This window comes from Mesorhizobium sp. WSM4308, from assembly GCF_002294905.1.
Classification (GTDB): Bacteria; Pseudomonadota; Alphaproteobacteria; order Rhizobiales; family Rhizobiaceae; genus Mesorhizobium.
The window spans coordinates 286,073-398,537 of the sequence record NZ_NSFW01000004.1; the positions used below are offsets into that span (position 1 = coordinate 286,073).

At 63.7% G+C, this 112,465-nt stretch carries 113 protein-coding genes (2 of these 113 cut by a window edge); 61 read left to right on the plus strand and 52 right to left on the minus strand.

Features of this window, described 5'->3' with window-relative positions; genetic code table 11:
- Positions 1-226 carry the 3' end of an IclR family transcriptional regulator gene (locus CK227_RS09430; RefSeq protein WP_245318116.1) on the plus strand. Its footprint begins 323 nt before the window's first position, so 226 of the gene's 549 nt are visible here — the last part of the coding sequence; the start codon falls outside the window, past its left edge; the stop codon is at positions 224-226.
- Between the two features lie 261 nt (positions 227-487).
- Positions 488-2,986 (plus strand): EAL domain-containing protein, encoded by a 2,499-nt coding sequence (locus tag CK227_RS09435; protein WP_095772508.1) that lies wholly within the window; start codon positions 488-490, stop codon positions 2,984-2,986.
- Positions 2,987-3,009: 23 nt separating this feature from the next.
- On the opposite strand, the gene CK227_RS09440 is transcribed toward CK227_RS09435, so the two are convergent.
- Both CK227_RS09440 and CK227_RS09445 read right to left on the minus strand, forming a co-directional pair.
- The gene (locus CK227_RS09440) at positions 3,010-3,549 is read right to left on the minus strand and encodes a GNAT family N-acetyltransferase (protein ID WP_095772507.1); all 540 of its coding nucleotides are present in this window, start codon (positions 3,547-3,549) and stop codon (positions 3,010-3,012) included.
- A gap of 104 nt (positions 3,550-3,653) precedes the next feature.
- Positions 3,654-3,884, minus strand: coding sequence for a YdeI/OmpD-associated family protein (locus tag CK227_RS09445; RefSeq protein WP_095772506.1), 231 nt, complete (start codon positions 3,882-3,884; stop codon positions 3,654-3,656).
- 169 nt (positions 3,885-4,053) lie between these two features.
- Here CK227_RS09445 and CK227_RS09450 point away from each other — a divergent pair, with 169 nt between their 5' ends.
- From CK227_RS09450 to CK227_RS09465, 4 genes are all read left to right on the plus strand, one after another.
- On the plus strand, positions 4,054-4,512 hold the full coding sequence (locus CK227_RS09450) for a DUF2214 family protein (RefSeq protein WP_095772505.1): 459 nt from the start codon (positions 4,054-4,056) through the stop codon (positions 4,510-4,512).
- Between the two features lie 253 nt (positions 4,513-4,765).
- On the plus strand, positions 4,766-5,743 hold the full coding sequence (locus tag CK227_RS09455) for a tripartite tricarboxylate transporter substrate-binding protein (protein ID WP_095772504.1): 978 nt from the start codon (positions 4,766-4,768) through the stop codon (positions 5,741-5,743).
- A gap of 92 nt (positions 5,744-5,835) precedes the next feature.
- Complete coding sequence (locus tag CK227_RS09460) at positions 5,836-6,309, plus strand: tripartite tricarboxylate transporter TctB family protein (RefSeq protein WP_095772503.1); 474 nt, start codon at positions 5,836-5,838, stop codon at positions 6,307-6,309.
- Positions 6,310-6,318: 9 nt separating this feature from the next.
- Positions 6,319-7,827, plus strand: coding sequence for a tripartite tricarboxylate transporter permease (locus tag CK227_RS09465; RefSeq protein WP_095772502.1), 1,509 nt, complete (start codon positions 6,319-6,321; stop codon positions 7,825-7,827).
- A 7-nt stretch (positions 7,828-7,834) separates the two neighbouring features.
- Here CK227_RS09465 and nth read toward each other — a convergent pair whose 3' ends face one another.
- Positions 7,835-8,647 carry an endonuclease III gene (nth, locus tag CK227_RS09470; protein ID WP_095772501.1) on the minus strand — a complete coding sequence of 271 codons (813 nt, stop codon included), beginning with the start codon at positions 8,645-8,647 and terminating at the stop codon, positions 7,835-7,837.
- A gap of 22 nt (positions 8,648-8,669) precedes the next feature.
- Here nth and CK227_RS09475 point away from each other — a divergent pair, with 22 nt between their 5' ends.
- A complete protein-coding gene (locus tag CK227_RS09475; RefSeq protein WP_095772500.1) occupies positions 8,670-9,164 on the plus strand; it encodes a DUF2244 domain-containing protein in 495 nt (164 codons plus the stop codon).
- Between the two features lie 62 nt (positions 9,165-9,226).
- Here the strand turns inward: CK227_RS09475 and CK227_RS09480 are convergent, their stop codons facing one another.
- Positions 9,227-10,042, minus strand: a complete 816-nt coding sequence (locus CK227_RS09480; protein WP_095772499.1) for a class I SAM-dependent methyltransferase — start codon at positions 10,040-10,042, stop codon at positions 9,227-9,229.
- A 115-nt stretch (positions 10,043-10,157) separates the two neighbouring features.
- Here CK227_RS09480 and CK227_RS09485 point away from each other — a divergent pair, with 115 nt between their 5' ends.
- The 9 genes from CK227_RS09485 (at position 10,158) to CK227_RS09525 (ending at position 16,793) form a co-directional block, all read left to right on the plus strand.
- Positions 10,158-11,036 (plus strand): bifunctional helix-turn-helix domain-containing protein/methylated-DNA--[protein]-cysteine S-methyltransferase, encoded by an 879-nt coding sequence (locus CK227_RS09485; RefSeq protein ID WP_095772498.1) that lies wholly within the window; start codon positions 10,158-10,160, stop codon positions 11,034-11,036.
- A gap of 219 nt (positions 11,037-11,255) precedes the next feature.
- On the plus strand, positions 11,256-11,726 hold the full coding sequence (locus tag CK227_RS09490) for a hypothetical protein (RefSeq protein WP_095772497.1): 471 nt from the start codon (positions 11,256-11,258) through the stop codon (positions 11,724-11,726).
- A gap of 21 nt (positions 11,727-11,747) precedes the next feature.
- Entirely contained in the window at positions 11,748-12,140 is a 393-nt protein-coding gene (locus tag CK227_RS09495; protein ID WP_095772496.1) for a hypothetical protein, read from the plus strand.
- Positions 12,107-12,628: a hypothetical protein gene (locus tag CK227_RS09500; RefSeq protein WP_095772495.1), complete on the plus strand. Its 522-nt coding sequence runs from the start codon at positions 12,107-12,109 to the stop codon at positions 12,626-12,628. Before CK227_RS09495 ends, CK227_RS09500 begins: the two co-directional genes overlap by 34 nt.
- Complete coding sequence (locus tag CK227_RS09505) at positions 12,603-13,085, plus strand: hypothetical protein (RefSeq protein WP_095772494.1); 483 nt, start codon at positions 12,603-12,605, stop codon at positions 13,083-13,085. Before CK227_RS09500 ends, CK227_RS09505 begins: the two co-directional genes overlap by 26 nt.
- 206 nt (positions 13,086-13,291) lie before the next feature.
- Complete coding sequence (locus CK227_RS09510; RefSeq protein WP_095772721.1) at positions 13,292-14,197, plus strand: ribokinase; 906 nt, start codon at positions 13,292-13,294, stop codon at positions 14,195-14,197.
- Between the two features lie 2 nt (positions 14,198-14,199).
- Positions 14,200-15,645 carry an amidase gene (locus CK227_RS09515; protein WP_095772493.1) on the plus strand — a complete coding sequence of 482 codons (1,446 nt, stop codon included), beginning with the start codon at positions 14,200-14,202 and terminating at the stop codon, positions 15,643-15,645.
- Positions 15,646-15,750: 105 nt separating this feature from the next.
- The gene (locus CK227_RS09520) at positions 15,751-16,365 is read left to right on the plus strand and encodes a LysE family translocator (RefSeq protein WP_095772492.1); all 615 of its coding nucleotides are present in this window, start codon (positions 15,751-15,753) and stop codon (positions 16,363-16,365) included.
- 152 nt (positions 16,366-16,517) lie between these two features.
- Positions 16,518-16,793 (plus strand): hypothetical protein, encoded by a 276-nt coding sequence (locus CK227_RS09525; protein WP_245318102.1) that lies wholly within the window; start codon positions 16,518-16,520, stop codon positions 16,791-16,793.
- A gap of 58 nt (positions 16,794-16,851) precedes the next feature.
- Here CK227_RS09525 and CK227_RS09530 read toward each other — a convergent pair whose 3' ends face one another.
- On the minus strand, positions 16,852-17,793 hold the full coding sequence (locus CK227_RS09530) for a nucleoside hydrolase (protein ID WP_095772490.1): 942 nt from the start codon (positions 17,791-17,793) through the stop codon (positions 16,852-16,854).
- 256 nt (positions 17,794-18,049) lie between these two features.
- Between CK227_RS09530 and CK227_RS09535 the strand changes: the two genes are divergently transcribed.
- A complete protein-coding gene (locus CK227_RS09535; protein WP_013893014.1) occupies positions 18,050-18,475 on the plus strand; it encodes an Hsp20 family protein in 426 nt (141 codons plus the stop codon).
- Positions 18,476-18,539: 64 nt separating this feature from the next.
- Positions 18,540-18,797: a DUF1150 family protein gene (locus CK227_RS09540; RefSeq protein WP_032920755.1), complete on the plus strand. Its 258-nt coding sequence runs from the start codon at positions 18,540-18,542 to the stop codon at positions 18,795-18,797.
- Positions 18,798-18,868: 71 nt separating this feature from the next.
- On the opposite strand, the gene ptsN is transcribed toward CK227_RS09540, so the two are convergent.
- From ptsN to lptC, 6 genes are all read right to left on the minus strand, one after another.
- Positions 18,869-19,333: a PTS IIA-like nitrogen regulatory protein PtsN gene (gene ptsN / locus CK227_RS09545; RefSeq protein ID WP_019861194.1), complete on the minus strand. Its 465-nt coding sequence runs from the start codon at positions 19,331-19,333 to the stop codon at positions 18,869-18,871.
- Positions 19,334-19,391: 58 nt separating this feature from the next.
- Positions 19,392-19,970, minus strand: a complete 579-nt coding sequence (gene raiA / locus CK227_RS09550) for a ribosome-associated translation inhibitor RaiA (protein WP_095772489.1) — start codon at positions 19,968-19,970, stop codon at positions 19,392-19,394.
- Positions 19,971-20,236: 266 nt separating this feature from the next.
- Complete coding sequence (gene rpoN, locus CK227_RS09555; RefSeq protein WP_095772488.1) at positions 20,237-21,763, minus strand: RNA polymerase factor sigma-54; 1,527 nt, start codon at positions 21,761-21,763, stop codon at positions 20,237-20,239.
- 253 nt (positions 21,764-22,016) lie between these two features.
- A complete protein-coding gene (gene lptB / locus CK227_RS09560) occupies positions 22,017-22,835 on the minus strand; it encodes an LPS export ABC transporter ATP-binding protein (protein WP_010911489.1) in 819 nt (272 codons plus the stop codon).
- Positions 22,835-23,434: an LptA/OstA family protein gene (locus CK227_RS09565; protein ID WP_095772487.1), complete on the minus strand. Its 600-nt coding sequence runs from the start codon at positions 23,432-23,434 to the stop codon at positions 22,835-22,837. The genes lptB and CK227_RS09565 overlap by 1 nt, the downstream gene beginning before the upstream one ends.
- Entirely contained in the window at positions 23,421-24,134 is a 714-nt protein-coding gene (gene lptC / locus CK227_RS09570) for an LPS export ABC transporter periplasmic protein LptC (RefSeq protein WP_095772486.1), read from the minus strand. The genes CK227_RS09565 and lptC overlap by 14 nt, the downstream gene beginning before the upstream one ends.
- A 357-nt stretch (positions 24,135-24,491) precedes the next feature.
- Here lptC and sppA point away from each other — a divergent pair, with 357 nt between their 5' ends.
- The 4 genes from sppA (at position 24,492) to CK227_RS09590 (ending at position 27,215) form a co-directional block, all read left to right on the plus strand.
- Positions 24,492-25,448, plus strand: coding sequence for a signal peptide peptidase SppA (sppA, locus tag CK227_RS09575; protein WP_095772485.1), 957 nt, complete (start codon positions 24,492-24,494; stop codon positions 25,446-25,448).
- 80 nt (positions 25,449-25,528) lie between these two features.
- On the plus strand, positions 25,529-25,813 hold the full coding sequence (locus tag CK227_RS09580; RefSeq protein ID WP_006200394.1) for an integration host factor subunit beta: 285 nt from the start codon (positions 25,529-25,531) through the stop codon (positions 25,811-25,813).
- Between the two features lie 30 nt (positions 25,814-25,843).
- Positions 25,844-26,212, plus strand: a complete 369-nt coding sequence (locus CK227_RS09585; RefSeq protein WP_095772484.1) for a DUF1049 domain-containing protein — start codon at positions 25,844-25,846, stop codon at positions 26,210-26,212.
- Positions 26,213-26,249: 37 nt separating this feature from the next.
- The gene (locus CK227_RS09590; protein WP_095772483.1) at positions 26,250-27,215 is read left to right on the plus strand and encodes an ornithine cyclodeaminase family protein; all 966 of its coding nucleotides are present in this window, start codon (positions 26,250-26,252) and stop codon (positions 27,213-27,215) included.
- On the opposite strand, the gene CK227_RS09595 is transcribed toward CK227_RS09590, so the two are convergent.
- From CK227_RS09595 to CK227_RS09605, 3 genes are all read right to left on the minus strand, one after another.
- Positions 27,205-27,648 (minus strand): EVE domain-containing protein, encoded by a 444-nt coding sequence (locus tag CK227_RS09595; protein WP_095772482.1) that lies wholly within the window; start codon positions 27,646-27,648, stop codon positions 27,205-27,207. The genes CK227_RS09590 and CK227_RS09595 overlap by 11 nt on opposite strands.
- A complete protein-coding gene (locus CK227_RS09600; RefSeq protein WP_095772481.1) occupies positions 27,645-28,040 on the minus strand; it encodes a VOC family protein in 396 nt (131 codons plus the stop codon). The genes CK227_RS09595 and CK227_RS09600 overlap by 4 nt, the downstream gene beginning before the upstream one ends.
- Positions 28,041-28,117: 77 nt before the next feature.
- Positions 28,118-28,807, minus strand: a complete 690-nt coding sequence (locus CK227_RS09605) for a YafY family protein (RefSeq protein ID WP_095772480.1) — start codon at positions 28,805-28,807, stop codon at positions 28,118-28,120.
- 146 nt (positions 28,808-28,953) lie between these two features.
- On the opposite strand from CK227_RS09605, the gene CK227_RS09610 reads away from it, so the two are divergent.
- The 7 genes from CK227_RS09610 to CK227_RS09640 all read left to right on the plus strand — a co-directional run bounded on the left by CK227_RS09610 (position 28,954) and on the right by CK227_RS09640 (position 36,592).
- A complete protein-coding gene (locus CK227_RS09610) occupies positions 28,954-29,394 on the plus strand; it encodes a DUF1772 domain-containing protein (protein WP_245318101.1) in 441 nt (146 codons plus the stop codon).
- 102 nt (positions 29,395-29,496) lie between these two features.
- The gene (locus tag CK227_RS09615; RefSeq protein ID WP_095772478.1) at positions 29,497-30,582 is read left to right on the plus strand and encodes a class I SAM-dependent rRNA methyltransferase; all 1,086 of its coding nucleotides are present in this window, start codon (positions 29,497-29,499) and stop codon (positions 30,580-30,582) included.
- Positions 30,583-31,440 carry an RNA methyltransferase gene (locus CK227_RS09620; RefSeq protein WP_095772477.1) on the plus strand — a complete coding sequence of 286 codons (858 nt, stop codon included), beginning with the start codon at positions 30,583-30,585 and terminating at the stop codon, positions 31,438-31,440.
- A gap of 13 nt (positions 31,441-31,453) precedes the next feature.
- Positions 31,454-31,951 (plus strand): signal peptidase II, encoded by a 498-nt coding sequence (lspA, locus tag CK227_RS09625; RefSeq protein ID WP_095772476.1) that lies wholly within the window; start codon positions 31,454-31,456, stop codon positions 31,949-31,951.
- A gap of 57 nt (positions 31,952-32,008) precedes the next feature.
- Positions 32,009-32,998 (plus strand): MDR family oxidoreductase, encoded by a 990-nt coding sequence (locus CK227_RS09630; RefSeq protein WP_095772475.1) that lies wholly within the window; start codon positions 32,009-32,011, stop codon positions 32,996-32,998.
- 142 nt (positions 32,999-33,140) lie between these two features.
- A complete protein-coding gene (locus tag CK227_RS09635; protein ID WP_095772474.1) occupies positions 33,141-35,429 on the plus strand; it encodes a PAS domain-containing hybrid sensor histidine kinase/response regulator in 2,289 nt (762 codons plus the stop codon).
- 287 nt (positions 35,430-35,716) lie between these two features.
- Positions 35,717-36,592, plus strand: coding sequence for a GNAT family N-acetyltransferase (locus CK227_RS09640; RefSeq protein WP_179296420.1), 876 nt, complete (start codon positions 35,717-35,719; stop codon positions 36,590-36,592).
- A gap of 70 nt (positions 36,593-36,662) precedes the next feature.
- Here CK227_RS09640 and CK227_RS09645 read toward each other — a convergent pair whose 3' ends face one another.
- Complete coding sequence (locus tag CK227_RS09645; protein WP_095772472.1) at positions 36,663-37,295, minus strand: trimeric intracellular cation channel family protein; 633 nt, start codon at positions 37,293-37,295, stop codon at positions 36,663-36,665.
- A gap of 102 nt (positions 37,296-37,397) precedes the next feature.
- Positions 37,398-38,030: a nucleotide exchange factor GrpE gene (gene grpE / locus CK227_RS09650; protein WP_095772471.1), complete on the minus strand. Its 633-nt coding sequence runs from the start codon at positions 38,028-38,030 to the stop codon at positions 37,398-37,400.
- A 237-nt stretch (positions 38,031-38,267) separates the two neighbouring features.
- Here grpE and CK227_RS37190 point away from each other — a divergent pair, with 237 nt between their 5' ends.
- Together CK227_RS37190 and CK227_RS09660 are read left to right on the plus strand one after the other, a co-directional pair.
- Positions 38,268-38,468: a hypothetical protein gene (locus CK227_RS37190; protein ID WP_095772470.1), complete on the plus strand. Its 201-nt coding sequence runs from the start codon at positions 38,268-38,270 to the stop codon at positions 38,466-38,468.
- 80 nt (positions 38,469-38,548) lie between these two features.
- Positions 38,549-39,571: a fatty acid desaturase gene (locus CK227_RS09660; RefSeq protein ID WP_095772469.1), complete on the plus strand. Its 1,023-nt coding sequence runs from the start codon at positions 38,549-38,551 to the stop codon at positions 39,569-39,571.
- 46 nt (positions 39,572-39,617) lie between these two features.
- On the opposite strand, the gene CK227_RS09665 is transcribed toward CK227_RS09660, so the two are convergent.
- The 7 genes from CK227_RS09665 to cysG form a co-directional block, all read right to left on the minus strand.
- On the minus strand, positions 39,618-40,238 hold the full coding sequence (locus CK227_RS09665; protein WP_095772468.1) for a DJ-1/PfpI family protein: 621 nt from the start codon (positions 40,236-40,238) through the stop codon (positions 39,618-39,620).
- A 184-nt stretch (positions 40,239-40,422) separates the two neighbouring features.
- A complete protein-coding gene (locus CK227_RS09670; protein WP_095772467.1) occupies positions 40,423-42,030 on the minus strand; it encodes a GMC family oxidoreductase N-terminal domain-containing protein in 1,608 nt (535 codons plus the stop codon).
- Positions 42,031-42,126: 96 nt separating this feature from the next.
- On the minus strand, positions 42,127-42,657 hold the full coding sequence (locus tag CK227_RS09675) for a DUF934 domain-containing protein (protein ID WP_095772466.1): 531 nt from the start codon (positions 42,655-42,657) through the stop codon (positions 42,127-42,129).
- A 109-nt stretch (positions 42,658-42,766) separates the two neighbouring features.
- Positions 42,767-43,531: a phosphoadenylyl-sulfate reductase gene (locus CK227_RS09680; RefSeq protein ID WP_095772465.1), complete on the minus strand. Its 765-nt coding sequence runs from the start codon at positions 43,529-43,531 to the stop codon at positions 42,767-42,769.
- Positions 43,506-45,176, minus strand: coding sequence for a nitrite/sulfite reductase (locus CK227_RS09685; protein ID WP_095772464.1), 1,671 nt, complete (start codon positions 45,174-45,176; stop codon positions 43,506-43,508). Before CK227_RS09685 ends, CK227_RS09680 begins: the two co-directional genes overlap by 26 nt.
- A gap of 44 nt (positions 45,177-45,220) precedes the next feature.
- Positions 45,221-45,514: a DUF2849 domain-containing protein gene (locus CK227_RS09690; protein WP_095772463.1), complete on the minus strand. Its 294-nt coding sequence runs from the start codon at positions 45,512-45,514 to the stop codon at positions 45,221-45,223.
- A complete protein-coding gene (gene cysG, locus CK227_RS09695; protein WP_095772462.1) occupies positions 45,511-46,965 on the minus strand; it encodes a siroheme synthase CysG in 1,455 nt (484 codons plus the stop codon). Before cysG ends, CK227_RS09690 begins: the two co-directional genes overlap by 4 nt.
- A gap of 382 nt (positions 46,966-47,347) precedes the next feature.
- On the opposite strand from cysG, the gene CK227_RS09700 reads away from it, so the two are divergent.
- Together CK227_RS09700 and CK227_RS09705 are read left to right on the plus strand one after the other, a co-directional pair.
- Entirely contained in the window at positions 47,348-47,797 is a 450-nt protein-coding gene (locus CK227_RS09700; protein WP_095772461.1) for a host attachment protein, read from the plus strand.
- A gap of 212 nt (positions 47,798-48,009) precedes the next feature.
- Positions 48,010-49,794: a cation:proton antiporter gene (locus CK227_RS09705; protein ID WP_095772460.1), complete on the plus strand. Its 1,785-nt coding sequence runs from the start codon at positions 48,010-48,012 to the stop codon at positions 49,792-49,794.
- On the opposite strand, the gene CK227_RS09710 is transcribed toward CK227_RS09705, so the two are convergent.
- Complete coding sequence (locus tag CK227_RS09710) at positions 49,795-50,601, minus strand: helix-turn-helix transcriptional regulator (protein WP_095772720.1); 807 nt, start codon at positions 50,599-50,601, stop codon at positions 49,795-49,797.
- Between the two features lie 101 nt (positions 50,602-50,702).
- Between CK227_RS09710 and CK227_RS09715 the strand changes: the two genes are divergently transcribed.
- The gene (locus CK227_RS09715) at positions 50,703-51,623 is read left to right on the plus strand and encodes a zinc-binding dehydrogenase (protein ID WP_095772459.1); all 921 of its coding nucleotides are present in this window, start codon (positions 50,703-50,705) and stop codon (positions 51,621-51,623) included.
- Positions 51,624-51,648: 25 nt separating this feature from the next.
- On the opposite strand, the gene CK227_RS09720 is transcribed toward CK227_RS09715, so the two are convergent.
- The 9 genes from CK227_RS09720 to CK227_RS09760 form a co-directional block, all read right to left on the minus strand.
- Positions 51,649-52,401 carry an SDR family oxidoreductase gene (locus CK227_RS09720; RefSeq protein WP_019861229.1) on the minus strand — a complete coding sequence of 251 codons (753 nt, stop codon included), beginning with the start codon at positions 52,399-52,401 and terminating at the stop codon, positions 51,649-51,651.
- Positions 52,402-52,491: 90 nt separating this feature from the next.
- Positions 52,492-54,762, minus strand: a complete 2,271-nt coding sequence (locus tag CK227_RS09725) for a transglycosylase domain-containing protein (RefSeq protein ID WP_095772458.1) — start codon at positions 54,760-54,762, stop codon at positions 52,492-52,494.
- Between the two features lie 354 nt (positions 54,763-55,116).
- A complete protein-coding gene (locus CK227_RS09730; protein WP_095772457.1) occupies positions 55,117-55,497 on the minus strand; it encodes a hypothetical protein in 381 nt (126 codons plus the stop codon).
- Positions 55,498-55,610: 113 nt separating this feature from the next.
- Positions 55,611-55,811 (minus strand): hypothetical protein, encoded by a 201-nt coding sequence (locus tag CK227_RS09735; RefSeq protein ID WP_095792587.1) that lies wholly within the window; start codon positions 55,809-55,811, stop codon positions 55,611-55,613.
- Between the two features lie 187 nt (positions 55,812-55,998).
- On the minus strand, positions 55,999-56,145 hold the full coding sequence (locus tag CK227_RS09740) for a hypothetical protein (RefSeq protein ID WP_019861232.1): 147 nt from the start codon (positions 56,143-56,145) through the stop codon (positions 55,999-56,001).
- 25 nt (positions 56,146-56,170) lie between these two features.
- A complete protein-coding gene (locus CK227_RS09745) occupies positions 56,171-56,425 on the minus strand; it encodes a GlsB/YeaQ/YmgE family stress response membrane protein (RefSeq protein ID WP_019861233.1) in 255 nt (84 codons plus the stop codon).
- Between the two features lie 191 nt (positions 56,426-56,616).
- Positions 56,617-56,814 (minus strand): hypothetical protein, encoded by a 198-nt coding sequence (locus CK227_RS09750; protein ID WP_095772455.1) that lies wholly within the window; start codon positions 56,812-56,814, stop codon positions 56,617-56,619.
- 85 nt (positions 56,815-56,899) lie between these two features.
- Positions 56,900-57,520, minus strand: coding sequence for a ribonuclease D (locus tag CK227_RS09755; protein ID WP_095772454.1), 621 nt, complete (start codon positions 57,518-57,520; stop codon positions 56,900-56,902).
- 77 nt (positions 57,521-57,597) lie between these two features.
- Positions 57,598-58,983: a M20/M25/M40 family metallo-hydrolase gene (locus CK227_RS09760; RefSeq protein ID WP_095772453.1), complete on the minus strand. Its 1,386-nt coding sequence runs from the start codon at positions 58,981-58,983 to the stop codon at positions 57,598-57,600.
- 419 nt (positions 58,984-59,402) lie between these two features.
- Between CK227_RS09760 and polA the strand changes: the two genes are divergently transcribed.
- Positions 59,403-62,366, plus strand: coding sequence for a DNA polymerase I (polA, locus tag CK227_RS09765; protein ID WP_179296407.1), 2,964 nt, complete (start codon positions 59,403-59,405; stop codon positions 62,364-62,366).
- 34 nt (positions 62,367-62,400) lie between these two features.
- On the opposite strand, the gene CK227_RS09770 is transcribed toward polA, so the two are convergent.
- Positions 62,401-62,805 (minus strand): Fur family transcriptional regulator, encoded by a 405-nt coding sequence (locus CK227_RS09770; protein WP_095772451.1) that lies wholly within the window; start codon positions 62,803-62,805, stop codon positions 62,401-62,403.
- A gap of 245 nt (positions 62,806-63,050) precedes the next feature.
- On the opposite strand from CK227_RS09770, the gene CK227_RS09775 reads away from it, so the two are divergent.
- The 5 genes from CK227_RS09775 (at position 63,051) to amrB (ending at position 71,173) form a co-directional block, all read left to right on the plus strand.
- A complete protein-coding gene (locus tag CK227_RS09775; RefSeq protein WP_179296406.1) occupies positions 63,051-65,252 on the plus strand; it encodes a caspase family protein in 2,202 nt (733 codons plus the stop codon).
- Between the two features lie 119 nt (positions 65,253-65,371).
- Positions 65,372-65,752, plus strand: coding sequence for a hypothetical protein (locus tag CK227_RS09780; RefSeq protein WP_095772450.1), 381 nt, complete (start codon positions 65,372-65,374; stop codon positions 65,750-65,752).
- The gene (locus CK227_RS09785) at positions 65,749-66,456 is read left to right on the plus strand and encodes a hypothetical protein (RefSeq protein WP_095772449.1); all 708 of its coding nucleotides are present in this window, start codon (positions 65,749-65,751) and stop codon (positions 66,454-66,456) included. The genes CK227_RS09780 and CK227_RS09785 overlap by 4 nt, the downstream gene beginning before the upstream one ends.
- A 56-nt stretch (positions 66,457-66,512) precedes the next feature.
- Positions 66,513-69,491: a caspase family protein gene (locus CK227_RS09790; RefSeq protein ID WP_245318100.1), complete on the plus strand. Its 2,979-nt coding sequence runs from the start codon at positions 66,513-66,515 to the stop codon at positions 69,489-69,491.
- Positions 69,488-71,173: an AmmeMemoRadiSam system protein B gene (gene amrB, locus CK227_RS09795; RefSeq protein WP_095772448.1), complete on the plus strand. Its 1,686-nt coding sequence runs from the start codon at positions 69,488-69,490 to the stop codon at positions 71,171-71,173. The genes CK227_RS09790 and amrB overlap by 4 nt, the downstream gene beginning before the upstream one ends.
- A gap of 85 nt (positions 71,174-71,258) precedes the next feature.
- Here the strand turns inward: amrB and CK227_RS09800 are convergent, their stop codons facing one another.
- Together CK227_RS09800 and CK227_RS09805 are read right to left on the minus strand one after the other, a co-directional pair.
- Positions 71,259-73,067, minus strand: a complete 1,809-nt coding sequence (locus CK227_RS09800; protein ID WP_245318099.1) for a hypothetical protein — start codon at positions 73,065-73,067, stop codon at positions 71,259-71,261.
- 168 nt (positions 73,068-73,235) lie between these two features.
- Positions 73,236-74,330 (minus strand): serine protease, encoded by a 1,095-nt coding sequence (locus tag CK227_RS09805; protein ID WP_095772446.1) that lies wholly within the window; start codon positions 74,328-74,330, stop codon positions 73,236-73,238.
- Between the two features lie 401 nt (positions 74,331-74,731).
- Here CK227_RS09805 and CK227_RS09810 point away from each other — a divergent pair, with 401 nt between their 5' ends.
- Positions 74,732-75,829, plus strand: coding sequence for a trypsin-like serine protease (locus CK227_RS09810; RefSeq protein ID WP_095772445.1), 1,098 nt, complete (start codon positions 74,732-74,734; stop codon positions 75,827-75,829).
- A 108-nt stretch (positions 75,830-75,937) separates the two neighbouring features.
- On the opposite strand, the gene mgrA is transcribed toward CK227_RS09810, so the two are convergent.
- The 7 genes from mgrA to CK227_RS09845 all read right to left on the minus strand — a co-directional run bounded on the left by mgrA (position 75,938) and on the right by CK227_RS09845 (position 83,323).
- Positions 75,938-76,984 carry an L-glyceraldehyde 3-phosphate reductase gene (mgrA, locus tag CK227_RS09815; RefSeq protein WP_095772444.1) on the minus strand — a complete coding sequence of 349 codons (1,047 nt, stop codon included), beginning with the start codon at positions 76,982-76,984 and terminating at the stop codon, positions 75,938-75,940.
- Positions 76,985-77,117: 133 nt separating this feature from the next.
- Positions 77,118-78,257, minus strand: coding sequence for a Gfo/Idh/MocA family oxidoreductase (locus CK227_RS09820; protein WP_095772443.1), 1,140 nt, complete (start codon positions 78,255-78,257; stop codon positions 77,118-77,120).
- Positions 78,258-78,268: 11 nt separating this feature from the next.
- Complete coding sequence (locus tag CK227_RS09825) at positions 78,269-79,015, minus strand: sugar phosphate isomerase/epimerase (RefSeq protein WP_095772442.1); 747 nt, start codon at positions 79,013-79,015, stop codon at positions 78,269-78,271.
- A 55-nt stretch (positions 79,016-79,070) separates the two neighbouring features.
- The gene (gene ugpC, locus CK227_RS09830; protein ID WP_095772717.1) at positions 79,071-80,174 is read right to left on the minus strand and encodes a sn-glycerol-3-phosphate ABC transporter ATP-binding protein UgpC; all 1,104 of its coding nucleotides are present in this window, start codon (positions 80,172-80,174) and stop codon (positions 79,071-79,073) included.
- A 2-nt stretch (positions 80,175-80,176) separates the two neighbouring features.
- Entirely contained in the window at positions 80,177-81,112 is a 936-nt protein-coding gene (locus tag CK227_RS09835; RefSeq protein ID WP_095772441.1) for a carbohydrate ABC transporter permease, read from the minus strand.
- Positions 81,105-81,998 carry a sugar ABC transporter permease gene (locus tag CK227_RS09840; RefSeq protein ID WP_027047408.1) on the minus strand — a complete coding sequence of 298 codons (894 nt, stop codon included), beginning with the start codon at positions 81,996-81,998 and terminating at the stop codon, positions 81,105-81,107. The genes CK227_RS09835 and CK227_RS09840 overlap by 8 nt, the downstream gene beginning before the upstream one ends.
- 86 nt (positions 81,999-82,084) lie before the next feature.
- Complete coding sequence (locus CK227_RS09845) at positions 82,085-83,323, minus strand: ABC transporter substrate-binding protein (protein WP_095772440.1); 1,239 nt, start codon at positions 83,321-83,323, stop codon at positions 82,085-82,087.
- A gap of 407 nt (positions 83,324-83,730) precedes the next feature.
- Here CK227_RS09845 and CK227_RS09850 point away from each other — a divergent pair, with 407 nt between their 5' ends.
- Positions 83,731-84,783: a LacI family DNA-binding transcriptional regulator gene (locus tag CK227_RS09850; protein WP_095772439.1), complete on the plus strand. Its 1,053-nt coding sequence runs from the start codon at positions 83,731-83,733 to the stop codon at positions 84,781-84,783.
- On the opposite strand, the gene gndA is transcribed toward CK227_RS09850, so the two are convergent.
- From gndA to CK227_RS09880, 6 genes are all read right to left on the minus strand, one after another.
- Entirely contained in the window at positions 84,780-86,207 is a 1,428-nt protein-coding gene (gndA, locus tag CK227_RS09855; protein ID WP_095772438.1) for an NADP-dependent phosphogluconate dehydrogenase, read from the minus strand. The two genes, CK227_RS09850 and gndA, sit on opposite strands and share 4 nt — an antisense overlap.
- A 165-nt stretch (positions 86,208-86,372) precedes the next feature.
- Entirely contained in the window at positions 86,373-87,986 is a 1,614-nt protein-coding gene (locus CK227_RS09860; RefSeq protein ID WP_179296405.1) for a copper resistance CopC/CopD family protein, read from the minus strand.
- Positions 87,987-88,062: 76 nt separating this feature from the next.
- Positions 88,063-88,581, minus strand: a complete 519-nt coding sequence (locus CK227_RS09865; protein ID WP_095772436.1) for a YcnI family protein — start codon at positions 88,579-88,581, stop codon at positions 88,063-88,065.
- Positions 88,582-88,620: 39 nt separating this feature from the next.
- Positions 88,621-89,160: a copper chaperone PCu(A)C gene (locus CK227_RS09870; protein ID WP_095772435.1), complete on the minus strand. Its 540-nt coding sequence runs from the start codon at positions 89,158-89,160 to the stop codon at positions 88,621-88,623.
- Between the two features lie 97 nt (positions 89,161-89,257).
- Positions 89,258-89,614 (minus strand): DUF2946 family protein, encoded by a 357-nt coding sequence (locus CK227_RS09875; protein WP_095772434.1) that lies wholly within the window; start codon positions 89,612-89,614, stop codon positions 89,258-89,260.
- A 122-nt stretch (positions 89,615-89,736) separates the two neighbouring features.
- A complete protein-coding gene (locus tag CK227_RS09880; RefSeq protein WP_095772433.1) occupies positions 89,737-90,627 on the minus strand; it encodes a GntR family transcriptional regulator in 891 nt (296 codons plus the stop codon).
- Between the two features lie 253 nt (positions 90,628-90,880).
- Here CK227_RS09880 and CK227_RS09885 point away from each other — a divergent pair, with 253 nt between their 5' ends.
- The 6 genes from CK227_RS09885 to CK227_RS09910 all read left to right on the plus strand — a co-directional run bounded on the left by CK227_RS09885 (position 90,881) and on the right by CK227_RS09910 (position 98,526).
- The gene (locus tag CK227_RS09885) at positions 90,881-92,386 is read left to right on the plus strand and encodes an altronate dehydratase family protein (protein WP_095772432.1); all 1,506 of its coding nucleotides are present in this window, start codon (positions 90,881-90,883) and stop codon (positions 92,384-92,386) included.
- 62 nt (positions 92,387-92,448) lie between these two features.
- Positions 92,449-93,447, plus strand: a complete 999-nt coding sequence (locus CK227_RS09890; protein ID WP_095772431.1) for an aldo/keto reductase — start codon at positions 92,449-92,451, stop codon at positions 93,445-93,447.
- 330 nt (positions 93,448-93,777) lie between these two features.
- Positions 93,778-94,773 (plus strand): ABC transporter substrate-binding protein, encoded by a 996-nt coding sequence (locus CK227_RS09895; protein WP_095772430.1) that lies wholly within the window; start codon positions 93,778-93,780, stop codon positions 94,771-94,773.
- A gap of 153 nt (positions 94,774-94,926) precedes the next feature.
- The gene (locus CK227_RS09900) at positions 94,927-96,480 is read left to right on the plus strand and encodes a sugar ABC transporter ATP-binding protein (protein ID WP_095772429.1); all 1,554 of its coding nucleotides are present in this window, start codon (positions 94,927-94,929) and stop codon (positions 96,478-96,480) included.
- Positions 96,477-97,445, plus strand: coding sequence for an ABC transporter permease (locus tag CK227_RS09905; protein WP_095772428.1), 969 nt, complete (start codon positions 96,477-96,479; stop codon positions 97,443-97,445). Before CK227_RS09900 ends, CK227_RS09905 begins: the two co-directional genes overlap by 4 nt.
- Positions 97,446-97,509: 64 nt before the next feature.
- Positions 97,510-98,526 (plus strand): zinc-binding alcohol dehydrogenase family protein, encoded by a 1,017-nt coding sequence (locus CK227_RS09910; RefSeq protein ID WP_095772427.1) that lies wholly within the window; start codon positions 97,510-97,512, stop codon positions 98,524-98,526.
- A 15-nt stretch (positions 98,527-98,541) separates the two neighbouring features.
- Here the strand turns inward: CK227_RS09910 and phnF are convergent, their stop codons facing one another.
- Positions 98,542-99,291 (minus strand): phosphonate metabolism transcriptional regulator PhnF, encoded by a 750-nt coding sequence (phnF, locus tag CK227_RS09915; protein ID WP_095772426.1) that lies wholly within the window; start codon positions 99,289-99,291, stop codon positions 98,542-98,544.
- 120 nt (positions 99,292-99,411) lie between these two features.
- Between phnF and phnG the strand changes: the two genes are divergently transcribed.
- The 13 genes from phnG to phnE (CK227_RS09980) all read left to right on the plus strand — a co-directional run bounded on the left by phnG (position 99,412) and on the right by phnE (CK227_RS09980) (position 110,340).
- Positions 99,412-99,873 (plus strand): phosphonate C-P lyase system protein PhnG, encoded by a 462-nt coding sequence (gene phnG, locus CK227_RS09920; RefSeq protein WP_095772716.1) that lies wholly within the window; start codon positions 99,412-99,414, stop codon positions 99,871-99,873.
- Positions 99,873-100,484, plus strand: a complete 612-nt coding sequence (phnH, locus tag CK227_RS09925) for a phosphonate C-P lyase system protein PhnH (protein WP_095772425.1) — start codon at positions 99,873-99,875, stop codon at positions 100,482-100,484. The genes phnG and phnH overlap by 1 nt, the downstream gene beginning before the upstream one ends.
- Positions 100,485-100,486: 2 nt before the next feature.
- On the plus strand, positions 100,487-101,599 hold the full coding sequence (locus CK227_RS09930; RefSeq protein ID WP_095772424.1) for a carbon-phosphorus lyase complex subunit PhnI: 1,113 nt from the start codon (positions 100,487-100,489) through the stop codon (positions 101,597-101,599).
- A complete protein-coding gene (gene fosX, locus CK227_RS09935; RefSeq protein WP_095772423.1) occupies positions 101,596-102,015 on the plus strand; it encodes a FosX/FosE/FosI family fosfomycin resistance hydrolase in 420 nt (139 codons plus the stop codon). The genes CK227_RS09930 and fosX overlap by 4 nt, the downstream gene beginning before the upstream one ends.
- Positions 102,012-102,911, plus strand: coding sequence for an alpha-D-ribose 1-methylphosphonate 5-phosphate C-P-lyase PhnJ (locus CK227_RS09940; protein WP_095772422.1), 900 nt, complete (start codon positions 102,012-102,014; stop codon positions 102,909-102,911). Before fosX ends, CK227_RS09940 begins: the two co-directional genes overlap by 4 nt.
- Complete coding sequence (phnK, locus tag CK227_RS09945; protein WP_095772421.1) at positions 102,908-103,684, plus strand: phosphonate C-P lyase system protein PhnK; 777 nt, start codon at positions 102,908-102,910, stop codon at positions 103,682-103,684. The genes CK227_RS09940 and phnK overlap by 4 nt, the downstream gene beginning before the upstream one ends.
- Before the next feature lie 2 nt (positions 103,685-103,686).
- The gene (gene phnL, locus CK227_RS09950) at positions 103,687-104,394 is read left to right on the plus strand and encodes a phosphonate C-P lyase system protein PhnL (RefSeq protein WP_095772420.1); all 708 of its coding nucleotides are present in this window, start codon (positions 103,687-103,689) and stop codon (positions 104,392-104,394) included.
- A complete protein-coding gene (locus tag CK227_RS09955) occupies positions 104,391-105,008 on the plus strand; it encodes a DapH/DapD/GlmU-related protein (protein ID WP_095772419.1) in 618 nt (205 codons plus the stop codon). The genes phnL and CK227_RS09955 overlap by 4 nt, the downstream gene beginning before the upstream one ends.
- An 85-nt stretch (positions 105,009-105,093) precedes the next feature.
- Complete coding sequence (locus CK227_RS09960) at positions 105,094-105,804, plus strand: DUF1868 domain-containing protein (RefSeq protein ID WP_095772418.1); 711 nt, start codon at positions 105,094-105,096, stop codon at positions 105,802-105,804.
- A 225-nt stretch (positions 105,805-106,029) separates the two neighbouring features.
- Positions 106,030-106,887: a phosphonate ABC transporter ATP-binding protein gene (gene phnC, locus CK227_RS09965; RefSeq protein ID WP_095772417.1), complete on the plus strand. Its 858-nt coding sequence runs from the start codon at positions 106,030-106,032 to the stop codon at positions 106,885-106,887.
- A 148-nt stretch (positions 106,888-107,035) separates the two neighbouring features.
- A complete protein-coding gene (gene phnD, locus CK227_RS09970) occupies positions 107,036-107,944 on the plus strand; it encodes a phosphonate ABC transporter substrate-binding protein (protein WP_095772416.1) in 909 nt (302 codons plus the stop codon).
- 53 nt (positions 107,945-107,997) lie between these two features.
- Complete coding sequence (phnE, locus tag CK227_RS09975) at positions 107,998-108,969, plus strand: phosphonate ABC transporter, permease protein PhnE (protein ID WP_095772415.1); 972 nt, start codon at positions 107,998-108,000, stop codon at positions 108,967-108,969.
- Between the two features lie 3 nt (positions 108,970-108,972).
- A complete protein-coding gene (gene phnE, locus CK227_RS09980) occupies positions 108,973-110,340 on the plus strand; it encodes a phosphonate ABC transporter, permease protein PhnE (RefSeq protein ID WP_095772414.1) in 1,368 nt (455 codons plus the stop codon).
- A gap of 47 nt (positions 110,341-110,387) precedes the next feature.
- Here the strand turns inward: phnE (CK227_RS09980) and CK227_RS09985 are convergent, their stop codons facing one another.
- Both CK227_RS09985 and CK227_RS09990 read right to left on the minus strand, forming a co-directional pair.
- On the minus strand, positions 110,388-111,239 hold the full coding sequence (locus tag CK227_RS09985; protein WP_095772413.1) for a sugar phosphate isomerase/epimerase: 852 nt from the start codon (positions 111,237-111,239) through the stop codon (positions 110,388-110,390).
- A gap of 42 nt (positions 111,240-111,281) precedes the next feature.
- A protein-coding gene (locus CK227_RS09990) for a Gfo/Idh/MocA family oxidoreductase (RefSeq protein WP_095772412.1) crosses the window boundary here: on the minus strand, positions 111,282-112,465 show its 3' portion. 4 nt of this gene lie beyond the right edge of the window; the window shows 1,184 of its 1,188 coding nt (coding positions 5-1,188); its start codon lies beyond the right edge, outside the window — the gene reads right to left on this strand; the stop codon is at positions 111,282-111,284.

The window sequence follows — 112,465 nt, forward strand, 5'->3', positions numbered from 1 at the left end:
CGACCGGGACCCCGAGACGGCGGGCGTCTCGGCACCGGTGTTCGGACCGGGACGCGTCCTGCTCGGCGCCTTGACGCTGGCTGGGCCGAGCACGCACGTCGATGCCGCCTTCCTTCAGCGCATGAAACGGCCGCTGCCCGAGGCGGCGGCCCGCGCCACTCGAGCCTTCGGCGAGGATGCCTCGATGCTCGAACAGGCATGTCTTGCAGCGGAGGCCCTGCCCTAACCCGCGCGGTTATAGGCCGAAAAGGACTGATAAGCTTCGAATACAAACCGATTCAAGTTCAAACAGTCAATTGACGCTGCGTAATATTCAGTCACCCAACTCAAGAAAAGGCTTCAAAGCGAACGGAGCTATTTATTGGCTGTTAAGTCCCTCGTGATAAGCGGTTGTCGTCGCCATTTGCGCGACATGAGGGGCAGAGAATCGTCTTAACCGACGGGTGAAACAGTCGGACAGACGCGCTGACAGGATCATGGCACGTCCGTGAATTCGAAGACGCCATCATCGCTGGACGCCAGCCCCCGTCTTCTCGGGCTCGTCTGGCCGTTCATCGCCGTCGTCCTCGTCCAGGCGCTGGTCGCCAGCCTCAGCCTGTACACGCTTTCGGCGGTTCGCGCCTATGTCGGCGGGGAAAGCCAGTGGTCCAAGGGGCAAAAGCACGCCATCTATTTCCTCAGCCTCTATGCGGATACCGGCAAAGAGGCGTTCTTCACCGAGTATCGCGAAGCGATCGCCGTTCCGCTTGCCGACCGCTCGGCCCGCCTGGCGCTCGAGCAGCCCGAACCCGATGCAGAGGCAGCGCGCATAGGCTTTCTGCAAGGCAGAAACCACGCGGACGACGTTGCCGGGCTGATCTGGCTGTTCCAGAATTTCCGGAAGTTCAGCTATCTCGATACCGCTATTCGGCACTGGGCGGCGGCCGACGCAATGATCCTCGCCATCCAGCGGCTCGGCGATACGATGCATGCGACACTCGGCAAGGGGCCGGCGTCGACAGCCGAGATCAGCGCCTGGAAGGCGGAAATTCATCGGCTCGATCGTCAGGTCACTCCATTGTCCAAGGCCTTCTCGGACAGTCTCGGCGAGGGATCGCGCTTCATCCAGATGCTGCTTACCTTTGCCAATCTCGTCACTGCCGCATTGTTGATCCTGCTTGCCGTGTGGCGTACGCGCAAGCTCCTTGCGCAGCGCCAGGCCTTCCAGCTGGCGCTCAATGCCGAGCGCGAGCGCGCCCAGATAACACTGGCTTCGATCGGCCAGGCCGTCGTCAGCACCGGCCGCGACGGGCGGCTCGACTACATGAATGCGGTTGCCGAGAAACTGCTGGCCTGCCCGCTCGGCGCTGCAAGGGGCAAACCCATCGCAGCATTCTTTCGCCTCATCGACAAGGGCACCGGCGTTGAAGAAACGCAGTTGGTCGAGCGTCTCCTGGCCGGCGAAGCGCGCCGTTCCAGCGCCCGTCCACAATTGCTGCAGCGGCCGGACGGCTCCGTTGTTCCCGTCGCATTGACCGGCGCACCGTTGCTCGTTTCCGGCGAGGTCGTCGGCGCCGTGCTCGCCTTCCACGACATGACGCGAGAAGAGGATTACATCGAGCGGCTTTCGTGGCAGGCCTCGCATGATGCGTTGACCGGGCTCGCCAACCGGCGCGATTTCGAAAGCCGGCTGGAAAGGACAATCGTCGAATTGCAGGGCCAGCCCCGGCAGCACGCCTTGATGTATCTCGATCTCGATCAGTTCAAGCTTGTCAACGATACGTGCGGCCATGCGGCGGGCGACCAGTTGCTGCGCCAGATCTCGGCGCTGCTGACCTGCGAATTGCGGCCGGGCGACGTGCTGGCACGATTGGGCGGGGACGAGTTCGGCGTGCTGCTCGTCGATTGTGAAGCCGACGAAGCGTGCGACATCGCCGAACGGCTGCGCGCGGCTGTGCAGAATCTGCATTTCGCCTGGGATGGCAGGACGTTCAACACCAGCGTCAGTATCGGCATGGTGGAGATCGCCAATGCGCAGGTGACGATCGCGGAAACGCTGCGGGCCGCCGACGTCGCCTGCTACATGGCCAAGGACAAGGGCCGCAACCGCGTCCAGGTCCACAGCGAGGGCGACGTGGACTTGCGCGAGCGTTTCGGCGAGATGGCCTGGGTGCAGCGTCTGCACGCCGCGCTGGTGCAAGACCGTTTCCGGCTTCATGCGCAGGAAATCTGGCCGCTCAACGACGACATCGTCGAGGTGGGAGCGCATATAGAGATCCTGTTGCGGCTGACCGACGAAGACGGCAACTTCGTCACCCCGCAGAGTTTCATTCCCGCGGCCGAGCGCTATGGCCTGATGCCGTCGATCGACCGCTGGGTGGTGCGCAACACCTTCCGCATCCTGGCCGCCCGGCAGGCCGATCCGCGCACGCCGCCCATCGCAACATGCGCCATCAATCTTTCCGGCGCGACGTTCGGCGACGAAAGCTTTCTCGGCTTCCTGGGCGAGCAATTCCTCATCCATGGCATTTCGCCTGCCATGATCTGCCTGGAGATCACCGAAACCAGCGCTATCGCCAATCTCACCAACGCCATGCGTTTCATTGCCGATCTGCGCGGCTTGGGCTGCCGCTTCGCGCTCGACGATTTCGGCTCCGGCATGTCGTCCTTCGCGTATCTGAAGCACCTGCCGGTCGACTACCTCAAGATCGACGGCAGCTTCGTCAAGGACATGCTGGACGACCGCATCGACCGCGCCATGGTCGAGATGATCCACCACATCGGCAAGGTCATGGGCAAGCGTACCATCGCCGAGTTCGTCGAGAGCGACGGTATCGTCGCCGCGCTGAAGACCATCGGCGTCGACTATGCCCAGGGCTATGGGATCGCCAGACCGACGCCGTTCGATGCCTCGACGGTGCTGCTAGGCCGAGGCGTCACGCCGGCCGCCGAAAGCGTCGATCCATGGGCCGATCTGGCGCGGAAGCTGCGCCGCAAGGCGGGCTAGTCTACCTGATCTGCAATCCAGGTTCAGGACAGCCGCTCCAGCAGCACGGTCGGCGCGTCATGATAGGTGGTCCGCAACACCTCGCGATAGCCGACCTTATCAGCGACATTCAACGAGGCGGTATTCTCGGGATCGATGATGCAGACGGTTTTCACCCGTCCGAAGGTTTCTTCGCCCCAGGCCAGCACACGGCCGACGACCTCTGTGGCAAGGCCCGCCCCGTGCACTTCCGGTGCCAGCGCCCATCCGGCCTCTGGAATGCCTTCGATCGACGGTTCCATGCCGCGCTTCAGGTCGTGAAACCCGGCCTCGCCGACGAAGCGGCCCGTCGCCTTCTCCTCGATCGCCCAGAAGCCGTAGCCGAGCAGCGACCACAGGCCGGCATGACGCAGGAAGCGCATCCAGCTTTCCTCGCGCGTGCGCGGCTTGCCGCCGATGAAGCGGGTGACGGCGGGGTCGCCCCACATCGTTGCGTAGGCGTCGAAATCCTCCAGCCGGTGTGCCCGCAGAATGGTTCGCTGCGTTTCGATGACGGGAGTGACGGTCACTTTGCGGTTGTTCATTGGATTTGCCTTGCTGATCTTGTCCGCGCTTAGCAAATTGCCCCTGCGGTGCAAGGGCCAGCGGAAGACGCGCCATCATCCAGAACAGCGGCCTAAGCAGATCTTCAGCCGCGCCAGGCCATGTTCATGTAGACACCGCCACGTTGCAATTCGTCCAGCATCTGGTCGAGCCGCTTCTGCCTGGTGTCCGGGCGCTTGGCGCGGGCAATCCAGCCGAGATAGTCGTTCTTCTGGTAGTCCGGCCGGGCCTCACAGGCAGTCATCAGCCCGCGTTCCGTCAAGACGGCGTGGATCAGGTCAGGCATCGGATTCAGGGGGCGTTTCAGTCCGGTCATGCCTGCGAACCTAACGTGCCTGGACCGAGCGTCAACGCCGCCTATGACCAGGGAGCAGCTTTCTATGGGAATTCTGCCCGACGGTGTTAATTTCCCGGCAGGCTGATTCAGCACATTTGCGGCGCGACCTTTTCAGACGCGGGGCTGGTGCTCAACCCAGGGAAGAAACATGGACACGACCGACCTTGTGCTTGCCATTATCCATCATCTGCTGGTGTTTTCCCTGGCAGGGATCATCGGCGCCGAATTCGTGCTGATCCGCGGCGACCTGCCCGCCGTAACCCTCAAGCGACTCGCCGGCATCGACCGGCACTATGGCATCATCGCCTCACTCATCATCATCGTCGGCATCGGCCGTGTCCTCTGGGGCCTCAAGGGATGGGAGTTCTACATCTACAACTGGATGTTCTGGGCCAAGATGGCGGCATTCGGCATTGTCGGCCTGCTTTCGATCATCCCGACCGTGCGCTTCATTTCCTGGAACCGGCAGGCCAGCGCCAATCCCTCCTTCGCCGTGCCGGCGGGCGAACTGGCCTCGGTAAAGACCTATATCCGCCCCGAGGCCTTCGTCTTCCTGCTGATCCCGGTGTTCGCGGCGGCGATGGCGCGCGGTTACGGCTACCAATAGATCTGGAATAGAACGAGAGCGGACAGAGGTCCGCAATCGGCATTTGCCGAAGCCGCTCGACGATCGACCGTTTCGGATCCGGCCTTCTGGCTCGAACATCGATCCGTTGCATGCCGGCTGCCGCGGATATCCCGGTTTGCCATTTGAGTCCGATTGCAATCTATTGGCCTGCGCTGGTTGTTGTTTCATTCGCGGCCGGCATTGAGAGGAGTTCCGCGCAGCGGTTTATTCATATCCCGGGAGGAGAATTACGATGCGAAAATTTGTTGCCGCTCTGGCCGCCGCTGCGGCCCTCACGCTTTATTCGTTCACCGCCGACGCACAATCCTATCCCGAACGCACCATCACCGTTGTCGTGCCGTTCGCGGCCGGCGGTCCGACCGACACCGTCACCCGGCTCGTCGCGGAAGCCGTGTCGAAGGATCTCGGCCGGCAGGTCATCGTCGAGAATGTCGGCGGCGCCGGCGGTACGCTCGGCGCGGGCCGCGTCGCCAATGCCGATCCCGACGGCTACACGCTGCTCCTCCATCATATCGGCATGGCGACGAGTGCCACGCTCTACAGAAAACTCGCCTACGACACGCTGAACGCCTTTGAATATGTCGGCCTGGTGACCGAAGTGCCGATGACCATCGTCGGCCGCAAGGAACTCCCGCCGACCGATCTGAAAGGGCTTGTCGACTACGCCAAGGTCAACAAGGACAGCATCACCGTCGCCAATGCCGGCATCGGTGCGGCCTCGCATCTGTGCGGCATGCTGTTCATGAGCGCCATCGGCACGCCGCTGGTCACCGTGCCCTACAAGGGCACCGGCCCGGCCATGACCGATCTTCTCGGCGGCCAGGTCGACATCATGTGCGACCAGACGACCAACACCACCAAGCAGATCCAGGGCGGCACGATCAAGGCCTATGCCGTCACCTCGCCGGAGCGCCTCGACGTGCTGAAGGATGTGCCGACGACGATCGAAGCAGGCCTCCCCGCGGTGCAGGTCGGCATCTGGCACGGCCTCTATGCGCCGAAGGGCACGCCGGCCGAGATCACCGACCGCCTGTCGAAATCGCTCCAGGTCGCCTTGAAGGACCCGAACGTCATCGCCCGCTTCGCCGAACTCGGCACCAGGCCGTCATCGGAGGCCGACGCGACGCCGGCGGCGCTGAAGGCAAAGCTGGAAAGCGAGATCGCGCGCTGGAAGCCGATCATCGAAGCCGCCGGCCAGTACGCCGACTGATGGCTTGAACCGGGCGCCAGCGGCGCCCCGTTCGCTTCGATCCGTTTTCACCTGCAACGGCAGGCCCGCTCCAAGGGTCAGGAAGGACCGCCATGAAACCTTTCGCAATCGACAGGACCAACGGCCTGTGCGCCGCGCTGTTCATCTTCTTCGGCGCGTTTTTCGCGCTGCAGTCGCTCAGCCTCGAAATCGGTACCGCGCTGCGCATGGGACCGGGCTATTTCCCGCTGGTCCTGGCGATCGTGCTGATCCTGCTGGGCGCCATCATCCTGATCCAGGCGATAAGCGTCGAGGACGAGCCGATCGGCCCCATGGCGTGGCGCGGCATGTTGTTCATCCTGCCGGCGCCGATCTTCTTCGGCCTGACGGTGCGCGGCCTCGGCTTCGTGCCGTCGATCTTCCTGACGGCGCTGATCGCCGCTTTCGCCAGCTGCCGCATGAAGGCGCTCACCGCGCTCGTGCTGTCGGCTGGCCTGACGCTGTTCTCGATCCTCGTCTTCAGCTACGCGCTCGGCCTGCCCTTCCAGCGCTTCGGCCCCTGGCTGCCCTCATGGCTGGCATTGTGAGGCGCTGACATGGACTTGCTCAACAACCTCGCGCTCGGCTTTTCGACCGCCTCGACGCCGGCCAATCTCGGTTTCTGCCTGATCGGCGTCCTGCTCGGCACGCTGATCGGCGTCCTGCCCGGCATCGGCGCCACCGCAACCATCGCCATGCTGCTGCCGATCACCTTCCAGATCGGCGACCCGGTTTCTTCCCTGATCATGCTCGCCGGCATTTACTACGGCGCCCAGTATGGCGGCTCGACCACCGCCATTCTCATCAACATGCCCGGCGAATCCTCGTCGGCCGTCACCGCCATCGACGGCTATCAGATGGCCCGCCAGGGCCGCGCCGGGGCGGCATTGGCGATCGCCGCGATCGGCTCGTTCTTCGCCGGCACGGTGTCGACCTTCCTCGTCGCCGTCTTTGCCCCGCCGTTGACGGCGATAGCCCTGCGGTTCGGCGCGGCGGAGTATTTTTCGTTGATGATCGTCGGCCTTGTCTCCTCCATCGCGCTTGCTCACGGCTCGATCGTCAAGGCGCTGGCGATGGTCGTGCTCGGCCTGCTGCTCGGCATCGTCGGCACCGACATCTACACCGGCGCGCCGCGCTTCACGCTCGGCATCCGCGAATATGCCGACGGGCTGAATTTCGTCGCGGTGGCGGTCGGCGTCTTCGGCATCGCCGAGATCCTGCGCAATCTTGAAAACGAGCATGAGCGCTCGGTGCTGATCAGCAAGGTCTCCGGCCTGATGCCGACCCGCGACGACTTCAAGCGTATGGCAGCACCCATCGTGCGCGGAACCATCATCGGTTCGGCGCTCGGCATCCTGCCCGGCGGCGGCGCGGTGCTTGCGGCCTTTGCCTCCTACACGGTCGAGAAACGCGTGTCGAAAACCCCGCAGGAATTCGGCAAGGGCGCCATCGCGGGCGTCGCCGGACCGGAATCGGCCAACAATGCCGGCGCCCAGACCTCCTTCATCCCGATGCTGACGCTGGGCATTCCGGCCAATCCGGTGATGGCGCTGATGATCGGCGCCATGATCATCCAGGGCATCGTGCCCGGCCCCAATGTCGCCACCGAGCAGCCGGCGCTGTTCTGGGGCGTCATCGCCTCGATGTGGATCGGCAATCTGATGCTGATCATCCTCAACCTGCCGCTGATCGGCCTTTGGGTGAAGCTCCTGACTATCCCCTATTACGTGCTTTTCCCGATCATCATGGCGTTCTGCTCGATCGGCGTTTACAGCGTCAACACCAATGCTTTCGATCTCTATGCCGTCGCCTTCTTCGGCCTGCTCGGCTATGTCCTGACCAAGCTGCGCTGCGAACCGGCTCCCCTGCTGCTCGGCTTCGTGCTCGGCCCGCTGCTCGAGGAAAACCTGCGCCGCGCCATGATCCTGTCGCGCGGCGACCCCAGCACCTTCGTGACGCGGCCGATCAGCGCCGGCCTGCTACTGGTGGCGCTGGCCGTGCTCGTCATCGTCTTCCTGCCCTCGGTCAAGAAGAAGCGCGAAGAAGTGTTCGTGGAGGAGAGTTGAAGCCCGGTCAGCTTTGGGCCTGAACCGCGTCCAGCGGATCGAGCGGAGCGATCGGCACCAACGGCGCCGGAATGCTGGTCGTCTTCTCCTCAGCCTTGCAGATATCAGCGATGACGCAGGCCGGGCAGTCCGGCTTGCGCGCCTTGCAGACATAGCGGCCATGCAGGATCAGCCAGTGATGCGCATGGCGCATATATTCGTCCGGGATGATCTTCAGCAGCCCTTGCTCGACCTGTTCGGGTGTCTTGCCGGGCGCCAGGCCGAGCCGGTTGCCGATCCGGAAAATATGCGTGTCGACCGCCATCGTATGCTGGCCGAAGGCCATGTTGAGCACGACATTGGCGGTCTTGCGCCCGACGCCCGGCAGCTTCACCAGTTCGTCGCGGTCGTCGGGCACTTCCCCGCCATGGTCACGGATCAGCGCTTCCGACAGCGCGATGACGTTCTTGGCCTTGTTGCGCCACAGACCGATGGTCCTGATGTAATCGCCGACCTTGGCCTCGCCCAGTGCCAGCATCTTCCGCGGCGTATCGGCGGCTTTGAACAAGGCCCTTGTCGCCTTGTTGACGCCGGCGTCCGTCGCCTGCGCCGAGAGCACCACCGCCACCAGGAGCGTAAAGGCGTTGACATGTTCGAGCTCACCCTTCGGCTCCGGCCGCTGGACGGAAAAGCGGCGGAAGATCTCGTGCACTTCGGCCGGACTGTAACGTGACGTCCGCCGCACCGGCCGCGGGCGAGGCTTGGCGTTCGAGCCGTCACGTCGTCCGGCTGGCAGGTCTTTTTCGGGCATGGAAGAATCTTTGGACTTGGGGCTCGCCATTTCCTTCCTATAATATCCTGTCATGAGCGACACAAACGCCTCGTTCCAGGCTGACGAGCCCTTCTTTCACGCATTGCTGACCCCGCACCGGTCGCTGGGCAGGACGGGCTTCCTGGTCCTGATGGGCGCTTTGTCGTTCGGCTGGCTGGCGACCGGCGCGTTCTTCCTGTCGCGCGGCGCATGGCCGGTATTTGGCTTCTTCGGTCTCGACGTGGTCGCCATCTACATCGCCTTCCGTGTCAACTACCGCGCCGCCCGCGCCCGCGAGGAGGTATCGGTCTCGCGTACCACCCTCGACATCCGCAAGACGGCCCCTTCCGGAAAATCGGAAGCTCACCGCTTCAACCCGTTCTGGGCACGGTTTTCGGTCGCCCGCCACGCCGAGATCGGCATCACCAAAATGACGGTCGAAGGCCAAGGCCGGAACGTGCCGATCGGCGGCTTTCTCGATCCCGAGTCCCGCGAGAGCTTTGCCACCGCCTTTTCGCGCGCGCTGGCGACCGCCAAGGCGCGCTGAACGGCTCTTTGTTTTGACGCAATTCCGGACGGAAAACCGTTCACACTTTTCCTGGAATTGCTCTAGAACCGATAGCGCAGAAGCCTGCCGACCTTGCGCAGCGCCGGAATGTGTTTCCACAGGCGAACGAAAAGTTTGGCGGACCAGCCCATGCGGGCGGCGTGTTCGGGCATGTAGGCGGAAATATCCTCGACGAACCGCAGTTTCGGAACCGCCAATTCCAGCTCGTGCGGATCATCGATCGCCCAGTGAACCTCTGCGCCAGTCGCCTTGATGGTGGGATTGAGACGAAGCAGCGTCAGACCGAAACGGCTGTAGGCGTCGAACATCAGCTCGCCGCCGGCAAGGTGCGAGACAAGCCGCGAAACCAGGCGCAGCCCTTCGGCTGCGGGAAGATAGGGCGTCAGCCCTTCCGCCACTACGATGGCCGGGCGGTTGCGGGGCACTTCGGCCAGCCAGCCGGGCTCGGTCACCGACGAAGCGATGAGATGATAACGGTCGCGGGACGGGTAAAGTTTTCGCCTGAGTTCGATGACCTGGGGATAGTCGACGTCGAACCAGTCCACGCCTGGCGGCGGATCGACACGGAAGATGCGCGTATCGAGCCCGCAGCCCAGATGCAGCACGATGGCGCCGGGATTCCTCGCCAGAAAATCCTCGACACGAACGTCCAGCGTCTTGGCCCGGATCGCCAGGCCGATGCCGAGATTCTCGTCGACCTTGAGCCTGGAGAAATCATAGTCGATCTTGCGCAACGCCTCATCGGCGAAATGATCCCCAAGCAGCGAATGGGGCAGCCGGCTCTCCAGCGCCTTGCCGTACAGCGTCATCAGCAAGGTTTCCTTTGCCCCGGTCAGATGCACTTTCTCGCCAGCCATGAGCGACTCCTGGCATGAAACCCCGAGTCTATGTGGGTATGCGCGGCAAGAAGGCAAGTTTCGGGTGGCGATCGCCGCCCCGAGGGGCGATATTCCTGGCCAAGGAGACAGTTCGATGAGCACACAGACAGCCGTCCTCAAAAAGGACATCACGCCGCAAGGCAGCGACTACGAGATCGTGCGCCGCGCCATCGAGAAGATCAGCCTCGACTATCGCGACCAGCCTTCGCTCGAGGAGCTTGCCGAGGAAGTCGGCGAGACGCCAACCGGCCTGCAAAAACTCTTCACCCGCTGGGCCGGCCTGTCGCCCAAAGCCTTCCTGCAGGCGGTGACGCTCGACCACGCCCGCCGGCTGCTCGATTCCGGCATGCCGCTGCTCGAAACCTCGTTCGAACTGGGCATGTCCGGCCCTGGCCGGCTGCATGACCTGTTCGTCACCCATGAGGCAATGTCGCCGGGCGACTACAAGACACGCGGCGCCGGCCTCACGATGCGCTACGGCTACCATCCCTCGCCTTTCGGCACCGCCCTGATCATGGCCACTGACCGCGGGCTTGCCGGCCTCGCTTTCTGCGACCCCGGCGAGGAGCGCGCCACCTTCGCCGACATGTCCAGCCGCTGGCCGAACGCCATCTATGTCGAGGACCTGGCCGCGACCGGTCCTTACGCCGCGCGCATCTTCGATCCGACGCTGTGGCGCCCCGACCAGCCGCTGCACGTCGTCATGATCGGCACCGACTTCCAGGTTCGCGTCTGGGAGGCGCTGCTGCAGATCCCGATGGGCAAGGCCCGCACCTATTCCTCGATCGCCGCCAGCATCGGCGCGCCAAGCGCCAGCCGCGCGGTCGGCGCCGCCAATGGCGCCAACCCGCTCTCCTTCGTGGTGCCTTGCCATCGCGCCATCGGCAAGTCCGGCGACCTCACCGGCTACCACTGGGGCCTGACCCGCAAGCGCGCCATCCTTGGCTGGGAGGCGGGCCAAGTGTCGTCGTAAATATCGTTTTTCCAGTTTCCGGCGAAGAAATTTACAGATCTTGGATAGCAGAAAGTATTAATTGGATTCTATCGGAAATTCACGTTACAACCGGTGACAACCTTCGGTTCTTTATAAGATGTTATTTCCGCGAATTATTTAATTTTACACTAAATTAACCACGATAAAGCGATCATGATTCCTGTTAATTCGGGCGATCCGACTTAATAGGAGGTCTCGATGAAGTTGTTTCGCACCGCCTTCGGTGCAACCCTGCTGGTCGCGTGTCTGGGCCAGCCTGCATCGGCTGCGACGCAAAATGTCATTTTCAATGGCACGATCACCCCGACCTGCACGCTTGTCATTGCCACCAATGGCACGATGACGGTCAGTCCCGACCTCCAGACCCTCAGTTCCCACAACAGCGGCGGCTCTGCCGGAACCGTCACGCTGACGACGACAGGCGGCGTGTCGCTGAGCGTCGATCCGGTTACCGCCACGACAGTGCCGTCGGCCGACACGACGTCGACCACCTGGACGCCAACCTACTCTTCCGCCGGTGCGCACTCCATCGTCGAGACCGGTTCCGCTACCGCCATCAGCACACCCGGCGCCGACCTCGTTTCGGTCCATCTCGCCGGCACCAAGGGCGGCAGCAACCGCTTCGCCAACGGCAACTATCAGGCAACGGTAACGCTTCGCTGCGAGTAGCGCCCGGGGAAGGAGGCATCCTTGACACCTTTTCGAACCCTGGCGACGGCGCTGGCCGTCGGCCTGATCCCTGCTGCCGCGGCGGCGCAGTCGATGTCGCCGATGCGCGGCGAGGTCAACAGTTTCACCGACGTCTTCGCGGTCCGCGTCTTCCCGGCCAATCCATACGACCAGAAGATCAAGATCGAAATCCACGTCTACGATCAGGATTTTCAGCCGGTGGACGCCAGGATATCACCGGCTGCCTTCCAGCTCGGCGCCCAGGCCTCCCGTCCCGTCCTTGTGGTCGTGCCCTTCGGCGGCGCCGCCGAGCGTAAAGTGCGTATCTGTACGGAAAGCATCCCCTTCCCCAACCAGCAGACGCAGATAAGGGCGCAGATATGCGGAAAGTTCTTTGGGCACCGCAAGTCCTGACGCTGGCACTCGCGGTTGCTGTCACAAGCACCGTTCCAACTCAGGCCCAGGACCAGATCTACAATCTCAACCAGAACGAGAACGGCTTCAATTTGCCCGGTGTCACCTTGCCCCAGGGCCAGGACGAGGTCCATGCCGCGGACGGCACCACTTGCCGTTCCGCCGTTTCCGGTTCTGGTGCCTATGTCGATCTCGGCGTTATCAGAGGCAACAACCAGACGGACAATGGCGTCGCCACCTACGGCCGGGTGGTGATCCCGATCGGGCGTACGCCGAAACGCCTCGACTGCAGCCGGCTGTATGAACTGGAGGTCCAGCGCCTGCAGATGGAGCTGAAACTGCTCAAAATGGGCCTCGGCGGCGACGGCCCGACCGGAAGCGTGGCCACGAGCGCTCCCGCGACCGCGGCCGCATCACCTGGATGGGCCAACGAAGGCTGGACCATCAGGACCGGAAACAGCGATGGCAAGAAGAAGAAGAAAAAATAGGCCCGCGCTGCTTACGATAGCAGCCCTTGCCGGCTTCAGCCAGCCCGCACCGGCGGCGATCATCGGCACCTGCACCATCATGGTCGGGGCATCGGGGACGATGACCGCAAATCCTGCCATAAGCATACTGGGTTCCAAACAGGCAGGCGGATCGAGCGCCAGCGCCACCGTGGTGGCGAGCTCGCTTCTGTGCACCCTGCTCAACCTGCTGGACTGCTATTCGGTTTCGGCGCCGGCGCCTGCCGCATTCTCGTCCGCGCCGAGCGGCGGCGGCACCAACGTCACCTTCGCCTCGGTCTTCCGGCTCGATGGCTCGGGGGTCGACATCAACGGAAGCGTGCCGCAAAGGGTCACCAACGGCACCCACGCCCTGCAGGTCGATCTCACCGCCACCAAGTCGAGCGGCGTCTTTCCCGCGGGCACCTATCAGGGCATCGTCACCGTGCGCTGCGAGTGAGGCGACAAATCGCCTTTTGATATCCACATGGTCTGGCAACTCATCGCATGACGCGCTAGCTTCCGGCACAACCGGGGTGACGGCGCATCGATACGGAGGCACCGGCGCAGCTCGTCATCTCGATCCACGATGTGGATCTCGATCCACATCGTGCTTTCCGAAAGTCGATCCTGATTTCCGGCCAGCGCTGGCAGGGAGGCACTTTCTTGATAGTCGTCATCGGCTCGATCAATCTCGACCTTATCGCCAAAGTCGACCGCTTGCCGAGCCCCGGCGAAACGGTGAGCGGTTCCAGTTTCGCCACGGCGCCGGGCGGCAAGGGCGCCAACCAGGCGCTGGCTGCCGCGCGCGCCGGTGTCCAGGTGCGCATGGTCGGCGCCGTCGGCAAGGACAGTTTCGCCGGCGAGGCACTGGCGTTGCTGCGCGAGGCCAGGGTCGACCTGTCGGGCGTGGGCGAAACCTTTGCCTCCACCGGAACGGCGCTGATCATGGTCGGCGCCGATGGCGAGAACATCATCGCCGTGGTCCCCGGCGCCAATGCGTCCGTGGTGCCCGGCGACCTTTCCAAGGCCTTCCTCCAAAAGGGCGATGTCGTGCTGCTCCAGCACGAGATCCCGCTGGCGACCGTCGATACGGCACTCGACCAGGCACGGGCGGCCGGTGCCATCACCGTGCTCAACACCGCTCCTTTCCAGGGCGACGCGGCGGCTTTCCTCGGAAAGACCGATTATGCCGTCGCCAACGAGACCGAGTTCGACCTCTATGGCGAGGCGCTGGCGCTGAACGGCCGCGACCGCGCGGCACGCATGCGCGACTTCGCCGCGAAAACCGGCCGCACCATCGTCGTCACCCTCGGCGGCGACGGCGTCATGGCAGCGACACCGAGCGAGTTCCTCACCCTTGCGGCCATGAAGATCACGCCTGTCGACACGGTCGGCGCCGGCGACACCTTTTGCGGCTACTTCGCTGCCGGCCTGTCTGCCGGCCTAGCGCTCGACAAGGCACTGGCACGCGCCGCTGCGGCGGGCTCGCTCGCATGTCTCAAGCCCGGCGCCCAGCCGGCGATCCCGCTGGCCAAGGATGTCGATCAAGCCTTGCAGGAAACCCATTGAAAGTGATGCGCCCCGGGACGAAACATGCCGTGCCGCCGGCCGGTGATATCTGCCGCCTGTCCGCCATCGACCTTGCCGGCGCGATCCGCCGCAAGAAACTGTCCGTGCGCGAGGTGGTGACGGCCTTCCTCGACCGCATCGAAGCGGTCAACCCGCTGGTCAACGCCATCGTCTCGTTGCGCGACCGCGACGATATCCTGCGCGAGGCCGATGCAGCCGACGCCAGGCAAGCGAGCGAAACCGGGACGCTCTTCGGCCTGCCGATCGCCATCAAGGACCTCGCCTCGACGACCGGGCTCAGGACCTCCTTCGGCTCGCCTATCTTTGCCGATTTCGTGCCGCAGGAAGACGATTTCTTCGTCGAGCGCATCCGCAACGCCGGCGCCATCATCATCGGCAAGACCAATGTTCCCGAATTCGGGTTGGGATCCAACACCTACAACAACGTCTTCGGGCCGACGCTGAACGCTTTCGATCCGGCGCTCACCGCCGGCGGCTCGAGCGGCGGCGCGGCGGTGGCGCTGGCGCTCGACATGGTGCCCGTCGCCGATGGCAGCGACTTCGGCGGCTCGCTGCGCAATCCGGCAGGCTGGAACAATGTCTACGGCTTCCGGCCATCGCAAGGGCTTGTGCCCGCCGGACCCGATCTTGAGGTCTTCCATGCGCAGATGGGCGTCGAGGGCCCGATGGGCCGCAACGTCGCCGACATGGCGCTGCTGCTCGACGTGCAGGCGGGCTACCATCCGCAGGCGCCCCTGTCCTATGAGAAACCGGGTTCGTTCCTCGAAGGGCTTGCACCGCCATCGACTGGCGGCCGCGTCGCCTGGCTCGGCGACCTCGGCGGCCATCTGCCAGTCGAACCTGGCATCCTCGATCTGTGCGAGGCGGCTCTCGGCCGCTTCGCGGATGCATCCTTCCCGGCGGAACCCTTGCTCCCGGATTTCGACTTCGAAGCGCTGTGGCAGGCCTTCGTGACGCTGCGCCAGGCCAGCAGCGGCTGCGCCCTCAAGGTCCATTACGACGATCCTTCCAAGCGCGGTCTGCTGAAGCCGGAAGCCATATGGGAAATCGAGAACGCCATGCGGCTGACGGCGCCGCAGATCCGCGCGGCCTCGGTGGTGCGCACCTCCTGGCATCGGATGCTGCTGTCGATCTTCGACCGCTTCGATCTCATCGCCCTGCCCACCGCGCAGGTCTTCCCCTTCGAAGTCGGCATGCATTGGCCCAGCGAGGTCGCGGGACGGCCGATGGACAGCTATCACCGCTGGATGCAGGTTTCAGCCTTCGCCACGCTGGGCGGCTGCCCGGCGGTCAACGTGCCGGTCGGCTTCGACGACAAGGGCCGGCCAATGGGCATGCAGCTGATCGGCCGGCCGCGCGGCGACCTCGCCGTACTGAGGGCCGCCGCCGCCTATGAGGCGACGCTGCCCTGGCAGGCCGGCGCCTGACGCACGTGCAACGGCCCGGCGTTTCGCGTCAGGCTTGCGCGGAGGTTACCCGCATGCATTAATTGTCGCCTGCCACGCCGCATTGGCAGCATTTTGAGGAAGATCATGTCGCTGGAACTTTACGCCGCCTATGTTCTCGCCTGCATCGTTATCATCCTGGTGCCGGGACCGACGGTCACGCTGATCATCGCCAACAGCATCCGGCACGGAACCCGCGCCGGTCTGGCCAATGTCGCCGGCACGCAGGCCGGGCTTGCCATCATGATCGCCATTGTCGGCATCGGCCTCAACACGCTGATCGCGGGCATGGGCCACTGGTTCGAATGGGTCAGGCTGATCGGCGCCGCCTACCTGATCTGGATGGGCGTGCAGATGTTCCGCTCCAAGGGCACGCTGAATGCCGACGGAACCGCCAGAAAGCCGCGCGGCGGTTTCTTCCTGCAGGGCCTGGTGGTGGCGCTCAGCAACCCCAAGACGCTGGTGTTCTTCGGCGCCTTCTTTCCGCAGTTCATCGCGCCGCAAGGCAATTACTCGCTGCAGATCGTCGTCATGGGTCTCACCGCCATGATCTTTGCCGCCGTGTCGGATTCGACCTACGCACTCGCCGCCGGCCGCGCCGGGCGCCTGCTGTCGGCCCACCGCATCAAGCTCATGTCCAGGATCAGCGGCAGTTTTCTGGTCGGCGGTGGCCTTTGGCTGGCGTTTTCGAGGTCGAAGTAACGGCGGCCGCGAGCCGGGCGACGCGAAGAGTTGCAGCGCCCTCGCATAGCAACCGATTGAAAGTCTGCTCTCCCACCACCACATGAATCTCTATCGGGGGATTCATGCCTGTCTTTTGGACTTGGGATGGTTTGAAGAGGAATGCGCCTGGCGTGATCCTCTTCATCGGTGCGTTTGCGATTATGCTCATGTTGGCGGCGAACAAATGGGCCAACGACGCAAGCCCGATTCGGTCTGTCGGTGCCATCGATGCAACGATCAAAAGTGCCCAATGGAGAGACGGTAAGTACATCCTCTATGTGCTTGTTCTCGACGATGGCTCGTCTGTGCTCATCGACGACGACCGCCCGCATCTGATTGGGTCAGATGCGGGCATCGAACGCGTCACGCGCGACAATGGCGTCGTCTTCTACCGGTTTCCCGAGTGAGACATGCCCAGAAGCTCTATGCCTCTGGGCAAACCGTCTGCATCGATCGGCGGAAGTGTTACAGCCGGCCCAGCCGCTCCACCAGCAGCGCGAAGAAGCCGTCATGGTCGATGTCGCGCATCACCATGGCATTCTTTTCCCGCTTGGTGACGCCCCACCAGTCGATCACGGTCATGCCCATGGTCAGTTCCGAGGCGGTCTCCACGCTGACATTGCAGTTGCGGCCCTTGAACAGGTCCGGCTTCAACAGGTAGGCGATGACGCAGGGGTCGTGCAGCGGGCCGCCATCGGTGCCGTATTTGCCCTCGTCGTAACGCTCGAAGAATTCCAGCATCTCGGCGGTCGCGATGCCGACCTTGGTGCCGAGCGCGCGGAAAGCCTGCGTGCGCTTGGTGGTGGTCAGCGCCTTGTGGGTGACGTCGAGCGGCATCATCACGATCGGGATGCCGGCCTTGAACACCAGATCGGCGGCCTGCGGATCGACATAGATGTTGAATTCGGCCGCGGGCGTGACGTTGCCGCCCTCGAAGAAGCCGCCCCCCATCAGCACGATTTCCTTGATGCGCGGCGCGATCCGCGGTTCGCGGATCAGCGCCAGCGCGATGTTGGTCAACGGCCCGAGCGGGCAGAGCGTGATGGTGCCGCTCTCTTCCTTCATCAGCGTCTCGACGATGAAGTCGACGGCATACTGCTCCTGCAGCTTCATCGTCGGTTCGGGCAGCTGCGGCCCGTTGAGGCCGGTCTTGCCATGCACTTCCTCGGCGGTGACCAATGTGCGCGCCAGGGGACGGATAGCGCCGGCATAGACCTTGACCTCCGGGCGGCCGGCCAGTTCGCAAATCTTGCGGGCATTCTTCTCGGTAAGCTTCAGCGGCACGTTGCCGGCAACGGCGGTGATGCCGACGATCTCCAGTTCGCTGCTGCCGAGCGCCAAGAGAATAGCGACGGCATCATCCTGGCCGGGATCGGTGTCGATGATGATCTTGCGTGGTTGGGGCATTTCAATTCCTTGTTTGGGAGGCCGTGAGCTCACCGGATCGATCGCACGCCTGAAGAACGACCCCGGCGCTTCTCCTTGCATCCGCGCGTCGTTTCAAGCGCCATGTCGATTATTCCTGTGAGTCCAAGGCTTGGTCTTTTTGGGCGGGTCTTGTGGTGGCTTGAACTTGGTCGCGGGGCGGACCATATCAAGGCCATCGGGAAAAATGCCATCCGGGTTTTTCCAGTTTATGTCGCTCTTGAGAGGACAGTGTAACATGAGCCGAATGACGCCTTTCTCCAGCCCGCTTCTCCTTGGTTTCGATGCCATGGAAAAGACCTTGGAGCGTCTGGCGAAGTCCGGTGATAGCTACCCTCCCTACAACATCGAGCGCCTCAGCGGTGCCGACGGCAAGGCCGAAAGGCTGCGCATCACACTCGCCGTCGCCGGTTTCGCCGAAAGCGATCTCGATGTGACAACGGAGGAAAACCAGCTGGTCGTGCGCGGCCGTCAGACCGACGACACCGAGCGCGAATTCCTTCATCGCGGCATCGCCGCGCGCCAATTCCAGCGCTGTTTCGTGCTGGCCGACGGCATGCGTGTGATCGCGGCGGAGCTGAAGAACGGCCTTTTGTCGATCGACCTCGATCGGCCGGAATCCGAACGGCTGGTACGGAAAATAAATATATCGGTGAAAGACTGATCTTCACCGACGGCTCTCATGCGGGATGGCCTTGAGCGGCGTCCTCGCGCCAAGGAGGCTTGAAATGACCAGGACTGACGAGAATATCACCATGACCAGCGGTGAATTCGCCCATCTCGGCGAAGGCTCGGTCGCTTATCTGCGCAAGGTCTCGAGCGACGAGTTGCTCGGCCGCTTCCCCAACATCGGTGAAATCGCGCCCGGCCTGGAATTGTGGGCGCTGTTTGCCGCCAATGGCCAGCCGATCCTGCTTTCCGACGCGCGTGACCGCGCGCTGGCCGGCGCCATGGAAAACGACCTGACCACCGTCGCCATTCACTAAAAGCGACCGGTTGGCTGACACGAAGAGGGCCGCCCGCGGCGGCCCCTGGCAAGTCTTTTCAAAATCCGGCTTCAGGCGGCGTGCGAGGCCTGCGTGTCCGACAGCAGCGCGTGGATCGCCGCGGCATCGCGCGTCCCCCTGATCTTGGCCACGGTGTCGGCGTCGCGCAGCACGCGCGCGATGCGCGACAAGGCCTTCAGATGATCGGCGCCCGCCCCTTCCGGCGCCAACAGCAGAAACACCAGATCGACAGGCTGGTCGTCCAGCGACTCGAAATCGACCGGCGTTTCCAGCCGGGCGAAAACACCGGCGATGCGCTTCACGCCGGCGAGCTTGCCATGCGGAATGGCGATGCCATTGCCGACGCCCGTCGAGCCCAGCCGCTCACGCTGCAGGATGGTGTCGAACACTTCCCTCTCCGGAATGCCCGAAATTGCCGCCGCCCGTTCAGAAAGCAATTGCAGAAGCTGCTTCTTGGAGTTCGCCTTCAACGCCGGCAAGATCGCCGGAACGCTGATAAGATCGCTCAGATCCATGCTTGAAAATCCTTGTTCGCCTGCCGTGGCCAGTCCCCACCCCTCGTGCGGCTGGCTTTTATCCCTGTGCGACCTTGGTCGTGGACGGGTCGATCCAGCCAATGTTTCCGTCGGGCCGGCGATAGACGATATTGAGATGATCGGTTCCGGCGTTGCGGAAAACGAACACCGGACTGTCCTTGGTATCGAGTTCGATGACCGCCGAGGCCACCGACATGGTCTTCAGCGTCATGGTCGATTCGGCGACGATGGCCGGCGCGAAATCCTCCGGCATCTCCTCGTCGTCATCGGCAAGCGGCGCCATCACCGTATAGGCGATGTCGGTCAAATCGCCATTGCCTGAATTGTGCGATTTGAGACGGCGCTTGTAGCGCCGAAGCCGGGTCTCCAGCCGATCGGCCGCGGCCTCGAAAGCCAGGGTCGGATCCTGGGCATCGCCGGTGGCCTGCAGCGAGGCGCCGGAATCCAGCCGGATCATGCAATCCGCCGAATAGCGCGAGCCCGATTTGATGACGGTGACGTGTCCCGCAAAGCCGCGATCGAAATATTTGCCGATCGCTTCGCCGACACGATCGTTGATGCGTGTGCGGAACGCATCGCCGATATCCATGTGTTTTCCCGATATGCGCAGATTCATCTGAAAACTGACCTTCCTTGCTCAGGCTTCAAACTGGCCCGAGTTTATACTCGTGATCCGTGCGCACAAGCTTTGCGGCGTCACTCGCGCCGATTTAAATCCGAACTTTCCGGTTGATCACAAGCCGCCTTTTTGACCATCCCGAGGCCATTGTCGTGACGGACCATCCGCTAGCGGGCATCAGGCCCGTCTCATGCGGGCGGGCTTCTAGCCACTTCCCCGCGGCTTGTCAATGAAGCTCGGCAGTTGTGGAAAATCGCAGGCGCCTAGCGCCCGGCGCTGGCGAGCGCCCGCTTCTCGCGCCGGCGCTGCACCGACGACGGAATATTCATGCCTTCCCGATACTTGGCGACCGTGCGCCGGGCGATATCGACGCCGCTCTCCTTGAGCATGTCGACGATCGCGTCATCCGAAAGTACATCGATAGGTTTTTCTTCGTCGATCAGCTGCTTGATGCGATCACGCACCGCTTCCGAGGAATGCGCGTCGCCGCCGCCCGACGCGGCGATCGAGGCGGTGAAGAAATAGCGCAGTTCGAACACGCCGCGCGGGGTCAGCATGTATTTGTTTGCGGTAACGCGGCTGACGGTCGATTCGTGCATGCCGATCGCGTCGGCCACCGTGCGCAAATTGAGCGGCTTCAGCTGGCGCACGCCGTGGACCAGGAATGCATCCTGCTGGCGCACGATTTCCGAGGCCACTTTGAGGATCGTCTTTGCCCGCTGGTCGAGGCTGCGCGTCAGCCAGTTGGCGTTCTGCAGGCATTCGGCCAGGAAATCCTTTTCCGCCTGGTTCTTCGCATGCGGCGACACCTGGGCGAAATAAATATGGTCGACCAGCACGCGCGGCAGCGTCTCGGCGTTGAGTTCGACGGTCCAGCTGCCGTCATTGGCCGCGCGCACCTCGACATCGGCGACGATGGCGTCACTGGCGCCGCCCGAAAACGCCATGCCCGGGCGCGGATCGAGTGCCCGGATTTCGGCCAGCATGTCGAGCAGATCCTCCTCGTCGACGCCGCAAATCCGCTTCAGCGTCTGGAAATCACGCCGCGCCAGGAGCTCGAGATTGGCGACCAGGGCCTTCATCGCCGGGTCGAGACGGTCGCGCGCCGCAAGCTGCAGCGAAAGACATTCGGCAAGGTCGCGGGCGAACAGGCCGGTCGGCTCGAAGGTCTGGCACACCGCCAGCACCTTGGCCACGCTCGCTGCGTCGGTGCCCAGACGCGCGGCGATCTCCTCGATATCAGCCCTGACATAGCCGGTTTCGTCGAGGCCATCGGCGAGTTCGCCTGCGATCAGCCGCGCCGCGGGATCGACGAAGGCGAGGGCGATCTGCTCGCCGACATGGTCGCGCAAGGTGATGGCGCTCGCCGCCATGTCGCCGGCGTCGAGCCCCTCGGACGAGGAGCCGCCGCCATTGCCGGATGCCGATTTCCATTGCGCCGTCAGGTCGGGTCCGAGCCGCTCGCTGATGCCGGGATCGTCGGGAAACAGGTTCTCCAGCGACGTATCGAGTTTTTCCGATATCGCCTCGGCGCTCCACCCCGCCTCGTTCTCGAACCAGTCGCCCTCGGCGGCCGCTTGCGGCTCTGCCTCGATCTTCTGCACCTGGTCGCTCGCGGCGTCGTCCTGCGGCTCGGCGCGCTCCAGAAGCGGGTTGCGCTCGATCTCCTCGTCGATGAAGTGCTCAAGCTCGACATGGGTGAACTGCAGCAGCCGAATCGACTGCATCAGCTGCGGCGTCATCACCAGCGACTGGGACTGTCTGAGCTGTAATTTCGCCGCCAACGCCATGGTTCGGTTTCAAACGCCTCCTCTACGCGTCCGCGCCTCCCGAAACGAATTCGGCAGCCGGCCATAAAAACTGGCCCGGCTTTTGCTTGTCAAGGCAAAGCCTAGCAAAAGCCGCTTACCGGAGCGTTATCTCGGAGCAAAATCGCGAAAAATCAGCCCGCGACACGCAAAAAATCGTGCCAGGAAACAAATTTCACGCCTAAGGCAAATTTCCGGAAACGATCCTCCGGCCGGAATTGCATGAGAAAAAAGGTCAGAGCGTAAAGCCCTCGCCGAGGTAAAGCCGCCGCACATCCGGGTTCGCCACCACCTCGTCGGCGCGGCCATGGGTCAGCACCTGGCCGGCATGGATGATGTAGGCACGGTCGATCAGCCCGAGCGTCTCGCGCACATTGTGGTCGGTGATGAGGACACCGATGCCGCGCGCCGTCAAATGGCGCACAAGCTGCTGGATATCGGCGACGGCGATCGGGTCGATGCCGGCAAAGGGCTCGTCGAGCAGCATGTAGGCCGGGCGCGTCGCCAGCGCGCGTGCGATTTCCAGGCGCCGCCGCTCGCCGCCGGAGAGCGACATGGATGGCGCCTTGCGCAGATGGCTGATGTGGAATTCCTCGAGCAGTTCGTCGAGATTGCGCTCGCGCACCTTGCGATCCTTTTCGACCACTTCGAGCACGGCGCGGATATTCTGCTCGACATTGAGGCCTCGGAAGATCGACGCCTCCTGCGGCAGATAGCCGATACCGAGGCGCGCGCGACGATACATCGGCATCGAGGTGACGTCGAAACCGTCGATCTCGATCGTGCCTTCATCCACCGGCACAAGGCCGGTAACCATGTAGAAACAGGTGGTCTTGCCGGCGCCGTTTGGGCCGAGCAGCCCGACGGCCTCGCCGGCGCGCACGCCGAGCGTGACGCCGCTGACCACCTTGCGGCCCTTGTAGCTCTTGGTCAGGCCCTTGGCGATCAAGGTTCCCTTGAACTTCGTCTTGTCGACGGTGATCGTGGCCGGAGCCGAAACCTTGGCTGCGGCACGTCCCGGAAGACGCGCCGTCAGCGATGACAGGCTGGCCATCAGGGGTTCGTCGCTCCCGCCTTTGGCGCATCCGATTTCGGCGGGGTCATCGACATGATGACACGTCCCCCGCAACCATCGACATTGGCTAGGCCAGTCTTCATTTGCACGGTCAGCTTGCAGCCCTTGAGCACGTTGGGGCCCTGCGACAGCACCACTTCCTTGCCGGACAGGACCAGCACCTGCGTCTTCATGTCGAAGGTGCCATTGTCGCCGGTCGCAACCTGGTCATCCGACTTGATGTAGACCTTGCTGCTGACTTCGAGGTGATCGATATTGGCGGAGCCGGTCATCGCGGCACCCGCCGCTTCGGTACCCTTGGCGGCCGCGTTGGGATCCTTGACGTAATACACCATCATCTTGCCGGCCTTGAGCAGGGTTGGCCCCTGGACGACGGTGACGTTGCCGGTGAACACGGCGACGTTCTCGGCCTGCCGCACCTCCAGCTTGTCGCTTTCGATCTGGATTGGCTTGTCGCCGGACAATTTGAGCCCGGACACCTGGCTGCTGGCACCCGACTGCGCCACCGACGGCACAAGGCCCAGCAGGAGCAGCACCGAAGTTGCGGCCGCAAGCCGTGTCGAACTATTGTGCCACATTCGATTCTTCGCCCTTTGCCTCAGCCGCCTTCACGCTGGCGGGATCGATGTTGACGCGCACCCTCTTCTCGAACACCAGGATCTTGCCATTGTCCTGGACCGACAGGGAATCCGCTGTGATTTGCGACCCGCCACTGCTGACGTCGACGGGGTCGTCCGTCTTCATAGTGCCTTTGCCCATGTCGAGGAAGACCGATTTGAACTTGGCTTGCATGCCGTCGGTCGTGGTGATCATGACGTCGCTGGTCATTTTCATCGTATTGCCGTCGCGATCGTAGATACCGTGCGAGGCTTTGATGGCAGCGACATTGTCCGGCCCGACCGGCACCTTGGCGTCTATGCCTTCGAGCTCGATGATGCCTTGCGTGCTGACATCCTGGATCGCCCGCAGGGCTGTCATCGAATAGGGCTGCTTCTGCTTGGTGAAACCGTTGAGCTTGGGATTGGCCATCACCAGCTTGCCGTTGGAAAAGGCGGCGCCTTCCGACTGCACCGCGACCGAGACGGGGGCGGCCAGATAGGAATAGATCGGGAAGGCGACGGCGATCAGCGCCGCGGCCAGGGGCACGGCGAATTTGAGCACGCGCACGCGGCGCGAATGACGTTGGGCGCGGTCGAACGCATCGCCCCGCGTCCAGCCATCCGCCGGGGGAGCCAACGCCGTCTCGGGGCTGGTCGGTTCATTCGATCGCGCTAACATGACTGCTTTCTTCTAGACCCTGCCCGCCAAGGAACACCGCCTATAGGTGGGGGGCCGGCACTCTCAAGCAAGCACAAGCCCACGAAAACCGCAAAAATGTGACAACTGTGGTTGTACAAACGAAAACGAGGTCGGCACAACAGCCGGTACTTCATAGCAGAAATGGGCGCGCCTGCGCCTTTTTTTCATCACCGCTGTTCTTCCCCTTACCTCGCGTGCCTTGCACAGGCCAGTCACAAAAAGGAGTGTGTTTGGATCGCCGCGGGCGGATTGCCGCGCCACAGGCAAGCGGAACTGCTTTCCGATGAAGACATCATGGTCTAAAAGCGTCTCTTCCCGCCGACCGTGAGGCTGACCATGGCATTGAGAGCCGACGACCTGATCGACCGCCGCCGTTTGCGGCGCAAGCTGACATTCTGGCGTGTTGCGGCCATCGGCATCGTGGCCCTCGGAGTGATCGCGCTGTCGGCCTGGTTCTATCGCGACGATCTCGGCGGCTCGGCTGTCGACCATATCGCCAAGGTCAGGATCGAAGGCACGATCACCGAGGACGAGGACCTGATCAAGCGTCTGGAAGACATCCGCAAGTCGTCGAAGGTGAAGGGCGTGATCCTCGCGATCGATTCACCCGGCGGCACCACCGTCGGCGGTGAATCGATCTATGAGGAGGTGCGCAAGGTAGCCGCCGACAAGCCGGTTGTGGCCGAAGTCGGCACGCTCGCCGCATCGGCCGGCTATATGATCGCAAGTGCGGCCGACCACATCGTCGCCCGCAAGACCTCGATCGTCGGCTCGATCGGCGTGCTGATCCAGTATCCCGACGTCAGCGGCCTGATGGACAAGCTCGGCATCAAGCTGGAGGAGGTGAAATCCTCGCCGCTCAAGGCTTCGCCTTCTCCTTTCAAGCCGACCAATGACGACGAGCGCGCCATGGTCCGCAAGCTCATCCTCGACAGCTACGACTGGTTTGTCGGCATCGTCGCCGAACGCCGCAAGATGACCCACGAACAGGCGCTGGCGCTGGCCGACGGATCGATCTTTACTGGCCGCCAGGGTGTCGCCAACGGGCTGATCGACGCCGTCGGCGGCGAAACCGAGGCGATCGACTGGCTGGCGGCCAAGGGTGTCGACGCCAAGCTCAAGGTGGTCGAATGGAAGGATACGGAGCGGCGCGGCAGCTTCCTGTGGTCAAAAGCCATGGTAAAAACGGTGGGCAGCGCGCTTGGCCTGCCGGACTACAGCAGTGATGTCATCCACGAACTTGGCGCCGACCGCTTGTTTCTTGACGGCCTCGTTTCTGTCTGGCACCCTTGAGCGCGGTTTGGGGCAGCTGAAAAAGCCAATAAAATCATCCTCATAATTTCGACCGAACTGCTTTCACGGGGACCCGTCTGATGATCAAGTCCGAACTTGTGCAGATTATTGCCACGCGCAATCCGCATCTTTTCCTGCGCGACGTCGAAAACATCGTCGGCGCGATCTTCGACGAGATCACCGACGCACTCGCCGAAGGCAACCGGGTCGAGTTGCGCGGATTCGGTGCCTTTTCGGTGAAAAACCGTCCCGCCCGTACCGGCCGCAACCCGCGCACCGGCGAATCCGTCGAGGTCGAGGAGAAATGGGTGCCGTTCTTCAAGACCGGCAAGGAACTGCGCGAAAGGCTGAACGGCGGCAAGTAGGCGCAGCGCCAACTTCCGACGGAAAACATAATGCTCAATCGTTTCATGCTCATCGTGGTCTTCGTGCCCCTGGCGATCATCCTGATCGCGCTGGCCGTCGCCAACCGCGAACTCGTCGCCTTCACGCTGGATCCGTTCAATCCCGGCAATCCGAAGCTGACGCTCACCTTGCCGCTGTTCATTTTCCTGTTCCTGGCGCTTGCCATCGGCATGATCGTCGGCAGCCTGGCGACCTGGGTCAAGCAGGGCCGCTACCGCAAACTGGCGCGCCAGCGCGGCGTCGAGGCGGAAAACCTGCGCCAGGCGGTCAGCCGCGCGCCATCAGCGCCGCAGGGATCAGCCCAAGGACAGGCCCAAGGGTCGGCCCAAGGGTCGGCATTGCCAAAGCCGACCAGTTGATGGGCCGGCCGGCGCCTTTCGTTCCGCGGAGCTGTTCATGCTGACCATTTCGGCCGCCGAGGTCGACAGTGCGCTGACCTTTCCCGGACTGGTCGAGACGTTGCGCGCGGCATTCCGCGAAGGTGCGGTGCAGCCGGTCAGGCATCATCACGCTGTCGAACGGCCCGATGGTGCCGCCTCGACCTTGCTGCTGATGCCGGCATGGACCGATTTCAACGCCGCCGGCACGTCTTCCGGCGGCCATATCGGCGTCAAGATCGTCACCGTCTCGCCCGACAACAACGCCATCGGCAAGCCCGCCGTGATGGGGCTCTATCTCCTGCTCAATGGCGCGACAGGCGAACCGGAAGCCCTGATCGACGGCCAGCGGCTGACGCAATGGCGCACCGCCTGCGCCTCGGCGCTGGCGGCTTCCTACCTTGCCCGCGACGACGCCTCGCGGCTGCTTGTGGTCGGCGCGGGCGCCCTATCGCCGTTCCTCGCCAAGGCGCATTCGGCCGTGCGGCCGATCAAAACCATCCGCATATGGAACCGCACCCCGGCAAACGCCGAGAAAGTCGCGGCCGATTTGCGCGCCGATGGCTTTGCGGCCAGCACCGCGACCGACCTCGATACCGAGCTTGGTGAGGCCGATATCGTTTCCTCGGCGACGATCACCACCACGCCGCTGATCAAGGGCGCTCTGTTGCGGCCAGGCACCCATGTCGACCTGGTCGGCGGCTTCACCCCGACGATGCGTGAAAGTGATGACGACGCCATCGCCCGCGCCCGCGTCTATGTCGACACCCGCGCCGGCGCCACCAAGGAAGCCGGCGACATCGTCCAGCCGCTGGCCTCGGGCGTGCTGAAGACGGACGCCATCGTCGCCGACCTGCACGAATTGGCGCGCGGCCGGAAAAAGGGCAGAGAGAGCCCTGACGAGATCACGCTGTTCAAGTCGGTTGGCGCGGCACTCGAGGACCTTGCAGCGGGCATTGCCGTCTACAAGGCTCTCAAGCCCTAGCTTCTGCAAGTTTCTTTGCAGCACCCATCGCCTCTGCGATCAGACGAAAATCGTGATCGGTGATTTCGAACAGGCCAAAGCGCAGCTGATATCCCCAGTTCGACTTGCCGGCGGTGAAGTCCAGCCGTTCGAGCAACGGCTTGATCGGCGCTTCTTCAGCCGCCATCCACTCGACATCGCGCCGGAACGGCGTGAAGCCGCCGCCCATGTCGCCCTGATAGGGTTCTCCTTCCCGCACCGTGCCGATTGCCGTGAATGCCTGCAGGCCGTCTTTTTCGCGCAAAACTGTGGTCGGCGAATAGTAGACGATGCCGTCGCCGGGCTTGACGCGACGCAGCGGCGCCGCCTTGCCGTGATTGACCTGCATGAAACCGTCCTTTCGGCCGCGCCGGACATGTTCGGCCGACGCAACGGCGATCCAATACGCGCTCATTTCTGCTCTCCATCGGCCTGTTGCCCGTCGGACAGCCAGTAGACGCGCAGGCGGTGGTTGTCGGGATCGAGCGCAACGAAAGTGCGGCCGAAATCCATGTCGGTCGGCGTCTGCAGGATCTCCAAGCCACGTCCGGACCAGTCGGCGTGGGTTGCGTCGACCGCATCCGGCGTCTCCAGCGCAAACACGATCTCGGCGCCGCCACCGGCCGCGGCCGCCGCCGGCTCGACCGTATGGCGCGACCACAGGCCGAGCTTGAAGTCGTTGTCGAGCACGAACAGCACGAAGGCCGGCGCGCTTTCGAGCGGCTCGCACCCCAGCAGCGCGCTGTAGAAGGCACCGCTCTTGAGCGGCTGGTCGACATAGAGAATGACGAAATTCGGGCTTACCATGACTGCTCTCCAAGCTGTTTCAACGTTTCGACTTGGCTGATATAGGGCAAGCTACTGTCAGATTCTGGCAGTAGGCATCATGGCCCGCGCGGCTTGTCGAGCGTTGCCCGCCACTCCTTGAGCAGCGCCTGGCGGCGACGCGGATAGCGCGCATCGACGGCGTCGAGGCCGGATATGCGATCGGCGCGAAAATGCCGGAAATCCTGTCGCATCTCGCACCACGCCACCACCACCCGCACCTTGTCGAAGAAGCCGAGCGCGAACGGCCAGACGATACGTTGCGAAGCAGCACCACCGGCATCGCGGTAGAGAAAACCGAGTTTGCGTTCGTGGCGGATGGCCTGCCGCACGACGCCAAGATCTATGCCTTCAATGGCCGTCATCTGCGGCCCGACCAACAGGGTCGAGGCATCGAGATCCTCGCGCAGATCCTCCGGCAGCACGGCCGCGATCTTGGCCAGCGCATTGGCGGCAGCGGCCGAAAGACGCTGGTCCGGCTGCTTGGCAACCCAGCGCGAACCGAGCACGATGGCTTCGATCTCCTCGTCGCTGAACATCAGCGGCGGCAGCATGAAGCCGGGCTTGAGCACATAGCCCAGTCCCGCCTCGCCCTCGATCGGCGCGCCTTGCCCCTTCAGCGTGGCGATATCGCGGTAGAGCGTGCGGATCGAAATCCCGAGCTCATCGGCCAGCGCCTGCCCGCTCACCGGCCAGCGGTGCCGGCGCAGCGACTGGATCAGGTCGAGCAGGCGTTCGGAGCGGGACATCAATGGCAATCCGTTGGCGACGAACGATAGGGCCGCCATGCTTGGCGCCGCAAGCGGCTTGATGGCTCGGAACTCCTCGGACGAGGGACCGTTGTTCCGGCATGCAGATATACGGTTTCCTGCTGTTCTGGTCTGTGCTGACTGCCATGGTCGCCGCACTCAGCCTCGGGCCGTCTTTCGCCCACGTCCTGGAATCGGCACCCCGGCTCACCCAGTGGTCGCCGGCCCTTTGGCGCGAGACCACCGTTTTCAACGGCCAGTTCCTGCTCTTCGCGGTGATTGGCGCGCCGCTGGACATCGCGGCAATCGCCTGCCCCGGACTGCTAGCCTGGCTGCTGCGCGACGATCGCCCGGCGTTCTGGTTCGCGCTCGTAGCCGCCTTGCTCTACGCGCTGTCGCTCGTGTTGTGGTTTGTTCTCGTCAAACCGGCCAATGATGTCCTCGCCACCTGGGTGCCGGGCCCGATCCCGGATGGTTTCGAAGCCATCCGGCTGCGTTGGGAAACCGGCCACATGGCCGTCACGGCATTCAAAACCGCCGGCTTCATTTCGCTGGCTCTCGCCCTGCTTGCGATCAGGCGCGGCTGAACCGCCCGCCACCGCGCCGCCGTCGCAATGTCGCGCGGGTTTTGTTGCGCCGAAGGGCATAGCTGTGGCAGAAGCGGGCCGAACCGCCGGAGATGCTGCTTCTTGAAGTCTTTTCGCGACAAACGCCGCGACGGCCGCCCGCCCGCGAAGGACGGCGCGCAACAGGCGCGTGCGCACGACAATCACGGTGCGGCAAGGTCGGAGGCAAAGCCACGGGAAAAGCAGGCCGGCAGCCCGGACAGCCAGCCCGCACCGAATTCCGCCCCGCGCATCCTTGCCCGCCGTGACGGCGCCCTGCCCGCCGAGCAGCTTCCGCTGATTCTCGAAGTGGCGCCGAATGCCGATTATGCGCTGCTCGACAGCGGCGCCGGCCAGAAACTCGAACAATATGGCCCCTACCGCATCGTGCGGCCCGAGGGCCAGGCGATCTGGCAGAAGGCCTTGCCGGCGAGGGACTGGGAGCGTGCCGACGCCATCTTCACCGGCGACACCGACGAAGAGGGCATCGGCCGCTGGCGTTTCCCGAAGATGCCGCTCGGCGAGACCTGGCCGATGAAGCATGACGGCATCGATTATCTCGGCCGTTTCACCTCGTTTCGCCATGTCGGCGTCTTTCCCGAACAGGCCTCGCACTGGGACCACATGGCCGGGCTGATCGCGGCGGCCAGGCGGCCGGTCAAGGTGCTGAACCTGTTCGGCTATACCGGCCTCGCCTCATTGGTGGCGGCCCGCGCCGGCGCCGAGGTCACCCATGTCGATGCCTCGAAGAAGGCGATCGGCTGGGCGCGTGAAAACCAGGAGATGGCCGGGCTGGGCAGCAAGCCGATCCGCTGGATCGTCGACGACGCGGTGAAATTCGCCGAGCGCGAGGAGCGCCGCGGCAGCCGCTACGACATCATCCTGTTCGACCCGCCGGCCTATGGCCGTGGCCCCAAGGGCGAGGTCTGGCAATTGTTCGAGGATCTGCCTGCCCTGACCGATCTCTGTCGCGCGATCCTGACGCCGAAGCCGCTTGCCGTGGTGTTGACCGCCTATTCGATCCGCGCCTCCTTCTTCGCCATCCACGCTTTGATGCGCGACACGTTCGCCGGCATGGGCGGCAGGGTTGAATCGGGTGAGCTGATCATTCGCGAAAAGTCCGCTGGCAGGGCGCTTTCGACCTCATTGTTTTCGCGTTGGGTGGCCTGAATGAACGAACGGCATGTGGGCGCACCTGGCCAGGTGAAGGAAGTCACCAGCCTCGCCAATCCGCTGATCAAGGACATCAAGGCACTCGCCCTGAAGAAATTCCGCGACCAGCAGAACGCCTTCATGGCGGAGGGGCTGAAGCTGGTCATCGATGCGCTCGACCTGGGCTGGCAGATCAGGACGCTTGTGTTCGCCAAGGCCGGGCGCGGCAACCCGGCGGTGGAAAAGGTCGCCGCGCGCACGGTTGCCGCCGGCGGCACGGTGCTCGAAGTCTCGGAAAAAGTGCTTGTCGCCATCACCCGCCGCGACAATCCGCAAATGGTGGTCGGCGTCTTCTCGCAAAAATTCCTGGCGCTGAAGGACATCCGCGCCGACAATGGCGATGTCTGGGTGGCGCTCGACCGGGTGCGCGACCCCGGCAATCTGGGCACCGTCATCCGCACCGTCGATGCCGTCGGCGCCAAGGGTGTCATCCTGGTCGGCGACACCACGGACCCGTTTTCCGTGGAGACGGTGCGCGCCACCATGGGTTCGATCTTCGCCGTGCCGGTGGCGAAGGCAACGACCGAGGCCTTCCTTGCCTGGCGCGGCGGATTTTCTGGCCTTGTCGCCGGCACGCATCTGAAGGGTGCGGTCGACTACCGCTCGGTCGATTTTTCCCGTGGGCCTGTGCTGCTGATGATGGGCAATGAGCAACAGGGCCTGCCTGAAAGCCTGGCAGCGAGTTGCGACCGGCTGCTCAGGATCCCGCAAGCGGGCCGCGCCGATTCGCTCAATCTCGCCGTCGCCACCGGCATCATGCTGTTCGAGATTCGGCGCGGCGCGCTGAGGCTCGAACCAATCGCCGACCAGCAATGAAGGTTGCCCGCCCGTGAGATCATGGTCCCCCTACGCGCTGCTCGTCGTCGCGGCCATCGCGCTCGATCAGTGGATCAAGCATCTGGTCGAGGCCGGCCTGCCCTTCCAGGAAAAGCTCGATCTGGTGCCGTTCCTGGCGCTGTTTCGCACCTACAACACCGGTATCGCCTTCTCGATGTTCTCCTCCTTCGGCGATACCGGCCTGGTGGTCATCGCCGTTATGGTCGTGGCTTTCGTGCTCTACCTCGCCACCCGCACGCCATCGGGCCATGTCATCGCCCGCACCGGCTTTGCCCTGATCACCGGCGGCGCGCTGGGCAATCTGATCGACCGTGCCGTCTACGGCCACGTCATCGACTACATCTTGTTCCACACGCCGGTCTGGTCCTTTGCCATCTTCAACCTCGCCGACGCCTTCATTTCCGTGGGCGCGGCACTGGTCGTCTTCGACGAACTCATCGGCTGGCGTCGCGAGCCCAAAGCTTCGAACGCCAAATCTTCCAAAGATTGACCCCACGCGGCCATCGCCGCACAGTCAAGGACGCCAAGCAAGTTCGCGGAGAAAAAGATGTCCGAAACCTTCAAAGCCATCCTCGTCTCGCGCGACGCCGACAAGAAACAGTCGGTCGCCGTGACGGATCTCACCGAAGCCGACCTGATGGAGGGTGACGTCACCGTCGCGGTCGAGGCGACGACGGTGAACTACAAGGATGGGCTGGCCATTACGGGCAAGGCGCCGGTGGTCCGCCGCTGGCCGCTGGTGCCGGGCATCGACTTCGCCGGAACGGTCATCTCGTCCTCCAATCCCGACTGGCGCAAGGGAGACAAGGTCATCCTGAATGGCTGGGGTGTCGGCGAGACGCATTTCGGCGCCTATGCCGGGCGTGCCCGCGTCAAGGGCGACTGGCTGGTTCCGCTGCCGGAAGGCATCAGCGCCCATGACGCGATGGCGGTCGGCACCGCCGGCTATACCGCCATGCTCTGCGTCATGGCGCTGGAGCGGCACGGCATCCTGCCTGATCGCGGCCCGGTGGTGGTGACGGGTGCAGCCGGCGGCGTCGGTTCGGTCGCGGTCTCCATCTTGTCCAGCCTCGGGTACCACGTCATTGCGTCGACCGGACGCAATGCCGAAAGCCCCTATCTGATAAATCTCGGCGCCGCCGAGGTGATCTCGCGTGACGAGCTCAGCCAGCCCGCCAAACCGCTGGCCAAGGAACGCTGGGCCGGCGGCATCGATTCGGTCGGCAGCCACACGCTGGCCAATGTGCTGTCGATGACCTCCTATGGCGGCGCGGTCGCGGCCTGCGGCCTGGCCGGCGGCATGGATCTGCCGTCGAGCGTCGCCCCCTTCATCCTGCGCGGCGTCTCGCTGCTCGGCATCGATTCGGTGATGGCGCCGAAGGCCGTGCGCCTCGAGGCCTGGCGGCGCATCGGCACCGATCTCGACCTGCAGAAGCTCGCCAGCCTGTCCACGACCATCGGCTTCGACAATATCATCGATGCCGCGCGCGACATCGTCGACGGCAAGATCCGCGGTCGCGTCGTCGTCGACATGTAAGCCCGCCTCGCGGGCTCCAGCCAGCGGATGGATCGCCTAATCCGGTGGCGAATCCGCCGCTGCCGGGACAAAAACGCCTATCCGCTAAAATTCGAACGATCCGCCGCAATTTTCCATAATCTCTGTCTGGCAAGGGTTTCGCATGATCGCGGAATCCGACAGCCGACAGGCAAACAAGGGCGACGATGTCGATGCGGTTGCGGCACCAGCGGCGGCGCGGCGGTTCATCGCCGCACCGCCGCTGGTGCCCGAGCAACAATTGGTCAGGCGGGAAGGCCTGCCGCTGCTCACCTTCGTCGCCATCCTGGTCCTGGCGGGCCTCGCGCATCTGACCGGGGCGCCGATCTTCATCAGCCTCGCCTTGCTGGCAACCGGCCTCGCCGGCCTGGCCATGCATTTCCATGCCAGACGCAGCGCCCACCGCACCGTGGTAATGCTGGACGAGACCACCGCCCGAAGCCGCGCCGAAATCGAGACGCTGGCCGACCGCATGTGGGAAATGCAGGAAAGCGAGGAGCGCTTTCGCGGTCTCATCGATGCGCTGGGCGACCTCGTCATCCATCGCGATCGCGACGGCCACATCGTCTATGCCAACAAGGTGTTCGCCGATCTGGTCGAAGCCGATCAGCGCGATCTTGCCGGCAAGACCCTGGCCGAACTTGGCATCGAGGTCGGCATCGTCCCCGATGCCGCCTTTTCCGACCATGAGTGCCTCAGTTCCACCGATGTCGCCATCCGCACGCCAAGCGGCCCGCGCTGGTTCTCCTGGATCGAACTGTCGGTGCGCGACAAGGACAGCGGCACGGCATCGCATCGCGCCATCGCCCGCGACATCACTGCCCGCAAGCGCGCCGAATCCTCGCTCATCACCGCGCGCGAGCGCGCCGAATACGCAAGCCAGGCCAAATCGCGCTTCCTCGCCACGGTCAGCCATGAAATCCGCACGCCGATGAACGGCATCATGGGCATGGCCAGGCTGCTCGCCGACACCAGCCTATCGCCGGAACAGCAGACCTATGTCGGCGCCATCTCGACCTCGGCCAGCGCCCTGCTCGCCCTGATCGAGGACCTGCTCGACTATTCCAAGATCGAGGCCGGTCGCTTCGATCCGGAACCGCAGCCCATGTCGGTGCGCGAGATCGCCGACAACATCATCGAATTGCTCGCCGCCCGCGCCTTCGCGAAGGGTATTGGCCTCGGCTGCCACGTCGAACCGGATGTACCGCAATTGATCACAGCCGATCCAGGCCGGGTCAGGCAGGTGCTGCTCAATCTGATCGGCAACGCCATCAAGTTCACCGACGGCGGCGGCGTGCTGGTCAGCATCGCGCGCGCCCGCACCGAGACCAGCGACCGCATCTGCTTCACCATCACCGACACCGGTCCCGGGCTGCGCGAAGAGGACATGGAGCGTATCTTCGAGGAGTTCGAACAGGCCGACGGCACCTCGACGCGCGCACATGGCGGAGCGGGGCTCGGACTTGCCATCTCCAAGCGGCTGGTGGCCGCCATGGGTGGCACGATTTCGGTGTCCAGCCGGCTTGGCCAAGGGTCGGAATTCGTCTTCGAAATCCCGGCCACGGAGGCCACCGAGGCGCCTCAGGGCCGGCAGAACGTGCTTGCCGGCAGGCGCGCGGTGATCCTGTCCAGGAACGCCGTCGAGGCAGACGCCATCGCCCGCACCATCCGCGCCAATGGCGGCGCGGCCGCCATCGCCACCACGGTGGCACAGGCCGCCTCCTTCGCCGACGGCTGCGACGTGGTTCTGGTCGACGCGGCCATGGAGGAGAGCGATGGGAGAGTGCTCAAACGGTTGCGCCAAGTCGGCTTTTTGGATTGCGAAGCCGTTACGCTGATCGCACCGACCGACCGCGGCCTGCTTGGCGAATTCCGCGCCAGCGGCTACGCGACCTTCCTGGCCCGGCCGGTGCGCGGTGGAACACTTTTGCGTGTTCTTTTGACCAGCCATGCGCCGGCCCTTGCCCAGCCGCAGCCGGAAAAGCGCCGCACCCCTGCGCTGCGCGCTTCAAGCGACCGCCAGTTGGGCTTGTCCGTGCTGATCGCCGAGGACAACGACATCAATGCCATGCTGGCCCGCGCCACGCTGTTGAAGGCGGGGCACCGCGTCAAGGTAGTCGGCAATGGCAAGGCCGCCGTCGAGGCCGTCACCAGCGCCGGGCACAAGCACCGCTTCGACGTGGTGCTGATGGACCTGCATATGCCGGTCATGGACGGGCTGGATGCCATTGCCGCGATCCGCCGCCATGAGGAAGAGACATCGGCGCCGCCCGTGCCGATCATGGTGCTGTCGGCCGACAGCCAGGAAAAGACGCGCCATGCGGTGCTTGCCCATGGCGCCAGCGGCTTCGTCACCAAGCCCCTCGACCCGGATGCGCTCGTCAACGCCGTCGAGGGCCAGGTTGCGGCCTGATCCGGTTTTTTCCAGCTGGGCGGCTGATGCACGCCAACCCAAAGAGGCCCCGATTTATCGAGGGCGACCCCCATCAAAACAAGGGTTTGAAGCGCGGCGAGTTGATCCGTGCAAACGAAAGGCGCCTCGCTCCTCCTCACCTAACGTAGCCGGTTGACCGTTTTCGCCAGCCGACGAAGTATTGCCCGCGACGCCTTATCACGGTACTGTCACAATCCTGTTGCACCTACACCGTATCCCCGTGCCAAGAGGGATGGCTCGAAGGAGAATCACTCGTGCATACAGTTATGCCGGAATGTGACACTCGGCCGAACGCCAGCAGCGCCTTGCTCGGCGGGCGTAATGTCGATTCCGTCATAAAGGGCGCCGCACTCGGCCGTATTGGCAATCTCGAAGTGCGGCTCGCCCGCAACGAGGCCGAGATCGCGGCCGCGCAGGAAGTGCGCTACCGCGTATTCTATGACGAGCTTGGCGCCCGCAAGGACCTGTTCCAGGCGCAGGACCGCCGCGACGCCGACCGATTCGATCCGCTTTGCGATCATCTGCTCGTCTTCGACAATTCGATTTCCGGCCCCGAACACCGCCGCATCGTCGGCACTTACCGGCTGCTGCGGCAAGAAATCGCGGCCGCCGCCGGGGGCTTCTATTCCGAAGGCGAATTCGAGCTGACCAAGCTCATCGCCCGCCATCCCGGCCAGCGTTTCCTCGAGCTCGGCCGATCCTGCGTTTTGCCGGAATACCGCTCGAAGCGCACCATCGAGGCGCTGTGGCAAGGCATCTGGGCCTACATCAATCACTACGAAATCGGCGTGATGACCGGCTGCGCTTCCTTCCACGGTACCGTGCCGGCGGCGCATGCCGAGGCGCTCACCTATCTCGCCCATCACTGCCGCACGAATTCGGCCTGGGATGTGCGCGCGGTGTCCGGGCGCTATTGTTCCATGGACCTGATGCCGATCGAGGCGGTCAACACCAAGGCGGCGATCGCGGCGATGCCGCCTCTGGTGAAGGGCTATCTGAGGGTCGGCGCCCGCATCGGCGACGGCTGCGTCATCGACCGCGAATTCTCGACCGTCGATGTCTTCGTGGTGATGCCGGTCAAGGAGATCGGCGCCCGCTACGTCAATTACTATGGCGGGGAAGCGCAGCGCTTTGCGGCGTAAGGGCAGCAGGCAAGACGCTACGTTCACGCTTCGCTGACTACGCACTACTGACTATTCTCTATCCCCTTCCTTACGGAATATCCTCCGGCCGCCGGCCAGGCCGGCTCCTGTACGACGGAAACGACCAGCCGAAACGCAGCGCGCCGCCGCGCACGGCGAGCGCCACGACGAAGCCGGCCAACCCCGAGACGATCTGCGGCAATCCGGCGACGTCGCCAAATGTGAAGATGGCGGCGCCCGCCAGAGCGGCCGTGACGTAGATCTCCGGCCTCAGCAGCACCGATGGTTCGCCGGCAAGCAGATCGCGCAATATGCCGCCGAAGGTCGCGGTCAGCATGCCGGTGATGATAGAAACCACCGGCGAACCGGTGATCGCCAGGCCCTTGGCCGCACCCATCACTGAAAAAGCGGCCAGCCCGATGGCGTCGAGCCACAACAGCAGCTTGTAGCGGGATTCGACGCGATGCGCGGTGAAGAAGACAAGGATCGCCACCACCGCGCAGATCAGCACATAGTCGCGGTTTCCCACCCAGAACACCGGCACGTTGAGGATGAGGTCGCGAAACGTGCCGCCGCCAATGCCGGTGACGCTAGCAAGGAACAGGAAACCGATAATGTCGAGTTGCTTTCGCGAAGCAGCCAATGCCCCGGTCGCCGCAAAAACAGCGACGCCGGCATAGTCGAGAAGGGCGATGGGATGCATGGCGGTAAGGGAGTAGGCTTAGGGATTAGGAATTGGGCGTATGCATAGCACGAAGCCGCACGATTGATACGACTGCCTTATTCCCTACTGCCCTACCCCTAACTACGCATCCTTCTCCGCCTGCTCATTCACCGGCCCCGGCTCGACCGGCGCCTCGGCGGCAATCTTCGGGCCGCCCTTGGCGACGCCGACCATGGCCGGACGCAGCACGCGCTCGCCGATCGAATAGCCCGGCTGCACGACCTGGACGACGGTGTTGGCCGGGACATCGGGATTGGGCACTTCGAACATGGCCTGGTGGAAATTGGGATCGAACTTCTCGCCTTCCGGCGCGAGCTTCTTGACCCCATGCCGTTCCAGCGCCGACAGCATCGCGCGCTCGGTCAGGTCGACGCCTTCGATCAGCGCCTTGAAGCCGGCGTCGCCCGAGGCCTTCGCCTCCGCCGGAATGGCGTCCAGCGCGCGGCGCAGATTGTCCGACACCGACAGCATGTCGCGGGCGAAATTCGCAACCGCATAGGTGCGCGCGTCGTGTACGTCGCGCGCGGTGCGGCGGCGCAGGTTCTCCATCTCGGCCGCGACGCGCAGCGCGCGGTCCTTCAGCTCTTCATTTTCCTTCAGCAGTCGCACAAGCGCTTCATAGTCGCCGTCGATGCTGCCTTCCGTGCGCTCGGCATTGGCCTCGGTCGCCTCGGCTTCACTGGGCGCGCGTTCGTCTTTTGCCTGGTCGCTCATCGCCGTTTCCCGTCATCTCGAATGGTATGGATTTTGTGCCCGATATCGAGGTTTGGCGGCCAAAAATCAAGGGGTAAGCGATCATTGAGCCTTGGGCCGGACCTGGGTCGTGATCAATGGCGATGCTTAGATTTTAATTCAAAGTTTACCGTACTTGCCGGCTTGGCTTGCCACGGAAGCGTGATGCGGGAACCATTCCCCTACTGGAGGAGTTTCGGAGCCGACACAGGATTTGAAATGATGACCCGCAACAAGGCTGAAAAGGCAGAAAGGCTCGCCGCAGAAGTCAGGCGCCAGTTCGGTGCCGAGGCGATGACGCGTTTTCTGCGTACCTTGCCGGCTTTCCGTATCGAAACCGATACTCATGACCGCTTCAGGCAATTGCTCGACCGCCTCGATCGGGTCGAGGATGGCGGTACCAGATTGCGGCGGCAGTAGCTCTTTACGCGACAATTACGCGCAGTAATTTTGCGTGATGGCTGCCTTGCGGTAGCCACATGCCGTGCCTATGCTTCCTGATGAACATGATTTCCCCCGATGCGGTCGCCAACAGCAAGCGTGCCTGGTTGAAGGTCCTGGCGCGCTACAAGAAGCCGGACCGGCGACGCAGCGCCGTCGAACTCGCCATCACCCTCATCCCGTTCGCCACGCTGTGGGCGCTCTCCTCGGCTTCCTATGCCTATGGCCATTGGTGGGGGCTGATCCTGATCCTTCCGGCAGCGGGGTTCCTGGTGCGCATCTTCATGATCCAGCATGATTGCGGCCATGGCTCCTTCTTCGCCAACCGCTATGCCGACGACTGGATCGGCCGCGCGCTCGGCGTCCTGACGCTGACACCCTACGATTGCTGGCGGCGCGCCCACGCGACACATCATGCCAGCGCCGGCAATCTCGACGAGCGCGGCATGGGTGACATCACGACGCTGACCGTTGCCGAATACCGGCAATTGTCCTGGCGCGGGCGCCTCGCCTACCGCCTTTATCGCCATCCACTGGTGATGTTCGGGCTTGGACCCATCTGGCTGTTCATCTTCTCGCAAAGGCTGCCCATCGGCATGATGCGCGGCGGCCTGACGCCCTGGGTGTCGTCGATGACCACCAATCTCGCCATCGCGCTAGCGGCGGCCCTGCTTATCTGGACCGTCGGTCCCGGTGCGTTCCTGGTCGTCCATCTGCCGATCGTCATTCTCGCCGGCTCGGCAGGCATCTGGCTGTTCTACGTCCAGCACCAGTTCGAGGAGACGGAATGGGCAAAGGATGACGACTGGGAGTTCCAGCATGCCGCCTTGCATGGCTCGTCCTATTACGACCTGCCGCCGGTGCTGAACTGGTTCACCGGCAATATCGGCGTTCATCACGTCCATCACCTCTCCGCCAAGGTGCCTTGCTACCGGCTGCAGGAAGTGCTGCGCGACTATCCGGAACTGCGCGGCATCGGTCGCGTCACGCTGCTCGACAGCCTGCGCTGCGTCAAACTGGCATTGTGGGACGAGAATCGCCGGAAGCTGGTGTCGTTCCGCGAGGCACGGGCGACGATGTAGACGACGACCGCCGCGCCGTGGCGCGGCGGCGGAAGCAAACCCCTGTTCAGGCGGCCTGGCGCTCTTCGCGCATCAGGATCTCGCCATGGCGGATTTCGGTGCCAAGCACCTTCAGGCACTCACGGATGAAGTTGGACAGGCCCGGCCAACCCTTGGCCGACACCAGATTGCCGTCGACATGGGCGCCGGTCGGCGCGACGTCGATGTAGATGCCGCCGGCGAGCGTCACTTCCGGCTCGCAATAGTGGAGCGCCGCCACTTCCCTGCCCCGCACCACACCGTCGACCGCAATCAGGATCTGCACGCCATGGCAGATGGTGAAGATCGGCTTGCCGGCCTCGTGGAAATGCCGCACCAGCGCCTGCACCCGCTTGTCGATGCGGATGTATTCGGGACCGCGCCCGCCCGCCGCGTAGACGGCGTCATACTTGGCCGGGTCCACCTCGGAGAACGTCTTGTTGAGGATGTAGTCGTGGCCGGGCTTTTCCGTGTAGGTCTGGTGGCCTTCAAAATCGTGCAGCGAAGTCTTGAGGATATCACCGGCCTTCTTGTCCGGGCAGACGACATGCACGATGTGGCCGACGGCATGCATGGCCTGTTCAAAGACGAAAATCTCATACTCCTCGCTGAACTCGCCAACGAGCATCAATATCTTCTTGCCAGCCATTCCTGGTTCCTCCCTTGTGGCCATATTTATTTCGGGTCGCGAAATAATGTTCTCTATCCTAAGGGCAGGAGGGTCGCAGGGAAAGCGCAAATCGCCAAATTGGTATGACCAGTTTTCCGCCTTCTCGTCCGAAGGCGCTTCTCGGCAGACGAAAATAGCTTCGCTGGTTCGACCAGAGCCGCGGTCAGGCGGCGGCCTTGATCATGTCCGCCGCCTTTTCGGCAATCATGATGGTCGGAGCGTTGGTGTTGCCGCCGATCAGCGTCGGCATCACCGAGGCGTCGACGACCCGCAAGGCTTCAAGCCCGTGGACCCGCAATTGCGGATTGACCACCGCCAGGTCGTCGACGCCCATCTTGCAGGTGCCGGCCGGGTGATAGATCGTGTCGGCGCGGGCACGGATGTGGGACATCAACTCCGCGTCGCTCGAAACACCGGCGGTGTAGATTTCCTTGTGGCGATATCTGGCCAGCGCCGGCGCCTCCAGGATACCGCGCATCATCCTGACACCCTTGAGCAAAAGCCCGGCGTCGCGTTCGTCCGAAAGAAAGCGCGGATCGATGCGCGGTGGTGCCATGGGATCATGAGTCGACAGCCCGACCTCGCCGCGCGAATGTGGCCGCAGCACGCAGACATGGCAAGAAAAGCCATATCCCATATGCAGCTTGCGGCCATGATCATCCACGATCGCGATGCAGAAATGCAGTTGCAGGTCGGGCCGTTCCATCGCCGGATCGGATTTGAGGAAGGCACCGCCTTCGGCATAGGGCGTGGCGATCATACCGCCGCCATCTTTCCGCCAGCGCAGCATGTGCCGCAGCAGGCCAGGTAGGCCGCGTAGACCGATGCCCATCATGTCGGCATCCCTTGACGTCCAGCCCATGATGAAATCGAGATGGTCTTGCAGGTTCTTGCCAACACCGGGCAGTTCATGAATGACCGGAATGCCATGCATGGCAAGCTCGGCGGCCGGACCAATGCCCGATAGCAACAGGAGCTGAGGCGAACCGAAGGCGCCACCACAGACGATCACTTCGCGCCTGGCTTTCGCGACGGCTTCGCCCTTCCCCGCGCGATACCGCACGCCGGTGGCGCGCTTGCCATCGAGGATGACCGCCGTGGCATGCGCACCAGTGATGACGGTAAGGTTCGACCTGTTCATGGCCGGTCGCAGATAGGCAGCGGCCGCCGAGCAGCGCTCGCCATTACGGCGTTCGCCCCAGAATTGCGTCACTTGGTAAAGTCCGGCACCTTCCTGTTCGACGCCGTTGAAATCATCGTTGCGGCGGATCTGATTTTCGCCGCAGGCCTCGACAAAGGCCCGGGAGAGCGGACGTGGCTCTTGCTGCTCGGCAACCCGCAGCGGCCCCTCACCGCCATGCAGGGCATCAGCGCCGCGTTGATTGCCTTCAGCCCGCCGGAAATAGGGCAGCACCTCGTCCCATGACCAGCCGTCGCAGCCGAGTTCGGCCCATTCGTCGTAATCGCCGCGGTGCCCGCGCGTATAGAGCATGGCATTGATGGCGCTGGATCCGCCCAGCGCCTTGCCGCGCGGCTGGTAACCCTTGCGGCCGCCAAGGCCCTGCTGCGGCACCGTCTCGAACGCCCAGTTGTTGATCTTTGGCCGGCCCGGCAACAATGCAATGATGCCTGCCGGCGCGCGGATAAGCAGGTTGCTGCCCGCGCCGCCGGCTTCGATCAGGCAGACCGTTTTCGATGGATCTTCGGACAGCCGCGCGGCAAGCGTGCACCCGGCGGACCCGCCGCCGGCGATGACATAGTCGAAATCCATGACTTCCTCCCTCGCACCCGGCGGATGTTTCCGTCCGGATGACCAAGAGAAGGCTCGATTACGGCCTATGTAAAGATGGGTGGAATTACCCCAACGTCAGCTGCGAACGCGCCGCCAGGAATATTTCGGGCCCTTGGGCTCCGGCACGGCGGCTGGCTGGTAGTAAAGCCCCAAGCCGCCGGTGCGTTCCTCTTGCAGGCGCTTCAGCAGCACCGGGTTGGAAATCTCGAACTCGTCGAAGCCGAGACGCAGCATATGCGGCAACGGATCGACCAGCACTTGGCCGGTGGCGCGAACGGCACCCTCGAAGCGGTAGCGGCCGCGCAGCAGTTCGGCCTTGGAGAAGGAGCGCCCATCGCTGAAGGCCGGGAAGACCAGCGCCACCAGCGACAGCTGGTCAAGCAGGTCGGCTATCTTCTCGAGCTGATCGCCCGGCTGCAGCACCACGCCGAGCCGCTCCTTGGCGGACCGGCGCACCTCGGGATCAAGGTCGAGGAACGCCTGCAGCGGCAGGATGAAGCGGCCATTGCCGGAAAGCGCGTCGGCACTTTCGGCATGGGCCCACTCGTCCTCGCGAAAACCCTGCGGGGTCCAGAGCCGGGTCTCCGGTGTCGTCGTTTCGGTCATCAAAATTCCTAAAGTCCCAAGATCCAGGTCCGCTGAGAGCCCCTCCCGCACAAAACCGGCGGCCTCCGGGGAGGTCGCCGTTCGCAGGCCGGCTGGATATCAGCATACCCTATAGTGATGCGTCGGTCAGCGACTTCTCCAGTCCCGACAGGTGAATGCCGCACTCGGTCTTGGCATGACCGGCCCAGCGGCCGCTGCGCGCATCCTCGCCCGGCTGCACCGGTTGCGTGCACGGAAAGCAGCCGATCGACAGATAGCCATAAGCGACCAGGGGATTCTCGCGCAGCGCATGCGCCCGCATGTAGTCGGCCTGGTCCGAGGTCGTCCAGTGCGCCAGCGGATTGATGCGGATGCGCGGGCCGACCGCCTCGAACACCGGCAGCGCTGCCCGCGTCGAGGCCTGAAAACGCTTGCGGCCGGTGAACCAGGCGCGGAAGGGTGCCACGCCACGCGCCAGCGGCTCGACCTTGCGCACGTCGCAGCAGGCATCGGTGTTGCTCTGGTGCAGATTGCCCGTCGGGTCGATCCGCGCGAGCGCCGTCTCCTCGGGCTTGATGACCTGGATGTTGGTCAGCCCGAAATCGGCGACGAGCGCGTCGCGGTAGCCGAGCGTCTCTTCGAAATGCTTGCCGGTGTCGAGGAAGATGACCGGCAGCGTGCGGTCGATCTCGGCGATCATGTGCAGCAGCACGGCCGAATCCGCCCCGAAGGACGACACGGCTGATATCTCGTCGTGAAACAGTTCGCGGGCCGAGCGCTCGATGATCTCGAGCGGCTTCAGGTGGCCGTAGAGCGCGTCAAGTCCCGCCGCCTTGGCGGCGACGCCGTCATCAGCGTCGGCTATATGGTCAAGCGGCCTTGGTTTCGCCAGCATAGAGCGCCTCCTTGAACGGCGCGGGACCGACACGGCGGTAGGCGTCGATGAATTTTTCCTGAGGGTTGAGCCGAAGGCCGAGATAGGTCTCGACGATCTGCTCGATGGCGTCGGTGATCTCTTCCGACGAGAAGCCGCGGCCGATGATCTCGCCGACCGACGTGTTCTCGTCGGCCGACCCGCCCAGCGTCACCTGATAGAGCTCGGAGCCCTTCTTCTCGACGCCGAGGATGCCAATATGGCCGACATGGTGATGGCCGCAGGCATTGATGCAGCCGGAGATCTTCAGCTTCAGTTCGCCGATCTCGCGCTGCCGCTCCAGCGAGGCGAAACGTTGCGAGATTTCCTGCGCGATCGGGATCGAGCGTGCGGTGGCCAGCGCGCAATAGTCGAGGCCGGGGCACGAGATGATGTCCGATATCAAATTGGAGTTGGCCGTCGCCAGCCCGATATCGACCAGCGCGTCATAGACCGCCTTGAGGTCGGCGCGCGCCACATGCGGCAGGATCAGGTTCTGCTCATGGCTTACGCGCAGCTCGTCGAAGGCGTATTTTTCGGCGATGTCGGCGACCGCTTCCATCTGGCTGTCCGAAGCATCACCCGGCACCTCGCCGATGCCCTTGAGCGAAATCGTCACCGCCGCGTAGTCGGGATGACGATGCGTCACCACATTCTGGTCGAGCCACTCCGAAAAGCCCCTGGAATCGAGGCGCGCCAGCTTGACCGCCTGGTCGCCTTCCGGCCGATCGGTGAGCGCCGGCGGCGCGAAATAGGCTTGGATGGCGCGGATATCGGCATCCGGCAGCCTCAGCTCGGCATCCTTCAACGCCTGCCACTCGGCCTCGACCTGGCGGGTGATTTCCTCGACGCCGGTCTCGTGCACCAGGATCTTGATGCGTGCCTTGTACTTGTTGTCGCGGCGGCCATAGAGGTTGTAAACGCGCAGGATCGCGGTGCAGTAGGACAGAAGATCGGCTTCCGGCAGGAAGTCGCGGATTTTCCTTGCCACCATCGGCGTGCGGCCCTGGCCGCCACCGACATAGACGGCGAAGCCAAGCTCGCCGGCGGCGTTCTTCTTCAGGTGCAGGCCGATATCATGCGTCTGGATGGCGGCGCGGTCGCGCTCTGCCCCGGTCACCGCGATCTTGAATTTCCTGGGCAGGAACGAGAATTCCGGATGCACCGAGGACCATTGCCGCAGGATCTCCGCATAGGGACGCGGATCGGCGACCTCGTCGGCGGCGGCGCCGGCGAAGTGGTCGGCGGTAACGTTGCGGATGCAGTTGCCGCTGGTCTGGATGGCGTGCATCTCGACGCTCGCCAGATCGGCCAGGATCGCCGGAATGTCCGACAGCGCCGGCCAGTTGAACTGGATGTTCTGGCGCGTGGTGAAATGGCCGTAGCCCTTGTCGTATTTGCGGGCGATGTGACCGAGCATGCGCAGCTGCTTGCCGTTCAGCGTGCCATAGGGCACCGCGATACGCAGCATATAGGCGTGCAGCTGCAGGTAGACGCCGTTCATCAGCCTTAGCGGCCGGAACTGGTCCTCTGATATCTCGCCGGACAGCCGGCGCTGGACCTGGTCGCTGAACTCGGCGACGCGGGCCTGGACAAAATCGTGGTCGAACTCATCGTAACGGTACATGCTTCGTCTTTCAGGGCGCGTCCGCCCGTTTCACTCAAACCTGGCTATGCCGCACGCTCGGCCTGCTTGCCGAGATCGCCGCGGATGGTCGGGCCGGCGGCGCGGATCTTTTCACGCAGCCGCACCGGCTCGACGACACCGTCGACGACTTCCGCGTCGATCAGATTGACGTCGACCACTTCATTGTCGGCATGAGCCTTGGCGCCGATCGCCTCGAGGCGATCCTCGGCCGCCTTGTCATGCGCAAGATCGGCCTGGCCCACCGTCTCGGCCCAGCCGCCATCGGCGTACCAGACGGCGATGCCATCCGTCAGGCGGTTGGCGGTCAGTATCTTCATGGCTGAACTCTCTCGCTGGTGGCTTTGGCCGCGCCTTCATTCCTGTGTGCTGCCGCAAGCGGTTCGGACCGTTCGAAGTTGGCGCCGGCGACCGCATCGCCAATGATGGTCATGACCGGCCCGGAAAGATCGCCACGCGCTTCCAGCGATGGCAGGTCGGCCAACGTGCCGTGGAAACGGCGCCGGTTAGCAAGGCTGGCATTCTCGACCACGGCCACCGCCGTGTCCGGCGACAGGCCGGCTTCGATAAGCCGGCCGGCAACCTCGGCAGCGACGGAGCGGCCCATATAGACGGCGACGGTGGCGCCGGAAATCGCGAGCTTGGCCCAGTCGGGCAACGAATTGCCCTTGAGGTCGTGGCCGGTGGTGAAGACCATGGACGAGGAGACGCCGCGCAAGGTCAGCGGCAGTTCGAAATCGGCGGCGGCGGCAAAGGCAGCGGTGACGCCTGGAACCACCTCATAGGCGATACCGGCATCGCGCAGTGCCGCCATTTCCTCGCCGGCGCGGCCGAACACCAGCGGATCGCCTGACTTCAGCCGCACCACGCGCTTGCCCTGCCGGCCAAGCTCCACCAGCAGCGCGTTGATTTCGACCTGGCTCTTGCTGTGGCAACCCTTGCGCTTGCCGACCGGCAGGCGCTCGGCATCGCGGCGGCCCATGGCGACGACGGCCTCCGGCACAAGCGCGTCATGGACGATGACATCGGCTTCCATCAGCAGACGATGGGCACGCAACGTCAGCAGGTCCTCGGCGCCCGGACCAGCGCCAACCAGCGCGATGTGGCCCGAAGCGGGTGCGTTCGATAGCAGAAGATCCACCGCTGCGTCATTCGCCTGCGACAGCTGGCCGGCTTCCACGGCATGCGCAGGCGCACCCTGGAAAAAACTGTTCCAGAAGCGCCGGCGGGCATTGCCTTTCGGCAGCAATTTCTCGGCTGCCCCACGCAGCGAAGCAGCGAGCGTCGCCAGCGAACCGAGCGATGGCGACAGCATCTGATCGATGCGGCTGCGCAGCATCTGGGCCAGCACCGGGCCGGCGCCTTCCGTTCCGATGGCGATGGCGACCGGCGCACGGTTGACCAGCGCCGGAGTGAAGAAGTCGCAGAGTTCCGGCCGGTCGACGGCATTGACCGGAATGCCCAGTTCGCGCGCATCGGCTGCGACACGGCGGTCGAGCGCCTCATCGCCGCTGGCGGCAAATACCATGACCGCGCCTTCCAGCTGCGAGGCGTCATAAGCTGCCGCGACATGGTTGGCGCCGGACTGGGCAACAAAGGCAAGCAGCTCCGGCTCGGCATTTTCGGCGATGATGCGTAGCACCGCGCTCGACTGTCCGATCAGCCGCGCTTTGGCCAAGGCTTCCTCGCCGGCGCCGACGATGGCCACGGCTTCGCCCTCGACCCGCACGAAGACGGGGAAGGCATTGAGCTTGGCATTGGCCTGCGGCATGGGAAAAGCAATCCAGGAACAGTGTCGCAGTTTTACGCCCCGGCGCGAAAAACCAGAAGCAAAGCACTCGCGCATCCTGCGATGGCAGGCAATCGCTTTTTCGCAACTGCGAAAGGCAGGAGAAAAATATTCCACATCCTCGGTGCGGGCGGATTCAAGCCGCTGAAACGAGCCTTGATTTCAGGTCTTTTTAGCCACTTGCCCTCTATCTGGCAAAACAGTTTTTTCTAATTTCTACCAATTCAGTAGATTAAAGTCGTCCACTCACGGATCGCCTGTTCAACCGTTGGCGGCACCGCCGTCGCTTCGCCGTAGGGGGGTGGAACGTTGCCGGGTTGATACGCGTTCCGAAGCGTAGCCATTCATCAAAAGGAGCGCTTTCATGGACACGATCAAACTGAGGCACGGCATCTGGGTCCTGGTGGCCGACGGTGAAAAAGCGCTCCTGCTCAAGAATGCCGGCGACAACAAGTTTCCAAATCTCGAAGTCGTGCAGGTGATGGAACAGGACAACCCGCCCACCCGCGAACAGGGAAGCGACAGCCCCGGCCGGTACAATGACGGCCCGTCCGTACACCGCAGCGCCGTCGAGGATACCGACTGGCACCGTATCGGCAAGGAACGCTTCGCGGAAGAGATCGCGGCCCGGCTCTACAAGCTCGCCCATGGTGGGGAGTTCGACAGCATCGTGCTTGTCGCCCCGCCGGTGATGCTCGGCGCCATGCGCAAGAAGCTGCACAAAGCGGTCGGTGACAAGGTGACGGCTGAAATTCCAAAAACCATGACCAACCACGCCATCTCCGAGATCGAGGCCATGCTGCAAGCAGCCTGACCGCAGGCGATGGATCCCAAAGCCAACGCAACAGTGAGTGCAAAACGGACCGGCGGCCTCTCGGCCGCCGGTCGAGCATTTTGCCGCCGCACCGTCGATTTTCGCACCTGCGGGTTGCATCACCGTCACCCCTTGCACCATATTGCAAAACAGGCGGCGGCTTAGGGCGGCGCACATCCGACATCGCAAACTTGAAAGGCGCTCCATAGACAATGCCGCATGACACGCCCCTTATCGCCACCATCGTCGCCGGTCTGGGGCTGGCTTTCGTCTTCGGGGCTCTGGCCAACCGTTTCCGCATTCCGCCGCTGGTCGGCTATCTCGTAGCCGGCGTCCTGGTCGGGCCGAATACGCCTGGTTTCGTCGCCGATGCCGGCCTTGCCAACGAACTGGCCGAGATCGGCGTCATCCTCTTGATGTTCGGCGTCGGCCTGCATTTCTCGCTGAAGGACCTGTTGTCGGTCCGCGCCATCGCCGTGCCTGGCGCCATCGTCCAGATCGGCTTTGCCACGGCACTCGGCGCCGGACTGTCCTGGATGCTCGGCTGGTCGATGGGCGCGGGGCTGGTGTTCGGCCTGGCACTGTCGGTCGCCTCGACCGTGGTGCTGCTGCGCGCGCTTCAGGAACGCCGGCTGATCGAGACCGAACGCGGCCGCATCGCCGTCGGCTGGCTGATCGTCGAGGATCTGGCCATGGTGCTGGCCCTGGTGCTGCTGCCGGCCCTTGCCGGCGTGCTCGGTGGCCAGGAACAGGCCGATGTCCACTCGAGCGGCCTGCTGACGCTGCCGGCCAGCTACGGCATCTGGGGCGTCGTCGGCATCACGCTCGCCAAGGTCGCCGCTTTCGTCGTCGTCATGCTGGTGGTCGGCCGCCGGGTGATCCCCTGGATTCTGCACTACGTCGCCCATACCGGGTCACGCGAATTGTTTCGTCTCTCGGTGCTCGCCATTGCGCTCGGCGTCGCCTTCGGCGCGGCGAAACTGTTCGGCGTCTCGCTGGCGCTCGGCGCCTTCTTCGCCGGCATGATCATGAGCGAATCCGAGCTTAGCCACCGCGCGGCCGAAGAATCGCTGCCGCTGCGCGACGCCTTCTCGGTGCTGTTCTTCGTCTCGGTCGGCATGCTGTTCGACCCGTTCAGCCTGTTCAGCAACGGCCTGCCGATCCTGGCGACACTGGCCATTATCGTCATCGGCAAGTCGCTGGCGGCGTTCGTCATCGTCGTCGCCTTCGGCTATCCCCTGGCGACAGCCCTTATGATTTCGGCCAGCCTTGCCCAGATCGGCGAATTCTCCTTCATCCTGGCCGAACTCGGCGTCGGGCTGAAACTCTTGCCCGAACAGGGCCGCGACCTGATCCTGGCCGGCGCCATCCTGTCGATCGTGCTCAACCCGCTGATGTTCCTGGTCATCGACTGGATGAAGCCGTGGCTGGAGGCCCGCGCCGCCAGGACGGCGCCGCCGGCGGACGCCAAGCCGGTCGGTCCGGCGACCGAACCGGGCCAGGTCGCCTCGGTCGTCGCAACAGCCCAACAGGAAGACGGCCCTCCGCCGAAGACGGCGCTTACCGGCCATGCCATCCTGATCGGATATGGCCGTGTCGGCGGCCTTGTCGGCGCGGCGCTGAAAGAAGCAGAGCTGCCCTTCCTCGTCATCGAGGACACCGACAAGACACTGGCCAAGCTGAAGGCCGATGGCGTCGAGAGCGTCGCCGGCAATGCCGCCAACGCCGAAGTGTTCGCCGCCGCCAATCCCGAAGGCGCCAGCCGGCTGATCCTCGCCATCCCCAATGCGTTCGAAGCCGGCCAGATCGTGCTCAGGGCGCGCGCCGCCAACCCCGGCGTCAACGTCGTCGCCCGGGCCCATTCCGATGCCGAGGTCGAGCATCTCAAGGGGCTCGGCGCCGACACGGTGATCATGGGCGAGCGCGAAATCGCGCGCGGCATCGTCGAAGAGGTGCTCGGTCACAAGCCATCTGCGACCGAACCGTCCGCCGCCTGATCACCGCACGAATGCTGACCCGCCATTGCGTGCGATGCTGCTGAGATACTGTGCGGGAGGCTTGCCGAGCGCCTTCCTGAACATGGTGATGAAGGCTGTGACGGACTCATAGCCGAGATCGCCCGAAACCCGCTGAACGCTGGCGCCCGAAGCCAGTTCCCTGATCGCAACGATCAGGTGCAATTGCTGGCGCCAGCGGCCAAAGCTCAAGCCTGTCTCCTTGACGACAAGACGAGCAAGACTGCTCTCGCTGAGCGCGACACGCTTGGCCCATTCGGCCAGCGTGCTGCGATCGGCAGGATCGTTCGCCAGTGCTTCCGCGATCCGCTTCAGGCGCGGTTCGGAGGATATCGGCAGATGCAGTTGCTGGACAGGCATATCGGGCAATTCGGCCAGCAGGACGCTTCCCAGGAAAGCACAGCGCGCGTCATCAGGCGCGCAGTCCGACAGTTCGATGATCAGTTCGCGCAGCAGCGGCGAGATCGAAAGTGTGCAGCACCGATCCGGCAGCACAGCCGCGCCCGGCTCGATATAGACGAAGAAAATCCGCGCATTGGCCGTCGCGATGTTGCTGTGCTGCATGCGGCTTGGCACCCACACGCCGCAATGGGGCGGCACCATCCAGAGGCCACTGGGCACGCGGCAGGTGACGCCGCCGCCAAGCGCGAAGACGAGTTGCCCTTTGCGATGCCAATGATCCGACACCTCGGCCTTGTTCTCGGTGACGTCGACGCGCACGGCGATCGCCGGAGCAAGGACGTCATCGACGTCGAAATCGAGCCATGGGTAGCGAAGCGGCTGTCTCATCATTGACGGTTTTTAGCGATGAATTGCCCTTATATCCAGATTGTTCGTCAGCACAAATCGATAGGCTTGGTCGTTCTCGCCAATCGGCAAAGGTGTACCCCATGCTCGCCCTCACCATCTCTTCCGACAATGCCGTCAGACTGAAACTCGCCGAGGTGGACGAGCCACAGCCTTGCGCGAACGAGGCTCTGGTCGCCGTCGGCGCAACCTCGTTGAACCGCGGCGAACTGCGCCTGCTCACCATACGCCCGGACGGCTGGATACCCGGCCAGGACATCGTCGGGGTCGTGGAGCGAGCGGCAGCCGATGGTTCCGGGCCGGCCGTGGGCACCCGCGTCGTGGCTTTGGTCGACGAGGCCGGCTGGGCCGAACGCGTCGCCGTTCCGACTGACCGTCTCGCCGTCCTGCCGGATGAGGTCAGCTACGTTTCCGCGGCCACGCTCCCCGTGGCGGGCACGACAGCGCTGAGGACCTTGCGCCATGGCGGTGATCTGGCCGGCCAACGGGTGCTGATCACCGGCGCGAGCGGTGCGGTCGGCCGTTTCCAGATCCAGATCGCCCGTGCGCAAGGCGCTTCCGTGACTGCCATCGCCGCCGTCCGGCATGCCGGCGATCTCCGCGATCTCGGCGCCGAGCAGGTGGTCGAGGCGATCGAGCAGGCCGAGGGACCATTTTCGCTGATCACCGAGTCGGTCGGCGGCGAAAGCCTCGTCCGCGCGATCGAACGCGTCGCGCCCGGCGGGACCATCGTCATGCTCGGTTCAAGCAGTGGCGAGCTCACGCCCATCGGCTTCCGCCAGTTCGTTCCGGGCCATGAGGGGGCGCGGCTTCAGACCTTCGCCTACTACACGTCCGGCTCAGGCATTGGCGCCGATATCGCCGCGCTGCTCGCCCTGGTCGCCGCCAGTCGGCTGGAGACCCGCATCGCCTTGACCGTGCCGTGGACCGATATTGCCCAGGCCCTTGAAGCCCTGCGGCAGCGCAGCTTCAGCGGCAAAGCTGTTCTCACCATGGCCGGATGAGCAACCCCAGCCGAAGTCGGCTTGCTCACACGTGCTGGCCGCCATTGATGTGGATTTCCGAGCCCGTCACATAGGACGCCTGCTGCGAGCACAGGAAGAAGATGATGTCGGCGACCTCGGCCGTGGTGCCCAGCCTTCTCAGCGGGATCGTCTCGACGATCTTTTCCGTGCCTGGCGACAGGATCGCCGTGTCGATCTCGCCGGGTGCAATGGCGTTCACGCGGATGCCGTGCGGGCCAAAGTCATGCGCCATCTCGCGCGTCAGCGAGCCGAGAGCCGCCTTCGATGTCGCATAGGCGGTGCCGGCGAAGGGATGCACGCGGGTGCCGGCGATCGAGGTGACATTGACGATCGAGCCCTTGGCCGTCGCCAGTTCCTTGAACAGGCCGCGCGCCAGCATGATCGGCGCGAAGAAATTGACCTGGAACACGTCGCGCCAGACATGCATCGGCGTGTCGATCGAGTTCATGCGGCTGTTGCCGTCCTTCAGCTTGGGCGAAATGCCGGCATTGTTGACCAGAGCATTGAGCTGGCCGCCATGTGCTTCCAGCCGATGGCGGATTTCCGAGACGGCGATGCCGACATCTTCCTGATCGGCAAGGTCGACCTTGATGTGGTCCTCGGGACCTGCCGGCCACGGGCAATCCTCGGCGAAAGCCTGACGCGAACAGGTGATGACGCGCCAGCCCTCGCGCGAAAAGCGCTTGACCGTGGCATGGCCGATGCCACGGCTGGCGCCGGTCAGCACGATGGTTTTTCTGGTGTCGAGTTCGGCCATGTCACGGTCTCCGGCCGGAGGTGTAGCCGAACACCGTGGCGCTGGCGAGAGGCGGATTGACGCCGCTGCGAACCGCCGGGGCGATCGCCGTCAGCCGCCGCCCAGAATATCCAGGATCGAGGTCTGCTTCCTCTTCTTCAACGGACCGCCAACATTGCCCGGCGGCACCGGATGGCCGACCGAAGCAGTGGTGCCATCATCCGCTGGCATGTTGAAGCCATCCGCGTCGACGGTCTGGGCAGGCCGCGCCACCCGGGCCGGCGCCGGCGCCTGGGTTGCCTGTGCGGCTGGCGCCTGCTGGCCAACCGAGGCTGACGGAACCGGCGCTGGCTGGTTGTTGTCGGCCGACGGTATGTCGTCGGGCACTATCGTATCGGCCGGCGTCGACTTCCAGGTGCCGGGCAGCGGCCGCACCGGTACGCCTTCATGTGCGGCAACCATGAATTCGTGCCAGGCCTGCGCCGGCAGCGCGCCGCCGGTGACCTTCTTCATCGCCGTGCCATCATCATTGCCGAACCATACACCGGTGGTGAGATTGGCGGTATAGCCGACGAACCAGGCATCGCGCGAATTCTGGCTGGTGCCCGTCTTGCCGGCCGACGGCCAGGCGAAGGCCGCCTTCTTGGCCGTGCCGACCTCGACGGTGCCGGTCATCATCGAATTCATCATGCCGACGATCTCGGGTTTCACCACACGCGGTGCGCTGCCGCCGGCGCTGTCGTAGAGCACCTTGCCCTCGGCGGTCGTGATGCGGCGGATGAAGTGGATGTCGGGCTTGTAGCCGCCATTGGCGAACGGCACATAGGCCGACGTCAGCTCCAGCGGCGTCACTTCCGAGGTGCCGAGCGCGATCGAGGTGTTGGCCTGCAGTTCGGACTGGATGCCCATGCGGTGCGCCGCTTCCAGCACCGCGTTCGGCCCGACCTCCATGGTCAGCTGCGCGGCGACCGAGTTCAGCGACTTGGCCAGTGCCGTCGCCAGCGTGACCTTGCCAAAATACTTGCCGCCGTAATTGTCCGGCGTCCAGTTGCCGATCTTGATCGGCGCGTCGTTGCGGATGCTGTCGGGCGTGCGGCCCGCTTCCAGTGCCGCCATGTAGACGAACGGCTTGAACGCCGAGCCGGGCTGCCGCCGCGCCTCGGAGGCACGGTCGAACTGGCTGGTCGAATAGTCGTAGCCGCCGACCATGGCGCGCACCGCGCCGGAATCGTCGATCGACACCAGCGCGCCCTGGGTGACGTTGAGCTTCTTGCCGCTTTCGTCGATCAGCCGGCGGATCGACTGCTCGGCGAGTTTCTGCAGGTTCAGGTCGACGGTGGAGTCGATGACGATGTCGCCGCGCACGTCGCCGATCAGGTCGGGCAGTTCTTCCGTGATGGTGTCGGCGACATAGTTTTCCGAGCCGGTCCAATAGGACGGCGCGCGCGTCGCCGGCGCGCTGAGCGCCGTCTTCAGCTCCTTGTCGCTGATCTTGCCCTCTTCACGCATGGCCGCGAGCACGAGCTGCGAACGCTCCTCCGCGGCCTTCGGATCGCGCGCCGGCGACAGCCGCGACGGCGCTTTCAGCAAGCCCGCAAGCAGCGCCGCTTCCGAGAGCGTGACGTCACGCGCGCTCTTGCCGAAATAACGCCGCGAAGCCGCCTCGACACCAAAGGCGCCGGAGCCGAAATAGACCCGGTTGAGGTACATTTCGAGGATCTGGTCCTTGGTGTGCTTGTGCTCCAGCCACAGCGCCAGCAGCACCTCCTGCACCTTGCGCTCCAGCGTGCGGTCGGGCTTCAGGAACAGATTCTTGGCCAATTGCTGCGTCAGCGTCGAACCGCCCTGCGAGAAATGCCCGCCCATGAGGTTGGTCACCATGGCGCGCGACAGGCCGATCGGATCGACGCCGAAATGCGAATAGAACCGGCGGTCCTCGATGGCGATGACGGCTTCGGGAATGTAAGGCGACATTTCGTGCAGGCCGACGGCTTCGCCGCCGCTCATGCCCCTGTTGGCGAGCAACTGGCCATCGGCCGAGACGATCTTGATGTTGGGGGCACGGTCGGGGATCGACCAGGTGGTGGCCGCCGGCATCTTGGCGCCGTAATAGACGACGACGCCCGCCACCGCGATGCCGCCCCAGATGGCAAGCACGAAGCACCAGTAGAACAGACGGCCGAGCACGCCGAACAGGCCGCGCCGGCTCCTGCCGCGCCCACCGCGCGACGATTTCGCCTTCGACGATTTGCGTTTTGCGGAGGCTTTGCGGTTGCTCGGCACGACGCGGTCCTCCTCGCTCACCGAAAGACCCGGCTGGGATCGCGCCTGCGGCGGTCCCTCGAAACTGGGCTCGATGCGGCTGTCTCTGCGGTTCGCCATGCGCTGCGCTTGCTGTCCCCGGTGCCAATGGCGCTCCGGTTGCAGAGTAGATGCGGCGATTTAAGGGCGGGTTAAGTCGGAAAAATTCGAGGCGATTGATAATCAAATGCCTTGGGCCTGCGGTCATCGCGTTGTTCGAGCCCCTGATTTTGGTGCTGGCAAACGATCGCGCCCGCCGCGATGGAACAATCCTCGCCGTGGCATTTTGTCCGGGCGCCAAGGCCCGAACCATTCTCAGCCGTGACCCAGGCGGTCGCGGACATGTTCCATGTTGGGGCGCGATCGCAAATGGTCGCGGCTACGCGTTCGACCGCACCCCAAATCACCCGTCACCAGGCAATCACCTGGTGGACATCAGCCGATCGCCGCACGAACCGAGAGCGCTGCCCTCGACGATTGCATAACCTCGCCGACATGGCAGTAGCAGACGATCTCGTGCAGTTGGTGGTCGGTCAGCTCGAAGAAGCGCTTGGCTTCGCCATAACTGTCGTCTTTCAGACCCTCGTCGTGCAATATGGGGTCAGTGAAGGCAACCGCTATCGGCGAGCTATCGGCTCGCATGACATCGCGTTCCGCCGGCGCGCGGTATTCGGTCCCGGCAAGCGCCATCAGGAGCCGGCTGGGCTCACGTTCAAGAAGCTCGGCCCAACGTATGAGACGTTGGGTTCGGCTCATTACCAGCTGTGTGTTGACCTCGGCCACTGCATGCAGTTGGTCTAGTGTTTGGTGTTTCATGGCAACCTCCTAGCAATAGGTTGGTTGATCCCAAACGCCCTGTATCCGCATTATAGCGCCAGAGCGCCGATCCGTCATTCTAATTCCATGCCGGGATAATGGCGCTTCCGGCACTACGCCGATGCAATGGCCCCGTCTTGCCGGCAGTTTTCAACTCCTCCGCGTATCGACGACAGCGCGAAAAGGGCCAGCGTCTGCTCCTCGCAGGTCATCGCCACGACGCTGTTCGACCGGTCGATATCAAGGCCTTTCGGGCCGCCTTCCTCGGGGCTGGCCCTGCCGCGCAGGAAGGCGTCCTCGTCGAGCATGGTCACCTAGCGCGCCGGCGTGCGATGCCCGCTCCAGTCACCGTCGCCGTCATAGACATCCACCATCCGGCTGCCGGCGACGGCGATGTGCCGATCATGGCCTGTAAAGCGCACGCCATGCGGATAGCCGGCGTGCTGCAGGACGCCGGCGCGCCCGGTGTCGGGCCTGACGCCGCGCCCCGTCGACGGGAACTCAGTTCTGCTGGATCGAAATGCCCTTGTCGTCGATCTTGAGTTCGACGCCCTTCGGCTTGGTCTGCTCGCGGTAGACATAGACGCCGAGCGCGATGACCACGACGACGAGCGCGCCAATGATGAGATAGAGCGTATTCTGCTTCATGGCGCGCCCTTTGTCGTTTCGAGCCTCAGGCTCGTTTCAGGACCTTGACCAGCACCAGAAGGATAATGGCGCCGATCGTGGCGTGGATGATGGAAGCGATGATGCCGCCGCCGATGGAGAAGCCGATCCGCGGTAACAGCCAGCCGGCGATGAACGCGCCGACGATGCCGACGATGATGTTGCCAATGAGGCCGAAGCCGAAACCGGAAACGATGAGACCGGCAAGCCAGCCGGCGATGGCACCGATGATGATGAAGACGAGAAGGCTTTCTACGCCCATGGCGATTTCCTCCGAGCAAGGGGGCGAGCGCGAGCGAAAGGCTCCGAATCGGCCCCGATATCAACGGCTTCAGGCTATTCGAAAGCAGCTGGCCCCGCCAGCGGCGCTCGCTGGAGCAATTCCAGGAAAAGGGTAAAGCGGTTTTTCCCGGGAAAAGCGCGCAGCGCTTTCCCTCGGGGATTGCGTCAAAGCTAATCGTCGTCGCTGGAAGCGGGCCGCCAGCTGGTCGGCTCGACCTTCTTTTGCGTGTGGCTGTCGGTGTAGACCCACCAGCCATCATCGCGATATTGCCCGATGGATTCGTTGATGACGCCGTCGCCGTCCTTCCAGGTGACTGTGACCTTGGAGCCATCGGTCGGCGCGGTTGCAATCGGCTTTCTGTCGGCCATGTCATCCCCTTTTCCAGCCCACAGAAACGCGACGGCTGGCATCTGGTTCCCAACCGGCCGTCGGGCGCGGATGTCGCGAAGGCGGTCAGCTGTGCGCGAAGATATCCTCTTCGCCCCAACCCATCAGGTCAAGCTTGGCCCGCGTCGGCAGGAAGCGGAAGCAGGCATCGGCCTCCTTTGTCCGCCCCTCGCGCGCCAGCCGCCCGGCCAGCACATCCCGCAGCCGGTGCAGATAGAGCACGTCGGAGGCGGCATATTCGAGCTGCTCGGGCGACAGCGTTTCGGCCGCCCAGTCCGAAGATTGCTGCGCCTTGGACAGGCCGACGCCGAGAAGCTCGAAGCAGATGTCCTTCAGCCCGTGCCGGTCGGTATAGGTGCGGGTCAGCCGCGAGGCGATCTTGGTGCAGAACACCGGTTCGGGCATCACCCCGAAGGCATTGTACAGCACGGCAAGATCGAAGCGTCCAAAATGGAACAGCTTCGTCACGCCGCGGTTCTTCAGCAGGCTGACGAGGTTCGGCGCCTTCTTCTGGCCGGGTGCGATCTGGATGACGTCGGCGCTGCCGTCGCCAGGCGATATCTGCACCACGCACAACCGGTCGCGATGCGGGTTCAGACCCAGCGTCTCGGTGTCGATGGCCACCGCCCCGACATTGTAATGCGAAAGGTTGGGCAAATCATGCTTGTGGAAACGGATGTCGGCCATGGTCTTCTCCGGTCGCAGCGTTCCCCGTCCTCGCCGCGATCCGGTGAAAAATCAACAGGAAAACGTCTTTTCGCCGCTCAGCGCGTCAGAGCATCGAGAATACGGGCCCAGGAGCGCTGGCCCTTGTGGAAGGATGAGAGCTCATATTTCTCGTTGGGCGAGTGGATGCGGTCATCGTCGAGGCCGAAGCCGACCAGCAACGATTCCATGCCGAGATAGGTCTGGAAGTCGCCCACCACGGGGATCGAGCCACCGCTGCCGGTCGTCACCGCGGGCTTGGGCCATTCGTCGGACAGCGCGGTCTTGGCCTTGGCCAGGAATGGCGAGTCGTAGGAAAGCTGGATCGCCGGCGAGCCGCCATGCGGATGGAATTCGACCGAGCAGTCGGCCGGAATGCGCTCCTTGACGAATTTCTGGAAGGCGGCGCGGATCTTGGCTGGATCCTGCTTGTGAACGAGGCGGAACGACACTTTTGCCGAAGCTTCCGCCGCGATCACCGTCTTGAAGCCCTTGCCGGTATAGCCGCCGATGATGCCGTTGAACTCGGCGGTCGGCCGCGCCCATGTCAATTCCAGCACCGAGCGGCCTTTTTCGCCCGACGGGATGGACAGGCCGACAGGCCCGAGGAAGGTCTCGGCCGTTTCGCCGAGCGTCTCCCAGGATTTCAGCACCTGCGTCGGCGTTTCCTCGACGCCGTCATAGAAGCCCGGAATGGTGATGTGGCCATCCTTGTCGTGGATATCGGCCAGCACCCTGGCCAGGATGCGGATCGGGTTGGCGGCGGCCCCACCATAGAGGCCCGAATGCAGGTCGCGGTCGGCGGCCTTAACCGTGATCTCCTCGCCGACCAGCCCGCGCAGCGCCACGCAGATCGAGGGCGTGTCGCGATCCCACATCCCGGTATCGCAAACCAGCGCGAAATCGGCCTTGAGCTCCTCGGCATTGGCCTCGAGGAACGGTTTCAGCGACGGCGAGCCGGATTCCTCCTCGCCCTCGAACAGGATGGTGACGCGGCACGGAAGATTGCCATGCACCTGCTTCCAGGCGCGGCAAGCCTCGACGAAGGTCATCAGCTGGCCCTTGTCGTCGGCCGCGCCGCGCCCGGTGATCACCTTGTGGTCGGGTCCGAGCTGCTTGATGGCAGGCGCGAACGGATCGCTTTCCCACAATTCGATCGGGTCGACCGGCTGCACGTCGTAATGGCCATAGAACAGCACATGCGGCGAACCGGCCGGCCCCTCGTGATGCGCAACCACCATCGGGTGTCCCGGTGTGTCGCGAACGCTGGCGTCGAAGCCGATCAGCTTGAGCTCCGCCACCAGCCATTCCGCCGCCTTGCGGCAGTCGGCGGCATAGGCCGGATCGGTGGAGATCGACTTGATCCTGAGCAGGCCGAACAGGCGTTCCAGGCTCTGGTCGAGATTCTGGTCGAGACGGTCGAGGACAGGGGAAACTGCGGACATGTGTGAAGCCTTTCGATTCAGTGCCGGAACCGTAAAGGCAGAGTGGGGAAACGAAAAGCCCGGGACGATTGGACCACGGCGCGAGTCGGCTGCCGCAGGCAAAAAAAGACCGCCGTGGTGGAGGGGGAACCACGGCGGCCTCATACTCGAAACGATGCGGCAGCCCGGAGAGGGGGATAGGCTGCCGCAGTTGTCCGGGATAGGCGGGGGACGGGCCTTGCTCCGGACTTCGGCGAAAACTGCCGATGAGGTCTATTTGGGTCTCTGAACGTGGCGATTCAAGGGCACCAACGTTACACTTTTGTAACGTGCCCGTGATCGGGCCTGCATCCCCCGGTCTGTCAGGGTGTTGACGGAACCGATACCTGGCAATGTGTTTGGCATGGACCAAGCCACCGCGCCGCGCTATCCCTGCCGGCATGAAAAAAGGCGATCATCTCTTCCTTATCGACGGCTCCGGCTACATCTTCCGGGCCTACCACGCACTGCCGCCGCTGACCCGCAAGTCTGACGGCCTGCCGGTCGGAGCCGTTTCCGGTTTCTGCAACATGCTGTGGAAGCTGATGCAGGATGCCCGCAACACCGATGTAGGCATCGTGCCGACGCATTTCGCGGTCATCTTCGACTATTCCTCGAAAACCTTCCGCAACGATCTCTATCCCGAATACAAGGCCAACCGTTCGGCGCCGCCTGAAGACCTGATCCCGCAATTCGGCCTGATCCGCCAGGCGACCAAGGCGTTCAACCTGCCTTGCATCGAGATGGAAGGCTTCGAGGCCGACGATCTCATCGCCACCTATTGCCGGCTGGCCTGCGAGGCCGGCGGCGACACCACCATCATCTCCTCCGACAAGGACCTGATGCAGCTGGTCGGCGATACGGTCGGCATGTACGACCCGATGAAGGACCGCCAGATCGGCATCCCTGAGGTCATCGAGAAGTGGGGCGTGCCGCCGGAGAAGATGGTCGATCTGCAGGCGCTGACCGGCGATTCCGTCGACAATGTGCCCGGCGTGCCCGGCATCGGCCCGAAAACCGCGGCGCAGCTGCTTGAGCAGTTCGGCGACCTCGACGCACTGCTCGCCCGCGCCGGCGAGATCAAGCAGGATAAGAGGCGCGAATCGATCATTGCCAACACCGAAAAGGCGCTGATCTCGCGCCAGCTGGTAACGCTGAAGAACGACGTGCCGGTGGCCGAGGGGTTGGACGACTTCATCCTGCACGCGCCGGATGGGCCAAAGCTGATCGGCTTCCTCAAGACCATGGAATTCACCTCGCTGACCCGCCGCGTGGCCGAAGCGACCGGCACCGAGGCCGGCGACGTCCAGGCCGTCGCGGTGACCGTCGAGCGCGCCGACAACGCCCACGGCCCCGATGTCGGCGCCGGAGCGCCGGCTGTGGCCCGCGGCAGTGCCGAGACGGGCCAGGCCAACGGCGAGGCAACCGCCGCACCGACGGCGGACAAGGCCAAGCAAGGCGATACTCCTTCCCTGCTCTCAGCCTTGCGGCTGGAGCGCGCGGCAACCAGCAAGATCGACACGGCGGCCTATCCCTGCATTCGCGATATCGCGACCTTGAAAGCCTGGGTCGCCGAGGCGACGGAGGCCGGCATTGTCGCCTTTGACGTCAGGGCCACCTCGTCCGATCCGATGCAGGCCGAACTGATCGGCCTGGCTATGGCCACGGCGCCCGGCCGCGCCGCCTACATTCCCTTCGCCCACAAGAGCGGCAATGGTGACCTGCTCGGCGGCGGCGCGCTCGAAAACCAGATACCTCTCCGCGAGGCGCTGGCGGTGCTGAAACCGCTGCTCGAGGACAGGTCGGTCCTCAAGATCGCGCAGAACCTGAAATACGATCTCGTCATCATGAGCCGTTACGGCATCGATGTCGCCCCGTTCGACGACACCATGCTGATCTCCTACGTGCTCGATGCCGGTACCCCGCACGGTCATGGTATGGACCAGCTTGCCGAGAAATGGCTTGGCCACACCCCGCTCCGGCTCAAGGACGTGACCGGCTCCGGCAAGAGCTCGGTCGGTTTCGACCAGGTCGACATCGACAAAGCGACGGCGCACGCCGCAGAGGACGCCGATGTCACGCTGCGGCTCTGGCTGGTGTTGAAGCCCCGGCTTGCGGCCAAGGGCCTGGTGTCGGTCTATGAGCGGCTGGAACGGCCGCTGGTGCCGGTTCTGGCGCGCATGGAACAGCGCGGCATTTCGGTCGACCGGCAGATACTGTCCAGGCTGTCAGGCGAACTGGCGCAGGGTGCTGCCCGGCTGGAAGAAGAAATCTACCAGCTCGTCGGCGAGCGCATCAACATCGGCTCGCCCAAGCAGCTCGGCGATATATTGTTCGGCCGCATGGGCCTGCCCGGCGGCTCCAAAACAAAGACCGGCCAATGGTCGACCTCGGGGCAGCTGCTCGAAGACCTTGCCGCCGAGGGCCACGAACTGCCGCGCAAGATCGTCGACTGGCGCCAGCTGACCAAACTGAAATCGACCTATACCGATGCGCTGCCCGGTTTCATCCACCCCCACACCAGGCGCGTCCACACCTCCTATGCGCTGGCCGCGACGACGACAGGCCGGCTGTCGTCCTCCGATCCGAACCTGCAGAACATTCCGGTGCGCACCGCCGAAGGCCGCAAGATCAGGACCGCCTTCATCGCCGACAAGGGCAACCGGTTGGTCTCGGCCGACTACAGCCAGATCGAACTGCGCGTGCTCGCCCATGTCGCCGAAATCCCGCAATTGCGGCAGGCTTTCGCCGACGGCGCCGACATCCACGCCATCACCGCGTCGGAAATGTTCAACGTGCCCGTCGAGGGCATGCCTTCGGAAGTCCGCCGTCGCGCCAAGGCGATCAATTTCGGCATCATCTACGGCATCTCGGCCTTCGGCCTCGCCAACCAGCTGTCCATTCCGCGCGAGGAGGCCAGCAACTACATCAAGAAATACTTCGAGCGTTTCCCCGGCATCCGCGACTATATCGAGGAGACCAAGGCCTATGCCCGCGAGCACGGCTTTGTCGAAACCATCTTCGGCCGGCGCATCCATTATCCCGACATCAGGTCGTCCAACCCTTCGATCCGCGCGTTCAACGAACGCGCCTCGATCAACGCCCGCCTGCAAGGCACCGCCGCCGACATCATCCGCCGCGCCATGGTGCGCATGGAGGAAGCGCTGGACAAGGCCAAGCTGTCGGCCCGCATGCTCCTGCAGGTGCATGACGAACTGATCTTCGAGACGGTCGAGGCCGAAGTCGAGGCTACCATCCCCGTCGTGCGCCATGTCATGGAAAACGCGGCGATGCCGGCCGTATCGATGTCAGTACCGCTGCATGTTGATGCGCGGGCGGCGAACAACTGGGACGAGGCGCATTAGCGCCAACGCTTCCTGATCCTACGGGGAGAAGACCTTAAGCGGCCTCGGCCCGGCACTTCGCGCACGTCCCGCGAAACTCGATCACCGCCTTCTTGGCGGCGAAGCCGGTCGAATGGACCCATTCGTTCAGCCGGTGGTCGACGTCGTGGTCCGACATCTCGGTCACTTGCCCGCACGTGTCGCAGATGGCGAAGGCGGTCATCGAATGGCTGTGATCATGCGGTTCGGCACAGGCGACGAAGGAGTTGATGCTTTCCAGCCGGTGCACGAAGCCGGACTTCACCAGTGTGTCCAGCGCGCGATAGACCTGCAGCGGTGCGCGAAAACCGCGTTCGCGCAACTGGTCGAGCAAGGTGTAGGCGCTGAGCGGTCCGCTGGCGGCCTCGAGCTTCTCGAGCACGCACAACTGGTTCTTCGTCAGCACATCCCTTGCCGCCATGGTCCGGTTCCAACTTGTCCTGCGCCATCTCCAGGCTGTCTGCCCGCGCAAACCGCCTGATCCCATTCAGATAGCGACGAACCGTCGTCTTTGCTACTCTTCTGTTGTTGTCCCGGGCCGATGATAACGTGCCCGCGCATTTGATGACGGCAGGTTTCTTTGGCGCAGCGACATTCAAAATACTGACAAAATCCTCGACGAGGGTGGTTTCGCTTGGGAAATTCGATCGGGCTTGGGGAAGCAATATGATCAAATTGACACGCCGGACGCTGCTTGTCGGCACGTCCGCGCTGATGGCGGCCGGTACGCCCTCGTTTCGGGCGCTTGCGGCATCGCGCACCTATCACGCGCTGCTGGTCGCCTGCACCGAATATCCAGCCCTGCCACAAAGGAACTGGCTGATCGGGCCGAAGAACGATGCCGGCCTGGTGCATGAGTACCTGCTGAAGAACGTGCCCGACCCCGTGCGCTTCGCGCCCGAAAACGTCACGCTGCTTGCCAAGGACGTGCCCGGCGCCAAAGGCCTGCCGACCCATGCGGCGATCAAGGCGGCGCTCGCCGACCTTGCGGCCAAGGTTCAGCGCGACGACTTCGTCTATCTGCATCTGTCCGGCCACGGCGCCCAGCAGCCGGAAAGGGTCAAGGGCAACGAGACCGACGGACTCGACGAGATCTTCCTGCCCGTCGACATCGAGAAATGGATCAATCGCGATGCCGGCGTGCCGAACGCGCTGGTCGACAATGAGATCGGCGATGTGCTCGACGCCATCCGCAACAAGGGCGCCTTTGTCTGGGCTGTCTTCGACTGCTGCCATTCCGGCACCGCGACGCGCGCCGTCGAGGTCGATGACGAGTTGGAGCGCAAGGTCGAATTCGCCGACCTGGTCGGCGGCGACGAGGCCGCCAGGGCGGCCGCCGTCAAGGCCTATGAGGACACGGTCGCAAGCGCCTCGCGCGGCCTCGACGAGAATGGCGCGCGCAAGCCCGCCTTCAACCTGACGCCGACTGGCGGCGAAGCGATCGCCAAGGGCAAGCTGGTTGCCTTCTATGCCGCGCAGACGGTGGAGACGACGCCGGAGATGCCGCTGCCCAAGGGAACGGCGGATGCGCCGCGCTTCGGCCTGTTCACCTTCACCATCCTGTCGAAGCTCGCTGAAAACCCCAACGTCACCTATCGCCAGCTCGGCCAGGCCGTGCTGCAGCAATATTCGGCCGACAGCCGCACCCGGCCGACGCCGCTGTTCGAGGGCGAGCTCGACGCGCGCGTCTTCGGCACCGACAAGACCGACGCCGTCATGCAGTGGCCAATCGTCGTCAAGGAGGGTGAGGCGACGATCGGCGCCGGCCTGCTGCATCGCCTCACGCCTGGCAGCAAGCTTGCCATCCTGCCCTCGGCGCTGTCGTCGCTGTCCGAGGCGGTCGGCTATCTCGAGGTGGAGTCGGCCAAGAACCTGGAAAGCCGCGTCAAGCCGGTCGAGTTCGAGAAGAAGCCGGCACTCAAACTGGCCGACATTCCTGCCAACGCCTATGCGCGGGTGGCTGAGATCGCCGTCGACTACAGGCTCACGGTCGCTCGGCCGGCCGCGACCAAGGGACTCGAAAAAGAAACCGAACTGGTCAATTCGGTTCTCGACGAGCTGGCCGCGGCCAAGGAAACCGGCTTCAACATCGAACTGGTCGCCCCGGGCAAGAGCGCCGAGCTGCGCTTCGCGGTGATGCGTGAGAATGCCATTGCGGGCGCCGGCAAGGACGCCGGCGACAAGCCGGCCCTGTGGTTCCTGCCGGCGTCGGGCGACGTGACGCTGAAGGACGGCAGCAGGCCGTCGCTGATTATCATCCACCCGGACGACCGCCAGAAGCTGGCCGACGCCACGACCAGGAATTTGCGCACCATCTACCGCGCCACCGGGCTGTCGCGGCTGGCGGCCGCCTCCGACTACAAGCCCGCGGATGTCGACGTGCAGTTCCAGGTCAAGCGCCGTGACAAGGACGGGCTCGAACCCTTGCAGGCTTCCGCAGTGCCGCGCGTCTCGCCGGGCGACGAGGTGCATGTGCTGGCCAAGAACAGCTCGGACCAGCTGGTCGACATCAACGTGCTCTATGTCGGCAGCGACTATTCGATCACCCACATCGTCGCCGAACGCCTGGCCCCGCAGGCCACGCTGGAGGAAGGGCTGCTCGCCTTCACCGACACCAGCTTCGGCATGGAACGGATGATCGCGGTGCTGACCGAGGCGCCGCCGGAAAGCGAGAAGGAAGATCTGAGCTTCCTGGCGCAGGACGGCGTCGCGGCGATGACGCGCGGCCTCGGCCCTGCCAGCTTCTCCGACATGCTCGCCGATATCGGCATGGCGCCGCCGACCCGTTCGGTGATGCGGCTTGCCGACAAGAGCGGCCCGAAGGGGGCAGTGATGATCTTCCCGATGGAGACGGTGCCGCGGGCCTGAGCTTCGGCCCCAAGGCCTCACGGCCTGGTATATCAGGCTCTTGCGCGATCGGCGCGATATGAGAACATCCCCAGCCGCGGCCAAGGGCTCAGCGGCCGACGAAGCAGATAGGATCGATTGTGAAGAAGTCTTTTTTCTCCTGGCGCGCAACGCTTGCCGGACTTGTCGGCGGCCTGTTGCTGGTCGCCAATGCCTCGGCACAGGACAGCTGCGGCCTTTGCGCCAAACAGGTGGTCATTAATTCGGAACTGGCGACGTGCTTCCTCGATCAGTACGACCAGTTCGCCAAAACCAGCAGTGACGCGGTGGTGGTCGATCTCTCGGGCTGCGCCTCGCGAGGCGTGGTCGAAGCCTTGCCCTCGCCCAACAAGGCGCCGGCGGAGCCTGACATGCAGTTCATAGTTTCGCGTCCGCAGCTGGTATGCCTGAAAAAGCAGCTTGAAGCGCCGGGCATAGTGCTTGATCCCTCCGCCACCATCGAACTGGACAGCTGCAAATGAAGAAGCCGGGGGGCACGACAAAGCAGACACCGGTGGCCGCGCCCGCAAAGGCGCCGGCGGCGAAGGAGTCGCTGCCGGAAACCACCGAAGGTTTCCCCTGGCCGAGCAGCCATGAGATCAAGAAGGAGAGCAATCCCTTCACCGATCGCGACTGGCGCATGCTGGTCTATGCCTGGTCGGGCATGCTGGTGCGTTTCGCCATCATCTTCACCCTGGCATTCTCGGTCTACCAGTTCCTGGCAAACCAGGAGCAGAAGCGCGTCGAGCAGACGATGTCGCTGGTCGAGCTGTGGGAAACCAAGGACTACCAGCAGGCACAGCGGGCGTTGAAGGATCGTCTTGCCGCCCTCAACGCCAAATACGACAATCTGCTCAGCGCCAACCCGTCGCCGACCGAGGAGCAGGTGTTCCGCCAGCGCATCGGCATCGAGGCGATGAGCGCTTCAGGCGGCGACATGCCGCTCGCCGACTTCAGCGAGAATTTCGACCGCATCGTCTATTTCCTCAACCGGCTGTCCTTCTGCGTCGACGGCGACCTGTGCTCACGCAAGGTGACCGATGCCTATTTCCGCGACTACGCCGTCTCGTTCTGGAGTTATTTTGCCGGCTATGTCGACAAGCAGCGCAAGGCAGGTTCGCCGACTTTTGCCACGGCGATCGAGGCCTATGTTGGCAACGGGCAACCAGCGGCCGAAGCCAATTAGCGATGGGGAAACCCGGAACCACCTTGCGCCTCATGCATGCCTGCCGGTGGCTGGCCATGGCTGGAGTTTTGGTCACGGCCTCGGCCGCCCGCGCCGAGGACGCGCCGGATTTCCACCTCGACATCGACACCGGCGGCCACACCGCCCGGATTGCCGATCTTGCCTTCACACCCGACGGCGAGGACGTTGTCTCGGCATCCGATGACAAGACCATCCGCATCTGGGACTGGCAGAGCGGCGTGACGCTGCGCACCATTCGCGGCTATCTCGGCAATGGCAGCGACGGCAAGATTTTCGCCATCGCGGTCTCGCCGGATGGCAGGACGATCGCCGCAGGAGGCTATTTCGGCGCCGGTCTCGGCGACAAGCCGCCCTATGGCGACATCAGGCTGTTTGACTTCGCCACCGGCAAGATGAAGGCCGTGCTCAAGGCCGCCGACTACGCGACCTACGACCTCGCCTTCTCGCCGGATGGCAAGACACTGGCTGCCGGTGGTGGCGACGGCATGGTCTATCTCTGGCGGCTCGACGACAAATCAGCGACCGGCTGGACGCTGGACAAGAAGCTCGACGCCGATTCCTGGCACATCGACAAGCTGGCTTTCGCCGCCGCGGGAACCCGGCTGGCGGCGACTACGACCGACAATGGCATCCGGCTGTGGGATGTCGCCAAGGGCGACGAGATCGCCTTGCCGGCAGAGACCGAGCCTTTGCGGGACGTCAGCGTCCTGGCGCTGGCGACCTCGCAGGACGGCAGCCTGTTTGCCACCGGCAGCAAGGACGGCCAGGTCCAGCTCTGGCGCGCCGCCGACGGCACGCTGGCGCACGCCATGCCGAAGCAGGATTTCCTCATCGGCTCGCTGACCTTCGCCAAGGGATCGCGGCTGGTCGCCTCCTGCGGCTATCGCTGCGCCGACAAGCACCGCTCCGTCGTCTGGAACACCGACAGCGGCGAGAAGCTGCTCGACTACAGCGGCCATGACGGCACGGTCTATGCCAGCGCCGCCAATGCCGACGGCTCGCTGGTGGCGACGGCCGGCGGCACCCGCAACGCCATCCAGGTCTGGGACCCGGCGACCGGCGAACGCAAGGCCTTGCTCCAAGGAGTGGGCGAACCGGTGACCGCGATCGGCATCGACGCGGCGAACGGCATCATCGCCTGGGGCAACGCCAACCGCTGCCCCGAGCGCGTGGCTTGCCCTGAACAGCTGGGCGCGCTGGACAAGAGGCTTGAACTGCCCACAACCGAGCGGTTCTTCGACGACCCGCAGCCGCTGACCGAGCCCGGCTCGTTTGCCCGCGCCGCGCTGACCGATGGGAAGTGGTCGCTGCACGCCACAGTGGGCGGCAAGGACGCGCTGGAAAACGCGGTGCTGGAGATCGCCAATGGCGGCAAGGTGGTGCGCTCGATCGAGAACGATGCCACCAACGGCTTTGCCCATTCGGCCTTCACGCTGATCGACAATGGGCTTGGCCTGATCACCGGCGGCAGTGACGGCACGCTGCTGGAATACAAGGCCGCGACCGCCAGGGTCTCCGGCGAATTCACCGGCCACACCGGCGAAATCAACGCCATGGTCGCCTCGGAGAAAGCCGGCCTGCTTGTCACCGGCAGCGCCGACCAGACCGTGAGGCTGTGGAACCTGAAGACGCACGAGCTGATCGTGTCGATGTTCTTTGCCGGTTCGCAATGGATCGCCTGGATGCCGCAGGGCTACTATTATTCCTCCGATGAGGGCGACAAGCTGATCGGCTGGCACGTCAACCAGGGCCGTGACCATGAAGGCCGCTTCATCCGCGCCGGCCAGTTGAAGAAGTACCTCTGGAGCCCGGAAATGGTGCGCCGCGCCATCATCCTGCGCAGCGCCAAACAGGCAGTCCAGGAGATGCGGCCGGGCGTCGACAACGAGTTGCAGAAGCTCTTGCAGCGCAAGCCACCGGAATTCGGCATCCGCCTCGCCGACGACCAGAGCAAGGTCCGCGACGGTTATGTCGCCGTCGAGATCACGGGCGCCAAGGAAGCCGGAACCGATGTCGCCGGCTTCTCGATCCTGTCGAACAGCCGCAATGTCGGCGACATCGCCACGCGTTCGGTCGACGGCAACAAGACAACAGTCGAGGTACCGGTCGAGGATGGCCAGAACATCATCCGCATCACCGGCACCAACGAATATGGCTATCTGACCGAGCGCAGCGTGACGGCGCTGGCGAGGAAGACCGAAAAGGCCGAGGCCAAGGGCAAGCTCTATGTCGCGGTGATCGGCGTCGACAAATATCCGTTCCTGACCGACGCCTGTTCCGGCCATGCCTGCGATTTGCGCTACCCCGTCGACGACGCTACCGAATTCCTCAAGGTGGTTGCACAGAAGTCGGCGCCCTTGTTCTCGTCGATGGAGACGCTGGTTCTGGTCAATCGCGAGGCGCTCGACGAGAGCCCCGACATGGCGCAACAGACCTACACCGTCGCCAGCGCCGACAACATCATGGAGCCGGACTCGCACACGATCGACGACCAGCTTGCCGATTTCCTCGACAGGCCTGGCGAGCACGACACCACCATCGTCTTTGTCGCCGGCCATGGCATCAACATCGACGAGGACTACTATTTCATCCCGACGGACGGCCGCAAACAGGATGCCGATCGCTGGAAGCGCTCTTCGCTCGTTGACTGGGGTGACATCCAGAAATCGGTCGAGCGAGCCAAGGGAATGCGCTTCATGCTGCTCGACACGTGCCACGCCGCCAACGCGTTCAATCCGCGCCTGGAAAAGGACGCGCAGGACGCGCGCATCGTCGTGTTTTCGGCGACCGCGGCCAACAACACTGCCGCCGAATTGCCGGAGCTCGGCCACGGCGTCTTCACCTATTCGGTCCTCGAAGGCCTGCGCGGCAAGGCGAAGACCTCGGATGGCGGCGTCACGCTGTTCGGGCTCGCCGATTTCATCTCGCACGAAGTGGTTCGGCTGACCGCGTCGAAGCAGAAACCGTTCTATTATGTCGGCGGCGTGGAGAACATCGTGTTGGCCGAGCCGTGATAGCCCGCCTGCTGACGGTCATCATATTCTCCCTGGTTCTCGGCGGCACGGCACAGGCCGCCCCGATCGTCTGCCCGCCCGGCACCGAAAACTTCCCGCCGTTTTACGACGACGCCACGCTGTTCAAGGACGCCATCGCCAGCGTCGCCACTGTCCAGCCCTCCAACCAGCGGCTGACCGGCATCACGGTGCCGCATCACCTGCTGGCCGCCGACCTCGTGGCACTCGGCTTCAGGGCAGCGTCGGGTTTCCGCTACAAGCGCATCGTCATCCTGTCTCCGGACCATTTCCACAAGACGAACAAGCTCTACGCCACCACGGCGCGCGGCTTCGACACCGTGCTTGGCCCGGTGGCGGCCGACAGCGATGCCGTGCGCCTTCTCGAAGCCCACGGCGACATGGTCGAGGAATCCTGCCTGTTCGACAAGGAACATGGCGTGCGCGCCATGCTGCCCTTCCTGCACCACTATTTCCCAGGGGCGAAGATCGTGCCGGTGGCGATGTCGGTGAAGGCGAAGCGCGGCGACTGGGACAGGCTGGCCGAGGCGCTGAAACCGATTGTCGACCATGACACGCTGATCGTCGAATCCTCCGACTTCTCGCACTATCTGCCGCAGCATGATTCCAGGCGCTTCGACCAGCAGACGCTGAATATGCTGGCCGCCGGCTCCCTCGACGGCATCGCAGCCCTTCGCCAGCCCGGTCATGCCGATTCCGTCGGCGCGCTCTACATCCAGACCCGGCTGCAGCGCGAACTGTTCGGCGCCCAGCCGCTGGTCGTAGCCAACGAGAACTCGCAGGAACACACGTCCGACTATGTCGAGCGCACCACCAGCTATGTCGTGGCGCTGTTCGGCGCCTTCGGTCCCGGTTTCAACAACCCCGCGCGGCCAAAGGACCGGATCTACTATCTCGCCGGCGACGTGAATTTCGGTCGCGCCATGAAGAAGATCCTGGTCCGCGACGGCGTGGCCGACAAGATCGTCGACAGCATCGTTTCACTGACCGGAGCGCGGCCGCTGATCGTCAATCTCGAAGGCGTCATCCTGCCCAACGTACCGGAAGCGATCGACGGCATGACGCTGGCCATGCCGGAAGACCTCGCCGCCAGCATGCTGAAACGGCTGCACGTCGCCGGCGTCAGCCTCGCCAACAACCACGCTTCTGATCTCGGCTCGTCCGGCTATGCCGAGACGGTGCGCGCACTCGACGAAGCCGGCATCCCACATTTCGGCCATGGTGAGACGCTGGCGCTTGCCGATCTCGACCTTGTCGGCCTGACCGACATCGACACCAACGGTTCGAAGAACACCGACCTGCTCACCCCCGCCTTGCTCGACCGGCTGCTGCACGAGAATGCGCAGCGCCCGGTGGTCGCCTTCGTCCATTGGGGCCGCGAGTACAAGACCGAACCGTCGGCGCGCGAAGAGATGCTTGCCGATGAGATGCGATTGCGCGGCGTCTCGGCCATTGTCGGCGGCCATCCGCATGTGTCGAGCGAGGCGATCGTCCCGCTCGCCGGCGGCGATGTGGCGGAAGTCTACTCGCTCGGCAATTTCCTGTTCGACCAGAATGCGCAACGCTCCTCAGGTTCGATGCTGGAACTGCGTGTCTTTCCCCAGGGCACGATCTTCATCAGGCTCATCCCATTGTCCAACTATTTCGAGATGGGTCGAAAGTAGGCAACTGCCGTTTTTCGACGGGAAGGTGTGTTGAGATTCAGGTCAGGCCCAGTCGAAAACGGCCTCACCTGAATATTGACATGCCTTAGCCGCAGCCGGTCATCTGGCGCGGCAGGTAGCACGCCGCCGGCTCGGTCCTGGTCTCGAACAGCGACTGCTTCGGCCGGAAATAGAAGAAGGTCACCGGCTTGCTCTCGCGCACGCTGCCGTCGGCAAAATGCGCGGCGATGCTGAAACTGTGGATCGACGACATCGCCGACCACATCTTCAGCCGCGCCGTATAGGCGCTGACATTCTTGTTGCCGCGCACCGGCATGGCGATCGAGTAGTCGTGCTTGCCGATCGGGAATTCTATGTTCTGGTAGCGCATCGCTTCCGGGCTGCCGCCACCGCCATCGCCGCATTCGGCCATCGATTCCGGAGTCTCGAAGACCGCCATGGTCATCTGGGCGCGGAACGGCTCGCTCTGCTGGTAGACATTGCCCTGATCGTCCGCCCATGAATAGTCAAACTTGCCGATCGCGTTCAGCGTCATCGCCTGGTTGAAATTGCCGAGATAGTCGCCGACCTCGCCGAACTTGATCTTGTTGGTGAACTGGCTGCGGCAGACATTGAGGCTGTCGACCGAGGGACAGGGGAAACGCCCGGTCTCAAGGCTCGCGGTATCGACGCCGGCCTCGTCCAGCACGCTCTTGATCGACACGTCGACGCCATCGCCGAAACCGCCGATATCCTTGGTGAACATGCGGCTTGGTTGGCCGGTCGGATTGCCTTCGTCGTCCACCGTGGTGAACTGGATCGACATCTTCATGCCCTTGGCGTCGCCCCAGCCATTGTTGACGATCGAGAAATCGGGCCGAAAGCCGATGCAGCCGAAATGCTCCGAGATCGACAGCATCGGTTTGCGGTAGGCGTCGCTGGCGGCGACTTTCATTTCCAGCCTGTCGAGCTTGACCCTGGACTCGTCCGTCGTCTTCAGGTCGACCTCGGCAAAGGCCGGCGTGTCCTCCCAGTCCGCACCTTCATAGACATTTGTGGTGTTGACCGTGCCGGTGCCGTTCCAGGCGTCGTTGTAGAGGCTGTCTTCCGGATAGATCGCGATGTCCTCGTCGCGCACCAGGTGCTGGTATTTCATGTCGGCCTGCTGGGTCATGCGCTGGTCGACGATGACGCCGATCTCGACCTTGTCGGCATCGCCGCCGCCGGCCTGCGCCTTGAGCAGGCCTCCGACCCTGGCATCGGCCAGAACGTCGGGACGCGTGCTGCCGACCTCCTTGCCCATCACCCATTGCGATTCATAGACCGTGCCGCCGGCGAGCCGCGTGGTGCCCTTGCCATTCTTCAATCCGCCGACAAAAGAGCCGGCAAAGATCTCGCCTGCCTTCGACAGCAACCGGCCCTCGCCATTCGCAATACCGTCAACGAACTGCCCCTCATAGCGGTTGCCGTCGGCATCGATATGGATACCCTTGCCGTTGAGTTCTCCGCCAAGCCAATGCCCCTCGAAAACCTCGCCCGAGCGCAGTTCGAGCCTGCCTTGCCCGTCGGGCCGGCCGTTCCTGACATCGCCGAAATAGCTGGAGTAGACCGTCTTCGGATCATAGCTGGCGGAGCCGCGCACCCGCCACACCAGCCTGCCCTTGCCGTTGACGGTGCCGTCCTCGGCGATCGTCTTGTCGGGCGACTGGCCCACCGCCGGCTCCCAGACGAAGTCGAGGTTCTTCTCGGGATGGAAATCCCAGACACGCACGGCCCTGCGCAGCACCGAGCGTGTGTCGGCCTGATAGAGGATCTGCACGCGCTCCGCCCAGGCGCCGCCGACAGGGGCGGGATCGGCAAAAGCCGGTGAAAGCATCATCGCGCCCAGCATCGCTGCGGCCGCGATCCCGAACACTGCCCTTGTCCGCCCCATCCCTTGAGCCCCCTGGACGCCTCGCCCCTGGCAAGCCCAAGCGTAGTCGGGGCGCCGGCCTCGTGCAAGGGAAGCCATGCGGAAGAAACGGCACGAAAAAGGCGGCAGGATTAACCCGCCGCCTTTGTCTTCACTGCGAGCGCGCAGCGCCTATTTGTACAGGCTGTTGATCCACTGGACGTTGGCGGCGTTCAGGCGCACGGCGGTGTTCGCGTCGGGGCTTTCCGCCACGTTGACGCCGGTGATGATGCGCTGCTTGGACTTGGTGTCGTAGGCATAGACCGAGCTGCCGCTCGATCCCGGGAACGTATCGCAGTCATACTGGAAATACTCCGGAGCGATGTTCTCGGCATGCACTTCGCAACTGGCCTTCCACATCGTGCCCATCGGCTTGTCGCCGGGATAACCGACGAGGTTGGCGGTGAAGTCGCCGAGATCGTCATAATTGGCGTAGCCCAGCCAGCCGAGGTTGGTGCCGACATCCTGCTTCAGCGTGATGATGCCGAGATCCCACGGGATCACCGAGCCGTAATAGCCCTGGTAGTTGTCGATGAAGCCCTGCAGCACATAGGCGCTTTCATAGGTGAAGGCGCCGAACGGTGCGTCGTCGGCAGTGCTGCCGTTGAGGCCTGGCACGAACAGATACTCGGAGAGCCAGTCCTTGTCCTCATGGCTGTAGAGGCAATGCGCCGCGGTGAGCACCGTGCGCGGGCCGATCAGCGTTGCAGAACAGCTGCCATAGCTGCCCGTCTTCGTCGATTTGGCTTCCAGATAGCCGATGGCCGAGAACGGGTAGGTCTTGGTGTTCTTGACCTGCTCGCGATCATCGGGGCCGAAAACCTGGCGCCCGGCCTCACCTTCGCCGAGCCCGGGGTCCTCGCTCTTGCGCTCAGCCCCGTCCGCGCCATTGGCCGGCGCGTTCAGTTCCTTGATGATGAGCTCGCGCAGCGCTTCGCTTGGTTCGATCTTGATCTCCTTGCCATCGGCGGAACGCCCGACGATGCCATAGGATTTGACAGCCGCCTTCTCGTCGGTGAGCGGCGCGGCGCGGCTGTCTTCATCAGTAAGCTGTGGTGTCGTGATCGGTTTTGCTCGGCCCGCCTTGAAGTCGCCCGAAGTAACATCCCGCATGCTTTCGCCATTGCCGGCACTGGCGGACCCAGGGTCGGCGGCGAAAACCGGGACCGTCCACATTGCGGTGGAAAGCAAAGCGAACGCAAAGAGTGCGTTTGTCAGTTTTGTCATGGTGAGACTCTCCCAAAAGTCAGCAAGGACTGGATCAAAATACAGAAATATTGTCGAGATCGTGGTGACGCCGAAAAATGAGTCTACCCGCCGGCATTCCCCGCGAGCGTTGTTCTAGGCTGTCATTTTCAAGGCCCCCGCCAAAAAAACTCTGCAACGGTATACTGCCTAAAATAATCCAAGATTGGCAATGACAATTCGCTTCCACGTAGCCCGTGGGGGGCTATAGGATTTTGTGCGGGTTCTGCTCGCGGGCACGGTTAGCAAAAGTGGGATTCGGTTTCGTGACCGATCGCGCGCCGTTTTCGATACGGCACGCGTGCGGATCGCTGAACCGGCAACACCTCCTTGCACAATGCCCTGCGTCGATCCGCACGGGAGAATTGTCTGAGGAGGTTCAGGTGCACATCACAAATCGGTTCGGGCCAATCGTTGCCGCATCGCTGCTTGGCATTGCCGCTGCCTTCGTATCGATCAACCAAGGCCGGGCGGATGAAAGCACCGCAAGGCCCGAAGCGGCGGTCTCGCCGATGCAGCGGGTGACCGAGGCCAGGGCCAAGGCGGCCGCCGAGAATCCTGACGGCGCCGACCGGGTCTATGGCGGCAACCAGGCCGAAAAGGGCGCCTATCCGTTCCAGGTCGCGCTGCTCACCACCGCCAGGCTGGACGAGAACCCAGCGTCGCAGGCCAATGCGCAATTCTGCGGCGGCAGCCTGATCGCCCCGCAATGGGTGCTGACGGCGGCGCACTGCCTCAACGACAAGGGCCGGCCGATCTCACCGGATTCAGTGACCGTGCTGACCGGCGCCACCGACCTCAGCGAAGGCAAGCGCCATAAGGTGGTGGAGGTCATCGTCAACGAAGGCTACAGCGAGCAGACGCTCGACAACGACCTCGGCCTGCTCCGGCTTGCCGAGCCGGCCGATGCGCCGACCATCAAGCTTACCCGCGAGGCGACACCCGACACCGGCAAGACCACCGTCACCGGCTGGGGCAAGATGCAGGACGGAACGTTCCCGACAACGCTGATGGTCGCCGACCTCGATCTGCAGCCGAACAGCGCCTGCAACACCGGCATCAAGGCCATCTATGCGCATGATTTGAAGGCGGCACTAGGCGATCTGTCCCACCGCATGCGCTATTCGGAAAAGGGCATCGATGCGGCCGCCAATGCGATTGCCGCCGATATGACCGATCCCCTGACCAGCAACATGATCTGCGCCGGCACCACCAGCGGTGTGCGCGATGCCTGCAATGGCGACAGCGGCGGCCCGCTGTTCATGACCGGCGCCGACGGCCCGGTTCAGGTCGGCGTCGTCAGCTGGGGCGAAGGTCCCGCCGACGGCAGTGCGGCCTGCGGCCACAAGGACGCCTATGGCATCTACACGCGGCTGGCCAACTACGGCGGCTGGATCGAGGCGAAGATGAAGACCCTTGCTCCCGCGCCGGAAAAGCCGAAAGCCGGGCTGGGCACCGCGCAGAAGCCGAAGACGCCCTGAAGGCCTGGCCATTTTGCCCGACATTTTGCTTGTCGTGAAAACGGCGGGAGAGATTCCCGCCGTTTTCATTTGCCGGGCCGTTTTCATTTGCCGGTTTGTCCGACAGCTCTATTTCCTCGGCGGGCCTTTGCGCTCGGCGGAGGCTGCCCACAGGTTGATGTCGGATTCGCGCGCGTAGCTATCGATTTCGGCCAATTCGGCATCGCTGAAGTCGAGCACTTTCAGGGCGCCGACGCAGTCCTCGACCTGCTCCGGCCGGCTGGCGCCGATCAGCGCCGACGTCACCTTGCCCTTGCGCAGCACCCAGGCCAGCGCCATCTGCGCCAGCGTCTGGCCGCGCTTGCCGGCGATGGCGTTGAGCGCCTTGATGTTGGCGATGGTGCGGTCGTTGATGAAGGCCGACTTCAGCGACTTGCCCTGGGAGGCGCGGCTACCTTCAGGGATGCCGCCAAGATATTTGTCGGTGAGCATGCCCTGGGCCAGCGGCGAGAACACGATCGAGCCGACGCCGAGCCCCTCCAGCGCGTCGAGCAGGCCGTCTTCCTCGACCCAGCGGTTCAGCATCGAATAGCTCGGCTGGTGGATGATGCAGGGCGTGCCGAGCCGCTTGAGGATGTCGGCGGCTTCGCGGGTGCGCTGCGAGTTGTAGGACGAGATGCCGGCATAGAGCGCCTTGCCCGAGCGCACCGCATGGTCGAGCGCCCCCATGGTTTCCTCCAGCGGCGTGTCGGGATCGAAGCGGTGCGAGTAGAAGATGTCGACATAGTCGAGCCCCATCCGCTTCAGGCTCTGATCGAGGCTGGCCAGCATGTATTTGCGCCCGCCCCATTCACCGTAAGGGCCGGCCCACATTTCGTAGCCGGCCTTGGTCGAGATGATCAGCTCGTCGCGATAGGCGGAAAAATCGGTGCGCAGGATCTCGCCGAAAGCGGTCTCGGCCGAGCCGGGCGGCGGTCCGTAATTGTTGGCGAGGTCGAAATGGGTGATGCCGAGATCGAACGCCTTGCGCACGATCGCCTGCTTGGTCTTGTGCGGCGTGTCATTGCCGAAATTGTGCCACAGGCCGAGCGAGATCGCCGGCAGCTTGAGGCCGGAGCGCCCGCAGCGGTTGTAGATCATTTTTTCGTAGCGATTTTCGGCGGCAACATAGGGCATGGGAAAAGATCCTCGAAACTGAACAGACCGGGCAGCTTCATCGCAAAGGCGGTGAGACGGCCCGGCGCCCTTTTACCCTCTCCCCGGCCGAACGGGGAGAGGGACAACTCAAAATTATCGATAATCCTTGCGTCTACTTCTTCGCCAGCAGTTCCTTGGCCGCCTTGACGCCAAGTGCCGCCGGCCGCTCGCAAGTGGTCTGCATGGCAACGAACTTGCCAGTTTCGCCGGAACGCAGGATGCCGGTCATGACATCGACGGCATGCAGCGCCAGCTCCATCGAGCAACGATGCGGCCGGCCCTCGACTATTGCCAATGCCATGTCGGCGAGACCCGCCGTGCGGTAGTTGGCCATCATGCCCTGGCCGTGCATTTCGTTGGGCACGCCAAGCGGGTGCTTCCATTTCGGCAGCTTCTTGACCGGCTTGCCGTCTTCGGTGAAGCGCACGTCGCCGCCGAAGAAATTCGGATCCGGCACGAACACCGTGCCAGCTTCGCCATAGAGTTCCATCGGCGCGTGGCCGTGAGCCCAGACGTCCCAGCTGGTGTTCAACGTCACCACGGCGCCATTCTCGAATTCCAGCAGGCCATGGATCGTCGTCGGCGTGTTGACCGGGATTTTTTCGCCCGCACGCGGTTTCGATGAAATCGTCCGCTCCTTGGCCGGGGTTGTCGCAAAGGCCGCCACCTGTTTTACCGGCCCGATCAGCTGGATCAGATTGGTGATGTAATACGGTCCGATATCGAGCACCGGTCCGGCGCCCGGCTGGAAGAAGAAATCCGGATTGGGGTGCCAATGCTCCATGCCGTGACCCATGACATGGCAGGTGCCGCTGGTGATCTTGCCGAGCTTGCCCTCATCGATCAGCTCACGCACCAGCTGGTGCGCGCCGCCGAGGAACGTGTCGGGCGCCGAGCCGATGCGCAGCCCCTTCTTTTCAGCCCGCGCCTTGAGGTCCTGGCCCTCTTCGAGCGAGAGCACGAACGGCTTTTCCGAATAGACGTGCTTGCCGGCATCGAGCACGCGTTTCGACACCTCGTAATGCACCGCCGGTATCGTCAGGTTGACGATGATGTCGATGTCGTCGGCCTTGAGCAGATCCTCGACGGCTTCGGCGCGCAGGTTGAACTCCTTCGCCCGCGCCCTGGCCGCGTCCATGTTGATGTCGGCGCAAGCGCGCATCTCGATGCCGCGAAACAGCGGCGCCAGCGAGAAATACGCCTTCGAGATGTTGCCGCAGCCGATGACGCCAATACCCAGTTTCTTTGCCATGATGATTGTTCCTAGTAAGCCTTGACGGATGCGATCGAGCGGCTGGCGAAGCGCTCGATGTCGTTGGGGTTGTCCTGCTCCATGACAAAGTATTTTGCAGCGCTCTTGGCCCGCAACACCTTGATCAGGTTGGCCCAGTCGATCGTGCCGTGGCCGACGTCCGACCAACCATCCTCGTCCAGCCCTTCGCCCGGCCTGGCGATATCCTTTACATGCACGGCGACGATGCGCTTGCCGTGCTTTTCGATCCAGGGCAGCGGATCGGCGCCGCCGCGCACCACCCAGGCAAGGTCCATCTCCCAGCCGATATCGGGAGCGGAAGACAGGATGTGATCCTGCGGCACCGAACCGTCGGCGAGGGCCTTGAACTCGAAATCATGGTTGTGCCAGGCAAAGCCGTAGCCGGCTTTCGAGGCGACCTCGCCGACCTTGGCCAGGCGCTCGCCAAAACCGCGCCAGCCGGCGGCGTCGGACGGCCTGTCCTCGGCCATCAGATAGGGGCAGATCAGAAGTTTGATGCCCAGCGCTTCGGCCGTTTTGCGCACGCCGTCGAAATCCTTCTCCAGCGCATCGATGGAGAAATGCCCGGTCGGCATCGAAAGCCCGTTCTTGTCGAGTTCCGCGCGGAAGGCCTTGGGATTTTCATAGACGCCACCGAAGCCTTCGACTTGCGCGTAGCCGAGCTTGCCGAGCGTCGCGAGCACGCCCTCCCAGGGTTGAAAATTGCGGGCGCTGTAAAGTTGGAATGACCAGTTCATCGTCTCTGTCCGTTCTGCTTGGTAGGGTGGGTTCTTGGGAGGAGGGCTTGGGGGGCTATAGGCGGTTGCCGGATGGGGTGTCGAACAGCGAGGCGCGGGCGGGGTCAAAGCCGATCCGGATTGGATCGCCGGTGCGCAGCGTCTTTTCCGCCTCGACGCGGAAGGAAAAATTGCGGCCGCCGAGCTTGGTCCACACCAGCGTGTCGGAGCCCATCGGCTCGACGATCTCGACGGATGACTCGGCGGTGAACGGCATGGCCTTGGCCGCATCTCCAAAGGCGACGTGCTCGGGCCTGATGCCGAACACACAGGGCTTGCCCGCGCTGCCGCGATCCTTGTCGAACTCATAGCGGTCGAGCGGTATCGAAACCCCGTCGGCGGTGAACGCCGCGGCATCGCCGGCTGCAAGTTGACCCTCGACGAAATTCATTGCCGGCGAACCGAGGAATCCGGCGACAAAGCGATTGACCGGACGGTTGTAGATCGTTTGCGGCGCGTCGAGCTGTTGGATGACCCCGCCCTTCATCACCGCGATCCGGTCGGCCAGCGTCATCGCCTCGATCTGGTCGTGGGTGACGTAGATCATGGTGTTCTGCAATCTGCGATGCAGCAGCTTGATTTCGACGCGCAATTCGGATCGCAGCTTGGCGTCAAGATTGGACAGCGGTTCGTCGAACAGGAACACATCGACATCGCGCACCAGCGCCCGCCCGATCGCCACGCGCTGCCGCTGGCCGCCGGACAGCGCGGAGGGCTTGCGTTGCAGCAGCGGTTCGATCTGCAAGATCTCCGCGGCGCGCGCGATGCGCTTGGCGATTTCGTCCTTGGGCAGGCCCGCGACGCGCAGGCCGAAGGACAGGTTCTTCTCCACCGTCATCTGCGGATAGAGCGCATAGGACTGGAATACCATGCCGATGCCGCGATCCTTGGGCTCTTCCCAGGTGACGTTCTTGCCCTTGATGAAGATGCGGCCCTTCGAAATGTCGAGCAGCCCGGCAATGCAGTTGAGCAAGGTCGACTTGCCACAGCCGGAGGGTCCCAGGAGCACGATGAACTCGCCCTCGGCGATATCGAGGTCGAGTGTCTGCAGGACCGACACCGCACCATAGTTCAGCGACAGGTTCTGGATCGATACGCTGGGGTTCGCGATTTCAGCCATCATCACCCTTTCACCGCGCCGGCAGCGATGCCACGCACGAAAAGCCTGCCGGAAATGAAATAGATAACGAGCGGCACCAGCCCGGTCAGGATGGTCGCCGCCATATTGACGTTGTATTCCTTCACGCCCTGCACGGAGTTGACGATGTTGTTGAGCTGAACCGTCATCGGATAGGTGTCGGGACGCGTGTAGACGACGCCGAACAGGAAGTCGTTCCAGATGCCTGTCACCTGCAGGATGACGGCGACGACGAAGATCGGCAGCGACATCGGCAGCATGATGCGCAGATAGATGCCCCAGAAACCGGCCCCGTCGACACGCGCTGCCCGGAACAATTCCTCCGGCATGGAGGTGAAATAGTTGCGGAACAGCAATGTCAGGATCGGCATGCCGAAAATGGAATGGACGATCACCAGGCCGCTCAGGCTGCCATAGAGGCCGATCTCGCGCAGGATGATGACGATCGGGTAGATCATCACCTGATAGGGGATGAAGGCACCGACGATCAGGATGATGAAGAACGTGTCGGCGCCCTTGAAGCGCCAGTTGGCCAGCGCATAGCCGTTTACCGAGGCGATCGCGATCGACAGGATCACCGAAGGTACGGTGATACGAACGGAGTTCCAGAAGCCGCGCGAAAGTCCGTCGCAGTTAAGGCCGGTGCAGGCCGTCGACCATGCCTTGACCCAGGGCTCGAAAGTGATCTCGAGCGGGGGCGAGAAGATGTTGCCGAGGCGGATTTCCGGCATGCCCTTGAGCGAGGTGACGATCATCACATAGAGCGGCAGGAGGTAGTAGAGCGCCGCCACGATGAGCGTGCCATAGAGGAAGATGTTGCGGCGCGAGAAGATGTGACGCGGCTTCGGTCCGCTCGGTCCCGAGGCATCGGCTTGGACGGCGCCGGACGGCGCGGACAGGGAAACGGCTTGGTCAGACACGCTTCCTGCCTCCGAATTCGAGATAGGCCCACGGCACGATGACGATCATCACCGAGAGCAGCATCATGGTCGAGGCCGCGAAACCCTGGCCGAGATTCTGGGCGAAAAACATGTAGTCGTAGACATACTTTGCCGGCACTTCGGAGGCGATGCCGGGTCCGCCGCTGGTCTGGGCGACGACAAGGTCGTAGACCTTGACGATGCCGGACGCGATGATGACGAGCGTGGTAATGAAGACCGGTCGCATCATCGGGATGATGATGAACAGATAGGTCTTCCACATCGGAATCCCGTCCACCCGCGCGGCCTTCCAGATATCCTCGTCTATGCCGCGCAGGCCGGCCAGCATCAGGCACATGATCAGCCCGGTGCCCTGCCAGAGCGCGGCGATCGATATGCCGTAGATGACGATGCTGGAATTGTAGAGCGGATCGAAAGCGAAGCTCGTCCAGCCGAGGTTTCGTATCACGCCCTGGATGCCGAAGTCAGGATTGAGCAGCCATTGCCAGACAAGGCCGGTGACGATGAAGGAGAGCGCGAAGGGATAGAGAAAGATGGTGCGGAACGTATCCTCGAAACGGATCTTCTGGTCGAGCAGGGCAGCGAGGATGAAACCGATCACCAGCGAGAAAACCAGCGAGATCACACCGTAGATCAGCAGGTTCTCGATCGAGATCAGCCAGCGCGGGGTCGCCCACAACCGGTAATACTGGTCGAGGCCGACGAAATTCAGCCGCGGCAACAGCTTCGAATTGGTGAAGGAATAGAGCACCGTCCACGCCGTGCCGCCGACGAATACCACCAGCGCGGTGAGGATCATGGGGATCGACGCGACCTTCGCATTGAGATTGCGAAACAGTCGGCTCGGGCGTTCGCTCTTGCTCATCGGTGCAGCCATGCTGGATCGGGTAAGAGCCCGCCCTCCCGGCCCTGGAGTTCACCGGACCGGGAGGAAGGGAGTTGCCGGCGGTATCAGTCCGCCGTGGCGATGATGTCGGCGAAGCGCTTCTGCGCCTCTTCCACGGTCATCTCGGGCTTGGCGAAGAATTCGGAGAACAGGTCCTCCTTCTGCTTCTGGCTGTCTTGCGAAAGCAGCTGATCGGTCCATGGGATCACGGCACCCTTGGCCAGGATGGCGAGACCCTTCTTCATGCAGTCATTGGCAGCGTTAAGGTCGACGTCGCCACGCACCGGCAGCGAGCCCTTCTTGAGATTGAAGGCGACCTGGGTCTTGGGATCGAGCAAGGTTTCGGCCAGGACTTCCTGCGCCTTTGACTTGTCGGCATCCTTGAGCACCGGGAAATAGAAGGCATCACCACCCGTGGCAATGACCTCGTTCAGGCCAAGGCCGGGAAGACAGGTATAGTCCTTGCCGGCGGTCTTGCCGGCAACCTGGAACTCGCCCTGCGCCCAGTCACCCATGATCTGGCCGCCGGCCTTGCCGGTAATGACCATGTTGGTGGCCTGGTTCCAGTCCTGCACATTGGTGTTCTTGGCCATCTTGCGCGCATCGTCGGCCGCCTTGAACACCTTGGCGACTTCGGGGCCGGCTGCGAACTTGGCGTCCTTGTCCTTGTAGACCTTGAGGAAGGTGTCGGTGCCGCCGACCGCTGCAAGCAGCACGTCGAAAGCGCCGGACGACTGCCAGGCCTGCCCGCCCACCGCCAGCGGCACGATGCCTGCCTTCTCGAGCGCCGGGGCGGCGGCCACATACTCATTCCAGTCCTTTGGCACCGGCACGCCGGCCTTCTGGAAGGCCTCGTTCGAGAGCCACAGCCACTGCCAAGAGTGGATGTTGACGGGCACGCAATAAATCTTGCCGCCGATGGTGCAGCTGTCGAGCAGGCTCTTCGGTCGTACGACCTCTGTCCACTTGCCCTTGTTGGCGACATCGGTCAGGTCGCGCATCAGGCCGGCCTGCACCAGTTCTTCCGCTTGCCGGCCGTGATTGAACTGGGTGGCGCCCATCGGGTCGCCGCCGGTGATCCGGCTGATCATGATCGGCCGTGCCGTGCCGCCGGAGCCGGCAATGGCGCCGTCGACCCAGTGGTTGCCGGTGGCGTCGAATGCCTTGGCGAGTTCCGCAACCGCCGCCGCCTCGCCGCCGGAAGTCCACCAATGAGTGACTTCCAGATCCGTCGCGGCGGCCGGGCCGGCGAACTGCAGCGCTGCCGTGGCCGCCAGGGCAGCGGTCAAAAGTTTGTATCGCATTTCGGTTCCTCCCAGAATCTGAAACGTTACAGATTTTCGATACGGCAATTGCGTGGATGACGCAACCCCAGGCGTGGAGACCGTTCGATATTTTTTCGAGTCGCGAATAAAATCTGCCGAGCGAGCTTGTCGTTGTGCGCCGCAATATGAGCAATTGCAGTGCAAAATAAGAAAAGGTTCGTGAAAGCCAGCAAAGAGCGTCGCCAAGACGGCGTTTCGCTCTGGATTCTCAAGGGAATTCGCGACTCCATGTCGTCCTGCGAATTCGCCCGCCAGCGCGGTGCAATTGGCAATCTGTAACGTTTCAGTATATTGACAGATTGCCGGGCTTGAAATCATGCCACGCCGCCAATCACGGCGATTGCCGACCCGGCCTGCGGCTGCTATGCGCCTGATGGGCGGGACGAATGGACAGACGGAATACGGAAAAGAACGAGGAAGCGTCGGCGCAGGAGCGGCCAACGCTGAAGACGCTTGCCTTCATGACCGGGCTGGGCGTCACCACAGTGTCGCGCGCCTTGAAGGATGCCCCTGAGATCGGCGCCGAAACCAGGCGCCGCGTCCAGCTCGTCGCCAAGCAGATCGGCTACCGCCCGAACCGCGCCGGCGTCAGGCTCAGAACCGGCAAGACCAATGTCATCAGCCTCGTGCTCAACACCGAGCAGGAGATCATGAGTTTCGTCTCCGACATCATCTACGGCGTCTCGGAAGTCATTGCCGACACGCCTTACCATCTGATCGTCACTCCCTATTCGCGCTCGCAGGATCCGCTCGACCCGATACGCTACCTGGTCGAGACCGGCTCGGCCGACGGCGTCATCATTTCACGCACGCAGCCGAACGATCCCCGGGCCCGCTACATGCTGGAGCGCGGCATTCCGTTTGCCACGCATGGCCGCACCGAGATGGGGCTGGTCCACCCCTATCATGATTTCGACAATCACGCCTTCGCGGTCGAAGCCGTACGGCGCCTTGCGAGCATGGGACGCCGCAAGCTTGCTTTGCTGACGCCACCCGTCGGACTGACCTATTACGGCCATACGGTAAACGGCTTTGCCGATGCGCTGAGCGAGGTTGGCGCCAGCGAGATCCCGTTCAGCACCGTATCGATCGACCATTCGATCGAACAGATCAGGACGAGGACCGCGCAGTTGATGCGCCGCGACATCAGGCCGGACGGCTTTGTCAGCAGCGCCGCCGCCGCCACCCTTGCGCTCGTCGCCGGCATCGAGGATGCCGGCCTCAAGCTTGGCCGCGACGTCGACATCGTCTCCAAGCAGTCATCGGACCTTTTGCATCTGTTCCGGCCCGAACTGCTGATCGTCAATGAGAACTTCCGGCTGGCGGGCTCCGAACTCGCCCGCTCCGTGCTCGGTTGGATCAGCGGCGCCGCACCCGGCTCCCTGCAAAGTCTCAGCGTGCCGGGCGAGGTCCTGGCCTACAATCGCTCCCCGGACTAACCGGCAGCGCCACTGCCCCACGGACCGTGGAAGGCACCCTGCTCGCCGATGCGTTCGAAGCCATGCGCGCCGAAGAAGTCACGCTGCGCCTGGATCAGGTTCGAGGTGCCGCGGCCCTGGCGATAGCTGTCGAAATAGGCAAGTGCGGAAGACAGCGCCGGCACCGGCGCACCGGCCTCGGAAGCCCTCGCCACGATACGCCGCAGCGACGGGTGCGCTTCCTGCATCAAGCTGATGAAAGCGGGCGCCATCAAGAGATTGGTCGAAGCGCCGCCGCTGCTGAAGGCCTCGGCCATCGTATCCAGCATCTGCGAGCGGATGATGCAGCCGGCGCGCCAGATCCTGGCGATGGTTGGCATCGGCAGGTTCCAGTTGAACTCCTTCGAGGCGCCGCTCATCACCGCGAAACCCTGCGCATAAGCCGCGATCTTGCCGGCGAACAGCGCCAGTTCGAGATCTTTCAGCAGCGCATCCTTGTCGCCGGAAATCTTCGATACCCCGATGTTGCCATAGGCTTTCTCGGCCGCCAGCCGCTCGTCCTTGATCGACGACAGCACACGGGCCGCCACGGCCGCCTCGATCGCGGTCGCCGGAATGCCGAGTTGCTGCGCCTCGATGACCGACCATTTGCCGGTGCCCTTCTGGCCGGCGCGGTCGAGGATGATGTCGACCACCGGCTTGCCGGTCTTGGGATCGTCGGCGGCGAGCACCTTGGCGGTGATCTCGATCAGGTAGGAGTTCAGCCGGCCCTTGTTCCAGTTGGAGAACACCGCGCCGATGTCCTTCGGGCCCATGCCCAGGCCATCGCGCAGAATGCCGTAGATTTCGGCGATCATCTGCATGTCGGCATATTCGATACCGTTGTGGATCGTCTTGACGAAGTGGCCGGCGCCATCGGTGCCGAGCCAGGCGGCACAGGGTTCGTCCTTGAACTTGGCGGAGATGGCGGTCAGCACTTTTTCGACCCGCTTCCACGAATCCTCCGTGCCGCCGACCATGATCGACGGGCCATGGCGCGCGCCCTCCTCGCCGCCGGACACGCCCATGCCGATGAAGGTCAGGCCCGAGCCGGACAGTTCGGAGAAGCGCCGCATCGTATCGCGGAAATTGGCGTTGCCGGCATCGATGACGATGTCATTGTTGGACAGCACGCCGCGCAAGGCTTCGATCTGTTCATCGACCGGCTTGCCGGCCAGCACCATGATGATGATCGGGCGCGGCGGCCGGATCGCGGCGGCAAGTTCTTCCAGGCTGTAGCAGGGCACAACCATGTTCTTCAGCGCGCCGGCATTCTCGACGAAGGCGTCGGTGCGTGCCCGGGTGCGGTTGAAGACGGCAATGCGGTGCCCGTGCTCGGCGATGTTCAGCGCCAGGTTGGAGCCCATCGTACCAAGGCCGATCAGGCCGATTTCGGCTTTTTCCATCGTTTCTTCCCTGCTTTCGGATCTTGTTGGTTGGAGCCCGCGATTTTGCCGGATGCCCGTTCTTCCCGGGATGATTGACGGGCCTTTCGGGCCGCGTCAACCGCCTCGCCGAATTGTGTTGCGGTTGCACAATGCAGGCCGTTCGACAACAATCACATCTGTCGGCTACGGCCGGACGTCCACAGGCGCTTCGATCTTCACCATCTTGAAATCCGAGACCAGGATGTCGATGCGCACAGTCCAGCGCCCGGGAACCGGAATGACGAGGTTGTCGACACGCCAGCTGCCGTCGCCGGGCTTCGTCGCCGCGCGCTTCAGCGGCTCGATGCCGGAATCGGGCTTCGACAGCACCAGCGTCACCTCCTTGGCGTCAAGCGGCCCGAAATCGCCGGTCATGATGATCATCGAGGCCGCGACAGGCCCGGCATGGCCTGGCGTGATGCTGAGATCTGCCATCGCCTCCAGCGCATGGATGTGGAGCGAGACCGGCTGCGCCGCCGCGATCGCCAGCGCCCGTGGGGGCGGCGTGAAGCGCCAGCCCGCGGCAACGCCGAAGATCGCCAGCACGATTAGCATTTCGACGCCGATCGAACGGGTGAGCCTGCGCTGCACCTCCGTAGCGCCCGCCTCGGCGGAAGCGGTGAGTTTCCAGCGATTGACCGCGGCCAGCGTGAACAGAAAGACCAGCAGCGCCAACTTGACCAGCAGCAGCCGGCCATAGGCGGTGCCGGCCAGCGCCGAGGGCGTCTGCACCTGAATGACGGCAAGCACGATGCCGGCCGCGGCAAGCACGGCGACCACAGGCAGGATCGCGCAGGAGAACCGGCGCAGGAACGCGACGGCGCCCGGCGTCTGGCGCTTCAGCGCGAGAGCGAGCGGCACCAGCGCGCCGCCCCAGAAGGCAATGCCGATACCGTGTACGAACACCATCGGCCGCGTCAGCCATTGCGGCTCGGCCGCGCTGGCGTGGCCGCTGGCGGCAAGCGCGACGCCGACGCCAAGGAGGCCGGCGAGCGCCAATGGCCTGGCGAGCACACGCGGTCCGGCCAACGAAAGCAAACCGAGCCCCAGCGCGGTCAGGGCGGCCAGCACCGTCCAGCCGAAGGAGGTGCCGAGCCCGGTCCGCCAGATCACCGGCTGCGCCAGATGGGAGAGCGGTGCTCCGAGTGCATCGAGCCCCTGAAAGCCGAGCGACAGGGGTGCCGCCATCAGGCCGCACAGGATCGCGGCCGCGACAAAACGCTGGCCGGCGCGTCCGTTGCCCGCCAGCCAGGCAAGGGCGAAGGCGCCGCCGACACCGAGGAAAAGACCGATGTAGAGAAAGATCTTGCCGATCCAGATCGCCGACCGCGACGGCCAGTCGACCGCTTCGGACACGGCGGGTGGTTCGCTTGGTGCGCCGATCGAAAACAGCAGCGAGCCGCCGACCGGATGGCCGTCGGCGGAAATGACGCGCCAGCTCAGCACATGCGTGCCGGATTTGAGCGCTTGCGGATTGTCGATCTCGAGCGTCTGGTCGGTGAGGCGGAAGGATGTCAGCCCAACCGGCGTGCCGTCGGGTTTCACCAATGTCAGCACCAAGGGCGAAACCGGTTCGCTGAAGGTCAGTGAGAACTGTGCCGGAGCCTGCGCCAGCACGGCGCCGTCGGCCGGGTCGGTCTTGATCAGCGCGGCATGGGCAAAGGCCTGGCTGGTCGAGGCTACGAAGATAACCGCCATGAGCAAGCCCAGCAGTCCGCCGGCAATCCGGCCGACGCGCTTGCTATTGGTATCGACCATTCGGGAAGATGTTGCGGTCATGCCAGGCCACGGGGCTGCGGCGCGCTCCGGCAAGCAGAGCGCGCCAGGGGAGAAATTATTTCTTCGGTGTGAGCTTGATGCCGGGGGCCGGAGTCTCCAGCGCGTCTTCATCCTGCCCTGCCGCCGGGATCTCGATCCAGCGGTCGACGGCATCGCCGCATTCCTGCACCACCGGGAAATAGAGCGTCTGGCCGACGGGCAGGTCCGCCGTCAGCGTGGCGCGGAAGATGAACTCGTCATAGAATTCATCCGGCAAATTGCCGCCGCTCCAGTCGACTTCCTTGACGCCGTCGGTCACCGCCTGGCCATAGAGCTGATAGGATTTTTCATATTTGCCCTTCTTGGTCTGCAGCGTCCAGCCGGGTTTCGGCATCGGCTTCACCGCGATCACCCCTTCCGGGATCTGCACGCGCACGGCGGTCGTCGCCTTGCCGTCGCAACCATGCGGCACCCGCAGCGCCGCCTTGTAAGTCGAGCCGACCGCCGCTTCCTGGGTTTCGAGTGTGATATGCGCGGAGGCGGCATTTGTCCCCAAAGCCAGAATCGCCCCGGCCGCCAAAAGATACTTGTTCATGATGGTCCCTCTAGAATTCTGATCGGTACGACGGCCGGTTCAGTCGTTGTCTTCTTGGGGCGCCGCGCTGCCAATGGCCTGCACGGCGAATTTGATCGTCACCGTCCCGGCCTTTTCGAAGGTCAGCGTGGCGGCGAACATCTCGCCTTGCTTGGGTGGCTGCTTCAAATCCATGAACATCACATGATAGCTGCCGGGACCCAAAACGACCTTGCCGCCGGGTGGAATCTCCAGGCCGCCGACAACGGGCCGCATGGTCATGACGCCGTCCTTGACACCCATCTCATGCAGTTCGGCCTTGTCCGAGATGTCGGACGAAATCGACAGCAGCCGGTCCGGTGCGCTGCCGTTGTTTGTAATGGTGAAATAGCCGCCGGCCACCTTGGCGCCCATCGGCGTGGCGCGTGACCAGGGATGGCCGATCTCGATATCGCCGACCTTGAACTCATGCGCCAGGACGGATTGGGCGCCGGCGAGCATGATTGCCAAGGCCACCACGGCAGTGCCGAGACGCTCCTGGACGTGGGACAGAATGCGGCTGAACAGAGTGCCTGCCGCTATGGGGGAAGAATGGGACATGATTGCTCCATGAAGTGATTATCGCGCCGTTGCCGGTCGCGAGCCGTTTGATCTTTGGATGGGTGCGCCCGCGAAAGGTTCCGCCGGGCGAGCAAGCTCAGGCCACCAGTGGCGGCGCGCGCGGATTCGACGGCGAGCGTTCGCGCGCGAAGTCGAGGTGGATGCTCGCCGGAAAAACGAAGGCGACCGCTTCGAATGCAAGGCTGGCCAGGGCCAGCCCGGCGTCGGGCGGCGGCGCAAAGGCGGATGAAAACATGCCGCAGCCAAGCGCGCAGCAGGCCGGCAGATGTGACGGGTGCTGGTCACCGCCGGGAAGCTGGGTGGCACCGTCGTGGGTACAGATGACATTGCCGAAGGCGTCGAGCTGCGAGGCATTCGGCCCGGTTACGAAGGCGAACGCGCCGAGCGTCGACTGAAGCAGCAGCAGGCAGGCCGCGACAAGCGCGGTCGGCATGCTCCAGCGTCTCCCCCGGCGGTTCAAGCCATCTGCCTCTTCAAGCAACTCCTGGAAGGATACCTATCATGGCAGCGGCAGGTCGAAAATCGCCAATTCGATGCTGCGGCAACGCGGCGCGATCAGGATTTCTGCAAGGGGATGGAGGTCAACAGCGTCAGGCGCGCCGACTTCAGGTGCTTGCGGCAGGCGGCGTCGACCTTGCCGAGGTCGCGCGATTTGAGCGCCTCGATATAGGCAAGGTGCTCGCCGACCGCGACTTCGTTACGCTCGCGCTCCTGCGCCTTGTTCCACTGGTAGTGGTAATGGAAGATCATGGCGATGACGTCGTAGAAATCGACGATGAAACGGTTGTGCGAGGCCCGGTGGATGAGCCGGTGGAAGCGCTCGTCCAGCTCGGAAAACGCGTTGAAGCGCGTGGCGATCTCTCGTGCCAGCAGACGATGTTCGTCCTCCAGGCGGTCGAGATCGGCCCAGACCGGGCTGTCCTGCGGCAGGGCGGCGAAGGCAGCCGCCGAGCGCAGTTCGAACATCTCGCGGATCTCGGTCAGTTCGAGCGCGAAAGCCCGCGTAAAGCCCTTCAGCACCCAATGGCTGTTGCGGCGCTTCTCGATCAGGCCGAAGCGCGAGAAGCGGATCAGGAACTCGCGCACGCTGGTGGTGCCGACGCCGATCTCGCGCGCCAGTTCAAGCTCGTTGATCTGCATGCCGGCCTCGGCGCCGCCGGCGAGCAGGCGCCGCATGAACGACCGCTCGATGATTTCGGCCAGTGTGTCTGTCTCTTCCTCGGGGAAAAAATCGTCGGGTCGCGGATCGCGCAGCACTGTCTTGGCACGCTTGTTCCAGGCGATCAGCCCGGTCTCCTCCATGCGCGCCAGGATGCTGCGCACGGTCGTGCGGCTGACGCCCAGCAGCGTGCCCAGTTCCGGTTCCGACGGCAGGCTGCGCGTTTCGTCGAGCAGCCTGAGGCACCTGTTATAGGCGTCCTTGTAGACGTTGTTGCTCTTGGACATCCCCTGACCCATTCATGCCGGCGCTTGCGGCGGCCGGCTTGAAGCGCAATATGACGTTCCCACGACCCTGAAAAGCAGGAATTGCTTTCGCCGGGGCACGGTCCATTGTTTGCAGCGCCGCCGCCAGCCAGAGGCGTGCGGAACGCCCGTGAAAAAACAATTGACGCAAAACTGTTTTTTCACGATAAAAGACATTAGCTCTTAACAAGCGCGTGTCAATCCGCGCATCCCAGGATCACCCAGGAAACCGCCCGTGAACGTCTCGAACACCATTCTTCTGTCCCCCGCCGACAATGTCGCCGTTGCCAATGGCCGCATCGAGATCGGCACGGCTCTGCCGGGCGGCGCGCTTGCCACCGCCGTCATCGAGCCCGGCCACAAGGTGGCGATCAAGCCGATTGCTGCCGGTGAAGCCGTGGTCAAATACGCCCAGGCGATCGGCCGCGCCACGCAGGACATCGCACCGGGCGAGCATGTCCATTCGCACAATCTGGTGTTCGAGGCCGGCCGCCTGCCGGTGGTGCCGCCGAGTGAGGCCGAGCATGCGACAGCGGCCGACCGCGCCCGCACCTTCATGGGGTATCGCCGCGCCGATGGCCGCGCCGGCACGCGCAACTTCATCGGCATCATCGCCAGCGTCAATTGCTCGGCCACGGTCTGCCATTCCATCGCCGACACCGCCAACCGGACCTTGCTGCCGAAATATCCCGGCATCGACGGTTTCGTGCCGATCGTCCACGGTCAGGGCTGCGGCATGAGCGGCACTGGCGACGGCATGATGGTGCTGCACCGCACGCTTGCCGGCTATGCCCGCCACCCGAATTTCGGCGGCGTGCTGATGGTCGGCCTGGGATGCGAGGTCAACCAGCTCACCCTCTATGGCCAGAAGGGTGTTGCCGCGGGAAAACGCCATTTCAACATCCAGGACGCCGGCGGGTCGCGCAAATCGGTGGAGAAGGCGATGGCCGTGCTGGCCGAGATCGCCGAGGAAGTCGGTCAGTTGAAGCGCGAGCCGATTCCGGTCAGCGAGATCGTCGTCGGTCTGCAATGCGGCGGCTCGGACGGCATGTCGGGCATCACCGCCAATCCGGCGCTGGGTGCCGCCGTCGATATCCTGGCCGGCGTCGGCGGCATCGGCATCCTCTCCGAGACCACGGAAATCTACGGCGCCGAGCATCTGCTCGCCTATCGCGCGGCAACGCCGGAGATCGCGCAGAAGCTCGACGGTTTCGTGAAGTGGTGGGAAGATCACGTTGCCAAGCATGGCGCCTCGATCGACAACAACCCCTCGCCCGGCAACAAGCGCGGCGGCCTCACCACCATCCTGGAAAAGTCGCTCGGCGCGGTCGCCAAGGGCGGCCAGACGCCGCTCAATGGCGTGTTCGGCTATGCCGAGAAAGTCACCGGCAGCGGACTGGTGTTCATGGACACGCCCGGCTACGACCCTGTCTCAGCCACCGGCCAGGTCGCCGGCGGCGCCAACGTCATTGTCTTCACCACCGGCCGAGGCTCCTGCTTCGGCTGCCGGCCGACACCGTCGATCAAGGTCGCCACCAACTCGACCATGTATCACCAGATGGAAGAGGACATGGACGTCAATTGCGGCGTCATCGCCTCGGGCGAAAAGACCATCGCCGGCATGGGCCGCGAGATCTTCGAACTGATCGTCGAGACGGCTTCCGGCCGCAAGACCAAGAGCGAGGATTTCGGCTATGGCGACAACGAGTTCGTGCCCTGGCATCTCGGCGCGACGCTCTGAATTCAACGCATATGTGGTAGAACTGCCGGGCGGGACAGCGGCCGGCAACGGGGAGGGTTTGCATGGAAAAACGCCGCATCGGCAGCACGGCGCTCGAAGTCACCGAAGTCAGCTTCGGCGGCGCCGCGATCGGCGGCCTTTACCGCGCCTGTTCACGCGAGGCGGCGATGGAGACGCTGCAAGGCGCCTGGGAGGCGGGCCTGCGCTATTTCGACACCGCGCCCTTCTATGGGTTCGGCCTGTCGGAACGCCGCTTCGGCGACTTCCTGCGCTACAAGCCGCGCGATTCCTACGTGCTGTCCACCAAGGTCGGCCGCCTGTTCCGGCCGGCGCCAGAAGACCAGGTGCCCGACCACTCTTATGTCGATCCGCTGCCCTTCGCGCTCGACTACGACTATTCCTATGACGGCATCATGCGGTCGGTCGACTTCAGCTATGCGCGGCTTGGGCTGAACAAAATCGATATCCTGTATGTGCACGACATCGGCGCCTACACGCATGGGGTCGAGAAGACCAAGCTGCACTTTCGCCAGCTCATGGATGGCGGGCTCAAGGCACTCGAGGAGTTGAAGCGGGCCGGCACGATTTCCGCCTATGGTCTCGGCGTCAACGAAGTCCAGATCTGCCTTGACGTGATGCGCCGGGCGCCGCTTGACTGCATCCTGCTCGCCAGCCGCTATTCCTTGCTCGACCGCAGCGCCGAAGCCGAACTGCTGCCGCTGTGCCGGGCGCAACAGACGTCGCTGGTGATCGGCGGCGTCTTCAACTCCGGCATATTGGCGACCGGGCCGGTGCAAGGCGCGCATTTCGACTACCAGCCCGCCAGCCGCGATATGCTCGATCGGGTCGACGCCATGGAGAAGATCGCCGGCGAAGGCGGTTACCCGCTGGCCGCCGCCGCCTTCCAGTTTCCCCTGCACGAGCCGGTGGTCGCCACCGTACTGACCGGTACCGCCAAACTGGCAAACCTGACACGTAACCTCGAACTGCTCGACATCAACGTGGCGGAGACGGAATACGCCAAATATCGTCCCTACACGGTGGTGCAGGGCCTGGCGTGAAGCCGGCGTCCGCCAGCGTTGACAGGCGAGGCTCGGCTTCACAAATGCGCGACTCCGCGGAAAGAATGAATGTTCCATATTGACTAACAGATGGAATTAATATTCCATGTATTCACGAAACGGGAGCGTTCGGCTGCGTCCAGGGAGGAGGGGCGCGTGATTGTGTCCGTGCCTGACATGGGAATCAGGTGCGAAACACCGCTTGCATCGTCCAGATCGATGCACTATCAAAACAGCGTAAATGTTTTTTATTGATAAAGTTCTGTTTGGGCCACGCCTATCCGAACGGAGCTTCCGTAACGTTCACCGGGCGACTTAGGGAGGTATCCTATGAAATTCGTGACCAGCATTCTCAACCGCCGCGCCGTCATGGCCCTGGCAGCAGCGTCGATGCTCGCCGGCGTCATGCACTCGGCGCCGGCTTCGGCGGCGGATGTGACCATTCCGATCATCGTCAAGGACACCACGTCCTTCTACTGGCAGATCGTGCTCGCCGGCGCCCGCAAGGCCGGCAAGGATCTCGGCGTCAACGTGCCGGAACTCGGCGCCCAGGCTGAAACCGACGTCAACGGCCAGATCTCCATCCTCGAGAACGCCGTCGCCGGCAACCCGGCCGCCGTCGTCATCGCGCCGACCGAAGCCAAGGCGCTCGGCAAGCCGATCGACGAGGCAGCGGCCAAGGTCAAGGTCATCGGCATCGACTCCGGCGCCGACTCCAAGGCCTTCACCTCGTTCCTGACCACCGACAACGTCCAGGGCGGCCGCGTCGCCGCGGACGGTCTTGCGGCAGCCATCGGCGCGGCCAATGGCGGCAAGGTCGAAGGCAAGGTTGCCCTGATCACCGCACTGCCTGGCGCCGGCTCGCTCGAGCAGCGCGCCCAGGGCTTCAAGGAACAGCTCAAGGCCAAGTATCCCGGCCTCGAACTGATCGCCGACAAATATGCCGACGGCCAGGCCACCACCGGCCTCAACATCGCGACCGACCTGATCACCGCCAATCCGGACCTGAAGGGCATCTTCGCCTCCAACCTGATCATGGCGCAGGGCGTCGGCCAGGCGATCGCCGAGAACAAGCTTGCCGGCAAGGTCGGCCTGATCGGCTTCGACAGCGACGAGAAGCTGATCAAGTTCCTGAATGACGGCGTCATTTCCGGCCTCGTCGTCCAGGATCCCTACCGGATGGGCTATGACGGCATCAAGACCGCGCTCGCCGCTTCGAAGGGCGAGAAGGTCGAGGCCAATGTCGACACAGGCGCCAACCTTGTCACCAAGGCCAACATGAAGGATCCCAAGATCGACGCCCTGCTCAATCCGAAGCTCAACTAAGCCTCGGTTGAGACGCACTGTTTCCGGGGCCTCGTGCCCCGGAAACGACAGCGACGTCGTTTGGAAATAGGGCAACCTGGGCTAGGTTGCCCTGGCAGGCATTTCGAAGCCCGCCGCGGGCCCAGATCGTGAGGCCAATCAGGGAGGATTGTCATGACATCGACGGCTCAAGACCTGCACCCCGCCCCTGTGCTGGAGCCTGGCAGGACGATCCTCGAACTGCGCGGCCTCGAAAAGAAATATCCCGGCACCCATGCGCTGAAGCCGGTGACGCTGGCCTTCAAGTCGGGCGAAATCCACGCCATCGTCGGCGAGAACGGTGCCGGCAAATCCACTCTGATCAAGCTTCTCACCGGCGTCATGCCGCGCACCTCCGGCGAGGTCATCTGGGAGGGCAATCCGGCGGCGCTGGCGACCCCGCATGAGGCGATGGCGCTCGGCATCAACGCCGTGCACCAGGAAGTCGTGCTCTGCCGTCATTTGACGGTCGCCGCCAACATGTTCCTCGGCGAGGAGAATTCGCGCTTCGGCATCCTGCAGCAGCGCGTCATGGTCAAGGAAGCGCAGAAGATCATCGACGATCTCGGCTTCGACCTGCCGGCGCATGTCATGCTCGGCGACCTCACCATCGGCCAGCAGCAGCTGATCGCCGCCGCCCGCGCCACGGTGCGCGGCACCAAATTCCTGATCTTCGATGAGCCGACCGCCTACCTGACCCGCAAGGAGGCCGACCAGCTCTTCACGCTGATCCGTCGGCTGAAGTCCGAGGGCGTGACCATCATCTACATCAGCCACCGCATGGAGGAGGTCTTCGAGCTCGCCGATCGCGTCTCCGTGCTGCGCGACGGCACGCTGGTCGGCACCAGAAACATCGCCGAGACCAACGATGCCGAACTGGTCAAGCTGATGATCAACCGCTCGATCGAGCAGGTCTATCACAAGGAGCACTTCACGCCGGGTGCCGCGATCGTGGAGACCAGGAACCTGTCGGGCAAGGGCTTCGAGAATGTCTCGATGACCGTCCGCGCCGGCGAGATCGTCGGGCTCTACGGGCTGATCGGCGCCGGGCGCAGCGAATTCGTCACCACGCTCTACGGCCGCCATCGCAAATCGGCCGGCCAGATCCTGTGGGAAGGCAAGCCGGTTCAGGTCAATTCGGAGCACGATGCGATCAGGCTCGGCATGGCGCTGGCGCCGGAAAGCCGCCGCGACCAGGGCCTTTGCCTCAATTTGCCGGTTGGCCTCAATCTCAACCTGCCGATCTACAAGCGCATCTCCAAAAACCTGTTGATCTCCGGCGCGCAGGAGAAGGCCCAGGCCGACCGCCAGATCGCCGATCTCCGCATCAAGACGCCGACACGCCATGCGCTGGCCTCCAGCCTGTCGGGCGGCAACCAGCAGAAGATCGTCATCGGCAAATGGCTGGCGCATGGCGCCAAGCTGTTCATTTTCGACGAGCCGACAGTCGGCGTCGATGTCGGCACCAAGGCCGAAATCTACCGCCTGTTCGGCGCGCTCTTGTCGAAGGGCGCCGGCATCATCCTGATCTCGTCCTACCTGCCGGAAGTCTATGAGCTGGCCGACACGCTGCATGTGTTCCGCCGCGGCAAGCTGGTGGCGACACACGGATTCCGCACCGCCGATCACGAGGAAATTCTCACACAGGCGCTCGCCGAGAAACAAGAAAAGCTGGGAGGAAAGATATGAGCACCGAGGCGATCCCTGCCGAAAAATCCAAGCGCAATTACAACGCCCTGTTCGGGCTGACGCTGCTGGCGCTGCTGGTGCTGCTCTGGGTCATCCTGTCGCTGTCGACATCGAGCTTCGCCTCGGCCAACAACATCTCGAACCTTTTGCGTCAGGGTTCGATGATCGCCATCCTGGCGGTCGGCCAGACCTTCGTCATCATCACCGGCGGCATCGATCTGTCCGTCGGCGCTGTGGTCGGCTTTGCCACCGTCATTGCCGCGATGCTGATCAACGCCGGCATACCGGTCTTCCTCGCCATCGCGATCACGCTGCTGGTCGGCGTTGCCATCGGCCTGTTCCACGGCTTCGGCATCGTCAAGATGGGCCTGCCGCCCTTCATCATCACGTTGGCGACGCTGACCTCGCTGCGCGGCATCGGCCTTCTGATGACCAACGGCAACTCGATCTCGATCAACAATGACGCCTTCCAGGAATTCTCGCGCAACTCCTTCCTCGGCGTGCCCAATCTGTTCTGGATGGTTATCCTGGTCGGCATTCCGGCCTACATCTTCCTGCATCACAGCCGCTGGGGCCGCTACCTCTTCTCGGTCGGCTCGAACGCCGAGGCCTCGCGCCTCTCCGGCGTCAATGTCCAGCGCACCATCTACATGGCCTACACGCTGTCGGGCCTGTGCGCGGCTTTTGTCGGCGTGCTCCTGGCCTCGCGCATCGGCATCGGCAACCCGACCCAGGCCGAGGGCTGGGAACTGCAGGCGATCGCGTCCTCGGTCATCGGCGGCACCTCGCTGTTCGGAGCGGTCGGCTCGGTGCATGGCCCGCTGCTCGGCGCCTTCATTCTCGCCACCATCAACAACGGCGCCAACCTGCTCAACGTCAACGCCTTCTGGCAGCGCATCATCACTGGCGTGCTGATCATCGTCATCGTCTATTTCGACGGTCTGCGCCGCCGCGGCGGCAAGTGACCATTGCTGAAATCGATCTCCGGCCCGGCGTGAAGACAGGTCGGAAACCTAATCGGACTGAGACATGAAAGCCGTTATCTGCCGCTCGCCCGGGGAACTCATCCTGGAAGACCGCCCCGCGCCCGGCGCGCCCCCTGCCGGCTGGGCGCTGGTCGCGGTCAGCCATGTCGGCATCTGTGGCACCGACTACCACATTTTCGAAGGCAAGCACCCGTTCCTCGCCTACCCCCGCATCATGGGCCATGAAGTCTCCGGCACCGTCATCGAGACCGGCGAGGGCGTCGATCTTGCCGTCGGCGAACCGGTCGTCATCAACCCTTACCTCTCCTGCGGCAAGTGCATCGCCTGCCGGCACGGCAAACCGAATTGCTGCGTCAAGATCGAGGTCTTGGGCGTCCATCGCGACGGCGCCATGTGCGAACGCATTCTTGTCCCGGCGCGGAATCTCTATCCGGCCAATGGCCTGTCGCTGGCCGACGCAGCCGCCGTCGAATTCCTGGCCATCGGCGCGCACGCGGTACGTCGCGCCCGTGCCGATCCCGGCGCTCGCGCTCTGGTCATCGGCGCCGGCCCGATCGGGCTCGGCAACGCCATCTTCGCCCGCATTGCCGGGCTCGACGTGACGCTGCTCGACATGAGCAGTGAACGTCTCGTTTTCGCCGAAAACGAACTTGGCTTCAGGATCCTCGACGGCTCGCGCGGAGCGGTGCCGGATCTGGTCAAGGAAGCGACATCGGGCGAAGGCTTCGACCTGGTCTTCGACGCCACCGGCAACACCCGGTCGGTGCAGTCGGCTTTCGCCCACGTCGCGCATGGCGGCACACTGGTGCTGGTCAGCGTCGTCAAGGACGACATCGTCTTCTCCGACCCTGAATTCCACAAACGCGAAATGACGCTGGTCGGCAGCCGCAATGCACTGCGTGCCGATTTCGATCATGTCGCAGACTCGATCCGCAACGGCGCCGTGCCCCTGGCCAAGCTGGTCACCCACCGCACGACGCTGGCCGATACGCCGAGCGATCTCGCCCGCTGGGCGCATGAGAAATCCGGCCTGATCAAGGCCGTGATCGAGATCGGATAGTCGGCAGGATTCGGCTCACAGCGCCGACAGTTTGAGCTCGACCCGCTCCGCCGGAAAGCGCGACTCGGAGAACTGGATCGGCTGACCGTCCGGCGTGATGTTGACGGCCACCGTGACCAGCACGATGGCGCCTGGCTGCAGGTCGAGGTCGGCGAGATCGGCCGCATCGGCATGGCGTGCCGACAGCACGGTCGATTGCCTGAGATAATCGTCTATGCCGAAGCGGGCCAGCGACGCGGTGATCGAGCCAGTCTCAGCCATCGCCTTGTCGATGCCGGCAAAGCGCCTGGCATCGAACCAGCCAGCAGCGCGTGACACAGGCCGTCCATCGGCCTCACCGCGTGTCTCCAGCCGGATCACCTCGGCGCCCTTGGCAAGGCCAAGCCCTTCGGCGACACGCGGGCTGGCCGGCTCGACCGACGAGGCAAGCAGCACGATGTGCCGTTCCGAGGTTTGTCCCTGCAGGCCCGTTGAAAAGCGTGTGCGCGCCCCGATCGGATAGGACAGCCGCTTGCGAGACAATACGAAGGTGCCACGCCCCTGCTCGGCCCGCAGCACACCTTCCTGCACAAGCGCCGATATGGCGCTGCGCACCGTGTGGCGATTGACGCCATAGCGCTCGGCGAGCGCCACCTCCGGCGGCAGCGCGGCATTCTCGGCGAAATCGCCGGTGGCGATCGCCTGCAGGATCCTGTCGGCGATCTGCCGCCACAGCGAGACGCCGCTGCGCCGTTCAATACTGTCGGCTTCCTGTCGCCCGATCATGAGTTGGCCCCTGCCTTCCGTCCCCTGTCATCCACTCGTCATGGACTCGCGCTAGGTAATATGTATAATTTGTATAGTTGTCTATATCAATAGACAAATTAGCGAAGAGGAATGCTGCCGATGCGAGGACAGGAAGCCCGCGACCAGGCCGGACGCAAAGCCGCGATGGCGACCCTGGCGCAATCGAGCGGCGACGATATCGTCCGGCTCTGGAACGAAGCCGGCCTGCCTTCGCAGGCCGAACTGCTGCGCGGTCCCGAGACCGGACTGGTGACGCTGCGCGGTCGCATCGGCGGCGGCGGCGCGCCGTTCAATGTCGGCGAGGCGACCGTCACCCGCGCCACTGTCCGGCTGCCGTCCGGACAGGTGGGCCATTGCTACGCGCTTGGCCGCGACAAGCAGAAGGCGAAGCTGGCGGCGATCGCCGACGCGCTCTGGCAGGACCCTGCCCGCCGCGCCGAGGTCGAGACCAGGCTGATCGCGCCTTTGAGGTCGGCGCTCGCCGCTGCCCAGGAAAAACGCCGCGCCGAGACAGCGGCAACGAAAGTGGATTTCTTCACCATGGTTCGCGGAGAAGACTGATGGATATCGCAGCACAATCGATCGAGGGCGGCTTTGCCGATCCGGTGTTCAACGCCCAGACGGTGTTTCGCGCGGTCATGGACGCGATGGCGCGGCCGGGCAGCGTGCAGCCTCTGTCGGCCCTGGCCCGCCCGCCGGCGCCGCTCTCGCCAACCGCTGGCGCCGTGGCACTGGCGCTGTGCGACAACGACACGCCGCTCTGGCTCGACCCGGCCCTGCACGCCTCCGCCGCGATCGGCTCCTGGCTTGGTTTCCATACCGGCGCGCCGCTGGCCAACACGCCTGCCGACGCGCATTTCGCCTTTGTCGCCTCGCCGGCCGAGATGATGGCGCTCGACGGCTTTGCGCAGGGAACGCAGGATTATCCCGACAGGTCGACCACCCTGATCCTGCAGGTCAGCGACCTCGTTTCAGGCACTCCGTTGCTGCTGGAGGGTCCCGGCATCGAAATCAGCGCCACGATCGCGCCGGCGCAGATGCCGCGTCATTTCATCGAGCAGTGGAAGCAGAATATCCAGCGCTTTCCGCGCGGCGTCGACATCATCCTCGCCACATCAGAAGGCGTAGCCTGCCTGCCGCGCACGACGCGCATCAAGACGATGGAGGCTTGAAGATGTATGTCGCGGTAAAAGGCGGTGAAGCCGCAATCGCCAATGCCCACAGCCTGCTCGCCGATCGCCGGCGCGGCGACCGTTCGGTGCCGGCACTGCGCCTCGACCAGATTGTCGAACAGCTGGCGCTCGGCGTCGACCGGGTGATGAGCGAAGGCTCGCTCTACGACCGTGAACTCGCGGCACTCGCCATCGTCCAGGCGCGCGGCGACATGATCGAGGCGATCTTCCTGGTGCGCGCCTATCGCACCACGCTGCCGCGCTTCGGCTACACCAAGCCGATCGACACCGGCGCCATGCTGGTCGAACGGCGCGTCTCGGCAACCTACAAGGATCTGCCAGGCGGCCAGTTGCTCGGGCCGACCTTCGACTACACGCACCGGCTGCTCGACCCCGAACTTGCCGCCGGCGCCGATGTCGCCGAACCCTTGCGGCGCGAGACGGAAGCGCAGGCCATGCCGCGCGTCTCGGCGATCCTCGCCCGCGAAGGCCTGATCGAACCGGACGGCGAGATGCCGCAGGACCATGTGCCCGGCGACATCACCCGCGAGCCGCTGGAATTCCCGATGGCGCGCGACATCCGCCTGCAGGCGCTGTCGCGTGGCGATGAAGGTTTTCTTCTGGCACTCGGCTACTCCACCCAGCGCGGCTATGCCCGCAACCATCCCTTTGTCGGCGAAATCCGCATCGGCGAGGTCGAGTTGGAACTCGATGTTCCCGAACTGCCCTTCGCAGCACCCCTCGACACGGTGCGGGTCACCGAGTGCCAGATGGTCAACCAGTTCAAGGGCTCGGCCAAGGCGCCGCCGCAGTTCACCCGGGGCTACGGCCTGGTCTTCGGCCAGAGCGAGCGCAAGGCGATGGCCATGGCGCTCTGCGACCGCGCCCTGCGCGCCTCCGAGCTCGGCGAGGACATCATCGCCGCCGCCCAGGACGAGGAATTCGTCATCTCGCATTCCGACAATGTCCAGGCGACCGGCTTCGTCGAGCATCTGAAGCTGCCGCATTATGTCGACTTCCAGGCCGAACTCGACCTCGTGCGCCGCATGCGCGCCGAATATGAGGCCCGCGAAAACCCCGCGAGGGTCGACGAGAAGCGGGAGGCCGCGGAATGATCGAAGGCCTGTCCCACATGACCTTCATCGTTGGCGACCTCGAGCGGATGACAAGGATACTCGAGGGCGTCTTCGACGCGCGCGAGGTCTATGCCAGCGACGCCGAGCAGTTCTCGCTGTCACGCGAAAAATTCTTCCTGATCGGCGACATCTGGATCGCCATCATGCAAGGCGAGAAGCTTAACGAACGCAGCTACAACCACATTGCCTTCAAGATCGATGACGCCGATTTCGACCGCTACGCCGAGCGCGTCGGCAAGCTAGGCCTCGACATGCGCCCGCCGCGCCCACGCGTCGAGGGCGAAGGCCGCTCGATCTATTTCTACGACGACGACAACCACATGTTCGAACTGCACACCGGCACGCTCACCGAGCGGCTGGCGCGCTATGCCAAAGGACTTGAGGTCGCATCATGACCGATATCGCCACCTACAACTTCGCCTATCTCGACGAGCAGACCAAAAGGATGATCCGCCGGGCGATCCTCAAGGGCATCGCCATCCCAGGCTATCAGGTGCCGTTCGCCTCGCGCGAAATGCCGATGCCCTATGGCTGGGGCACCGGCGGCGTCCAGGTCACCGCCTCGATCATCGGCCCCGATGACGTGCTGAAGGTCATCGACCAGGGCGCCGACGACACCACCAATGCGGTGTCGATCCGCGCCTTCTTCAAGAAAGTCGCCAATGTCGCTGTCACCACCGATACCGCCAGCGCCACCATCATCCAGACCCGCCACCGCATCCCCGAACATCCGCTGACCGCGGGCCAGGTGCTGGTCTACCAGGTGCCGATCCCCGAGCCGCTGCGCTTCCTCGAACCGCGCGAGACGGAAACGCGCAAGATGCATGCGCTGGAGGAGTATGGCCTCATGCATGTGAAGCTCTACGAGGACATCGCCAAGCACGGCCGCATCGCCACCACCTATGCCTATCCGGTCAAGGTCGAGGGCCGCTATGTGATGGACCCCTCGCCGACGCCGAAATTCGACAATCCCAAAATGCACCGCTCGCCGGCCTTGCAGCTGTTCGGCGCCGGACGCGAGAAGCGCATCTATGCGGTGCCGCCCTTCACCGATGTCGTCAGCCTCGACTTCGAGGACCATCCATTCGAGGTGCAGACCTTCGACCAGCCCTGCGCACTGTGCGCGGCCGAGAATGTCTATCTCGACGAGGTCATCCTCGACGACCATGGCGGCCACATGTTCGTCTGCTCCGACACCGACCATTGCGAGAAGCGGCGCGAAGAGGGCCATCGCGGCCATCTTGCTCCGGAAATCCATCTTGCTTCCGAAAAAATGGAGCCGGCACAATGACCGACGAACCGCTGCTGCGCGTCTCGGCGCTCTCCAAATTCTACGGTTCGCGCGTCGGCTGCGACAACGTCTCCTTCGACCTGTGGCCGGGCGAAGTCCTGTCAGTCGTCGGCGAATCCGGCTCCGGCAAGACGACGCTGCTCAATTGCCTGTCGACGCGGCTGCTGCCGTCGTCGGGCACCGCCAGCTACCGCATGCGCGACGGCCAGTTCCGCGAGCTCTACCGCATGAGCGAGGCCGAGCGCCGCTTCCTGATGCGCACCGACTGGGGCTTTGTTCACCAGAACCCGGCCGACGGCCTGCGCATGACGGTGTCCGCCGGCGCCAATGTCGGCGAACGGCTGATGGCGGTCGGCGACCGCCACTACGGCAAGATCCGCGCCACGGCCGTCGACTGGCTGTCGCGCGTCGAGATCGAGGAAGACCGTATCGACGACGAGCCACGTGCCTTTTCCGGTGGCATGCGCCAGCGCCTGCAGATCGCCCGCAACCTCGTCACCGGCCCACGGCTGGTGTTCATGGACGAACCGACCGGCGGTCTTGACGTCTCGGTGCAGGCGCGCTTGCTAGATCTCTTGCGCGGGCTGGTCACCGATCTCGGCCTCGCGGCCATCGTCGTCACCCACGATCTCGCGGTGGCGCGCCTGCTGTCGCAGCGCATGATGGTGATGAAGGACGGCCGCGTCGTCGAAAGCGGCCTCACCGACCGCGTGCTGGACGACCCGCGCGCGCCCTATACCCAGCTTCTCGTTTCCTCCATTTTGCAGGTGTAGCGATGCCAACCCCGCTCGTTGTTTCCGACGTCGCAAAAAGCTTCACCATGCATCTGCGCGACGGCATCAAACTGCCCGTTATCGCCGGTGTCTCGTTCTCGATCAAGGCGGGCGAATGCACCGTGCTCGGCGGCCCGTCCGGGGCCGGCAAGAGCTCCATCCTGAAGATGCTCTACGGCAACTATGCCGTCGACGAGGGGCAGATCATCGTCAGCCACGAGGGCGGACTGATCGATCTTGCCAACGCCAGCCCACGCACCGTGCTTGCCGTTCGCCGGCAAACGATCGGCTATGTCAGCCAGTTCCTGCGCACCGTGCCGCGCGTCTCGGCGCTCGATGTCGTCGCCGAGCCGCTGGTCGAGCGCGGCGAGGACCGCGAGGCCGCCAGAGGCAAGGCGCGCGCCTTGCTGGCGCAGCTCAATTTGCCGGAAAAGCTCTGGGCGCTGCCGCCGGCGACCTTCTCCGGCGGCGAGCAGCAGCGCGTCAACATCGCGCGCGGCTTCATCACCGAGCATCCTATCCTGCTGCTCGACGAACCAACCGCCTCGCTCGATGCCACCAACCGCGACGTGGTGATCGAACTCATCGCCGCCAAGAAGGCGGCGGGCGTCGCCCTGCTCGGTATCTTCCACGATCATGATGTGCGCGAGGCCGTTGCCGACCGCATCATCGACGTCACCGTTTTTGCTCCAGGAAAACTCGCCGCATGACCAGGAAATTGTCGGAGACGCCGCTGGTCCATCCGACGGCGGAGGTGCACAATTCGACGCTTGGCCGCTGGACCGAGATCGCCGACCGCAGCAGAGTTTCGGAAAGCGAACTCGGCGACTATTCCTACATGATGCAGGATTGCTCTGTCTGGTGCGCGACGATCGGCAAGTTCGCCAATATCGCGGCAAGCGTGCGCCTCAACGCCACCAACCACCCGACCTGGCGGCCGACGCTGCATCACTTCACCTACCGCGCCTCGGACTATTGGGACGACGCCGAGCATGAGAGCGAGTTCTTCGCCCAGCGCCGCGCCAAGCGCGTCACCATTGGTCACGACACCTGGCTCGGTCATGGTTCGACCGTCCTGCCGGGCGTCACCGTCGGCGATGGCGCGGCGGTTGGTGCCGGGGCGGTTGTCTCGAAGGATGTCGCGCCCTATACCATCGTCGCCGGCGTGCCGGCCAAGCCGATCCGTGAGCGTTTCGACCGCCGCACCGCCGAACGCTACCAGGCGCTGGCCTGGTGGGATTGGGACCACGTGCGGCTGCGCGCTTCGCTCGATGATTTTCGCGAGCTGTCGGCGGAGGCCTTCCTGGAGAAATACGAGGGATAGTTCCTCACATCATCGTCATTCTGGGATCCGTTCATATCCCTGACACAGGACTCGGACAGGACGCCATCTCCCCAAGGAGATTGCCATGCTCGACACCGTCAGACCCTCGCTCGCCGGATTTTTTGCCGGCTCCAATCCGACCCCGCCGGCGCATCTCGGCACGCGCTACGACACCTCGGGCAATTTCCTGACCGAGCCCGGCAACACCGTTGTCAGCCATCTCGTCAGCGGCTCGCCCTCCGAGGCCGTGGTGCTTGCGGTGCGCGAGAAGATGCTGGCGATGCCCGACGCCGACCGGCTCGCCTTCACGCCCATTTCCAGCCTGCATATGACGCTGTTCCAGGGCATCATCGAATATCGTCGCCGCTTGCCTTACTGGCCGCAGGACGTACCGCTCGACACCAGCATTGACGCCATGACCCGCCTCTATCTGGAGCGCCTTAAGGGCTTCGAGGGCTTCGGTCCTTTCAACATCAAGGTGATCGAAATCGTGCCCACCGGTCTCACCGTGGCCGGCGCGACCGACGAGGACGTGCGCATCATGCGTCAATGGCGCGATGCGCTGGCGGTGCCGTTCGGCTATCGGCACCCCGATCATGACGCCTACGTCTTCCACATCACCTTTGCCTATCAGATCCAGCGCCTCGCCTCCGATCGCGCCGCCGCGTGGCAGGCTCTGTTCGACGATTGCCTGGCGCTTTTCGCAAGGCAGGCTCCGACAATCGAGATCAAGGCGCCCGCCTTCTGCGCCTTCCGCGACATGAAGCACTTCGAGGAATTGCTGGTGCTCGGCTGATCGCCGACAAGGCGCCAATGCATGTCGCCCGAAAGTGGCCCCGGGAGAACGACATGCATAAAGCCAAATACCTGGAGCGCGTCGCATGAATTCGTTTCAGCGACGCGCTTCGGCCGTCGCGCCTGTGGAGCGTAACAAAACTGACATGCTGGCGACATGGCAGGTTCATGTGGCTGCGTTAGGCGAGGGCCTGACGATCAACAAGGTCGGGACTGGAACCTGCTCATGTCAGCAAGCTCTGCCACGCTCGAAATCCGCGGCGTCAGCCGACGATTTGGCAAGAACACAGCCGTCAGCGACGTCAACATCTCGATCCCGCAGGGTCAGATGGTTGGCGTCATCGGCCGTTCAGGCGCTGGCAAATCGACCCTTCTTCGCATGATCAACCGTCTTGTCGACCCCAGCCAGGGGTCGATTTTTTTTGACGGCGCCGAGGTCTCCCGGCTGCGCGGCTCGCCGCTGCGGCGCTGGCAGCGCGATTGCGCCATGATCTTCCAGCAGTTCAACCTGGTGCCGCGCCTCGACGTGCTGACCAACGTCCTACTCGGCAAATTGAACCACCGTTCGACCCTGTCCAACCTTCTCGGCATGTTCTCGCGTGCCGAATGCGCCGAGGCGGTCGCCGCGCTCGAGCGGCTCGACATAGCCCGCACCGCGCTTCAGCCCGCCGGCACCTTGTCTGGCGGACAGCAGCAGCGTGTCGCCATCGCCCGCGCCATGATGCAGCAGCCCAAAGTGATCCTCGCCGACGAGCCGATCGCCTCGCTCGACCCGCTCAACGCCAAGGTGGTGATGGATTCGCTGCAGGACATCAATCTGCGCGAGGGCATCACCGTCGTCACCAACCTGCACACGCTCGACACCGCCCGCGCCTATTGCAACCGCATTATCGGCATGGCCGCCGGCAAGGTCGTCTTCGACGGCCCGCCGGAAGAGCTCAACCGTGAGGCCGTGCGCGTCGTCTATGGCGCCGACAGCAATGGCGCAGAGATATCGGAGGCCATCACCTCCACCAGCGTTGCCTTCAAGCAGAAGATCGCAGCATCCGCCGGACCGCTCGAACCCGCATTCCCGGGTTACTGAGCCCATGATCCCGAAAAGTGGAATCCGGTTTTCGGGAAAGATCATGGGCCGAGAAAGGGCGGTTGGGATCGTCCGCCCGCGTCAAGGGCACTTGTCAAGATCAAGAACGCTGCCGGCGCGGGGCCGGAACTTACAGGAGAGACATCAAATGTTCAGGAAGATGGTTTTCAGCGCCGTTTCGGTGCTCGCCATGGCAACCAGCATGGCCCACGCCGCCGACATGAAGGAATTCCGCGTCGGCATTCTGGGCGGTGAAAACGAGACCGACCGGCTGCGCAACTACCAGTGCCTGGCCGATCATCTGAAGGCCGAATTCGGCTTCGAGAAGGTCTCGCTGTTTCCTGCCGCCGACTATGACGGCGTCATCCAGGGCCTGCTCGGCGGCACGCTCGACTTCGCCGAACTCGGCGCATCCGGCTACGCCAGCGTCTATCTCAAGGACCCGAGGGCGGTGACCCCGATCCTCACCACCAAGCAGACCGACGGTTCCACCGGCTATCATTCGATCGGCCTGGCTCTGAAGACCTCGGGCATCACCGACATCAAGTCGGCCAAGGGCAAGAAGCTCGGCTACGCCGATCCGGACTCCACCTCGGGCTACCTGATCCCGCTGACCCAAATTCCGAAGGACACCGGCGCCTCGAACGAAACCTTCTTCGCTTCGACCCAGTTCAACGGCGGCCATGAGAACAACATCCTGGCCGTGCGCGACGGCAAGGTCGATGTCGCGGTGGATGATTCCTCCGGCATCGGCGACTTCAAGAACGGCTTCACCTCCGGCACCTTCCACAAGGTCGTCGCCAAGGGCGCCGTCGACCCGAACGACTTCGTCGAAGTCTGGCGCTCGGGCCTGATCCCGAACGGCCCGCTGGTCGTGCGCACCGCGCTCGGCGAGGAGATGACCGCCAAGCTCGCCGCCTTCTTCACCGAGCTGCCGAAGAAGGACAAGGCTTGCTTCGAGGGCGTCGAAGGCGGCGATTTCACCGGCTACGTTCCGGTCAAGCCGGATTTCTACAACGTCATCGTCGAAGCCCGTAAGGCGGCCATCGGCGGCTAACGGCGAAATCGAAAAGGGCGGTGTCAAACACCGCCCTTTTTGCATCTCCGATCATGACCCTCTCCGTGACAGCCCCTTCTTTGACAACCCCTTCTGGCGCGCCCCAGCAGATGGCCGATGCGTGGAGACGCCAGACATCGCTGCGCCGGTTCTATACGGTGCTCGGCGTCGGCCTGCTGCTGGCCGCGATGTTCGCCAGCATGTGGTTCGCCGACGAAGCAAATGCCGGGCACTTCTTCGACAGGCTGCCGCATATTCTGGATTTCCTAAGCTGGCTGGTCCCCAAGGACTGGAACGACGTCTGGCGGGCACTGTTCGACATTGCCTCGCCGCATGACACCGGCACCCAGGAATACAATTTCCCGCTCGGCCGGATTTATGTCTGGGGCGGATTCTACATTCCCGAATATTTCGAGCTGATGCTGACCACGGTGAACGTGGCGCTGGTCTCGACCTTCATCGGCTTTATCTTCGCGGTGCCGTTTTCCTTCATCGCGGCGCGCAATCTGACACCTCATCCGGCCCTGCGGCTGATCGTCAAGCGCTTCATGGAGCTGCTGCGCGCGTTCCCTGAGATCGTCATTGCCGGCCTGTTCGCGGCCATCGTCTCCATTGGCCCGATCGCCGCCATCATCGCCATCGGCCTGCATTCGATCGGCGCGCTCGGCAAGCTGTTCTATGAGATCAACGAAAACATCGACATGCGCGCCGAGGAAGGCCTTCGCGCGGTCGGCGCCAACTGGTTCGAGCGCGTGCGCTTCGCCGACCTGCCGCAGGTGCTGCCCAATTTCATGTCCTACACGCTGCTGCGCGTCGAGATCAATGTCCGCGCCTCGACCATCATCGGCGCCGTCGGCGGCGGCGGCATCGGCGAGGAATTGAAGCTCTCCATCTCTCGCGGCTTCGGCGCCAAGACGCTGGCGCTGGTGCTGCTCTTGTTCACGACCATCTTCATCATCGACCAGTTCTCCGCCTGGCTACGCCGCAAGCTGGTCGGCGAACAGGCCTTTATGATGGGCGCATAAACCATGGCGACAATGACCGCCGAGGAGATATTGTCGATCGAGGAGCGATATCCGCAAGTGTTCCGGCGGCCGCTGTACAAACGCTTCGCTCCGCTGTTCCTGTTCATCGGCATCCTGACCTATCTCGTCTATGTCCTGTGGTTCTTCAGCCTGCCGCAAGTGCTGCGGGAATCGCACTGGGAACGTCTGCCGCTGTTCCTGACACAATGGATCAGCTACGACCTGCAACCGGAATTCCGCCTCGACCAGCCTGAGATCACGCCAAAATACCCGCGCTTTTCCGCGCTTGGCGAGAACCCCAACCCCGACTGGGTGATCAGGAATCGAGACGGCACCTTCACCGTGCTGATCGATGGTCCGGCGAAATCCGTCACCTTCGACAAGGCGCAGGCAACGATCGTGGCCAACGGCCAGACCGTGCCGGTTTCACTGACAAGCGGCAAGCCGGTGATATCAGGCCCGGTGCCGGACTGGATCACCGCGCACGACGACGAGGTGGTTGCCAAGATGGGCTTCGTCGGCGAGGTGCGCGTCACCGTCGACCGCGTCAAGGTGCGCAAGCGCTTCCTCGGCTGGGCGAATTTCGTCTTCGATACGCGCTCGCCCTTCTTCGGCAAATCAGCGGGAGAGGTGATCTCGCTGATCGTGTCCGGGCCTGAACTGAAGCAGGGCACGTCGAACCTGGCGCTGGCAGGCGACAACATCTGGAACAACGCCCAGTGGCAGCATGGCGACGTTTGGACGAAGCTGCTGCAGACCATCGTCATGGCGTTCCTGGGCACGCTGCTTGGCGGCATCGTCGCCTTCCCGCTCGCCTTCTTCGCCGCCCGCAACATCACGCCGAGCGGCGTGCTCAGCCAGGTCCTGAAACGCTTCTTCGACTTCATGCGCTCAGTCGACATGCTGATCTGGGCACTGTTCTTCACCCGTGCGTTCGGCCCCGGCCCGCTTGCGGGCAGTGCCGCGATCTTCTTCACCGAGATCGGCACGCTCGGCAAAACCTACTCCGAGGCGCTTGAGAACATCGACGACAAGCCGCGCGAAGGTGTGTTGTCGACCGGCGCCAACGGCCTTCTGGTGCAGCGCTACGGCGTGATGCCGGAAGTCATCCCGGTCTTCATCAGCCAGACGCTCTACCAGTGGGAGTCCAACACCCGCGGTGCCACCATCATCGGCGCCGTCGGCGCCGGCGGCATCGGCCTGAAATTGTGGGAAGCGATGCGCACCAACTCCAACTGGGCCAACGTCTTCTACATGGTGCTGCTGATCCTGCTGGTCGTCTTCATCTTCGACAACATCTCGAACTTCCTGCGCCGCCGGCTGAGCCGGACGATTCACGACTACAACAGACTTCAGGCCGAGCAGGGGTGATGCCCTCGGCTCCAGGATCGACAGCGGCTCAAAGCGCCTTCGTGGTTCTAAGCGGCTTTCCTCCACCCATTCCTGATATGCTTATAGCCCTCGCGATAAACTGCTTCCGGCGTTTCGGAAAAATCGCGCCACACCTTTGTCGCCGCCGCCAGATCCTTCAGCGACCGTCCGAAGGCCTCGATCGTCAGCCAGTCGTCATAGCCGCTCTTGCGGATCGCCGCGAACGTCTCTTTCCACGGGATGTTACCGCGCCCCGGCACGCCGCGATCGTTCTCCGATATGTGGATGTGCACGACATTCCTGCGATGCTTCGTATAGGCGCCGATCGGGTCGGCCTCCTCGATATTGGCATGAAAGGTGTCGTACATCGCCTTGATATGCGGTCGGCCGACGGCATCGATGTGCTCCGACAGATCCGCCATCGTGTTGAAAAGATAACATTCGAAGCGGTTCAGCGCCTCCAGCCCGATGGTCACGTTCCGCGTGCCGGCATGGTCGCCGATGGCGCGCTGCGAGGCGATGGAACGGTTCTTCTCGGCGGGTGTCGGCCCTCTGCCGGAAAAGGCGCCGAGCGTCGAGTGCAGCGGCCCGCTGAGCGTCCTGGCGCCGAGCGCGTCGGCGCAATCAACAGCCCATTTCATGTAAGCGATACCGGCCTTGCGCGTTGCCGCATCCGGCGAAATCAGGTTCATTGCCGGATCGCCCATCGCCGAGACCGCGGTGCGCTCCAGCCCGATGCGATCGAGCAGGTCGCCGAGCTTTTTGTAGTCGTCCGGCGTACCGGCGAAAATCGGTATCTCGACACCGTCAAAGCCTGTCGCCTTGATGTCGCGAAGCAGCGGCTCGTGTTTTTTCGAGACGCTGGTCGTCCACAAGAACATGCACATGCCGATTTTCATCGACAGCCCTCCCCCGTTCGATCCCCCCGGATCATTCTTGTTTTAGAGCTTCGTCCACGCCCCATTCTTCTTCGACGATTTCACGCAGGCCTCGATGAAGGCCATGCCTTCGACGCCATCCTGGATGGTCGGGAAGACGACGTCCTTGGCCGGCTTGCCACCCTTCTTGCGCGCCGCGCGGATGGCGCGTGCAGCCTCCTGATAGATATTGGCGAAGCCTTCGAGGTAGCCCTCGGGATGGCCTGACGGTACGCGGCTCACACGGCCCGCCACCGGCAGCGCGCCGGCGCCGTTGCGGGTGATCAACTGCTTGGGCTGGCCGAACGGCGTGTACCAGAGGTAGTTCGGATCGGCCTGCACCCATTCCAGCCCGCCCTTCGAGCCATAGATGCGCAGCTTCAGCCCGTTCTCGTGGCCCGGCGCCACCTGGCTGGCCCAAATCATGCCCTTGGCCGGATGCGTCTTGCCGGTGGACTTGAAGCGCAGCATGACGTTGACATTGTCGTCGAGCAGCCGCCCCGGCACGAACGCATCGAGATCGGCCGACAGCGAATCCAGCTCCAGCCCGGAGACGAAGCGGGCGAGATTGTAGGCATGGGTGCCGATGTCGCCCAGCGCGCCGCCGGCGCCCGCCTGCTTGGGATCGCCGCGCCATGAGGCCTGCTTCTGGCCGGTGGCGGCGAGATCCTCAGTCAGCCAGTCCTGCGGATATTCCGACTGCACGATGCGGATGTCGCCAAGTATACCCTTGGCCACCATTTCGCGTGCCTGCCGCACCATTGGATAGGCGGTGTAGTTGTGGGTAAGCACGAACACCTTGCCGGTCTTCTCGACCACCGCGGCGAGCTTTTTCGCCTCGGCCAGTGTCGTCGCCAGCGGCTTGTCGCAGATCACGTGGATGCCGGCCTCGAGGAAGGCCTTGGCCGCCGGCACATGGACATTGTTGGGCGTGACGATGGCCACCGCCTCGATGCCGTCGGGGCGCTTGGCCTCGGCCTTGGCCATCTCGGCATAGGAAGCGTAGCTGCGGTCCGGATCGAGCCCGAGTTCGGCGGCCGAAGCCTTGGCGCGCTCGGGGTTCGCCGACAGCGCACCAGCCACCAGCACGAACTCATTGTCCAGGCGCGCCGCGATGCGGTGCACCGCGCCGATGAAGGCGCCTTGCCCGCCGCCGATCATACCATAGCGGATCGGGCCGCCTCCCGTTTCCGATTTCGATGCGCCGA

Excerpts from the sequence above, each read along its gene's own strand:
- CK227_RS09440 (WP_095772507.1), bottom strand. The coding sequence starts at position 3,549 with ATGAACAACCGCAAAGTGACCGTCACTCCCGTCATCGAAACGCAGCGA.
- CK227_RS09445 (WP_095772506.1), bottom strand. The coding sequence starts at position 3,884 with ATGACCGGACTGAAACGCCCCCTGAATCCGATGCCTGACCTGATCCAC.
- CK227_RS09450 (WP_095772505.1), top strand. The coding sequence starts at position 4,054 with ATGGACACGACCGACCTTGTGCTTGCCATTATCCATCATCTGCTGGTG.
- CK227_RS09455 (WP_095772504.1), top strand. The coding sequence starts at position 4,766 with ATGCGAAAATTTGTTGCCGCTCTGGCCGCCGCTGCGGCCCTCACGCTT.
- CK227_RS09460 (WP_095772503.1), top strand. The coding sequence starts at position 5,836 with ATGAAACCTTTCGCAATCGACAGGACCAACGGCCTGTGCGCCGCGCTG.
- CK227_RS09465 (WP_095772502.1), top strand. The coding sequence starts at position 6,319 with ATGGACTTGCTCAACAACCTCGCGCTCGGCTTTTCGACCGCCTCGACG.
- nth (WP_095772501.1), bottom strand. The coding sequence starts at position 8,647 with ATGGCGAGCCCCAAGTCCAAAGATTCTTCCATGCCCGAAAAAGACCTG.
- CK227_RS09475 (WP_095772500.1), top strand. The coding sequence starts at position 8,670 with ATGAGCGACACAAACGCCTCGTTCCAGGCTGACGAGCCCTTCTTTCAC.
- CK227_RS09480 (WP_095772499.1), bottom strand. The coding sequence starts at position 10,042 with ATGGCTGGCGAGAAAGTGCATCTGACCGGGGCAAAGGAAACCTTGCTG.
- CK227_RS09485 (WP_095772498.1), top strand. The coding sequence starts at position 10,158 with ATGAGCACACAGACAGCCGTCCTCAAAAAGGACATCACGCCGCAAGGC.
- CK227_RS09490 (WP_095772497.1), top strand. The coding sequence starts at position 11,256 with ATGAAGTTGTTTCGCACCGCCTTCGGTGCAACCCTGCTGGTCGCGTGT.
- CK227_RS09500 (WP_095772495.1), top strand. The coding sequence starts at position 12,107 with ATGCGGAAAGTTCTTTGGGCACCGCAAGTCCTGACGCTGGCACTCGCG.
- CK227_RS09505 (WP_095772494.1), top strand. The coding sequence starts at position 12,603 with ATGGCAAGAAGAAGAAGAAAAAATAGGCCCGCGCTGCTTACGATAGCA.
- CK227_RS09520 (WP_095772492.1), top strand. The coding sequence starts at position 15,751 with ATGTCGCTGGAACTTTACGCCGCCTATGTTCTCGCCTGCATCGTTATC.
- CK227_RS09530 (WP_095772490.1), bottom strand. The coding sequence starts at position 17,793 with ATGCCCCAACCACGCAAGATCATCATCGACACCGATCCCGGCCAGGAT.
- CK227_RS09535 (WP_013893014.1), top strand. The coding sequence starts at position 18,050 with ATGAGCCGAATGACGCCTTTCTCCAGCCCGCTTCTCCTTGGTTTCGAT.
- CK227_RS09540 (WP_032920755.1), top strand. The coding sequence starts at position 18,540 with ATGACCAGGACTGACGAGAATATCACCATGACCAGCGGTGAATTCGCC.
- ptsN (WP_019861194.1), bottom strand. The coding sequence starts at position 19,333 with ATGGATCTGAGCGATCTTATCAGCGTTCCGGCGATCTTGCCGGCGTTG.
- raiA (WP_095772489.1), bottom strand. The coding sequence starts at position 19,970 with ATGAATCTGCGCATATCGGGAAAACACATGGATATCGGCGATGCGTTC.
- rpoN (WP_095772488.1), bottom strand. The coding sequence starts at position 21,763 with ATGGCGTTGGCGGCGAAATTACAGCTCAGACAGTCCCAGTCGCTGGTG.
- lptB (WP_010911489.1), bottom strand. The coding sequence starts at position 22,835 with ATGGCCAGCCTGTCATCGCTGACGGCGCGTCTTCCGGGACGTGCCGCA.
- CK227_RS09565 (WP_095772487.1), bottom strand. The coding sequence starts at position 23,434 with ATGTGGCACAATAGTTCGACACGGCTTGCGGCCGCAACTTCGGTGCTG.
- lptC (WP_095772486.1), bottom strand. The coding sequence starts at position 24,134 with ATGTTAGCGCGATCGAATGAACCGACCAGCCCCGAGACGGCGTTGGCT.
- sppA (WP_095772485.1), top strand. The coding sequence starts at position 24,492 with ATGGCATTGAGAGCCGACGACCTGATCGACCGCCGCCGTTTGCGGCGC.
- CK227_RS09580 (WP_006200394.1), top strand. The coding sequence starts at position 25,529 with ATGATCAAGTCCGAACTTGTGCAGATTATTGCCACGCGCAATCCGCAT.
- CK227_RS09585 (WP_095772484.1), top strand. The coding sequence starts at position 25,844 with ATGCTCAATCGTTTCATGCTCATCGTGGTCTTCGTGCCCCTGGCGATC.
- CK227_RS09590 (WP_095772483.1), top strand. The coding sequence starts at position 26,250 with ATGCTGACCATTTCGGCCGCCGAGGTCGACAGTGCGCTGACCTTTCCC.
- CK227_RS09595 (WP_095772482.1), bottom strand. The coding sequence starts at position 27,648 with ATGAGCGCGTATTGGATCGCCGTTGCGTCGGCCGAACATGTCCGGCGC.
- CK227_RS09600 (WP_095772481.1), bottom strand. The coding sequence starts at position 28,040 with ATGGTAAGCCCGAATTTCGTCATTCTCTATGTCGACCAGCCGCTCAAG.
- CK227_RS09605 (WP_095772480.1), bottom strand. The coding sequence starts at position 28,807 with ATGTCCCGCTCCGAACGCCTGCTCGACCTGATCCAGTCGCTGCGCCGG.
- CK227_RS09610 (WP_245318101.1), top strand. The coding sequence starts at position 28,954 with ATGGTCGCCGCACTCAGCCTCGGGCCGTCTTTCGCCCACGTCCTGGAA.
- CK227_RS09620 (WP_095772477.1), top strand. The coding sequence starts at position 30,583 with ATGAACGAACGGCATGTGGGCGCACCTGGCCAGGTGAAGGAAGTCACC.
- CK227_RS09630 (WP_095772475.1), top strand. The coding sequence starts at position 32,009 with ATGTCCGAAACCTTCAAAGCCATCCTCGTCTCGCGCGACGCCGACAAG.
- CK227_RS09635 (WP_095772474.1), top strand. The coding sequence starts at position 33,141 with ATGATCGCGGAATCCGACAGCCGACAGGCAAACAAGGGCGACGATGTC.
- CK227_RS09640 (WP_179296420.1), top strand. The coding sequence starts at position 35,717 with ATGCCGGAATGTGACACTCGGCCGAACGCCAGCAGCGCCTTGCTCGGC.
- CK227_RS09645 (WP_095772472.1), bottom strand. The coding sequence starts at position 37,295 with ATGCATCCCATCGCCCTTCTCGACTATGCCGGCGTCGCTGTTTTTGCG.
- grpE (WP_095772471.1), bottom strand. The coding sequence starts at position 38,030 with ATGAGCGACCAGGCAAAAGACGAACGCGCGCCCAGTGAAGCCGAGGCG.
- CK227_RS37190 (WP_095772470.1), top strand. The coding sequence starts at position 38,268 with ATGATGACCCGCAACAAGGCTGAAAAGGCAGAAAGGCTCGCCGCAGAA.
- CK227_RS09660 (WP_095772469.1), top strand. The coding sequence starts at position 38,549 with ATGAACATGATTTCCCCCGATGCGGTCGCCAACAGCAAGCGTGCCTGG.
- CK227_RS09665 (WP_095772468.1), bottom strand. The coding sequence starts at position 40,238 with ATGGCTGGCAAGAAGATATTGATGCTCGTTGGCGAGTTCAGCGAGGAG.
- CK227_RS09670 (WP_095772467.1), bottom strand. The coding sequence starts at position 42,030 with ATGGATTTCGACTATGTCATCGCCGGCGGCGGGTCCGCCGGGTGCACG.
- CK227_RS09675 (WP_095772466.1), bottom strand. The coding sequence starts at position 42,657 with ATGACCGAAACGACGACACCGGAGACCCGGCTCTGGACCCCGCAGGGT.
- CK227_RS09680 (WP_095772465.1), bottom strand. The coding sequence starts at position 43,531 with ATGCTGGCGAAACCAAGGCCGCTTGACCATATAGCCGACGCTGATGAC.
- CK227_RS09685 (WP_095772464.1), bottom strand. The coding sequence starts at position 45,176 with ATGTACCGTTACGATGAGTTCGACCACGATTTTGTCCAGGCCCGCGTC.
- CK227_RS09690 (WP_095772463.1), bottom strand. The coding sequence starts at position 45,514 with ATGAAGATACTGACCGCCAACCGCCTGACGGATGGCATCGCCGTCTGG.
- cysG (WP_095772462.1), bottom strand. The coding sequence starts at position 46,965 with ATGCCGCAGGCCAATGCCAAGCTCAATGCCTTCCCCGTCTTCGTGCGG.
- CK227_RS09700 (WP_095772461.1), top strand. The coding sequence starts at position 47,348 with ATGGACACGATCAAACTGAGGCACGGCATCTGGGTCCTGGTGGCCGAC.
- CK227_RS09705 (WP_095772460.1), top strand. The coding sequence starts at position 48,010 with ATGCCGCATGACACGCCCCTTATCGCCACCATCGTCGCCGGTCTGGGG.
- CK227_RS09710 (WP_095772720.1), bottom strand. The coding sequence starts at position 50,601 with ATGAGACAGCCGCTTCGCTACCCATGGCTCGATTTCGACGTCGATGAC.
- CK227_RS09715 (WP_095772459.1), top strand. The coding sequence starts at position 50,703 with ATGCTCGCCCTCACCATCTCTTCCGACAATGCCGTCAGACTGAAACTC.
- CK227_RS09720 (WP_019861229.1), bottom strand. The coding sequence starts at position 52,401 with ATGGCCGAACTCGACACCAGAAAAACCATCGTGCTGACCGGCGCCAGC.
- CK227_RS09725 (WP_095772458.1), bottom strand. The coding sequence starts at position 54,762 with ATGGCGAACCGCAGAGACAGCCGCATCGAGCCCAGTTTCGAGGGACCG.
- CK227_RS09730 (WP_095772457.1), bottom strand. The coding sequence starts at position 55,497 with ATGAAACACCAAACACTAGACCAACTGCATGCAGTGGCCGAGGTCAAC.
- CK227_RS09740 (WP_019861232.1), bottom strand. The coding sequence starts at position 56,145 with ATGAAGCAGAATACGCTCTATCTCATCATTGGCGCGCTCGTCGTCGTG.
- CK227_RS09745 (WP_019861233.1), bottom strand. The coding sequence starts at position 56,425 with ATGGGCGTAGAAAGCCTTCTCGTCTTCATCATCATCGGTGCCATCGCC.
- CK227_RS09750 (WP_095772455.1), bottom strand. The coding sequence starts at position 56,814 with ATGGCCGACAGAAAGCCGATTGCAACCGCGCCGACCGATGGCTCCAAG.
- CK227_RS09755 (WP_095772454.1), bottom strand. The coding sequence starts at position 57,520 with ATGGCCGACATCCGTTTCCACAAGCATGATTTGCCCAACCTTTCGCAT.
- CK227_RS09760 (WP_095772453.1), bottom strand. The coding sequence starts at position 58,983 with ATGTCCGCAGTTTCCCCTGTCCTCGACCGTCTCGACCAGAATCTCGAC.
- polA (WP_179296407.1), top strand. The coding sequence starts at position 59,403 with ATGAAAAAAGGCGATCATCTCTTCCTTATCGACGGCTCCGGCTACATC.
- CK227_RS09770 (WP_095772451.1), bottom strand. The coding sequence starts at position 62,805 with ATGGCGGCAAGGGATGTGCTGACGAAGAACCAGTTGTGCGTGCTCGAG.
- CK227_RS09775 (WP_179296406.1), top strand. The coding sequence starts at position 63,051 with ATGATCAAATTGACACGCCGGACGCTGCTTGTCGGCACGTCCGCGCTG.
- CK227_RS09785 (WP_095772449.1), top strand. The coding sequence starts at position 65,749 with ATGAAGAAGCCGGGGGGCACGACAAAGCAGACACCGGTGGCCGCGCCC.
- CK227_RS09790 (WP_245318100.1), top strand. The coding sequence starts at position 66,513 with ATGGCTGGAGTTTTGGTCACGGCCTCGGCCGCCCGCGCCGAGGACGCG.
- CK227_RS09805 (WP_095772446.1), bottom strand. The coding sequence starts at position 74,330 with ATGACAAAACTGACAAACGCACTCTTTGCGTTCGCTTTGCTTTCCACC.
- mgrA (WP_095772444.1), bottom strand. The coding sequence starts at position 76,984 with ATGCCCTATGTTGCCGCCGAAAATCGCTACGAAAAAATGATCTACAAC.
- CK227_RS09820 (WP_095772443.1), bottom strand. The coding sequence starts at position 78,257 with ATGGCAAAGAAACTGGGTATTGGCGTCATCGGCTGCGGCAACATCTCG.
- CK227_RS09825 (WP_095772442.1), bottom strand. The coding sequence starts at position 79,015 with ATGAACTGGTCATTCCAACTTTACAGCGCCCGCAATTTTCAACCCTGG.
- ugpC (WP_095772717.1), bottom strand. The coding sequence starts at position 80,174 with ATGGCTGAAATCGCGAACCCCAGCGTATCGATCCAGAACCTGTCGCTG.
- CK227_RS09840 (WP_027047408.1), bottom strand. The coding sequence starts at position 81,998 with ATGAGCAAGAGCGAACGCCCGAGCCGACTGTTTCGCAATCTCAATGCG.
- CK227_RS09845 (WP_095772440.1), bottom strand. The coding sequence starts at position 83,323 with ATGCGATACAAACTTTTGACCGCTGCCCTGGCGGCCACGGCAGCGCTG.
- CK227_RS09850 (WP_095772439.1), top strand. The coding sequence starts at position 83,731 with ATGGACAGACGGAATACGGAAAAGAACGAGGAAGCGTCGGCGCAGGAG.
- gndA (WP_095772438.1), bottom strand. The coding sequence starts at position 86,207 with ATGGAAAAAGCCGAAATCGGCCTGATCGGCCTTGGTACGATGGGCTCC.
- CK227_RS09860 (WP_179296405.1), bottom strand. The coding sequence starts at position 87,986 with ATGGTCGATACCAATAGCAAGCGCGTCGGCCGGATTGCCGGCGGACTG.
- CK227_RS09865 (WP_095772436.1), bottom strand. The coding sequence starts at position 88,581 with ATGAACAAGTATCTTTTGGCGGCCGGGGCGATTCTGGCTTTGGGGACA.
- CK227_RS09870 (WP_095772435.1), bottom strand. The coding sequence starts at position 89,160 with ATGTCCCATTCTTCCCCCATAGCGGCAGGCACTCTGTTCAGCCGCATT.
- CK227_RS09875 (WP_095772434.1), bottom strand. The coding sequence starts at position 89,614 with ATGCCGACCGCGCTTGTCGCGGCCTGCCTGCTGCTGCTTCAGTCGACG.
- CK227_RS09880 (WP_095772433.1), bottom strand. The coding sequence starts at position 90,627 with ATGTCCAAGAGCAACAACGTCTACAAGGACGCCTATAACAGGTGCCTC.
- CK227_RS09890 (WP_095772431.1), top strand. The coding sequence starts at position 92,449 with ATGGAAAAACGCCGCATCGGCAGCACGGCGCTCGAAGTCACCGAAGTC.
- CK227_RS09895 (WP_095772430.1), top strand. The coding sequence starts at position 93,778 with ATGAAATTCGTGACCAGCATTCTCAACCGCCGCGCCGTCATGGCCCTG.
- CK227_RS09900 (WP_095772429.1), top strand. The coding sequence starts at position 94,927 with ATGACATCGACGGCTCAAGACCTGCACCCCGCCCCTGTGCTGGAGCCT.
- CK227_RS09905 (WP_095772428.1), top strand. The coding sequence starts at position 96,477 with ATGAGCACCGAGGCGATCCCTGCCGAAAAATCCAAGCGCAATTACAAC.
- CK227_RS09910 (WP_095772427.1), top strand. The coding sequence starts at position 97,510 with ATGAAAGCCGTTATCTGCCGCTCGCCCGGGGAACTCATCCTGGAAGAC.
- phnF (WP_095772426.1), bottom strand. The coding sequence starts at position 99,291 with ATGATCGGGCGACAGGAAGCCGACAGTATTGAACGGCGCAGCGGCGTC.
- phnG (WP_095772716.1), top strand. The coding sequence starts at position 99,412 with ATGCGAGGACAGGAAGCCCGCGACCAGGCCGGACGCAAAGCCGCGATG.
- phnH (WP_095772425.1), top strand. The coding sequence starts at position 99,873 with ATGGATATCGCAGCACAATCGATCGAGGGCGGCTTTGCCGATCCGGTG.
- CK227_RS09930 (WP_095772424.1), top strand. The coding sequence starts at position 100,487 with ATGTATGTCGCGGTAAAAGGCGGTGAAGCCGCAATCGCCAATGCCCAC.
- fosX (WP_095772423.1), top strand. The coding sequence starts at position 101,596 with ATGATCGAAGGCCTGTCCCACATGACCTTCATCGTTGGCGACCTCGAG.
- CK227_RS09940 (WP_095772422.1), top strand. The coding sequence starts at position 102,012 with ATGACCGATATCGCCACCTACAACTTCGCCTATCTCGACGAGCAGACC.
- phnK (WP_095772421.1), top strand. The coding sequence starts at position 102,908 with ATGACCGACGAACCGCTGCTGCGCGTCTCGGCGCTCTCCAAATTCTAC.
- phnL (WP_095772420.1), top strand. The coding sequence starts at position 103,687 with ATGCCAACCCCGCTCGTTGTTTCCGACGTCGCAAAAAGCTTCACCATG.
- CK227_RS09955 (WP_095772419.1), top strand. The coding sequence starts at position 104,391 with ATGACCAGGAAATTGTCGGAGACGCCGCTGGTCCATCCGACGGCGGAG.
- CK227_RS09960 (WP_095772418.1), top strand. The coding sequence starts at position 105,094 with ATGCTCGACACCGTCAGACCCTCGCTCGCCGGATTTTTTGCCGGCTCC.
- phnC (WP_095772417.1), top strand. The coding sequence starts at position 106,030 with ATGTCAGCAAGCTCTGCCACGCTCGAAATCCGCGGCGTCAGCCGACGA.
- phnD (WP_095772416.1), top strand. The coding sequence starts at position 107,036 with ATGTTCAGGAAGATGGTTTTCAGCGCCGTTTCGGTGCTCGCCATGGCA.
- phnE (WP_095772415.1), top strand. The coding sequence starts at position 107,998 with ATGACCCTCTCCGTGACAGCCCCTTCTTTGACAACCCCTTCTGGCGCG.
- phnE (WP_095772414.1), top strand. The coding sequence starts at position 108,973 with ATGGCGACAATGACCGCCGAGGAGATATTGTCGATCGAGGAGCGATAT.
- CK227_RS09985 (WP_095772413.1), bottom strand. The coding sequence starts at position 111,239 with ATGAAAATCGGCATGTGCATGTTCTTGTGGACGACCAGCGTCTCGAAA.